Source organism: Paenibacillus sp. JZ16 (assembly GCF_015326965.1).
GTDB lineage: Bacteria > Bacillota > Bacilli > Paenibacillales > Paenibacillaceae > Paenibacillus_AQ.
This window is the reverse complement of the sequence record NZ_CP017659.1, coordinates 4,587,672-4,703,014: the sequence shown is the minus strand read 5'-3', so window position 1 is coordinate 4,703,014 and position 115,343 is coordinate 4,587,672. Positions and strand designations below refer to the sequence as shown.

Genomic DNA, 115,343 nt, shown 5'->3' with positions numbered 1-115,343 from the left:
GTTTAGTTTGTCACATGTGATTTTTAAAGAAGCTATAGAATCACACGCCTGGAACACTATCTTAAAGCCAGAAAATAATAATTATGAATTATGAAGTTCATCTAAATTTAAATCCGCCAACGTCACTAGTCTAACTCAAGTCTTTTATGCTTTGATACCTTCTTTTTTAATTACTCTCCTTCCCCACTCGTATATATACCCTTGTTAGAGTTGGGAAGTTTCCCATATTCAATCCAATATTCATATCGCATATTCAAGAACTCTTTTCTCGCTACCGAGGTATGCTTCATGTTCATTATTGCCTCTTTGAATCCTTTAGCCAAAACTAGTTCCTCAGCACAGTCAGCACGATATCTAAAAGTAGGAGCAATATTCTTTATTATATATTCCTTATTTCTGACTTTACTTGAGGTAAATTGATAATAATCTCTAATAGGTCGAAGTCTGTCAAAAGATACAATATCAATATTATCCTTACGAACGGCTGCTCTTTTACCACTCAGCAACTCATTATTATCATACTCGGCTCTTCTTCCATAAATCAGAAGAAATTGAGGGTTAAAATATTTTTGCCTCAATCTTTGAGGTATATTAAAAAAATCAAAAAATAACAGCTGGTTTAATGGATTATTAAGAATCGTCTGCCATTCATATATCTGTCCAATTGCTTGTGAAAATGCTGAACTTATACTCCCGTCTTTTGTATACATTGCTTTAGATGGTTTTTCAATTTCAATAAAGACAGGTGCAAAAGTAAGACTATCATTGGCTAACCAAAGAAAGTCTGGAATCCGACTAAAAGGTCCTCCAATTTTCGGTTGCGAAATTAAAGTATGCATGTGGGGATAGTGTCCAGATTGTCCAAAAAGTTCTAATGCCCCGGGTAAATAAGCTGGATTCTCTTCAAAAAATAATTGAAACGCATTTTCATCATTGCTTGATGATTCAAGTAGATCAAAATATTCTTTCAAAGTTACTTTTTCGTACTCTTCCCATGTAACTTCTTTAGGTGCATCCTTTATGACTTCGTATTTTTTTGAGAATATTTCCACTCCCAAACCTCCTAAATTCTCTTTGATATCGCTTAGAACCTGTTTCAGCGATTCCGAGATCTACGAACTTTTAATATTTATCTCTGTAAAACCTTAAACTAGCTATTTTGTAGGTCTAAAAAAAACGTCAATTGTTTTTGGCAGAAATTTCTCTTGAGCTCGTTGCTTACCTGCAATCAACCAATAATCAGGTTCTGCTAATATTTGATTAAGCTCATCAATAACCCTCTTTGCTTCTTCATATTTTCGACTAACGACTCTCCTCAATTTATTGCCTTGAGGATACACAGCATGATTGTATGCTCCAGTTTGATAAGCTAATGGATGTCTAAATTCAGCATAGTAAGAACCACTCGGATATTGGCACAATTTCGCTCGATAAGCCCAATACCTTTTTTCAGGAAACAACGAAATAATTTTTTCCTTAATATAGTCGTAATTATCCTCTGTTTCATCTCGGAATACTATATTCGATATAATTTCCTCATAATTGGGAGAGGCTTCACAATATAGTTCACAAATTACTTCAACCGCATTATCGGGTGTTAAATATTTAAAAGAATCTCCCTCAATTATCCTAGATAAAGTTTTATATTCTTTTTTCTCAATAGACACATTACTATCTACAATTGCGAATCTTACAACTGAAATCGACATTTTATCCATCCCCCATTACTTTCGACAATAAACTTCAGGTCTTCGTATAAAAAATCTACAATTCTAGGATCGCCTACTGCCCACAATATTGATTTTTTACCCTGAATACTGATATGAAGCTCGGCCGATGACCATAATAAACACTTCAATATATTGGAATCAGATAAACCAATATTCCCATATCATGAATTGACTGTCAAAGCATCTTGTCGAACGAACTGTATCAAAATGAATCGCACCAATGATATACACCTGCTCGTCTCCCGCATCGCTTCCACTTGTGATACAAACTTACCGATCACGAATACAACACTTGTGGATTCGTCCAGAAAGTCTAATCAACGTTTGCTCTAATTCATGGGCTGCACATCAGATTGACCGCTGTATTCACGGACTCACGGACTCAATGAACTCTTCAGATACACCGATCTTATGCATTCCTATTGATAACACCTCGTGTTCACCCTCTTATCCGCTAATTGCGTTTGCATCTCATCCAAAATTTCTTGATGAAGCGGCTTACTCTTGCCAACTTGTACATCATCCTTGATCGCATCCATACGCTTCTCCAAAAATTCAATCTCTGCCCCAAGCCGGATGCTTGAGCGATGACATGCTTGTTCTTCTCGTTATGGTACATACGAATCTTTCTTCAACTAGTCGTCCATCGACAACCATAACAGAGTCGTTCTAAGTTTATTGGTCTCATCCTCCTCCATTTGCTCTTTCCGCCATCTAAATAAGAACAAAACTCCTTGCCCTTCCACATATAACTACCGCATACGTAATATCTTTGCCCTCCACTTTTGGGACGTGTAGATGTAGAGTTGCCTACCATTCTTGATCCGCATTTGTCGCACATCTTGATTTCACGCAACCAGAATGGCGATGCTTCAAATGGTTTTATGCGTTTCATCACCGCAATTGTTACGTTGCTTAGCAACTGTCTGATACTGCTCAAACAGTGCTGGCTGACCAAGCACCGAACTACTTAAAGACAGGGACGGCGGAGTGGTTCGAATACATTGATAAAAATGAGTAACATAAATAGCGGAGAGGATGCAGTTATCCTTCCGCTGTGCTTCTTTAAAGACCCGCAAGGTTGGGTATCCTCAATTCAATATTTTTTGAAAGCCAAGTTACAAAATCGTGTTTTACGAAATGAATAAAATAGGGCCCTCAAGTGACGTGTCACACTATAAAACAATCTTTTAGGAATTTGATATAGAACAGATTTCTTAGCTTTATCATGGTAAGATTTAGCTGTTCAGCTACACTATGAGCCTCTGCATTGTTGACAAACAGAATATTGATATTCACGTCCTGATTGATGATGTAGTGAAAGACCTTGAAGTATTTCTTCAAGTGCTGGTCATGATTGTATTCCCTGAAAAAATAATACCGATGAGTATAGTCTTCTCCGCTTCATCAGCTAGAGCTAACTATACTCAATAAAAACCCAACTCTGCTTCGTTTGCAGAGTTGGGTTTTTTGTATTCTATATGATAGAAGCGTGACTGGGTACCTCAATCCCTTTTGCTTCCGTATCAATTTAGACTTTCATGGCTCAGAACTTTGAGGTTTCATGTCAGCTTCTGGCCTTTCATTGGTCTCACTTGGAGAATTTCTTTCCATAACTTCAATTACATAATCTAGCCATTCATTAAATCGCTTCTTAGCGGTACAAGAAGGTCTATGCGGTCTTCTAGCATATGCAAGATAATCATGGAAAGAAAGATATCTGTATCTGGAAGAAGCTTTTTGAGAAAATGTATTTCCAAGGTTACATCCCTGCTCCATCAAACTCACTAATTCCTCAAATTCATCTACATCAAGCAGATGCCATTCAATTAAGGAGCCCATATCATACAAGCCTTCATCACGTAGCCTTTGTTCTATTCTCTCGTACACAATTTTAACACCGGATAGTGAACCTTGAGTAACTATGACACCATGAATTTTTTTAACTTTTGTAAAATCAATTGGCACACTTTCTAATGGAGTCTCTATAAATCTCTTAATATGAGCATACACTTTTTTAACGGGTTCAATAATCAATTGAGAAATATCCCTTTCAAACGAGTCAATATCGCCAGCTACAAGAGTTGTCTGCATGTTCAATCTTTTAGCTTTATAATCGAATACAAGCAAATCATTTCTATACTGAATAAAACCATCAGGCGATAGCAAATTATTTTTGGCATACTTATATTGGAATTCAGGAATATATCTAGCCTTTCTTAGTGATGACTCTGCATTAACTAGTAAACCATGGCAATATAACTCAAATATGCGCCCTATAAATATTCTAAACTTATTTGCCTCTTCAGGGCTCAAACCATCAATAATTCTCCAATATAAACCATCCCACATATTTTCAAGTACAAACTGACTATCTAGCGGATAAAAGATTCGCCCCTGACGTATAATTGGCTTCTTTCTAAAATAATTAAAATCCCATCTATGAAGAGTTGACTTTTCAAAATTCTCTCTGAATTCTTCTATTGATATTGTCGTCATTAGAAATAATTTACGAATTTCATCTATTTCTATGCCAAGATATTGTACATACTTATGAACATCATTTACCATTTTATTTGTCCAGATAAATTCTCTGACATTACCACTTGGAAAAAATGATGCATTAATAGCAGTCATAAAGAATAAGTAAGTTCTGATGTTAACTCCTGTACTTTTATAAAATAGGTCTGCAATATCTACATACTCTTTTGCTTGAAATCTGTCCTTTTGAGAAGCTATATTTAAATAACATTCAATGCTTCTTTGTACAGTGTGAAGATAATTAACAGTTCTATTGAAGTTTCCATTTTGCACACTTTCAAGTTCAATGATCTCCATGTCTGTAGAAATACGATAAAAGCTAGAGAGCATAGTCGACAGGTAGAAACAATGCATGAATGTACTAGGGTTATTTACTTCAGGCACATCATTATAGGTCGCCGCATCTGCATGTACAAGCAACCACTTAACTGCATTTAATAACATTTGTCTATTATTAAAAATCACATTAAGTCGCTTATACTGTAATATTCGTTCTATATACTCCTCATGTAACCCATGTTCCCAACACCGTATAATGACTTCATTTAAGACAGCATCAGTATTATCCATATGAAACGAAGCTATCAGTCGGGAGATCGCAGGCAAGAGGTTTCCAATACTTGCATTTCTAAAGTGAGAAATTATTTCTATCTCAGATAGAGAATATTTCATCATCTCATTATAGTCAGCAGATACCACTAAGTTTATACCTGTAGCAGGGACATTTATCCGTCTTTTCTTTTTATTGCGTGCCAAATAATCACCTCTTATGTGAAGTATCCAATAAGCATTATTAATTACAGATAATTATATATTAAAACCTGTATTTAACTAGCGGGATAAGCTATCTCCTCTCCACCTGTGCAATCGGAAGAAGACAAGCAATCTGGAAGGGGAATGTGTTACGGAGCGTTGTGAGACTGAAAGCAAAACTTCTACTTACAGAGGCACCGCCATATACATCATCAGACATATGCCGTATTCAACGTCAGATTTGCCTAAAACCCTAGGTACGAGCAAGCAAAAAAGCGACCACAATCGGTCGCTTTTTTAGTATGTATGGAGGCGAGGGGAGTCGAACCCCTGTCCGAAGATAACGACAACACAAGCTTCTACGGGTGTAGTGACAGATTTGATGTCACCCTAGGAACTCCCTGTCACCGGATTCCCTTCAGGTCAGCCTGATTGTCTTCTTCAGCTAGCCCCAGGCGGAGACTAGACAGCGTATCCCACTAAAGTTGAGCCCTCATCCCGGTACATGGGCGATACAGAGCGAGAGCACGCTCACAGGTTATTAAGCTGCGAAAGCGTAGTTGTTTTGTTGTTTGCCGTTTAATTGGCTTTAGCGTTGATGAAGTGGACGCGTCCCCACTACCCGCTACTCATGCCCGAACTATCCCCGTCGAATCCAAAAACGCCCCCTTAAGTTCGAGAAATGCCGGTGTTTTGCACCTTGGCGTTCCTGCCAAAAAGGGCTATCGGATTAAATCAAGAATATTCAGCCATAGCAGTCGATCTATGCCGCAGACTCTTTCCCTCCAAGAAAGGAGAATGCGCCAACTGTATGCTGATTGTCAAAGATCTTATTGATCTCTCTTACATCACTTAGTATATCACATTTTACATCAAAATGATATATACATTGCAGGTAACACAGCTAAAAGCTGCCATCGGGCAAGCTGCTCCATCACCTTGCGATCTTCTGCTTCTCGCGCAGCGCACGCTGGATATCGCGTTGTGCATCCTTCTTAGCGGCATCGGCACGCTTGTCGTACTGACGCTTACCTTTACCGAGGCCCAGCAATAACTTGGCATAGCCGTTACGAACGTAGATCTTCAGCGGTACGATCGCGTAACCGTCCTGCTTGGACAGGCCCAGCAGCTTGCGGATCTGCTCCTTGTGCAGCAGCAGCTTCCGTGTCCGCGTAGGATCCGTTGGGTTGTTGCGGTTCCCCTGCTCGAACGGGCTGATATGCATGTTATGGATATGGATCTCGCCATTCCGAATGGTTGCGAATGCATCTCCGATATTGACGCGGCCGTTCCGTATGGATTTGATCTCCGTTCCGGTCAGCACCATCCCGGCTTCATACGTATCCTCGATGAAGTAATCATGGGAAGCTTTTTTGTTCTGGGCCAGAACCTTCCCGTCACTTTTCTTACCCATGGTCTCACCCCTTGTCATCAACAATGATAATGGAAAAAGGACTTCCGGCAGACCGCCAATGCAATCTCACCAGAAGTCCATTGTATCAAACGTCAGCCTCCAAAAGCAAGGTGGGGCAAGCGCCTCCAGTGACAGATCAGGAGGAGAATGTTACTTTTTCTTCTTGCGGACAAAAGCGGCCGTGCCGTTTCCGCCCTTGCTCTTCCGTTTGCGGCCACCGCCGCCACCGGAGTTGCCACCAGCATTGCCGCCTGGTGTTGGACCTTCGCCGATGAAAATGCCGCTGCCCGCCGTCTTCTTGCGTCGACCCTTGCCGCCGGCACCACCAGAGCGCGCGTTGCGGTCAAAGCCGAGGGCGCCGCCGCTGGCGGAGCTATAGCCGCCTTTGCCGGAGCCAAAGGCGAAGTTCGACGCCTGCTGCTCGCCAGCTCCAGCAGCTGCTTCACCGCCACCGCGCGCACCACGCCCGCTCGGCGGGGCATCGCCGCGGCCACCCTGGCCGACGGCGCTGTCCTTGCGGCGTCCGCCTGGCGCGCCGCCTTCAGCCGCGCCGCGCTTACCGCCGCGGCCCTTACCCCCGCGGGCTGCGCCGTCGCGGGCACCAAATCCGCGGCCGCCATTGCCGCCGCGGTCGCCTTCGCCGCGCCCTTGGCGGCGCGGCTTCATATCCACCATCTCAAAATCGATGGTGTGATCGTCCATGTTCACCTTCGCCACGCGAACCTTCACATCATCACCGATGCGGTATACCTTCGAGGTCCGCTCCCCGATCAGCGCCATATGGCCCTCATCGAAATGATAATAATCGTCAGTCATCGCGCTAAGGCGAATCAAGCCTTCGACCGTGTTCTCCAGCTCGATGAACATACCGAAGCTGGTCACGCTGCTGATAATGCCTTCGAACTCTTCGCCGACTTTATCCAGCATGAACTCGGCTTTCTTGAGCGCTTCCGTATCGCGCTCCGCATCCACGGCCACACGCTCGCGCTCCGAAGATTGCTGAGCGATGTCAGCCATCCGGCCCGCCAGCACCTCATGACGCTTCTCATCGAGCGCGCCGCCGTTCTCCAGCACTTCCCGGATGACCCGGTGAATGACCAGATCGGGGTAACGCCGAATCGGAGACGTAAAGTGAGAATAATATTCCGCAGCAAGGCCGAAGTGACCCGTGCTCTCCGCGTCATATTTCGCCTGCTTCATCGAACGGAGCATCATGGTGCTGAGCACCGTTTGCTCCTTCGTGCCTTGAATGGCTTCCAGCAGGTTTTGCAGCGCACGCGGATGGATCGAGTTGCCCCGTCCCTTCACCTGATGCCCGAAATTGGCCGCGAACGCCATAAAGTTCTGCAGCTTCTCCTGATCTGGGTCCTCATGGATCCGGTAGATGAACGGTACTTTCAGCCAGTGGAAATGCTCAGCCACGGTTTCGTTGGCCGCCAGCATGAATTCCTCAATGATCTGCTCCGCGATGGAACGCTCTCTTTTAACGATATCCACGGGTTTGCCGTTCTCATCCACGATGACTTTGGATTCCACAAAATCAAAATCCACCGCGCCCCGGCGCATCCGGCGGTTCCGCAGCTTCAGCGCCAGCTCGCGCATCAAGCGGAAATCCTCCACGAGGTCACTGTAACGCTCGATCAGCTCCGGATCCTCATCCACCAGGATTTTACGTACATTGTTATACGTCATCCGTTCTTTTGTACGAATAACACTCGTGAAAATATCGTGCTTCACAACTTTCATCTGCTCGTTGAATTCCATCTCACAGGACATCGTCAGACGATCCACCTGCGGATTCAAACTGCATATGCCGTTGGACAGACGGTGCGGCAGCATCGGAATAACCCGATCCACCAAATACACACTGCAGCCGCGATTGTAAGCTTCCTTATCCAGCTCGGAGCGGTCACGGACATAATAACTGACATCGGCAATATGAACGCCCAAACGGTAATTCCCGTTCGGCAGACGTTCCACATTCACCGCATCATCAAGATCCTTGGCATCTTCGCCGTCAATCGTCACAATGTTCAAGCCGCGCAGATCCCGGCGTCCCTGCTGTACAATCTCTTCTTCCGTAATGGCATCCGGCGCTGCATCTGCCTCGGCCAGAACTTCCTCCGGAAAGCCTTCTGGCAGCTGATGCTTGCGGATAATGGACAGGATATCGACGCCCGGATCGTCCTTGTGACCCAGAATCTCCACCACTTCGCCCTCTGCCGCCGCTCTTCCTTCCGGATAGCTGACCAGCTTCACCACGACCTTCACGCCATCAACGGCTCCGTTAATCGCATGCTTCGGAATAAAAATATCCCGGTTGATCCGCTTGTCATCCGGCAGCACGAAGCCATAGGCTTCATGGTTCTGGAATACACCCACGACTTGGGTGACGGCGCGCGTCACGATACGGACCACTTCGCCTTCCATTTTGCCGCCGTCGCTGCTTTGGGAACTGATCCGGATAAGCACGATATCTCCATTCATCGCACTCTTCAAGTCATTGGCATGAATGTACACATCCGGGTGCTCGCGATCATCAGGAATCAGAAAGGCAAAACCCTTCGCATGAGCCTGCAGTCGTCCGCGCAGCAAATTCATCCGTTCCGGCACGCCATATCGCTGGGTGCTGGTCAGAATGATTTTTCCGGATTGCTCAAGCTCATTCAGCAGCTTCAAGAATTCCCTGAATTCATGGGCATCCTTAATGGCAAAATGCTGCTCCAATTCCTGGTACGTCATCGGCTTGTATGCAGTTTCCCGCATAAAATTCAGTAATATTTCTTCAGTTATCATCATTATCACCTCGGGGAACCTGCAATTTCATCGTTCCGCTATCCATTCTTTACCTTCATATACTCATACCCTAGTATACACGAATTTAATCCTCGGTATCCTTCCGAACACCGTCTTAACCTATGTATTCCGAAATTCAGGCAATAAAAAACCCCCGCTCTTCCAAGAGTGAAAAAGCGAGGGTAACGTTCATTGTTATTTCAACATAGCAACAACGATGGCCAAAATCATAAATCCTGTTGCAAGACCTACCGTTGTACGCTGCAGTACGAGATCCATACCGCGAGCCTTTGTTTTACCAAAAAGATGTTCCGCACCGCCGGAGATGGCACCGGCAAGACCTGCGCTTTTCCCTTTTTGGAGAAGAACGACAGTAATCAACCCGATGGAGAAAATAACAAGCAACACTTCAAAAAATACAACCATGACTTCCACCTCCTACGTATGTAAACATCTAAATTTATTATCTGAAGAGACATTCTAGATTCTACATGAAAAACAGCATTTTTATTGTACCACAGCTTTAATGACCTGACAAGAAGTGCGGGGAACAATCCCAACAAAAAATCTGCTCGGCCAGCCGGTTGGAAGTCGCCTAACATCGTCGATTGGCGGTATGGACTGACACTCCATATCCGGCCACACCATGATTCGCTCGCCAAAAAACAAATGGCCTGCCCCTCCAGCGTTGGCAGACCACCTGTTTCATAGCAGCCAAGGCTGCTTTATTTCACTCGGAAGGATCCTGTGCTGATCGCTACAAGCTCGCCCTTCTCGTTCGCAATTCTGCATTCTGTTGTTACCGAACGGTGCGTCTGATGCACGATGCTTGCCGTTACGGTAAGGAGACCCGCTCTGGCCGGCATGACAAAATGCACGTTCAGATTGCTCGTCACCGTGGATTCGCCGGGGCGCTCCAGCATGACGGCAATGCCCATGGCGTTATCCATCAATGAGGAGAGTACGCCGCCATGCACGATGCCCATCATATTCATATGATGAGGCTGGGCATCCAGCGTGACAACAACCGCCTCCGAGCTGGCAGACTCAAGCTTGCAGCCGAGATATCCCCAGAAGGTAGGCTCCGCCGCTCGGGTCATGGCCTCAATGTACGCCTCCCGGTCGAATTCCGGCTGCCCGGCCTTCGTATCCGGATTGGCATTGGTATGATCCATCAGGCCGCCTCCTTTTTTCTTATGACGTCGTTAGTACTGTATCCATTCCAGCGGGATAACATGAATCACTTAACGTGCCTGCTCAAGCTATTCTGCGCTTCAGCCCGTTCTGCCTTCCTCTTCCTCCTCCAGCAGCTTGCGGCGCAGTACCTTGCCTACCATCGTCTTCGGCAGCGAATCGCGGAACACGTATTCGCGCGGCACCTTATAGGCGGCCAGCTGACTGCGGCAAAACTTCTCAAGGCCCGAAGGGTCCGGAGACGCGCCATCCTTCAGCACGATATAAGCCCTCACGGTTTCGCCGCGATAATCGTCCTTCGTTCCGACAACAACGGCTTCCTTCACGGAAGGATGCTCATACAGCACTTCCTCGATCTCCCGAGGGTAAATATTGAAACCGCTTGCAATGATCATATCCTTCTTGCGGTCGATGATCGTAAAATACCCCTCTTCGTCCATCGTTGCCATATCCCCTGTGAACAACCAGCCGTTTCGCAGCGTGTCGAACGTCTCCTCCGGCCGGTTCCAGTACCCCATCATCACCTGCGGTCCTTTTACTATTAGCTCACCAGGCTCCCCGATGGGCATTTCTTCGCCCGTATCGGGATCGACCACCTTAGCATCCGTATCCGGAACAGGTACGCCGATGGTGCCGATTTTGCGCCTTCCCCAGATTGGATTCACATGAGTAACCGGGGAAGCTTCAGTCAGGCCATAGCCTTCGATCAGCCGGCCTTTGGTCAGCTCCTCGAACTTATCCTGCACCTCAACCGGAAGCCCGGCAGAGCCGCTGACGCAAGCATTAATCGAAGAGAGGTCATATTCCCTGATCTTGGGATGATTTATCAGTGCGATATACATGGTCGGCGCGCCCGGGAAGAGCGTCGGCTTCATTTTTTTGATCAGGTTCAGAATCATCGTCACTTCGAATTTCGGTACCAATATCAGCATGCCGGCACGGTAGATGGCCTGGTTCAGCAGCACGGTCAGTCCGAACACGTGAAAACAGGGCAAAACCGCTAAGTAGCGCTCCTTCCCATCCTCCACCTGAAAGCACCAGTTCGCCGACTGCAAGGTGTTGGCGATCAGATTCATATGCGTCAGCATGACGCCTTTGGGAACGCCCGTCGTGCCGCCTGTGTACTGGAGCAGGGCTAGATCCTTCTCCGCCTTCACGGGTTCGCAGATCGGGTCATTCGGTGAGCTCGCAAGCAGCTTTTTGAAGGCATGGACGCGGCTCCCATAATTGACGACCGGAAGAGGGCCCTCCTTCTTGGCCTTGATCGGGTAAAGGAGATTCTTGGGGAATGGCAGATAATCCGCCACGGACGTGACGATCATATGCTCCAGTTCCGTCTCCTCGATGACTTTTTCAACGCGGGAAACAAACATATCCATGGTAATGATGATCTTGGCACCGGAATCCTTCATCTGATGCGCAATTTCCCGCTCCATATAGAGCGGGTTGGTCATGACGGCAACGGCTCCGGCCAGCAGCACGCCATAATACGAGATCACCACCTGCGGGCAGTTGGGCAGCATGATCGCTACCCGGTCGCCCTTCTTAATTCCTTTGCTGCGGAGCGCGTTCGCCATACGATAGGACGACTCCAGCAGACTTCTATAGTTGATCGTCTTGCCCATGAAATACATGGCCGGCCGATTCGGAAACTTCTGTGCCGACGTCACGAGAAATGATGCCAAATTCTGTTTCGGATAATCAAAAGCGGGGGCTACTTCGGGCGGATAAAACGGCAGCCAAGGCTTTGTATCCATACAAAACCAACCCTTTCCTAAGGAATGCTCCTTCTTTCCTACTCCAAGAAAAATCTCTCTCTTTTGCGGTTACTTACGCATCGTATTGGCGTTGACGCGTGTTACACCGTGTACCGCTCGTTCTTGACCACGCGGGCTGCGATGCTGCGCTTGAGGGCCACCGTATCGATCGGCGTGCAACGCGTCAGTTTCTTGAGCACCGACAGCTGCATTCGCAGCATATCCCCGGTTTCGACTGAGGCCAGCGTCTCTTTCGCGAGTGCTTCAATGCGCTGGAACGCCTCGTATGCAAACACCTGCGTCATCTCGATCATGCTGGCTGCTTTTTCCTCGGAGGTGCGTTCGATTTGCTTGCGGGTACGCAGCAGCGCACTCTCGAGAGCATAAATATCTATCATCATATCCGCCAGATTGGACAAGGCCTCCTGCTCTTTCTCCAGCTTCGTGCCGAACTTCTGTACCGCCATACCACCTGCAAGGAGGAAAATCTTCTTGCTCATCTCAAGGAAGTGCGCTTCCTGTTCCAGTGTGCCCTCGAAGGTTTGGCCAGGTACCAGCTGCAGCAGCTCTCCTTGGAGACCTTGTGCTTTTTGCAGGAGCGCGATCTCGCCCTTCATGGCCTTCTTCACGAGCGTGCCCGGAATCAGGAGCCGGTTGATCTCGTTCGTGCCTTCAAAGATACGGTTGATGCGGGAGTCCCGATAGATGCGTTCCACTTTGTACTCTTGGATATATCCATAGCCCCCGTGAATCTGTACCGCCTCGTCTGCCACGTTATCGAGTCCTTCCGAACAGAACACCTTGTTGATCGAGCATTCGATGGCATAGTCAGAGATCGCCGCAGCCGAGTGGATTCCGGCATCCTCGCTGTTGTAATCGATGTCCTGCATCGCTTCGTCCAGCAATCCTGCCGTCCGGTAAACCATACTCTCCATCACGAAGGTGGTGATGTTCATCTCGGCCAGCTTCTTGCGCATGAGCGGGAACTGCGAGATAGGCGTATCAAACTGTTTACGGGTGTTAGCATATTTCGCGCTCAGCTCGATCGATTCCTTCGCCGCACCGACCGTACCGGCTGCCAATTTATACCTGCCGATGTTCAGGATGTTAAAGGCAATCCGGTGGCCTTTGCCGATCTCGCCGAGCAGGTTCTCCTTCGGCACCTTGACGTCTTCGAAAAAGAGCGGACGCGTCGACGAGCCCTTGATGCCCATCTTCTTCTCCTCCGGACCGAGCGTGAAGCCCTCCATCTCCTTCTCGACAATGAACGCGGTGAAGTGCTCCCCGTCAATCTTGGCGTAGACGATAAAGATATCCGCAAATCCGGCGTTAGTTATATATAGCTTCGATCCGTTCAAAATATAATACTCTCCGTCGTCCGACAAGCGTGCCGTCGTTTTGGCACCCAGCGCATCCGAGCCGGAGGTCGGCTCCGTCAAGCAATAAGCCGCGATTTTAGCGCCGGTCGAGAGATCCGGCAGGTACTTCTGCTTCTGCTCGGTCGTGCCGAAGAACACGATCGGCAGCGTACCGATCCCCACATGAGCCCCGAAGGAAAGCGCGAAGGACGATCCCTTCGCCAACGCTTCATTAATTATTGTAGAGCTGACCTTATCCAGCCCGATCCCGCCGAACGGCTCCGGCACATCGGCCCCGAGCAGGCCCAGCTCGCCTGCCTTGCGAAGCAGATCTACGGTCATCTCGTAATTCAGCTTCTCCAGCTCTTCATCATGCGGCACGACTTCCCCGTCAATAAAATCACGCACCGTCTCGCCGATCATGCGGTGCTCTTCCGTGAAATCCTCCGGTGTCAGGATCCGCTGTTTATCGGTATTATCGATGACAAAGCTGCCGCCTTTGATTTTCGGTTCTTTGGTTTGGTTATCGCTCATGATTGGTTTCCCCTTTCGGAATGTGGAATAAGGTTGTGTGCAATGAAATGCCTAGGTGTTGCTGCGTGGTATCTTTTCTGGGTTGAGCATAGAGGCATAAACACCTTCACTTCGGCGCAATAGTGGCCGCTCCGCGTGCGGATTGTACTTCCGATCGCTGTTGAGTGTGGATTTCCAGGAATGGATCTATCAATAGTAGAAATCCAAACTCAAAGGCGACCGCTGCCGCTTCTCCAGTACAATTCCGCCCTCTCCGCTGGGCTAGAGCGCTCAGGTCCTGACCCCTGCCTCTGGCTATCATTGCACTCCCCTGTGGTTGGAGTGGGTGGTGCCGTGTCCGGTCCGTGTTCGGAGCGGACACGGCACTAAGACTACATTTCAGAGTGAATAGGCTGGTCATGCATCAGTAGAGGACCAGTAGACTTGATACTGAAGAACCTAGATTTGGTTAACCGATTATTATCAGAAACGTTATTGAACTAACTTTTCCTAGCACCTTGTTGGGAGCTGCAGGTCCCCTTGAGGACAAACGCGAATCGAACCACAATGAGCACCTGCAGAGACTAATGTGAGAATCCCACCCTATGGCCCTCTGGGGGCTTGGAAGGGAGCGCATCTTCTTCTGCTTCCTACTCCTTACGCCCCGGCTGCGTGCACCTCGAACACCCCCGCGGCTCCCATGCCGCCGCCGATACACATGCTCACGACGCCGTAGCCGCCGCCGCGGCGGGCCAGCTCGGAGACGAGGCTGACGGTCAGTTTCGCGCCGGTGCAGCCGAGCGGATGGCCGAGCGCAATGGCGCCGCCATTGACGTTGACTTTGCTCTCGTCGATACCCAGCGCGCGGATGATGTGGAGGCATTGCGAAGCGAACGCTTCGTTAATCTCGAACACATCGACCTGATCCAGCTCGATGCCCGCCATGCGCAGCGCCTTCGGGATCGCTTCAACGGGGCCGACGCCCATAATCTCCGGCTCTACGCCTGCCAGGGCAAACGATTTGAAGGTAGCCAGCGGGGTAAGGCCCAGCTGCTCCGCTTTCTCGCGGCTCATAACGGCTACCGCCGCCGCGCCGTCACTCGTCTGCGACGCATTGCCCGCGGTAACCGAGCCGCCAAGGGCAAAGGCTGGCTTCAGTTTGGCCAGCACATCCGGGGTCGTGTCCGGCCGGACCCCTTCATCCGTATCGAAGGCAAAGGTTTTGCTGCGCACCTTGCCCTGCTCATCGGCCGCAGCCAGCGATACGTTCACCGGTACGATCTCATCCCGGAACTTGCCTTCCGCGATGGCCGCCGCGGCCTTGCGGTGACTGCTGGCCGCAAAGGCATCCTGCGCCTCGCGGGTAATGCCGAAGCGGCGGGCCACCTCTTCCGCGGTATGCCCCATGCCGATGTACACCTCCGACATCTCTTCCACGATCGTCGGATGCGGCGCCGGCTTGAAGCCGGTCATCGGCACATGGCTCATGCTCTCGACACCGCCAGCGACGATGACCTCGGCATGACCGAGCATAATGCGCTCTGCCGCGAACGCGATTGCCTGAAGCCCCGAGGAGCAAAAGCGATTAACGGTCAGCGCGGGTACCGTTACGGGATATCCCGCATATAGCGAGATAATCCGCGCGACATTCAGGCCTTGCTCGCCTTCCGGCATCGCGCAGCCGAGGATGATATCCTCAACGTCCTCTTTTTTCAGGCCCGGTGCACGCTCAATGACGGCTTCCAGTACGGCTTTGCCGAGATCCTCCACGCGCGTCTGAGCAAAACTGCCCTTCTTCGCCTTCCCCACCGGAGTGCGGGCAAGGGATACTATGACTGCTTCTCTCATGCCATTCACCTCATCAACTTGAAATGGTTGGATCCAATACCGTTTATAATTGCGCGGGCCGCTAATCGGCCGTGAAATGAATTCGTAACAGGTGGAACTGATTAAAGAGCTGCCATCACCCAAACTTCAACAGCACGGACAATCTGCCACATGTACCGTATCCACGTTTGATTTGGCGAATCGCACGTTGCGGATGATAGCTAATCTTTTAGCTGTGAAGCTTTAAGGACTATACCAACATTTAGCTTTCGTCATGTCCTGATTGCTTTCAAGATACCGAAGGCAAGGAGAGACCGGAAGTCGAGACGCTCAAAATTGCCAAGGAAGTACCGTCCAAGCTGAATCGCCCCTAATTCCGCAGCGGCTTGCCTTTCGCCAGCATATGCTGCATGCGCTGCTGGGTTTTGACCTCGCCGAGCAGGCTGAGGAACGCTTCCCGCTCCAGGTCGAGCAGATGCTGCTCGCTCACCACGGTTCCCGCGGGAACATCGCCGCCCGTCAGGATGTGCGCCAGCTTCTTCGCGATCAACAGATCGTGATCGCTGATATAACCGCTGCGCTTCATGTCGATGGCGCCCATCTGGAGCACGGCCCGGCCGTCGCGGCCGACCACGCGGGCTTTGCCCGGCTGCGGCGGAACATAGCCTGCCCGGTCCATCGCAAGTACCGCCTGCTTCGCTTCATAGATCCGGTAATCCTGATTCATGACCACCGTATCCCCGCTGCGCCCATAACCCATGCGGATTGCTTCATGTCCGCTGGTCGATGCCTTCGCCATCGCCACCATCTCGAAGATTTTGTTAATCTCCGGCTGGAGGTCGCTCTCCTTGTCGGGATGACGGTTGCTGGTCATGAGCGCCAGCTCCTTGCAGCCGCCGCCTGCCGGAATGAGGCCGACCCCCGTTTCTACGAGACCGAAATAGGTCTCCGCCGAGAAAATGATCCGGTCAGCCGGCAGGCACGCTTCCACGCCGCCGCCCAGCGTCATCCGGTGAGGCGCAGCCACAACCGGCTTCTCCAACCCCTTCAGCTTCATCATGCTGCCTTGGAACAGACGGATGATGTCATCCACCTCATCCCAATCGCCGCTCTGCGCTTCCATCAGCATAAGCATCAGGTTGGCGCCGACGCAGAAGTTGCGGCCTTCGTTCGCCAGCACCAGCCCGCGGTAATTGGCCCTGACCTCTTCCACGCTCTGCTGGATCATGACCAGAATATCGGCGCCGATCGCATTGTTCGGGGACGTGAATTCAAGACATGCCACGCCATCTCCAATATCAATCAGGTTCGCCCCCGTATTCGAGCGGATGATCCGGTTTTGCGATTTGAGCGCTTGCAGCGAGATCAGCTCAGGCTGAACCTCTACGCCCTTATACTCGCCTTTGAAATAATGGAACACCTCGCCGTCCTTCTGCTGATAGAAGGACTTGTTCCCGGCGGCAATCCAATCCTTCACCCAAGCCGGGACGATCATGCCCTCCGCTTCCATGCGCTGCACGGATTCCGGCAGTCCGATCAGATCCCAGGTCTCGAATGGACCGAGCTCCCAGTTGAAGCCCCATTTCATCGCGTTGTCGATGTCCTGAATGGAATCGGCTATCTCTCCGAGCTTGTCGGCCGCATAGACAAGCACTTGCTTCAATACATTCCAAGCCAGTTCAGAGTAACGATCCTGCGTACCGAGGAATGCCTTGATCTTCCGCTTGGCTCCCTTCACCGCTTTGGCGGCTTCGATGGAAGCGGAGCTCACTTTGGCGCTCGGATTGTACTCCATCGTGGACAGGTTGAGCGATAAAATTTTGCTGCCTTGCTCGCTCTTTACTTTTTTATAGAATCCCTGGCCGCCCTTCTCACCGATCCAGCCGCGGGTGACAAGCTCATTCATGACATCGGGAACCGTGAACACGTCCTTCTCGTTCCCGTCCGGCACGGAGTCGTACACGTTTCTGGCCACATGAACAAAGGTATCGATGCCGACCAAATCCAGCGTACGGAAGGTGGCGCTCTTCGGACGCCCCAGAACGGGTCCCGTGGCCGCATCCACTTCCTCCACGGTATAGCTGTTTTTCACCATCTCCTGCAATGTGACCAGAAGACCGTAGGTGCCGATCCGGTTCGAGATGAAATTCGGCGTATCCTTCGCAAGCACAACCCCTTTACCAAGGCGCTTCGTGCAGAAATCAACCATAAACTTTGTAATGTCCGGATCCGTATCAAAGCCCGGGATAATCTCCAGCAGCTTCATATGACGCGGCGGATTGAAGAAATGGGTTCCCAGGAAGTGGCTGCGGAATTCCTCGCTGCAGTCCTCGACCATCGCATTAACGGAAATGCCAGAGGTATTCGTGCTGACGATTGATCCTTCCTTGCGCACGCCCTCAATCTGCTTGAAGATGCTTTTCTTGATTTCCAGGCGCTCCGTGACCACCTCAATGATCCAATCCACGTCCTTCAGCTGGCTCAGATGATCCTCGGTATTGCCTGGGGTGATCCGGCCCACAAAATCGACGCTATACAGCGGAGCTGTGCTTGATTTGGGCAGAGCGGCAATGGCTTTGGCCGCAAGCCGGTTTCGTACCTTCGGATGATCCAGCGACAATCCGGCTTTTTCCTCTTCGGCGGTTAAGGATTTCGGAACGATGTCGAGCAGCAGGCAGGGAATGCCGGCATTGGCGAGATGGGCGGCGATCCCCGACCCCATGACGCCAGAGCCGATCACGGCGGCTTTGGTTATGTTTCGACTTGCGACACCGGAACCGCTGACGGATTCCTTGGTAATGGTATTGCTCATTGCACAACGACCTCCTGTTCATGGATTTCGGATAGACCGAATACGGATAACTCCAGGATTTCCGCGATATCTCGCGTTTTTACGCTTTCTTCCACTTCCTTCAGCTTCGTGCCGTCCTCCAGCATCGTCAGGCAGAACGGACAGGCTGAACTGATCATCGTCGGAGATACAGCCAGCGCCTGCTCGGTACGCGCCAGATTCACGCGCTTGCCCGCATCCTCCTCCATCCACATCTGCCCGCCGCCGGCGCCGCAGCACATCCCGTTCTCGCGATTTCGCTCCATCTCCAGGAGCTCGACGCCAGGAATGGCGCGAAGCACGCTGCGCGGCTGATCATACACGTCGTTATACCGTCCCAGGTAGCAGGAGTCATGATAGGTGATTTTCTCCTGAACCCGGTATTTGGGCTTAAGACGCCCTTCCTTCACCAGCTGGTCCAGCAGCTCCGTATGATGAATCACCTCGGCTTCAAGCCCAAATTCCGGATACTCATTCTTCAAAATATTGAAGGTATGCGGACAAGCCGTCACGATTCGTTTCACATCGTACTTCTGGAATGTCTCGATGTTCTCCATGCACAGCTGCTGGAACAGAAATTCATTGCCCATCCGGCGCGGCGTATCGCCCGAATTCTTCTCCTCGTTGCCGAGAATGGCGAAGTTGACGCCCGCTTCATTCATAAGCCGGACAAAGGCCTTGGTGATCTTGCGGCTGCGATTGTCGTAAGAGCCCATGGAGCCGACAAAGAACAGCACGTCGAAATCCGGATTTTCCTTCACGGTTGGAATTTTCAGATCCAGCGTCCCTTCCGGGTCGACCTCCTTCACCCACTTGCTCCGGTCCGCGCGGCTGATTCCCCAAGGGTTGCCTTGTCGTTCGATGTTTTGCATGGCGCGCTGGCCTTCCTGCGGCACACTGCCCTCCATCAGAACGAGATGACGCCGAAGGTCCACGATTTTGTCGACATGCTCATTCGCGACCGGGCACTGATCCTCGCAGTTGCGGCAGGTCGTGCACGCCCAAATCTCTTCTTCCGTCATGACGCCGCCGATCAATTGAATGTCCTTCGGGTCGACGCCCTCAAACTGATGCCAGGAGCGCTTCTGCACCTCCATCGTCGGGCCGATATCGGTAATGCCCTCGCCCTTCCAGCCGACAAGGGCCAGATCCGTTGCGCCCATGGAGTGAACGCCGGGTGATCCAAACACAGAGGCTGGCATCCATGCTGATTTGGAGGTGAGCGCAGCCCCTTTTTCCGTGAGATGATCCCTTAGCTTCACAATCATGTGCATCGGCGACAGCAGCTTGCCTGTATTCGAGGCCGGGCATACGTTGGTGCATCTTCCACATTCAACGCAGGCATAGAAATCGAGCATCTGCTTCTGCGTAAAATCCTCAATCTTGCCTACCCCGAATGCCTCGGCCTCTTCATCCTCCAAATCCAGCGTGCTGAGCTTGCTCGGGGGATCGGTACGGCGGACCAGAATGTTGATCGGCGCCGTAATGAGGTGAAAATGCTTCGATTGCGGCACATAGATAAGGAACGATAGCAGAATCAACAGATGCAGCCACCAGAACGCGTAATAGCAAACCGTAACCGCCACCGGCGGCATCCAGGCAAACACGGCCGCAATGCTGGAGGAGATCGGTGCCATGGCGGACCACGCCAGTCCTTCCATGAGCCGTTCAAAAGTCATCGTCAGCAGCACCGAAGCCATCAGCGTGGTGATGAAAAACACGACAATGCTTGGCTTCCAGCCCCGCTTGAGCCGTTTCAGCTTCTCGCCATAGCGGCGATAAGCCGCATAACCGATAGCGAGCAGGATCAGCGCAACCGTAATCTCCTGCATGAGAATAAAGCCGGCGTGCCCCGGAATCGGCAGGCTGTGGCCGGACAATCCCTTCCAGATGATGTCGAGCGCACCGAACTGCAAAATGATAAATCCGTAAAACACAATAAAATGCATGATGCCGCTCTTGCGATCCTTAAACAGCTTGCTCTGTCCGAATACCTGGATGGCGAATTGGCTCAGGCGTTCCTTCAGATCCTTCTTCGAATTCGCTGGCTTGCCCAAACGGATATACAGGTACCGGCGATACACCACGGTGGCGAACATATACACCGCCCAACCGGTGATCAAGACAAAGAGCAGCGCGTTGATTAATGTCAGAATCATCTCTCTCAGCCCCTTGCGTTAAAAATCCTTCTTTCTTCTCATAGTCTTGTGCAGCGTCCCATTTTGCGAAGCTCCTGTCACTCCTTCCGAAACCTCTTGTCATGTGTTCATGTCGGGACATATATGAAGCGCTTTCATTAGAGGAACAAAAATAGACCTCCACATCGTGCCGTGCCGACCACTCTAAACCGAACTTCATCGTTTCTGGCTACATCTCTTCATCCGTACATCGCTCTCATCTGTACTTGCCTGCGGATACCCAGTGACTTGTTTCTTCCGGTTGAACTGCCGTCTATTGCTCTGATATGAACGCCTTATTCTGCTGCTCTGATCCAACTGCTTCATCCATTTCGCGCTTCTTCGTAACCCATCGTTGACAACGACATGAACGTATTTTATGATGGATACAAGAAATGAATGAGTATTCATTCATAATTTTAACTGTATTCTAACACCGGGGTGAGCATATGACAAGTAAAAAAAATGAAAAATACCACCTTATTCTCCAGGGCGCCCTGAAAGTATTCGCCGAGAACGGCTACCACCGGTCCCAGGTTTCCAAGATCGCCAAAGCTGCCGGCGTGGCTGACGGCACCATCTATTTGTACTTTAAGAGGAAGGAGGATATCCTGATCCGCCTGTTCCAGGAGAAGCTTGGCGAGCTGGTCGGCAAATTCCACGAAAGCGTGGAAGGAACCACGGATGCCGTGGAAGCGCTGCGGACGGTGTGCAGCATCCATTTTTCGGAGCTGGAGAGCAATCCTGAGCTTGCTTATGTCACTCAGATTGAGCTGCGGCAGAGCGATCTGGAGCTGCGCAAGGAAATCGGCAGCGCTTTGAAGCCATATATTGTGCTGATCGAGAATATTCTGGAACAGGGCATCAAAGAACAGAAATTCCGTTCCGATCTGAACGTCAAGCTGGTGCGCAACCTGATTTTTGGCGCGATGGACGAAGCGGTGACCTCTTGGCTGATCTCCGGCCGCAAGTATTCTCTGACCGATCAGGCGGATGAGACGCTTAGCTTTTTCCTGAACGGTGTTTCCGGCGGACAATAAGTCCCGCTGATATTCATATTGAAGGGAGCGTTTAACCGATGAAGATTGTGGTATTGCTTAAACAGACCTTTGACACGGAGGAAAAAATTACGATTGAGAACGGATCGATTGCCGAGGATGGGGTGAAATTTGTCATCAATCCGTATGACGAATATGCGGTGGAAGAAGCCGTGAAGCTTCGGGATGACCACGGCGGCAGCGTGACACTCTTGTCCGTCGGGCCGGATCGTACGGCAGAGACCCTACGCACTGCCCTCGCGATGGGTGCAGATGATGCCGTGCTGATCTCCGACGAGCGGATTCCGGACGATGAATATGCGGTATCCAAAGTGCTGCACGCGTATTTGTCCAAGGAAAGCCCGGATCTGATCCTCGGCGGCAACTTCTCCGTTGACCGCGGTTCGGGTCAGGTGGCCATTCGCCTGGCAAGCCTTCTCGGTATTTCACATGCCGGCTCCATTACCAAGCTTACGCTGAACGGTACCACGGCTGAAGTGCACCGGGATGCCGAAGGCGATCTTGAAGTGCTGGAGGTTCAGCTCCCGGCGATTTTCACGGCACAGCAAGGTTTGAACGAACCACGCTATCCATCGCTGCCTGGCATCATGAAGGCTAAGAAAAAGCCATTTCAGACGTTGACCCTGGATGATCTCGGATTATCGGAAGCCGATATCCAGCCGGCAACGAAGCAAAGCGAGCTGTCCCTGCCGCCGGAGCGAAGTGCAGGACGCATTCTGAAGGGCGAGCCCGCCGAAGTGGCGCATGAGCTGGTATCCTTGCTCCGCACCCAGTCGAAAGTGATCTGATGAACGGGTATTCGAATGTACGAATATACCCCTTTGACTCGTACTATTGAATGCGGTTACACGGACCCGACGGAGAGCCGCGCCATCATTCCCTATGTATTCTGATTGTATGGTTTACGGGATGTCCGTCATGCACGCTTTTCGCTTGATACGTTCCGCGAAATCCGAGCAGCAGCGCTTCTGAGGAAATCCCCTGAATTCGCTTAAGTTGCTCAGGTTGGTTAAATCGTCAAATCTCTTCTCTTCAATCCCAAATGGATCCTAGGAGGTTATGATATGAGCAAAACGATATTAGTGTATGCCGAGAACCGGGATGGGAAGCTGCGTCAGGTTGCTCTCGAAACGCTTGGCGCGGCTCGCTTGATTGCAGGTGACGGTGACAGCATCCGCATTCTGGTTGCGGGCTCCAACATTACGGAGGCTGTATCGGCCCTGAACGCCTATGGTGCCGATACGATCTATACGGTTGAGCATGATGATCTGGAAAATTATAATCCTGAAGCTTATATGGCCGCCATTGAAGCGGTTATCGGTCAGGCCAAGCCGGATGCCGTACTCTTCGGACATACAGCTATCGGCCGCGATTTAGCACCGCTCGTCGCCGCTTCCCTGAATGCCGGGCAAATTTCCGACGTAACCGCGATCGAGACGGAAAGTGGAGAAGTGGTGTTCACTCGTCCGCTCTATGCGGGTAAAGCCTTTGAGAAGCGCGTCTTCCAGAACGGACCGTGGGTGGTCACGGTGCGTCCGAACAATATTCCTGCTGCGGAAGCCATCGAAGGCGCGAGCGCCAGCATTGAGGACATCGCTTACCCTGCCCCTTCCCTCCGCTCCGTGGTAAAGGACGTCGTCCGCAAAACCACGGGAAAAATCGACCTCTCGGAAGCCAAAATCGTCATCTCCGGCGGGCGCGGCGTGAAGAGCGCGGAAGGCTTCCAGCCGCTGGAGGAGCTCGCGGACCTGCTCGGCGGTGCCGTCGGCGCATCGCGAGGCGCCTGTGATGCCGGCTACTGCGATTACGCGCTCCAGATCGGGCAGACCGGCAAAGTCGTTACGCCCGAGATCTATATTGCCTGCGGCATTAGCGGCGCCATCCAGCATCTGGCCGGCATGAGCCAATCGCGGGTCATTATCGCCATCAACAAAGACCCTGAGGCACCGATCTTCAAGGTAGCCGATTACGGCATCGTCGGCGATCTGTTCGACATCGTTCCGCTGCTGACGCAGGAATTCCGCAAAGTCCTGGTATCCTAGCATAATTCAAGCTCATTAGATGATATAATATGATAAGGCTGCACCCCAACGTCCATTGGACCCTGGGTTGCAGCCTTTTTACAGTTCTAAACCCGGACGTATCCTTTCGGCTTTCTGGCTACTGCCATAATTCCTGCGATGCGCTATCAAGCCGGTTATGTATGCTGCCATTCAGCCATTCAATGACTCCGCCATGTCATCATCTGATGATAGGAAGGACCCGACTTTCGTTCATTTAAGAACCAAACCGCTTCAGCAGCTTCTGCTGATGGGCCGTAAACGCTTCTTCCAGCGAAATCCCATAAAGATCCGCCAACAGTGAAATGTTGCCGAGCACGTCGCCGATCTCCTCCACCAAATCCTGCTTGAGCTGTTCCTTGGATTGAACCTCCTCGTCAGGGCGGTCCCTGCCGATCTCATAAGCGCGAACGGCACGCGCCGTTTCCCCTGTCTCCTCCATCAAAAACCCAACGCGAATAAAGGGGCCGTACTCGGTCCAGCCTCGCTCTCCATAAAATTGTTTAATCCATTGCTGCGCTTCATTCATATCCATACTTGTGCTACCTCCGCGATTCCCTGGGATGACTAAACCTTTACTTTTTACACAATTCAAGAACAAACTCATGATAATGCTAACATGTATGCCATAAGATAAGAGGTGCCATCTGATGATCATTAACAACATAGTTCATCGACGCCATGACATAAATCACTATATATAGTATAATTACACGAATGAAATATCAACATCTTGTCAAGGAGTGTGCGAATTGAAATCCATATGTGTATTTGCGGGATCGAACATGGGGGAACATCCAGATTATAAAGCGAAAGCTGCCGAGCTCGGCAGACATATTGCCCACAACCAATACAAGCTCGTATACGGCGGCTCCAAAATCGGATTGATGGGTGAAGTGGCTAACGCCGTTTTGCAGCATGGCGGTGAAGTTATCGGGGTGATGCCGAGAGGACTGTTTAAAGGCGAGATTGTACATACCGAGCTGACCCAGCTCATTGAAGTAGCGGATATGCATGAGCGCAAAGCGACGATGGCGAAGCTGTCCGACGGGTTTATCGCCATACCGGGCGGTTTTGGAACCTTTGAGGAATTGTTCGAGGTATTGTGCTGGTCGCAAATCGGAATTCATCAGAAACCGATCGGGCTGCTGAATGTCCGGGAGTATTATGAGCCGTTCATGAAGCTGATTCAGTACAGTATCACGGAAGGTTTCTCCAATGCCTCCCACCTAAACCTGATCAACCTCTCCGATGACCCGCTCAAGCTGCTCGAGCTCATGGATAGCTACACCCCTCCAACGCTGGACGTGAAGTGGAAGGACTTGGATTAAGGGGCGTTTGCGGAGAACAGCGATCTTTCCCACGCATTCAGGGAAGTCTATACTCCATGTTGGTTGATACGTATTTAGGATTCTCTACAACAGATCGACCGTATGCGTAACGAAAGGCACCGGACTCCCGGTGCCTTTTTGTTCTTGCGTTATTTTGATGGTGTGAGTATTACACAAAACCGCCGTTCACGCGGATCGTTTGGCCTGTGATCCATTTCGACTCTTCACCGGCCAGAAAGAGGACGGCCCCTGCAACATCATCCGGTTCTCCCAGACGTCCGAAAGCATTCATGTTTGCGATACCCGCGATCTGCTCCTCCGATTTGCCAACTGTAAAGAGCTCCGTATTAATCGGTCCGGGCGCCACTGCGTTAATTGTAATTCCTTTGGGTCCGAATTCTTTGGCCAACTGACGCGTAAACTGCTCTACAGCGCCCTTCGTGCCTGCATATACGCTGTACGCCGGGAACATCTGCCCAACCACCGACGTCGAGAAATTGATGATGCGGCCGCCCGAATTCATATGGTGAAAAGCCTGCTGGATCGCGAAATAAGTCCCCTTCACATTAATCGCAAACTGCTGATCGAAATCTTCCTCCCTCATGGTAGCAACCGGCTTAGTTGTCATGATGCCGGCATTGTTCACGAGAATATCGATGCCGCCATAAACCTCGATCGTTTCACCAAACAGTCGTTCAATCGCTGCTACCTGACGAATATCAGCTTGAATGGCCCGGGCTTCGCCGCCGCTTTGCTTAATGGCGCTCACCACTTCCTCGGCTTTAGCCGGGCTGCTTGCATAGTTTACCACTACTTTAGCCCCGTTCTCCGCAAGTCTCTCCGCAATTTCACGCCCGATGCCTCTTGATGCTCCCGTTACGATAGCTACCTTGCCCGATAAACTCTTTGTCATGATACAACCTCCCGCATATGAATTAGGTGCACGAATATCTCATCAGATGGATCCTCTGATCTGTACGTCATTTTTTGTAATTTGATTATATGTCTACACATTACAAATTACAAGTGACAGTTTTATATTTTTGTCATTTGTAATGATATATATACAAAAAAGACGCTATCTCATGCACATCGCCAAGAATAGCATCTTTTTAACGTAATGGGTGATCTCGCTGCACCAGCTCCCGAAGTGCTGTTCGGAAATGCATAACGGCCGCCTCTACCCCTGCTTAGTTCCCTCTAACTATGATTCTCACCCGTTTACTGTTTCGCGATTCCGGATAACAATATGGCCCACACCGAGTCAAAATCGGCTTCAATCTCCTGCGAGGTCCACTGAGAAGCATGCACCGGATGATGAAACAGGGACGTTGCCATGAAAAAGGCTTTTGCCACCGACTCCGACTGGCCCGGCTTAAATTCACCAGTAAGCATCCCTCGATCGATGATCTGGGCAACCTGTCCGATTAACAGCTTTACATGCGTATCAATTACCTTGACGGCTTCCAGCGTCACGGTCGTATACATGGCAAACATCTCGGGATCCTCGAGGACATAAGCCCGTTTGGCCCGGATGAGGGTATCCGTCCATAACCGCAAGCGATCGGTGGCGCTGCCCTCCGTTCCGTCTGCAATCTTCTGTAACGGATCCGCAATCCGCTGCAGCCACCGTTCCGTTACGGCTTCTCTCAGAGCGGCCTTGCTGGGAAAATGCCGATACAGGGATCCATGGCTGACTTGAAGCGCCTTGGCAACATCGACAACCGAGGTTTTGTCAGGACCATAGCGCCGAAGCGTCTGCTCGGCCGCGTCCAATATGGCTTCTTTCGTTAGTGGTTGGTCATGTGACATAGGTTCAATGAGCACCGAAACGGGACTTACATTGTCCGCCCGACTGCCCATCTTCACGCCCCCTCTCTGTTGAACACATTATAACAAACCATCATTCAATATCAATATTGAAGTTTTGTTATTTGTTATACCAGGAAACCCCGTTTTATTCGCTTGATCATACCCCCTCATGGATTGTTATAATAGCTTCATTAAGCCGGATATAACCGAAATAACATGAAGAAAGCGAGTGCTGTCCATGGCTAAGCTGGACTATCTGTTATCCATACTATGGCTGCTTCGATCCCATAAAAAAATGACGGCCGAGCAATTGGCGGAGAGGCTTGAGCTAAGTGTCCGAACGGTCTACCGATACATCGACACGCTGGATATGAGCGGGGTCCCTATCATATCCGAATCCGGACATGGCGGGGGATTCAGGCTGCCCGATTCTTTTTTAAGCGTGCCGCTGTTCTTCGAACTAACCGAGCTTAAAGCCATGGAACACAGTGCGCTACTTGCCCGGCAAGCGGACTATCCGTTTACGGATGCTCTTGAAAAGGCACTAACCAAGATTGAGCACCGGCTTCAGGAATCTCAATTGGAAGACTTGAGGCGTCATGTTGGCAGCATTCACATCCCACTGCCATCACAGAGTGCCTTGCTTCACCCCAGATTGCGAGAGTTAGAGCAAGCCATTGCCAGACGCGAAACCCTGGTCCTTCAATATGCGAAGTCCTTCAGCGGCTCCGTGGAGGAGCGCCATATTGATCCCTATGGGCTGATCTACCGGCTCGGCAAATGGTATTTGATTGCCTATTGCCATCAACGGGAGGCCCTCCGCGTATTCCGGGTAGACCGGATGAACAGCCTGTGCGTAACAGGCCGTACATTTGAAATGCCGGAACATTTCTCGGTACATGATTATATGAGCCATATTCATGAGTATCAGGATCACAATACGAAGTCGAAGGCGAAGGAACCGACGTTGGTAACCGTTCGCCTTCAAGGTCGCTCCGAGGTTCTGGACACGTTATGCAACCAGTGGTTCCTACAGCCTTATCTTGTCGCAAGAAGCAATGACGATGAGGCCGATTTCCGTATGCATCCGGATTGGATGCTGCAATACATGCCTTATCTGCTGCTTTCTTTTGGCAAAGGAGTCAAAGTACTTGAGCCGCAGCAGCTGCGAACTGTTCTCTCCGAGACGGCCCGAGACCTGGCCGCATATTACGAGGACTGATCCTTCAACAACTTCACTGACTCCTATGCTGTCAGTGAAGCTGGTTTATGATAGGCGTAAATCATGTCCAAAAAGGAGAGATTCATGTATGCCGCTTCCTAAACTCGATCTGGCCAAAAGCGATAAAACCTATTATACAGCCGGGAACACCCCCGAGCTCGTGCAGTTTGATCCCTTGCCCTATCTGTCGTTCGAAGGTCAAGGCGCGCCCGAAAGCTCCCTTTTCGAGAATGCAACCGAGGCGCTGTATACCGTTGCCTATGGCGTTAAGGGATATTGCAAGGCGGAGATTCAGGATTTCACCGTTCCTAAACTTGAAGGGCAATGGTGGGTTAACTCGGATCGGTATGGTTTGGAGGTTCCAAAAGAGGAATGGCATTGGAAGCTGCTCATTCGGATGCCGGCGTTTGTCACCCCGGAGATCGTCGATTCCGCACGGGACAAAGCCTTCTCCAAGAAAAATCATCTGGAGCCCATTCAGCAAGTGGTATTGGAAACGATCCATGAGGGACTATGCGTCCAAATCATGCATATCGGCCCCTACAGCACAGAGCCTGATACGCTGGCGAAAATGTATGCTTACATGAAACAGCATCATTACGTACAGGACGGGCATCATCATGAGGTTTATTTGTCCGATCCACGAAAAGCCGCCTCCTCCTCCATGAAAACCATTCTCCGCGCTCCTGTAAGACAGGAGCATTCATTGGAACAGTGAATACGGCGCGCCATGTTCCCTGACGACATCCACCATCCCCAATTAATAACAGAGGGAGCCCGGCACATTGCCGGCTCCCTCCCCACCTTTTATATCTTACGAATGCTCAACAGCGAATTGCCGTTCTTCATAAACTCATAAGGCACTTTAACTTCCGCCACCCGAAAACCGTCTGCTTCTAGCTCATGAATCAGGCGCTCCAAATGAGCGTAGCGCCCCCCCGACAAATCGGTTAACGGAAAGATGCGCACCTCTTCCGAGGCAACCCGCAGCAGCTCCCGAATCGTCTGGACATGAAAGTCATAATCCAATCGGTCACTGTAGATAAACAGAAAATGGGCGGACAGCACCAGATGAAACTGATTGTTATCAAAAGGCAGCTCCGGCAGTACCGCAGCGACGTAGCGATCCGGAAACTCCCTCATATCCTGAACGCAATCACGGAGCGCTTGCTGGCGATGCTGACGAAGCCCCTCCACATCTCCATAATAGTCCCAGATATAATTTCTCTTCGCCTGCTCCATCGTTTCCATCGCATGCCCAATATCCTGCAGCCCCTTGGCCTCCAGGTCATCCGGCTTGTGGTCATAGGCAATATCACTGGCCGTTATATCGAGACCTCGCTTCGCACCGTGAGCGGTGAACGAACACGCACCGGAAGGGCAATCCAATACGCTTTTGCCGGCTAGGTTCGACATTTCCAAATCAAACATATGCGTGTATTCTTCAAACGTGCGGCCAATGAATACAACCCGGTCCAGTTCCTGCTTGGTCTTGCCTTGACTCTGCTCAGCTCTACTCATCTCTACTCACCTCAGCTATTTATTGCGGGAGCGGGTGCGATGGCTACTTCCCCACTTCCGCAAGGATATATTACCATAAGATGGAATGAGGGGATAAGGATTTTACGATCTCTACCTGTTCTTCTTTAGGAAGTCTACAACATCATTCAAGTCAGCTGTTTTCAAGGCAACTTCTTTATGGTTCACCACTACAAAAAACGGAAATCTTCTAAGTCCTAACGTTTCGGCCTTTTGCTTGGCGATCTCCTCCCTTACGTTATGTAACATGGCTGCCTGTAAAACCTCTGTGTCGGCATCGGGCATATCGTCGACCTCTTCACTCCACCATACAATCCGAGCTTGCTCATCCAGCTCATTCGCGGCATGGGCATCTTCATAGAAATAATGAATTCGTAATTCATCTTCCCCCTCCGCGAGAAGGTCCTCAGGCACAGCTATCTTGCTCAAACCAGAACAACCAATCACTATCACCAAGACGAGCCAGGCTAGAACTCTCCTAAACTTCAAAAACCCGTCACCCCCTAATACAACCGTTCTATTTATACTATAATATAGATAACTAACTTTCTTCGGAGGGGATTTCCTTATGCTGCCTTATCCTGCTGCTACGACTAGAGAAGAGAAAATGAACATCATTCATCAAATCAAAGACCGACTGCTTCAGTTGTACGGCGATAACATTTTGGCCATTGGCTTGTACGGTTCGATTGCACAAGGGATTGATGGTCCTTACTCGGACATTGAACTTCAAGTTGTTACACAGGACGGAGTCTCCCTGCCCGGATATGAATTCATATACCCCCCTTTCAAAATCGAAATCGGCATGGAACAAAAGCAGGACATATTCAAGGATGCAGCGTCGGTGGACGACTCATGGGCGATTACAGCGGGCGCTTATGTCCATCTACAGGAAATCTACGATCCGGCGAACCTGCTTGCTGAAATTCGGAAGCTGCCCCTCCAGGTTTCAGACGAAGCCATCAAAGAAACGATGCGGGAATTCATGATCTGGGAACCCTACGAAACGATGGGCAAAATACGAAACAACGTCCAATCCGGTAACTTAGGCTACCTCCCGCTTGGAGCCAAGGACCTGACCTGGCAGACGGCCAAGCTGATTGGACTTGCCAACCGAACGTTTTACAATACAAGAGCCAAGACATTGGAGGAATCACTGTCCCTGAAATCCAGGCCTTCGGGATACGATGAGCTGGCACAATTGGTGATGCGGGGTCAGCTTCTCCAGATCGATCATGTGTATGAGCTTTGCGAACAGCTCTGGACCGGTCTGAACGCATGGTATGAAAAAATGAACATTGAATATAAATCAAAAGAGCTTCCATTCTGATGGAGGCTCTTGCTTTGTGTTATGCATGGAATGCTGATCATTCTCAATCTTATATTGACACATGTCATATTCTGGAACTACGCTGTGTAAGAGCCGCTTTCTTACATACGATGAAAGATCGCTTTACGAAACGCCTGAATGATTATAAAAAGGAAGTGAGTACTTATCATGCAAATTCAATTGAGTAGACCGCCGGATTACAGACCTCCTTATTGGCTGCCGCTTACAACCATCCTCACCGTCATACTCGTTATCTCCCTCATGCTGTGGTTCGAGAAGCCGCCAGAAGCCAGAAATATCGATGCGCCCGCAACCGAGTTCTCTGCCGAACGCGCGATGGCGCATGTCGAGCGCATCGCACAAGAACCCCATCCGATGGGTTCGCCTGCCAATGCGGAAGTCAGAGCTTACTTGGTGGAACAGATGAAGCAGCTCGGCTTGAACCCGGACGTTCAAGAATTTAATGGCCGACTGACAACCAAGTACATCGACGCCGACATTCAGCTTACGAACATTCTGGGTGTCATTAAGGGCACCGGATCGGGCAAACCGCTCCTGCTTATGTCCCATTATGACTCGGTCTCTACCGGACCCGGAGCCAATGATGCTTCGGTAAGCGTAGCTTCTTTGCTGGAGACGGCAAGAGCGATCCAAGCCGGACCTCCGCCGCAGAATGACATTTGGATTCTGCTGACAGACGGGGAAGAGAAGGGCCTACTGGGGGCGGAAGTGTTCTTCCGTGACCCGCAGCACCTTGAGGTTGGCATGATTGCGAATTTTGAAGCCCGGGGATCGAAGGGTTCCTCCTTCATGTTCCAGACCAGCGACAGCAATAGTCGGATCATTGAAGAATACGCACAAGCCGTATCCAATCCTGTCAGCAACTCGCTCTTGGTGGACCTCTACAAACAACTGCCGAACGATACCGATTTGACGGTGGCGCTTGAGCATGGTCTCCCGGGACTTAACTTTGCCTATGGCGATGGGTGGGTCGCTTATCATACCCCGATGGACAACACGGAGAACGTCTCCCTTGAAACCATGCAGCATCACGGCGAGAATGCGCTGGCCGTGGCAAAGCATTTTGGCAATCTTGATTTGACCAACCTGGCTTCAACAGACAACCGTATTTATTTCAATCTATTTGGCCTGCTGATTCATTACCCTGCAAAATGGGCGATCCCGATCACCGTGGTGTTCGCGGCGATATGGATGGCATTCGCGGTACTGTTTGCCCGTATCTCCAGACTCTCCCTCAAGGGAAGTTTGCTCGGCCTGCTAACCCCGATTGCGGCCATCGTGCTCTCGGCAGCGCTAAGCTTTGGCCTGTGGTCGCTGGTTGATACGTTGTGGGCCGGCAAAATGACGCAGCCCACAGGGGCAACCTATGATTCGCTTCTGTACAGTGTCAGCTTCATCCTGGTAACCTTCATCGTTCATGTTGCGCTCACCCGCTGGATCGTGCGGAAAGTGAATGAAATGGAGATGCTGCTGGGAGGCTCATTCCTGTTCCTGCTGCTGCTTGTCGGCTCAACCGGGTTCCTGCCGGGCGCAAGCTATTTATTTGCGATTCCGCTGCTGGTCCATTACGCGGCACTGACATGGGCGGCATTTACCCGGGACCCGATCGAATCCTTAAACCATCCGGCGGTCGTACTGGGAACGTCCCTGATCCCTGTCCTGATGTTCACTTCGGTCTTTCATATTGTGTTCCTTATGCTGCCGCCAGGGATTCACCTATTCAGCGTGGTGCTGATCGGGCTGATTCTTGCCCTAATGTCCCCTGCTGTGCGAATGCTCGCATCTGCCTGGAAATGGGTACTGCCAGCTGCCTTCATCGCCATCATCGTTCTGCTCGCCATCGGCTGGATCCAGGCCGAACCGGGACCGGATCGACCGGTTTATGAGAGCTGGTAAGCATTACCTCGCCAGGTACCCTACCTGCTACTTCAATGCTTGAGGGTGTGAGACCCGATAAACGCACCATGATCTCCATGCCAAACAAGCAAACGCGCGAACCGCGTTTGCTTGTTTTTTGACATTGGATCGATTTCGCCGCCGTTACTTCACGATATTTTGCCAATGCGGAGGTAGTTCATATGTCTTCAAATGTTTGTATTCCACCAGCTTGACCATACCGCCGGGAATCGTCGGAGCTACTTCAAACACAAGCCGATCCTTTCCAACCGAAATATGGGGACCAACCGTTGGATTGGCCTCAAGCGTAATGATGAAATGAAAACCGCGGAATCCATTCACCCTCTTCACTTCGGTCACATCCACAAAGTATGGATAAACAAGAGGCTGCTCCTTCAACGTGTGGATATAATGCCCGCGAACCGCCTCATCGATATGAGGAAGCAGAAATAGCATCAGCATATCCTGATATTGCAGCTGCGCACTATCCTTCTTCGGTGAAGAATAGGTCTCCTCGGCATGGGACGGCAGCGTTAAACCCATAACCATAACGATGGCAAGAATTAGGCTGATGAAGCGTTTGTTCATATTCTCTCTCGCCTCCTGCTACAGCTCTTTATCTTTAGGCTACCCCAACCGATAGAATTGATGTAACACCCATGAAACGAACGTGATCCGCGATATAGATTAATTAGGGGACGTGCGATATGATAGGTGGAAGGAACGATATCGTATCGACTATGCCTTCCTTATCACATTCATCGTGCTTGTCCCATGAATACGGGGAGGATAACCATCAACATGAAAAAAAGGATTATGATCATGTCAGCAGCAATCATCGCATTTCTAGTTCTCATTATTGTCGGAGCAAGCTTCTACTTCTATAACGTCGCTATTGCCCGCGCCGACAAGGGCTTTCTGAACGGCAACCCGGACCTGGAAGCCAATTCGAATATCGACAATCCCTTTGCGGACAGCAAGGAATGGTGGGCCCAGCAGAGCTTCGAGGAATGGAACCTTACTTCAGACGACGGTCTGAAGCTGCATGCTTACTATTTACCTGCCGAGGTATCGACGGATAAAACCGTCATCATTGCTCATGGCTACTCCGGGCATTCGGAGCAGATGAGCGGATTCGCCCAAATGTACCATAAGGACCTGGGTTACAACGTGCTTCTGCCCGATGCGCGAGGTCATGGACGAAGCGAAGGCGATTACATCGGCTTCGGCTGGCCGGAGCGCAAGGATTATCTGAAATGGATCGATCAAGTCATCGAGCATACGGGTGAAAGCTCGCAAGTTGTCCTTCATGGAGTATCCATGGGCGGTGCAACGGTCATGATGACCAGTGGCGAAGAGCTTCCTCCCCAGGTAAAAGCCATTGTTGAGGACTGCGGATATACCTCGGTCACGGATGAGCTGAAATATCAGCTGAAGCGCATGTATAAGCTGCCCTCCTTCCCACTGGTTCAATCCACGAGCCTGTTGACCAAGATCCGCGCCGGATACTCCTTCGGCGAAGCATCCGCACTCGAGCAGGTGAAGAAATCCAAAACACCAACGCTGTTCATTCACGGCGGCGGCGATTTGTTCGTACCTACCGAGATGGTGTATGAGCTGTACGAGAATGGTCCGGAGCAAAAGAAGCTGTTCATCGTCCCCGAAGCAGGCCACGGCATGGCTCGCCAGTTCGATCCCGAGGGATATGACCGCGAAGTGACGGAGTTTATTGGTGCGTATGTGCAATAAGAGGAAAAAAGAGCAGTCCATGTGGATTGCTCTTTTTTAGCGGAATTGTGTTAGGCGATAGTGTACAAGCAGTGCCGGAAATATCATTTACTTGGTAATTCTTGCTCTATTACTAGAGATCTTGCTGCTCCAACGATGCAGCTCAAATACCCGGCGGATTAATGCGTGGAATGGTGTTCGATGCATCCTGGCTTGAGACCAGACTTTTATCCTCGAATCGTGTGGACAGAACGACAAGCGTCGATGAATGGCCAAACGTGTTGCACGTTTCAAGGAAGGTTTCCAAGCTTTCACTCGTTGCGGTGACAACCTTCAATAAATAATTGTACTCTCCGCTCGTCCTGTAGAAATCGACGATCTCCGGAGCCGACTCTGCGTATGCCTCGAACTCCCTGCAGTTATTCGATTTAAACAGTACGAACGCTGTGGTATACTTGCCGAGTTTCGATGGGGCAAGCACTGCACGATACCCCGTTATAACTCCCTGCTCCTCCAGTTTCCGAAGCCGTTCTGTCACGGCCGGCTGGGACATCACGATTAATCGGCTCATCTCGGAAATCGTAATTCGAGCATTTTCGTGAAGGATCGATAAGATTTTATTGTCTATGTGATCCATAATCCATGCACCTCATTTTTTAAAGTTAATGGCGTAAGCAACGTAATTATTAAGTTTTTTGACCCCAAACTCCTTTATAACTCCATTTCGATTGTAAAATAATTCAAATATAATTTCATTATGAACCGACAAGGGAGATGGAGAATATGACTACGAAATTACATGAGAGCACAATGATAAATGGGTTAAACTTTTTCACGACCATTGATGGAGTTAGAATTGCTTATCGAATGGATGGTCCAGCCGGTAAACCGGTACTGATGCTGGCGAACTCAATTGCAACCACAATGCACATGTGGGACGGCCAAATAGCTGATCTTTCAGAGCATTTCCTCGTGCTTCGCTACGACTATCGGGGACATGGCGAATCGGATACACCTGAGGTTCCCTATTCGTTCGACCGACTGGGACGGGATGTCATCGAGCTGCTTGACTCGCTTCACATTGACCGCGTGCATTTCCTTGGGCTATCGTTAGGCGGTGCGGTCGCACAATGGCTTGCGATCCACGCTCCGGAGCGGATCGACCGGCTCGTCCTAAGCAATACGTCCTCCTATCTGGGACCGGCTGAGCAATGGCAAGGTTTAATCACATCTGTGCTGCAACCTGAGAACCTTCCCGAGTTCGCCGATACATTCATTAAGAACTGGTTTCCCTCACATATGGTGGAGTCAGAAAACGCGATCGTTGCTTCTTTTCGGGAGATGGTGCTGACGACTCGCCCACATGGAATCGCAGGAAGCTGGGCTGCTATCCGTGATATGGATATGCGCCGGACGGCTTCCCTGATCAGCAGCCCAACACTCGTCATTAGCGGGCAGTATGATACCGTGACGCTTCCGAGCCACGGTGAATTGATCGCTAAAACGGTGCCGAATTCCACGTTCGTCTTGTTCCCATCCGTACACTTAACGAATGTGGAATATCAATCCGAGTTCCTGAGTACTGTGCTGGAGTTTTTGCAGTCGAAATAATAAAGTGAATTACGAGGCGGGTATACGTTGATATCACAAAGAACCAAGTATGGGATCGTATACTTGGTTCTTCTATCATTACTGGGGCGATTCACCATTCGTTTCGTTTCACACGCATACAAGATGGCTGTGGAGTTCTTTTTTCCCGACAGTCTGAGCAGTCCATGTGGACTGCTCTTTTTTAGCGAGGTGAGGGGTAACCTATAGCACCGTTCCCTTTCCTTCAGCTCTCGGGTTATATGTTCCCGCAATGCTTTACCGGCATATCGATAGGCCTAAATGGCTTCCTAGCGCTGAAGCCCCGGTCTTTTCCCCTCAGCCAGCATACCGCTAATTCTCTCGATTAATTCCGGCAGCTCGTTCATCGTCCGAAGCGTAAAATCGGCACCGCTACGGATAAACGTCTGTTCGGTTTTCGAAATCGCGGCACTCCGGTCTGATTCTGACAGGGCATGGAACTCTTCTGCACTCAAGCCCATTTCCGAGCTGCCGATGATGACGCCAACCGACCATACGCCTGCGTTCACGCCTTCTTTTATGTCCGAGACGGTATCCCCTACCTTAACGACTTTCCAGGATGCCGATAAACGGAGAGACTCCATATTCCGATAAATCATGTAAGGATAAGGCCTTCCTTGGGAATTCGTATCATCCGGCGTGAAATAGACATCCGGGCTGTAGCCCTTTTGCCGGGCATTGGCGGCCACAACCTCCATCATGCTGCTTGTATATCCTGTCGTAGAACCGATCTTCAAGCCTTGGCTCTTCAAAACTTCAACCGTCTCGATGACACCCGGGATTGGGTCTGTGTACTCGGATAAGGAAGCCATCAAGGCCGGCTCGAATTCCGCATACAGCCGCTCTACGTCCTGCTCATCGAAAGCTCTCCCGTACTTCGCTTCCCACAGCGCCGACACTCTCGGCATGGACAGCATGGCACGAATATGATCGATCTTCAGCATCCCCATCGGCGCTCTCGCTTCATCCATCGTCACTTCAATGCCCGCATTCTTAAAAATATCGACGAACACGTTCACCGGTGCAAAGCATCCAAAATCCACAGCGGTTCCTGCCCAGTCCAATATAACGCCTTCGATTCGGCTCATTGTGCCGTCACCCCCATATATTCTTCAATAATATGACATAACTGTTCGATATCGCGCTCATAAATTTCTCCGATATTCCCAATGCGGAAGGTATCCACGTCAGTCAGCTTGCCGGGATATATCACATAGCCTCTTTCTTTAATGTAAGCGTAAAAGTGCTCGAAGCTAAACCCTTCACTCGGGAATAAGAACGTGGTGATGATCGGGGATTGCTTGTCATCGGTAATGTAAGCCTGGATACCGATTTGCGCCAATCTCTCCCGCAGCAGGCGATTGTTATTCCGGTAACGGCTGAATCTCGCCGATACACCGCCTTCTTCGTTCAGCTCATCCAACGCTTTGGAGAAGGCGGCCACAACATGGGTCGGCGAAGTATAACGCCATTTGCCGTCCTTGTCCATGCCCTTCCATTGGTCATACAGGTCGAGCGACAGGCTGCGCGCAATCCCTTCGCAGGCTGCAAGCTTCTCCAGCTTGGCGATCACGAAGCCAAACCCCGGAACGCCCTGGATGCATTTATTCGCACTGCTGATCAGGTAGTCGACGCCAAGTCCCTGAACAGCGATTTCCATTCCGCCAAAGCTGCTCATCGCATCGATGATGAGGGTTTTTCCGTATTCTCTGGACAACAACGAAACCATCTCCAACGGATTCAAAATCCCGGTTGTCGTCTCGCAATGGACCATCGCGATATGCGTAATACTCACATCCTTGTGCAGTATGGCTCGCAGTTCATCCTCGCTTGGATGTTCGTCGTAATTCACTCTGTACTCCACATAATTCAGTCCGATATACTCCGCCATTTTCACGATCCGCTCACCATATGCGCCGTTTGTTACGATCAGCACTTTATCATCTTTTGAGATGGTTGACGTCATGACGGCTTCGACAGCAAAGGTGCCGCTTCCCTGCATCAGCACGGCGGTGTACCGCTCTTGATCCGCCCCGGCGAGTGCCAGGAGCCGCGATCTGATTTTTTGCGTAATCGATTTATATTCATCATCCCATGTACAGCGGTCAAAGAGCATCTCCTCTTTCACCGTCTTGGTTGTCGTCAAAGGTCCCGGGGTCAAAAGCTTGTAGGTATTCATTCACATCGCTCCTATGCTGGCTTATTCTTTGGATCCGTTGAAGAATTGCTGATGCTCTTCCAGCAGCTCTACGGTCAGCGGCTTCTCAAAGGTCATCGAGTACGCAGGTTTGTTGACTTCATCCACGGTCTCCCCTTCGTACAGGGCAACCGGGTAGTTCGCAATCAGATCTTTGCGGGCATCCTTTACGATGGTCTCTGCCATTTTCATCGCTAGATCCGTCGTGGCATTCTTCTTGTCCACCACGGCAACCGACTCGGTGAGCGAGAAGTTTCCTTCGACCGGATCCACGTAATCAATCGGTGCACCGTCAGCTTTGGCCGCTACCGCCTGATGGCGGAGTCCGAAGCCCGCAGCCACTTCTCCAGCCTGTACTTTTTTGATCGGACCCGAGCCCGAGCTCTCCAAATGCGGTCCCACATTGGCAATCAGATCATGGAGCACTTGGCGTCCCGCATTTTCGCCGTATTGGTTAATAATCGCCTGAACCAGCAGCCAACCGGTGGAGGAATCCATAATGTTCGGAATCGATACGAGTCCGCTGAATTCCGGTTTGGTCAGATCCGTGATGGAGGTTGGCATCGGCAAACCTTTGTCTTTCAGCACCTGCGTATTCACGAAGATGGCGCCGGTATTCGCCAGAATCGGGGTGTAGTATTTCGGATAAGTTCCGACAGCGCCTGCGTCAAAAGCCAAGTCCTTAAACATGGAGTGCTTGGTCTGCGAGCTTTCGATAAAGTACGAGCTCATCGTCACGAGATCCGCCTCGATTTTGCTCCCCTCAGCCATCAGTTTCCCGCCAAGTTCGGATGTACCCATGGATTGCACGAGATACTGCCCTTCGTAACCGGCATTCTTCAACGATGTTTCCATAGCGGCGACGGCCTCTTCATCCCCGTTGGTGTAGATGACCACCTTCTTGGCTTCCCCTGCGCTTCCGCTTCCGCAGGCAGCCAGAGCAAACACCATACTGATTGCGATCAATGACAGCAGCATTCCCTTAAGCGTCTTCATCATGATTAACTCCACTCCTTGAATTTGTATTGGTATTAAAAAACAGGCTCAGTGCTTGATGTCCGCTGAGATACCGTATCGCACCTCATATCGCTGTTGTCTTCAGATTTCTCTGATTGGAATGAATCCACTGTAGAAACCGCAGACAAAGGCGAACGCATACGCTTCTCCAATACGATTAGTCCTCTTTCGCTCGGTGTTCAAGTATGTTTTTTGCCAACCGCATATCCGGCATCGCAGCGGACATGAACGCAATAGCAGCTTTAGCGCTGCGCCGTTCTGCTCTGCAATGCGTCGCAAACCAGCTTGATGATCAGATTCGTGAAGAAGATCAGCATCGACAGCACGAAAATCTCATTAAACTTGGCGAAATGCTGCAGCTCTTTGATCTTGCTGGCTACAAGCGACGTCTGGGCAGATACAAGAAAGATAATGCCGCTGATCGTCACCATAGCGTTGATGAAATAGTAGCTGAACATCTCTATGACGGTTGAAGCCGAGTTTGGCAGGATCACCCGATAAACGGTCTTGAACCAGCTGTCCCCAAGCAGTTCTCCCGTGGTTTCCCATGAGGGATTCATCTTAGACAGGGAGTTCTTGGCCATCAGATACGGCGTCGTAAAGAAATGAACGATATTGCACAGAACGATAATGATGAAGGTTCCCTTCAGGCTGCTTCCATTAAAGAAGAGCAGGTAGGATATCCCCAGTACCATGCCGGGCACCGTATTCGTGATCATCGATACCATATCCACCGTGGATCGGGCTTTTAACGACGTACGCACATTCATCAGCGCTGATCCGTATGCCATCAAGGTGCCAAACAGCGCTGTCAGCAAGGCGACCCAGAGCGAATTGCGGTATACCCCCGTCAAATCACCCGATTGAAAGACGTCCCGTACATGCTTAAGCGTAAACGTCAGGTCATAGGGGTAGCTGCTCAGCCATGGCGCAATGAACATCACGGCAAAAACCGATAGTATGCCCAGCACGATGACCGATGACATTATGCCGAAGGCGATATCCCGAATGCGCTGCCGCGGCAGCTCGATGTCCGACAGCTTGTCATAGTGGAAATTCCATTTTTCCAGGTAGTTCAGCAGCCAGATGCCGAACACGGCGGGGATCAGCATCATCACCGCAATGACAGCGCCTTGGTTGAAGTCCGGAATGGAGCCCAGCATCACCTGATACAGCTGCGTTGCCACGACCGGATAGGTACCGCCAACCGAAGCCGGAATGCCAAAATCCGTAAAGCTTAGGATAAAAGAAAGCACAAAGGCTCCGCCAAGCGCTCCGGCGAGGGGGCGCAAAATCGTATTCAGGAAACTTCTCATCGTACCGTCACCCATTAACTTGGAGACGATGATGAACTTTTTATCAATGTACTTAAACGCGTTATGGATCAACAGGAATACTGGTGGCAGCGTGTAAATGACGTAGCCTATGAGCAGCCCGTTCCATCCGTAGATTTCAAACAAATTGCGCCCGGCAAGCCGGGTGATCAATCCCTGATTACCGAACGAATACATAATGGCGAACCCATATGTAATGGTCGGGAGCAGCATGGGGATGATGATGACCGTTTTCAGCAGGCCTTTAACAGGCCGGTATATTTTGGTGCAATGAATGGAATACGCGAGTATAAACCCCAGGACGGTTGTGATCACCGCCGTGATGCCCGATATCTTCACACTGTTGCCAATCGCTGTGATGAATTCCCGATTCGACCCTATGGATACATAATGCCCGAGGGTAAACCCCTGATCGGATTCGAAGGAACGGATGAGCAGAATGAGCAGCGGCAAGAACAGAAACACGGCGAACAATAACAGGATGACGGTAAAGATAATCCGCATTTCCGGTTTCACGTTATGCATACTGCTCACCGAACAGGTTGTAGATGTTCTGTCTTTTGATGTGCAACTGCTTGATAATAAACTGCTTCACAAAATCATTGCTCGGATGATGGACAATCTCCTGGGGTGTGCCGAATTGGGCAATCTGTCCCTGATGGATAATCAGGATTTTGTCCGAAAGCGTCAGCGCCTCCTCCGGGTCATGCGTCACAATGATCGTGGTCAGTTTGAATTCTCTGGCAATCGATTGAATCCGCTGCTTGATCGACTCCTTGATCACGCCGTCCAGCGCGCTGAGCGGCTCATCGAGCAGCAGGATCTTCGGTTTTGTGACCAGCGTTCTGGCCAGGGCCACTCTCTGCTTCTGCCCGCCCGACAATTCGCCGATCCGCTTGTTCAAGTGGGGCTGAAGCTCCAGAAACTCGATATATTCCTGTACCTCCTGCTGACTCACGCTCCCCTTCTTGTTGCGCAGGCCGTATACGATATTGTCGTAGGCATTCAGATTAGGGAATAAGGCATAGTCCTGAAAAACGATATTAAACCCCCGCTTTCTCATCGGCACGTTGCTCAGATCTTGATCTTGGAACACGATTTTTCCCTGATCCATCCGGGTGAGTCCCAAAATAATATTCAGTAATGTGGTCTTTCCGCTGCCGCTCGGACCGAGCAGTGACACGATCTCGCCCGAACCGATTTCTACGTTGATGTCATCCAAAACCACTTTATCGTCGAATTGTTTGCTAATATGCTCTAGCTTCAGCAAACGGCTCACCTCCCTTAAACACATCCTCAGTATAGAAACCATATGTAAACAAGAATCATGAGAACTGTTAAATGTAAGTAAATTATGCATATATCATTCATAAATTAAGACCAACTATTGACCATATTCATCCACATTAGTTGCCTAACTTACGAATAATATAGGTATTTCTATTGAACATGGCCGAGCGAATCGGTAAACTAGACATGAATGCAGGCACCAACTACTAATGCGGATTGAATGGGTGAGCGAATGTTTCCACTGGAGAGGCAAAAGAAAATACTTGAGCTGCTTACGATTCGAAAAGTGCTGAAGATCACGGAGCTAACGGAAGAGCTGAACGTCTCGGTGGATACGCTGCGCCGGGATTTGAACACCTTGACCAAGCAGGGGCGGATCGAGAAAATATATGGCGGGGTTAAGCTCGTGGAGTCCCGGTTCGGCGAATCGTCCATGGACGAGCGCATGGTCAGCCAGTTGGAAGAGAAGGACCGGATTGCCCGCAAATGCGGCGAATTCGTCCATGACGGCGATTGCATCTATATCGACAGCGGCTCGACTACGTATCAGATGGCCAAATACGTGAAGCATAAGAAGAAGCTGACGGTGGTTACGAATTCGCTACCGGTTGCGATTGAGCTGATGGACAGCGATGTAGAACTGATTATGATCGGCGGCAAAATCCGGCGGGAGGAACAATCCGTCGTCGCGTATGAATACATCTTCAACTTTCATGAGCTGAATGTGTTGAAAGCCTTCATCTGCTGCAGCGGCATCACCATCGAAAAAGGCATTTCCGACTACAATCTGGAAGAAGCCATTACGCGCAAAAAAATGATCGAGCTGTCCAAAGAGGTGATTGTCATGGCGGACAGCACCAAGTTCGGCAAAGACGTCACCATTTCCATCGCATCGCTCGACAAGATTGATACGATCGTGACCGATGCGAACGTCCATGCAAGCTTCATCCCAAAATTCAAAAAAACCAATACAACGCTAGTCATTGCGGATGAATAGAATAGAGCACGCCAAAAAACGGACATTACCGATCGCCGAACGTCAGCGAGTATTGGAATGTCCGTTTTTTTATTTCACACTGGCGAAGACTGGTGCCAGCTTATATGTATCGAGCCTTTTCAAGTATCCTGCATCCATCCGGGTTATCTTCTTTCCCCCATGCATCTCCATCTCTTTATTATGTGCATGACGGCCCCCCTTTTTGTAAGCGGTTGTACATTGGAAGGGAAGTCCATATAATGATTAATGAATGGAAAACAGGATATTTTTGTTATTTTCTGCGACACCATGCAGGTAGAGGAGGAAACTGATAATGAACGTTGGATCAGCACGCGCTGCGGCAACGGACTGGGTCTTGCAGCATGCCAGCAGGGAGCCTGGATACATGGGTGCCTATTTTAGCGGCTCCACAGTCGGAAAGCCGGATGAGGCGGAGATGGACCCGTCCTCGGATATTGACATCGTTATCGTTACCCAGGATGCGGAGCCCCCTCTTAAGCTGGGAAAGTTTATCTACCAGGACGCCTTGATCGAAGCCACCTATCTGTCCTGGCGGGATCTCGCCTCGCCCGAGCAGGTATTAACGTCCTATCATCTTGCCGGCAGCTTCCGTGTAGACACCCTGATGTCCGATCCGACTGGGCAGCTGCGCAAGCTGCAGACGGAGGTTTCACGTCATTTTGCCGACCGGATATGGGTTACCCGCCGCTGTGAGAACGTGCGCGAACGAATCATAACCGGACTCCGATCCATAGATCCTTCTGGCCCTTGGCATCGCCAGGTTACCTCTTGGCTGTTCCCTACCGGCGTAACTACCCATATGCTCCTGGTCGCCGCTCTTCGAAACCCCACGGTCAGGCTCCGCTATGCAGCGGTTCGCGATGTCCTCAAGGAGTATAACCAGGAGGAGGTATATGAGGAGCTGTTACGACTTTTGGGCTGTAAAGACATGAGTGCCGAACAAGCCATGATTCATCTCAATGGATTGGCCCGAACCTTCGATGCCGCGTCTGCGATTGCGAAGACCCCTTTCTTCTTCAGCAGTGACATTACGCCGGATGCAAGAACCATTGCCATTGACGGCAGCCGCGAGCTGATCCTAAACGGAAGCCATAGGGAAGCCGTCTTCTGGATGGTGGCTACCTTCGCTCGCTGCCACAACATATTGGAGGTCGACGGGACTCCTGAGTTTCAGGAGCAGTATACCCCTCCTTTTGATGCGATCCTTGCGGATCTCGGCATAACTTCCACCGATGACCTGCTGCAGCGGGCAGACGAGGTTCTCCATTTCCTGCCGAAACTGTGGAGCGTCACGGAAAGAATCTTGGATGCCAATCCAAATGTGACAGGCGAGCGGGAATCGACCTCATAACTTTCCTAATTTTCATATAAAAAAACCACGCCAGGATTGATCCGTGCGTGGTTTTTGTTTTATCCCATCGTGCGTATGACATCCTGTGCGTACGATAAGTGCACGGGGGGATGCTTCGATGGCTGTCAACCAACATGCTTGGATGACCGTCCTACATGCTTGACGCACGCATGGCCGTCGAACACTTATTAGCGGCCTTCCTCCTGCAGAGGCAGATAAAATCGGTGCTCCTCTTGGTCTTTGACAAAGCCAACCGACTGATAGAGTGACAACGCCGTTTCATTGGCTGCCTTCACTTCAAGTTTTACCGAGGTGGATCCTTGAGCCTGAAGATAGGACATGGCACGGTGGAGCAGATATTTGGCGATTCCCCGTTGTCTCCACGGCTCTCTCACAAACACATCTTCAATCACGCCGACGTTCCCCTCTTCCAGCCATGCCATGGTACTGCCTATAATCATGTCCCCTTCCAAGACATTCATCGCAGTCCAGCCGGGATGCTCTTTATATTCCCGTAAGCGTTCAAGCCCCAGCGGCGCTTCCGGCCAAACCTCGGCCTCGAGCTTTAGATACATCTCTTCCTCTTCCGCAGACTCCATCCTCCATAATCGATAGCGATAGCGATCATCCAACGGCAAGGCTTGTAAAGGCTCCTCAAGTGACCGCTTCATGGTATACAGCTTCTCCAGCGGCTGAAATCCGATTTCCTCTGTAAAAAAAGTGTTGTTGCCGGTCTCATGGGCATAGTTTCCCACGCACAAATACATCCCGTATGTCTCCGGCAGCGTCCTCTTTAACACAAGGGCATGTTCATAGAGCATCTTATACATTTCACCTAACAGATCATAATCCCGCTCCCGCTGCGGTACAGCCTTGAGATTCACATAAATGTGATGCTTGCAGTTAGGCGCACATCCCGGCGGGATCACGTTAATAATGCCCACCTGTCCCTTGGCCACCATCTTCCCGTCTTCAATAGCACAGAACACATTGCCCCAATTCTCCTGGTCACCTACCCACCAAAACAACGCATCCGCTGCGGATACTGCCTGATACAGCTCCCCCAGCAGAGGCATATCGCCCTGCCTAAAATTCCGAATGATTCTTTCACCCAAATGAATGTCACCAGCCTTTGCGTTCATTGTAAGACGACCCTGAATGATAAAAATAGATAAAAAACAACTATAAACGAACAAATCGCTTAACCATGCACCGTTTTCCTTATTATGGGTTTACAACGTTTTAATTACGTAATATAATAATTACGTAATAACATAATAATGATAAAGCGAGGTTGATGATTCCCCATGACACGTGATCTGGTTTATGAGATGGATGTCTTAAAGAATCAAATGACGGAACTGCAGCAGCTTGTCTATCAAGCCCTTATGGAACGCAAACCTGGTTCCGCATCAAACCAACACCGCCAAGAAATCTCGCCAACACCTACGATATATAAAGCAGCCTCCGAGGACGGCTCCGTCTTCTACTCCGGACAAGTGCACCTGAATGGACAAAACATCCGCTGGGAGCCGCAGGAACGGCGAATGGATCAATTGCTGGACATGAACACCGAGAAGGCCGCCAAAATCCTCGCAGCACTGGGCAACAAGCAGCGCCTGGATATTTTAAAGGCCGTCATGGCAGAGCCCCTATCCGGCACCGAGCTGGTAGAACGTTTGAATATGGGAACAACGGGTCAGCTGTATCACCATCTCAAGGCGCTGCTCGGCGCGGATCTCCTTGTACAGGAGCAAGGCGGAAAGTACGCTCTTCCTAAGCATCGGAGCCTGCCGTTCCTACTGCTGCTCTCTGCTGCTGGCGATCTGCTCGATACAAGCGATTACCTGGAGATGACCGAAACCCGCAACAATGCAGGGATGTATTTTGGGACTTCGCACGGCTTCGATATTCATCAGCTGCTCTGGGCCGTCGTGGAAAATTCCATATTGGAGCACACGAGTGGGTATGGCGATCAGATTGGCATTTACCTGCATGAGGATGGCAGCGTGACGGTTACCGATAACGGGAGAGGCATTCCCGTGCAGGCCCTTCCGAATTCCAACATCCCAGTCGTACAATCGGTACTAACCGATGTCCACCGATTGAACACCAGCGCACACTTTCTGGCCCCCGGCGCGGAGAAGGGCATCAGCATCGCAGTAGTCAATGCTCTCTCCAAGCATCTGACCGTGGAAATTCGCCGTGACGGTAGCATATACCGGCAGGAGTACAGGCACGGCATTCCGCAGACCGGGCTTCTGATTGTCGGCATGACTCAAGAGACGGGCACCAGCGTGACATTCAAGCCTGAGCCCGAATTATTCAGCTCTGCCTTTGATATTAACCGCATCATCGAGCGTAAGAGCGCAATTGCCGCGGATTATCCTGGAATCACCCTGACGATCCGCAATACGGCTGAATAAGGGGAGCTGGAGAATAGGTAGTTCGAAGCCTTTGCACCATGCTTTTTACAGCAGCGTTTTTTACAGCAGCGATACGCGCAGATGCCGCATCGAGGGTACTGCTCCCTATGCAAACCGTGGCTGAACCAACGGTCCTGGAACGAATACCGGTCCGGATGTAGAGACGCTATGTGTGGTCCGGGGCATGCTTGAATGGCTGTCGACCGAGCGCATGTCTGGTGCTATACTGAGCTTGAACGAACGCTAATCGAGGTGAGATAGAATGTTGGAACGTTCTATGGAGAATGTAATGGAATCTGAACAGGAAAGGGGATGGTGCGTTTAATTTAAAAAATGAAACGAGGACGATAAACATGAACATACAGAGTACGGTAATGAGCGAAGGATTTGCATTGAATGTTTCCATTCGTGGAAATGGCAGGCCCATTTTGGTGGTGGGAAGCAGTATTTACTACCCCCGCTTGTTTTCGGAACAACTCTACACTTCATTTCAACTGATTTTCCTGGACCATCGAGGCTTTGTTAAGCCCCCTCGGACACTGGAGCCGGAAGAATACACACTGGATAAGGTTCTGGATGATATCGAAGCGGCAAGACAAACGCTGGAACTGGAGGATTTTATTATATTGGGGCATTCGGGGCACGCCTTCATGGCGCTGGAGTATGCCAAAAAATACCCGGAACACGTCCGGAAGGTAGTCCTGCTGAACACCGCCCCGACCAACAGCCCGGAGCGGCAGCAGCAGAGCTTTGCTTTTTTCAATGAGACGGCGTGTCCTGAGCGGAAACGGCAGTTTGAAGCGGATATCACCCTGCTGGAGGGTGATATCCAGAGGGAGCCTGAACGGCGGTTTGCTCATATGTGCATCCGAATGGGAGCGCACAGCTTCTATGATTATGCCTATGACGCGGCCTGGATGTGGGAAGGCGTCTTCACCAACATGCCCGTCATCGATCATTTATGGGGAGAAGCCTTCGCGCGGCTCAATCTGATCGATTCGCTGAAAGAGGTTGCCAAGCCCGTCCTCATTGGTCTTGGGCGGTACGACTATTTGGTTAGCCCCGTATCGCTTTGGGATGCGATTAACGGCTCGCAAGCTAACGTGAAGAAGGCCATTTTTGAAAAAAGCGGCCATAATCCGATGTTTGAAGAGCCCCATCTGTTTAACGCCATATTGACCGATTGGATTCATGAAACGGACAACTAACCCGTGAAGATACAACGTTTGCGTTACTGTAATGAAGAGGAGCCCTCAGCACTGGGGGCTCCTCTTGTGTCTTGCTGGAGGCTCCTTTTGCGTCCTGCTGGGGGCTCCTCTTGCGTCTTGCTGGAGACTCCTCTTGTGTCTTGCTGGGGGCTCCTCTTGCGTCTTGCTGGAGACTCCTCTTGCGTCCTGCTGGGGCTCCTCTTGCGTCTTGCTGGAGGCTCCTCACCATCTATTTGCGCGTTTCAGTCGGTAATCTTTTGAAACTCTCGCTTCATACAGCTTCGACTGCAGTGTGCGGATGGGTGCTCTTTTCGCTGAGAACTGCGCCTTTTTGAGTCCAGACGGACATGGAAGGCTATTGGCTGATATCTTGGGCTGTTTTTGTGTTCATGCGGGCACAAAATCCGCTATTGGCGGATATTGAGCCGTTTTTGAGATCATCCGGACACAGGATCCGCTATTTGCTGATATTCGATCGTTTTTTGATACCTTGCGGACACAGGATCCGTTAATGTAACACATTCACGGAAAAATCCCGGAATATTTTGCGAATAGCGGATCTCATGTCCTCAAACCACTACGAAATGGCCAAAAACACAGAAATAGCGGAACGACTGTCCTTTAAAACACAAACCAGACCCATCAAAAAACCTAGATGCATTGAGTCTTTGAGCCGTCGCCCCTCGATGCCTTACTTCGACTCTCGTTACCTTAATACCTTAATTCCCTAATTCTCGATTCTCGTTCTCGGTGCCTTGATACTTTGATTCCTCAATCCTCAACTCTCGATTCTCCATACCTTAATTACTTAATTCCTCAATCCTCAACTCTCGATACCTTAATTACTTAATTCCTCAATCCTCAACTCTCGATTCTCCATACCTTAATTACTTGATTCCTCACTCCCGGTATCTTGATTCCTTACCTCGATCCTATCCTTAACTCTCCATACCTTGATACCCAGATCCCTTGTCTCCAGATCCCTAGATCCTTGATGCAGCTCCTATTTTACCTCCAGGGTATCGTACGATTTGCATCATAACGACAATAGCTCCTCGCGCCTCCCAACTCCATCGACTCGCCTTTTGGGAGTTTGAGAAACGTAGAGTCCTATCATTAGAGGGACAGCTCCCCCAGCCTGCGCGTCTCCTCCTCAATCCGGCTTGGATCGATCCGCTCGAATAATAGCTCTACGTCATGAATCGGCCTGCCAGCCGGAACATGGCTCCACTCCCACGCCGCTTGCTCCAGCGAGAGAAAGTCCCGTATCCTATTGCAAGAAAATGGAATGAACGGCTGCAGCAGATTCGCCAAATTGGCTATGATCTGAACACAAATAAACAGCGTTGTCCGGCACGCTTCATGATCCTCCTTGACCTGAATCCACGGCTTCCGTTCATCAAAATATTTGTTCGCCAGGCGCACTGTGCTAAAAATCCGTTCCAACGCTTCCTTCAGTCGCCCACCCTCAATAAGCGCCCCAGCCTCGCGATACAATGCCTCAACTCTGCTCTGCCACTCTTCGGATATGCAGCCCTCGGGCACTTTCCCCTCAAACGATTTGTTCACAAACACCAAAGTACGGTTGACGAAATTCCCAAATGCGCCAAGCAGTTCGCCATTGTGACTGTGAATGAACTCCCTCCAAGAGAAATCGGTATCCCGCTTCTCGGGTCCGTTCGCAATGAGGAAGTAACGAATGGAGTCCGGCTGATAACGGCTTAACACATCCGGCACCCATATCGCCCAATTCCGACTGGTCGAGAACTTCTTCCCTTCCAGCGTCATGTACTCGCAAGATATGATTCGGTCCGGTAAATGCAGGTCACCGGTCCCCTTCAGCAGCGCTGGCCAGATCAGCGTATGAAACGGGATATTATCCTTCCCATGAACATAGTAAGCCGTAATCCCATCCCTCCCCTTGAGCCAAAAGGATTCCCAATCACCGCCCGTCTCTGCGGCCCACTGTTTGCTGGCGGATAAATAGCCGCTTACCGCTTCGATCCAGACATAGATTTTCTTATCCTCAAATCCCGGAATAGGCACATCTACGCCCCACGTCAGATCCCTTGTAGCCGCCCGATCCTGAAGGCCTTCCTCCAGATATCTGCGGGTCAGTTGCACCGCATTGTCCCGCCAGCCTTGTGCGTTATTCAGGTCATTGGTCAGCTCCCCCTGAAAATGCGACAGCGATACGTAAAAATGCTCAGTAGGACGCTCCACCGGAGGGTTTCCGCAAATTTTGCAGGTCCTGTTCGTCAGGTCGGACGGATCAAGTATCGTGGAGCAGGCGTCGCACTGATCGCCACGGGCCCTGCTGCCGCATACAGGGCAGTCTCCTTCCACATAGCGGTCCGGCAGAAACCGTCGATCGGTTTCGCAATACGTTTGCAGCACGATTTTACGGTACAGATGTCCGTTGTCCAGCAGCTTCAGAAACAACTCCTGCACTACCGCGTGATGAAACGCCTGATCGGTTCGCGTGTACAAATCGTAGGAGAAACCCAGCCGTTCGAAGCAATCCACAAACTCCCTATGGTACCGATCCGCAATATCCCCGGGAGCCACGCCCTCCTGAATGGCTTGAACCGCCACAGGCGTTCCATGACAATCACTACCGGATACGTACAGGACTTGATCACCTTTCGCGCGGAAATAACGTGCCAACACGTCGCCGGGCAAGAGGCTTGCAAGTCTCCCCAAATGTAAGGACCCGTTAGCGTAAGGCCAGGCACCGCCGATAAAAATGTTCGCCATGTCAATCTTCCTCCTTTATTTAGACAACAAAAAAAGCCCTCATCCCAAAAGGGACGAGAGCTTGCCGCTCACGTGGTACCACCCAATTTCATTCATGCCTTGCGGCATTCACCTCTTCGGGTACGACGCCATGTATCGCGTGTATACCCTAGCACGTTAACGGGTGCGGGATCCGGCACAGCCTACTACCCTACAGGGTTTCGGTGCACAGCTCAGAGACCATATTCCCTAGGTTCTTTCCTTACCCCTTTTCACCAGCCGGGGCTCTCTGTTCAAAGACGTCGCCAAGGTACTCTTTCTCTTCATTGCTTTTGTCTAACGTTATTCAAGTTACTGGAAATCATACCCGAACGCTGCTCTGGAAGTCAAGTGGGTACAGTAAAAGCCCGCCTGAGTTTTAAACCCCTTCCTTCGACTCTGCGCTGAGGTGTCGGAGATCATGATTTTGCAGTATTATCTTCCTTTGAGTCATGTCGAACTGGACATAATATGGCAGTCCAGAAAGTCTCGATAGTCGAAGAAGTGTGTCCCTCTCTGAGAGACTAAACCACCTTATACCTACAAGACCTTATTCCTCGAAAAGGTTACTTATACATTAAAAAAACCACCCCTCAAGTTCAATTCACTTGGGGGGCGGCTTTTTTAGCCTATACTTTTTTTCTTCTGAGCAGAAGCAAACCTGCAAAAAGCATAATCGCTCCGGCTAACATAAAACTGTACATATTCGTAGCTGTATTCGGCAATTTATTTCTGTTAGGCTCGTTCGTTCCCTGATCTCCGGATTGATCCGGATCTCGTGGAGTCGAATCCGATACGCCTAAGGTTGAATCGTCATGATCGTCCGGTGTTTGTACCCCGGTATTCGAATCCCCGTCGGTGTCTCCATTCGAGTCTTCATCCGGGTTCCCGTTGGAATCTCCGTCCGTGTCTTCGTTCGAGTTTCCGTTCGGGTCCTCATTTGAATCGCTGTCGGAATCTCCCGTTCCACCCGGGTTCGTATTGTTGTCATTGTTGTTCTCGTTGTCCGTTACTTCGATGACATTGGATGGCTTCTCCGGACTAGTCACATTATCACCTGTAACTTCACCGATGTTCTCGATCGTATGACCGGCTTGTCCCGCCTTGACGGTTGCCTGGAACGTAATCGTATGCCATTCGGTATCCGTAATCCGTCCAAAGTTACCGCTCACTTTGCCGTTCACGTATTGGCCTTTGTCGCCATCGGCGAGATCAGTGACGGAAACGCCGTCCACCTTCAGACTGCCTGCTACATATACCAGCCCTTCCGGCAGGATGTCGGCAATCACCAGGTTCGATACATAGCTGCCGGCAACGGTATTGCGTGCGGAGATTGTATACTCCAGCGTATCGCCAACTTCGATGCTGCCGCCACTTAGATCCCGCGACGTCTTCCGCGACTCGATGACTGGAGTCGGCGGTGTTATAGGCGGTGTGACCGGTGGATCTGGATCTACCGGTGGGTTGACTGGTGGATCGGTTGGTGGATCGATTGGCGGTTCTACTGGCGGCTCAACTGGCGGTTCCGGTTCAACGACCAATTTTTCCGTCGGTTCGCCTGGCAGCTCGATATTATCGCCAGTTACCCGCGCCGTGTTCTCGATTGTCAGCCCGCCTTGACCCGGCAGGATGATGGCCTGGAACTCCAGCGTATGCCACTCGATATCCTGTACATTGCCAAATGAGCCATATACGTCTCCGGTAACCGAATGACCAGCGTCATCGTCTTTCGGATCCGTGACCGTGACACCATCCACTTTCAAGCTGCCTGGAACGTACTCCAACCCAGCTGGCAGCGTATCGGTAATCGTCAGATTCTCCAGATACGTATCGTTGACAACACCTCTCACACGAATCGTATACGTGATGGTGTCCCCGACCTCATACGTGGCCTTGGTTACATTCGTATTCGCTACAGACTTATCTGTTTCAATCTGCGGATTCCGCGGATAAACTTCGACTTCATTTCTTGGTCTGTCCGGTGTACCAACATTGTCGCCCTCTATGGCCGCAATATTGATAATATTCTTGCCGGCTTGACCCGGTAATACTTTCACCTGGAACGTCACTTTACGCAACTCAGTGTCGGTAACATCCCCGAAACCGGCGAAAATTTTTCCGTTTGCGAAATGGCCTTTGTCGCCATCCTGGTCATCGGTGACTTGTACGTCGTTGACCTTCAGCGTACCCGCTACGTATTCCAGACCTGCTGGAATTTCGTCCGTGATCGTCAGATTGGTTACCCGACTATCGGAGGCCGTGTTACGCGTTTGAATCGTGTAAAGCAGGGTGTCCCCGATTTCAGGATGCGCGGCATCGGTGTTCCCCGCTGCCTTTTCAAACAGCTCCGCTGTTTTCGTGGACTCCAGCGCAGTCTCACGCGGATAAACCTCGACGACTTCCTCCGGCGTGCTTGGCGTGGTGATATTATCGCCATCCACCACGGCCACGTTCCGGATGTCTTTACCGGCTTGACCCGGTAATACTTTGACTTGGAACGTCACCTGGTGCCATTCAGTATCGGTAACATCTCCAAACTGAGCGAAGACTTTACCGTTTGCAAAATGGCCGTCGTCGTCTCCTTCGGCATCGGTGACTTCTTGTCCGTCAACCTTCAGCGTACCCGCTACGTATTCCAGACCAGCTGGAATCTCGTCCGAGATCGTCAGGTTGGTCACCAGACTGTCGGAGGCGGTGTTGCGGGTCTGAATTGTGTAAGACAAGGTGTCACCGACTTCAGCATGTGCAGCGTCGGTGTTCCCGGCCGCTTTCTCAAGCAGCTCAGCTGTCTTCGTCGACTCCAGCGCGTTTTCGCGCGGATAAACCTCGACGACTTCCTCCGGCGTGCTTGGCGTGGTGATATTATCGCCATCCACCACAGCCACGTTCCGGATGTCTTTACCGGCTTGACCCGGTAGCACTTTCACTTGGAACGTCACTTTTTGCCACTTGGTATCGGTCACATCTCCAAACTGAGCGAGAACTTTACCATTAGCAAAATGGCCTTTGTCGCCATCTTGATTATCGGTGACTTGTACGTCGTTGACCTTCAGGGTACCCGCTACGTATTCCAGACCAGCTGGAATCTCGTCCGAAATGGTCAGGTTGGTCACCAAACTGTCGGATGCTGTGTTGCGGGTTTGAATTGTGTATGACAGGGTGTCCCCGACTTCCGGATGCGCGGCATCGGTGTTCCCGGCTGCCTTTTCAAGCAGCTCAGAGGTTTTCGTGGATTCCAGCGCGGATTCACGCGGATAAACCTCGACGACTTCCTCCGGCGTGCTTGGCGTGGTGACGTTGTCGCCATCTACCTCAGCCACGTTGCGGATGTCTTTGCCCGCTTGACCCGGTAATACTTTCACCTGGAACGTCACTTTACGCGGCTTGGTATCGGTCACATCTCCGAACTTGGCAAAGACTTTGCCGTTCGCGAAATGACCCGCATCGCCATCCTGGTCATCGGTGACGGCTGCGTTGTCGACCTTCAGTGTACCCGCTACGTATTCCAGACCCGCTGGAATCACGTCCGAGATTGTCAAGTTGGTTACCAGACTATCTTCGTTCTTGTTGTGCGTTTGAATCGTGTAAAGCAAGGTGTCCCCGACTTCCGGATGCGCGGCATCGGTATTCCCGGTTGCCTTTTCAAACAGCTCCGCCGTCTTCGTGGACTCCAGCGCGGTTTCACGCGGATAAACCTCGACGACTTCCTCCGGCGTGCCTGGCGTGGTGATATTATCGCCATCCACGGCAGCTACATTCCGGATGTCTTTACCGGCTTGACCCGGCAGCACCTTCACTTGGAATGTCACCTTGTGCCACTCGGTATCGGTCACATCCCCAAACTGAGCGAAGACTTTTCCGTTAGCGAAATGGCCCGCGTCGTCCCCTTGAGCATCGGTGACTTGCAGGTCGTCGACCTTCAGTGTACCCGCTACGTATTCCAGACCAGCTGGTATTTCGTCCGAGATCGTCAGGTTGGTTACCAGACTATCTTCGATCGTGTTGTGCGTTTGAATCGTGTAAAGCAGGGTATCTCCGACTTCCGGATTCGCGGCGTCGGTGTTTCCGGCTGCTTTTTCAAGCATTTCCGCGGTTTTCGTGGATTCCAGAGAAGGTGCGTGAGGATAAATCTCCACCTCTTCCCTAGGTGTTTTCGGCGTATTGACATTGTCGCCGTCCACGACAGCCACATTGCGGATCACTTTGCCGGCTTGTCCTGGCAATACTTTGACCTGGAACGTTACCTTGTACCATTCGGTGTCGGTAACATCTCCGAACTGGGCAAAGATTTTACCGTCTGCGAAATGGCCCTTGTCGCCATCTTGGTCATCGGTGACTTGCACGTCTTTGACTTTCAGTGTACCTGGTACGTATTCCAGACCCGCTGGAATCTCGTCCGAGATCGTCAAGTTTTTAACCAGACTATCTTTGATGTTGTTGCGCGTTTGAATCGTGTACTGCAGCGTGTCTCCGACTTCCGGATGTGCGGCGTCGGTATTGCCGGTAGCTTTTTCAAACAGCTCCGCTGTTTTCGTGGACTCCAGCGAAGTTTCACGCGGATAAACCTCAACAATTTGCTCCGGCGTGCTCGGTGTGGTGACATTGTCGCCATCTACCTCAGCCACGTTGCGGATGTCATTGCCGGCTTGCCCCGACTGCACTTTGACCTGGAACGTCACCTTGTGCCACCCGGTACCGGTCACATCTCCGAACTGACCGAAGATTTTACCGTTAACGAAATGGCCCTTATCGCCATCTTGGTCATCGGTGACTTGCACATCGTCGACTTTCAACGTGCCTGGTACGTATTCCAGACCCGCTGGAATCTCGTCCGAGATCGTCAGGTTGGTCACTAGGCTGCCTGTAACGGTGTTGCGTGTTTGAATCGTGTAGAGCAGCGTGTCCCCGACTTCCGGATGCGCTGCGTCGGTGTTGCCGGTAGCTTTTTCAAACAGTTCCGCTGTTTTATTAGCTTCTAATTTTGGTTCTCTGTACTCTACAGATGTTGTTACTTCATTGGACGGGGTTGTTTTGTCTTCATTTGTGAGTAGGTTTTTATACCCCACATTCGCTTTATTTGAGACGGAGTCTCCCGCACGGTCGGATAATGCTTTGACTTTGAATTGAACCGTTATGCCGTTAGGTAAGTCATTAGTATTCGGCACATCCCCGAGCCGGATGATCACCTTGCTGCCGTCAAAATGGCCTGCATCTTGATCATCTGCATCAGTCAAATCACTAGCATTAGTCCCGCTCACGATTTTCATCGATCCCGGAACGTATTCCGTGCCCGCAGGAATTTCATCCTCGAATACCGTATTGGCGGCAACGTCTCCACCTGCGTTTTTGATGTTGACTTCGTAAGTAATCTCATCCCCGACAAAGGCTTGTCCTGCAGGGGAAACGGATTTTTCAGCAACGACGCACGGCTCGGTTCCAAGGAAAACATCATCAATGAAGTTACCACCGGTGATATTTCCGTTAGCAGACGCTATGGCTTCGAATCCAAATCGTGTTACCGTCTGACCGGCTGGAACGGTATAAGTTCCAGAATAATATTTCCATGCGTCTTTATCGGTTGACATTGTACGAACAGTCGGAAGATCACCCGGAGCCGTATTGCCTGAACCAATATTTACAGCCATGGTGTCTACGCCGAATCTACCTTTATGAGCTAGGCGCCAATAAATGGTTTGTCCAGGAGTAGTCTCAACATCCTGATATAACGTTGCATTTTCAAAACTATTAATTTCTGCAAACTGCTCACCATGGATTACCTCATGTTTGTTTCCAGCAGGAGTTCCAGGTGCCTCCATCAAGCTCTTAACAAAAATGTCATATCGTCCTGTTGAGTCGGTTGTATGCCATCCCGGCACGTTCTCATCCTGTGGGAATGTATACCCTGGACCTGTAGGGGTCTTCGGATCACCAGGCGTATATGCAGGTTCCTCGAAACTGCCGTTAATTAGCGCAACGGGTCTAGTGCAGGCATTGACAACTTCTCTTTCGATAATTTGACTCGTCGTCTCATTCGACTCGGTCGTTTCATCCTTGTCTATGAGTAAATTCTTGTAATCAACAGCCGCTTTATTGGTGACCGTCTGGCCGATATGGCTGGATAATGCTTTCACCTTGAATTGAAGCGTAATACCTTCAGGCAAGTCATTGGTATTCTGCAAATTCCCGAGCCTAATGATCACCTTGCTGCCGTCAAAGTGCCCTGCATCTGTATCATCTGCATCGGTTAGGTCAACGGTATTGGTCCCGCTCACCATTTTCATGGAGCCTGGAACATATTCCGTGCCCGCAGGAATGACGTCTTCAAAGACAGTATTTGCGGCAACGTCTCCACCTTCATTTTTAACTGTGACTTCGTAGGTGAGTTCATTGCCTTCAAAAACGTCTCCAGCAGGAGAAACGGATTTTTCTGCGATAACACATGGTTCGGTTCCCAGGAAGATATCATCCAGATGATTGCCGTGTCCGATCGATCCATTGGATGTCGAAACGGCTTCAAATCCAAACCTTGTCATCGTTTGTCCTGCAGGAACTGTATAGGAACCCGTATAAGTTCCCCAAGCCGTGTTACCATCCGTCATCTGATCGATTACTGAGGTATCATAAGGATCGGCTGTTGCCGGACCAATGCGAAGCTGCATTGTATCTTCACCGTACAGCCCCTTATGGGAAAGTCTCCAATAGATGGTCTGTCCAGGCGTGGTCTCTACGTCTTGATATAACATGCCATTACCGCTAGCATTTAACTCTGCGTATCGATTTCCATGAACGGGGGCAGGTTGCTGTTTTACATAAGGATCTGGATATCCTTCAGCGTAGTCCCAGATTTCAATCCACTTTACCCCACCCGTATCATCAGTCGTTTTCCATCCTGGAACTTCGTCTTCATAGTACCCAAATGTACCATTCATTGACCCTGGTCCAGGCGGCTCTTCAAAACTTCCGTTAATCAATGCCACTTTAACTCCACATGCATTAGGCGGTTGTGGAGTCGTTGGAGGAACTGAATCCGATACTTCAACGTTAATCGTAGCTTCGGCAGTGGAGCATTTACCGTCATTGGCGATGACGGTGAAGCTATCGCTACCGATAAAGTCTTGCGTTGGCGTATACGTCCAAGTTCCGTCCGTATTAACCGTCACAGTTCCGTTCCGAGGATCCGTCGCGCCTTTTGCGTACGTCAATGGATCTCCATCCGGGTCCGTGCCGATTACTTGTCCCGAGACCGGCGTATTTACCGCGGTGACTTTTGAATCACCCGGCACAACGGGTGCCTCGTTCACTTTGTAAGTATTATTCGGATTGAGAGTTTCAATCGGTGCGTATGCATTCACAAAATACCAGTTATGGATATCATGCGTCTCGTAATTCGGCAACCCTGTTGATCCTGTAAAACCGGCATGAATCGATTGTCCGTTAAATATCGAACTAAGATCGATGCTATTGACATCTAAAACTTTGCTGGCATTTACCCGATCCGGCGAAGTGCCCAGATGAACCTGAACATTCTGAGTTGAACTATTGTAATCGATCCACGTATAGTACTGGGTTCCGTTAGACAATTTGAAGCTGGTGCTGTCTAAATCGGTATACCAGCCTGCTTGATTCACTACGTCTCCATTTACCGCAAGTCCAACGTAGTTTGAAGAAGGATCCTTATAAACATCGTTTTTAAACGTGTCATATTTAACGGCAAAACTCGGACTAATGCCGTAATATCCCAAGCCGCCACCGTTCATATTCTGACTGGTTGTGCCAGTCTGGAGCGTAAAAGTCAATCCATCGCTTGCGCCTTGGGCGCTCGGGTTACTCATCTTAAAAGAAAAGGCTGTGCTGAATGAATAATTGTCTCTGGGACACAGCGCCGTATTGTTAAATGCGGCGCCACTCTGTAACGTAGTCGGTTGTGTCAATCGTATAATATTTTGCCCTTGAGCGATCGTGGCATGACCATTCAAGGTAAATTGATTGACCGTATTTTGGGAGAATTCATCAAATTTAAAATTCAGCCAGTTATCCGCAGCCGCCTCAGCCTGTTGAGGGTACAGAGGTAGAAGCTGACCGAACAAAATGATGAAAACCGCCATCAAATACTTAAAACGCCGATTGATTATCGGTTTTCTTTTCATTGTTTCCTCCCTATCTTCAATGGGAAGGCTTTGGAGCCATTCCGATGCTGTCAAATGAATTCATCCGTCGATTAAACCATACATACACTTTCATTTCACGAACCGTGAAAGCTCCTGCATTATGGCGGGTGCGCGGTAAAAGGCAGAGTGTTGTTGATTGCAAGTTAAGAGAAAGACAACTCACTTCCCACCTTGTTGTACCGAAAGCCGCACAACTCGACGTTCATACCCTGTTCCTTACACAATCTAACCTTTTTCAAAAATTCTGCATGATCTCTTTAAGAATCACTTCGCTTGTGTATGTAACGAGGTCTCCTTTAGCATCATTATGTAACGCGTTAATTGCCATGAACCAAAACATCAGCCGATGTCCTCGATTCGTTTCAAGCCGTTAGTTGTACAATTATGATCACCCCTCTCCCTCTGACAGTTGATCTTGCGAGTTACCATGAAAGGTAAGCCCTTCTGTTGAAACGCTATTCCAAAAAAAGACTTGCCCGCGGTAACCGACTAAGAAAGATATATGGTGTGGGAATACGACATCCTTCTACATATGTCCTTCCCATGCGAAAAAAACAGCCATATTATACCAGTATCGCCCTACGTGCGACCTATCATTTGATTTTGATACTACTAGTTCTCTAAGGTTCTATTTATAAAAAGTATTACTAAAGATACATGTTGAGCTAAACGGACTAAAGGACCATGCATAGCTCAATGAGTCTCAGGCACGATGCTTATTTTGTTGTACAAAAAAGGCCGCGATTTTTTCGCGGCAGCCGGCTATTCTAATCCCAAACATCACCAAAACAGCCTTTCCCTTCATACTGTTGATCGAGTTTCTCATGTTAGCGAAAAATCACACTGAAACATCACGGATGAAGAAACAATAAAAAAGATGATCCCACAGGTGGAGTCATCTTTTTGTTATGGCAGTGATTCAGCAGAGTCTTCTGCAGTCACTTCCATTAAAGATTAATGGCGGCCGCTATGACCGCCAAGCAACAACATCTTTACGCTTTAGGCGCCAGCTCAGCCGCCTGACGGATGGCTTCCATCAAGCTTTTCTCATCGGCGATGCCTTGACCGGCAATGTCGAACGCTGTACCGTGATCGACACTGGTGCGGATAATCGGAAGGCCAACGGTAATGTTGACGCCTGCGTCCAAGCCGAGCACTTTGACGGGACCATGTCCCTGATCGTGATACATGGCCACTACAATGTCAAAGTCACCGCGTACCGTCCGGAAGAACAGCGTATCGGCCGGCAGCGGGCCTACGACCTGGATTCCTTCCGCCTGCGCCTTTTCGACGCCCGGTATGACTTTCTCTTCCTCTTCGCCATATCCGAACAGTCCGTTCTCGCCCGCATGAGGATTAATTCCGCAAACGGCAATCCGCGGAGCGGCGATGCCGGACTTCTGCAGCGTCTCATGAGCAAGCTTAATGACATGGTATACGCGCTCAGGATTAATCGACCGGACGGCATCGAGGATGCCGACATGGGTCGTCACGTGAATAACCTTCAGATTCGGCGCCGACAGCATCATGGAATAGTCCGTGGTTCCGGTCAAATCCGCCAGAATCTCCGTATGGCCCGGATATTTGTGACCCCCTTTATGCAGGGCTTCCTTATTCAGCGGTGCGGTGCATATGGCCTGGATTTTATGGTCCTTCGCCAATTCGATGGCTGTCTCCAAAAATTTGAACGCGGCGTGTCCGGCTTCCGGAGCAACTCGTCCTATCGGCAAGTCCCCTGGCAGCAGATCCAGATCAAGCACATGAATCGTGCCAAAACGGTAGTCAACCTGCTCGAGCTCATCGGCATTAATCGCTTCGATAGTCAAGTCACTGCCCACGAAGGACTTTGCCCGCTCCAGTATCTTCACGTCCCCGATCACAACCGGGTGACTGATATGATACATCTCCTCATTCATGAGGCTTTTGAGTATAATTTCAGGACCTACGCCTGCGGCGTCTCCCATGGTAATCCCGATAACCGGTTTATGCTGGCTCATGTTCTCACCTTTTTCTTATTTGTTATATAGTGCAGGGAATCTACCAGGGATCGATCATTTCCGAAACCCCCGGCTTTGGTGACGGTCCAGTAGCCTTTTCCCATGCCCTGAAGCCTTCCGAACGGCAGGCCGGGCTCTACTTCCGAATACAGCTGCATTTCTCCCATGCCAAGTTCCATACAGATAGCCTTAGCCGTATCCCCGCCGGTTAATACCAACCCTTGGATCTCAGCGTATGCCTGTAAAATGGCTTTTGTCATTCTTCCGAGTCCCAACGAGATCGCTTCGCTTACCTCGGTTGAAGATAATCCCCGCTCATCCCCTGCTCCTTTTGCCAGCCTGCGGTTATCTTCCGAAGCGTCGACGTACAGGACCAAATACCGCTTGTCCATATCCTGAGCGATTTGCTGCAGGATATCTTCTGTGTCGTAAGTTTCACGAATCAACGCGGCCGGATCGATCTCCAGCATCAACGAGCCAGGCATGTCCTTGACGGCACGAAGCTGCCGTCGGGTCGTTTGGGACAAGCTCCCTGATACGATCAGCGCTTTATCCGCCCCAGCCCAGTCTTGGCTCCTCTCCTCCACGGAAATCAGGGACAGCTCCTCCGGCAAGTATTCGATTAATCCGGCAGAACCGGCCCACAGAATCTTCTTGTCTAGCTGTGAAAATAATGCCGCTATCGCCTGTAAATCCGCTTCCGTCTCACTATCGCATACAAACCAAGTTTGGCCTTCGGCCAGCTTGGATTGGAGCCATGGCAGAAATTGCGCGGCGGGCTGCCGCACTTGACTTGATGAAACCAGCACCGCCTCAGGCTCTCCTACCCTCTGCAGCAGCTTCGGGATATAACTTTCCATAACGGGTGTTTTGGGATCCTTGGCAAACTCCGTCTCCGTGATCAGTACACCTTGAACATAATGATGTCCCTGTACCGTCGTGCGGTTCATTTTGGGAAAAGCCGGGGCGATCAGCACCAAGTCCGGCCGGAATACCTTCTGCACCGCAAACAATTCCTCTGCAACATTCCCGCGCAAGGTCGAATCCAGCTTCTTGTAGATGTGGCGGCAGCCCTGCTCTTCAAGGAATTGAGCGGCTTCGTACGCCGCTTCATAGGCGTCCACACTGCGTTTCGCCCTGCTATCCGTATCCACGATCAACACTTCGGCACGGGTGTCCTGACGGTAATGGCGGTGATCGAAGACGACGGTGGAAACCAGCCCCTTCTTCGCCAATTGTACACCCGAGTCATTCGCACCGGTCAGATCGTCCGCGATGATTCCAATTTGTTTTATCACATTTCATCACACCTTCTATGATTCGGCATCTGCTGTATTTGTATCAAATGAGTGCCCTTTCTTCTCTAGACGCTTCACTAAAAACCCGACATATAAAGGAAGCAGGATGGCGGTCGTTACCACGGACGCCGCAACCTGCACCGTCGCGATATCGGTAAATGCTGCAAAGGAAGCATTCGCCGCCCCGATTGCAGCAGGCGTAGCCACGGCATTACCGGCTGTGGAGCCTTCCGCCGCCCCCACGATCGGATTCCATTTCAACGCTTTAAACACAAAGTATCCTGCAGTACCTGTAACGAAAACCGTAAGCAGTCCAAGAATGATACCCGACAAGCCGCCATCCACGATCGCTCCGAAATCAATGCCCATTCCGAGCGCAAATGCAAAGAACGGAATCAGCATGGAGCTGCCTTTGTCCAAAAACTTGCGCATCTCCTCATCCAAATTACCCAGCACCATCCCCACAATAATCGGAAGAAGAACCGAGATGAAGGATACGAAGGAGAACATGCCGTCCACGAATCCCATGGCGCCGAAGATTGATAAGGCCACCATCGTGAGGAAAGGTCCGTCATTCAGGGCAAGCAGCGAATACGCAGCACGGTCTTCCTTGCTGCCATATTGGCCTACCAAGGCTACAAACAATCCCCCATTACTGTTGGTCATCGCCGCAATGACAGCTATCGGCGCCAGACCCAGCCACAATCCGTTCTCTCCGGCAAACAGGTAAGCGATCAGTCCGAACGCTGCGCCGACCACCCACTTCGTTGCAAGCAGCGTTGCTCCTTTTCCAACGGAAACGCCAAAAGATTTGACGTTAATCTGTGCCCCCGTACAGAGGAGGAACAGCGCAATCAATGTACCTGAACCGTTTACAAATAAAGACTCCGTAAAATTCCCGATCCGGAGTAGATCCGGAGCAAAAGTATTGATGACTGCTGCAATAAGCAACGGTACTACCATCATACCTCCAGGAATCCGATCCAACGTCGCTTTAATCTTCATTATTGTAACACCCCTCTAATAATTGTTTCAATATTAAACAGTGATTTCATATTGAAATCGCTTGCAGGGTTTATTGTAAGTGCATACAATTAAATTTGCAACATATTAAAGATTAATTGTTGCAAATTTAAACAATTGATTGTTGCGTTGCCGCTAGTTTATTGAAATAAATCCCTCTTTATCCTAATATCTGCCGAAACGGAGGGATCTATTGATCGCAAAACAAAAAAAAGCTGAAACTATTGTTTCAGCTTTCTCCACAGGGTCGAACGGTTGATACCGAGCCGCTCCGCAACCTTCGTCTGATTAAATTGTTCTTCCTCCATAATCGCGTCGATGATCCTCTTCTCGATCTCATCCAGCGTACCATGAAGAAACTCGGGACTCATTGCAGTTGACGGATGACCTTCCTTCTTGGCAAGAAGCCGGGAAATGAGCGGCTTGCCGATCACGTAGCCCTTCTCCTCCGTCACTGCGTCCTGGAGCAGGATTTTCAGCTCCGACACGTTGCCCGGCCAATCGTACTGGGTCAGCAGCTGAATCGCTTCCTCCTTGATCTTAATCGGTGAAGTCCCAAGCGTGCCATGGTAGGAGGCAATATAATAAGTCACCAATGGTTTGATGTCGTCCATACGCTCGCGCAGAGCCGGCACGGCAATCCTTGCCGCCTCCTCATCCAGCAGGAGGGGATGATAATTCGAATCGTCCTTTTCCAGCGAGAGGATGACCGTGAATGCCCGGTTTTTCATCTCGTTCATCCACTGCTTCAAATCCGCCATTTCTTGCGGAGCGATCGCATCCAATCCATGGAGATATAGCGTGCGGATATCGCTGTCCCAAGCTTCCTTTTCGTGGTTTTCCGACAAGGCCACAGCCTGCTTTCCGGTAAGCCGGACATACAAGCCCCGGCCTTCGTTCTTTCGGTAATGAATATACCGGGAGAGCAGCTGCTTGCCTGTACCGGCTTCGCCGATGAGAATCAAGGCACGGCTGTCCAGATGACCCTCGATCCGCTGCAGGCAGCTGCGCATCGCCTCGCTTTGCGATATCAACATCGGCAATTGGGCCACGGCCTCGACATGATAGCCTGCGGCCTCCCCATTTTGCTTCATCTCGGAAAAAGTGTACAGGTAGTACCGCTGTCCCTGTATTACTTTCAGCGTCCTTCTCTGCTTAAGCTTCCGGGTTCCGTCATCCTGAATCAGGACAGAGGCTTCCGCCTCCCGGTTTAGCCGTAGATCGGCTTGCAAGGCTTCCACCGGGAGCGGACAGGAACCATAATCCGGCCACTGTTCATATACAACCTGTCCCTCAGCATCCAATACGGCAAGGTTCGCAGCCGTTTCCTTCAGCAGTGCTTGCAGAAAAGATATTTCCCACTGCGTCCGTTCATGTAACCGAAACGCGGATTTGGCCTTTTGAAACGCATCGAAGATGGCCTCGCGCCCGGATTGGATCAGAATCCCTTCCAAATGGTGCTTGGCAGCTGCTTCTATCGTCACCACATCGCCCATGATTAATTCGAAGCCCTTCGTCTTCAGATCCTCCAGCAGCCGATCCACCTCTTCGGCCTTCTCTACCGTGAACACGTCAACCTCGATATCCAGCACATCGGTAATGGCTTTGGCTCCAAGCGTAATATTGGAGAAGCCCACAATGGCTTTTTTGCCTGGAAAATGATTGGCTAAGGTGAGCACGCGCAGCATGTCATAGCCTGAAACATGGACATCGATAACGGGAATGCGTACCTCGGATTCGATCAGCTTAGCCGTACCGCCCCGGCTAATAATCACGTCATATCCCATGCGTTCGCCTTCCTTTGCCAGAGGAACCGCTTCTAGCAAATTGCCGACCTCGACTTGCACATCCAGCTCCGGCTCTTCCTTCCGGCATTCTTCTATTAAATGGCTCATTGCGGGATACGGAGCAATAAATAACGTTTTAATGGTCATGATTGTCACCTGTATTTTCTTTGGTAAACCTTATTCTTGTTATTATTCTACCGTTTCTATATGAAATAACCAACTCTATATATGAAAAGGCACCCCAGCCAATGCAACCATCAACCAAAAAGGCCGATGGCGCCGAACAGAGTGCCTTATCTTATCTAACCTATGAAAATGTTACCTCACCCTAACACCTCTATCAATACAGATACAGCGCTTTTCGGCGCAAGGCTGAGGTTAAGGTGTTCCGTTCCTCTCAAGCGCAGTGCAGTACTCTCCACATGCTCGCTGTCGTTAAACAACACAACGGCAATCGATCCATCCGTGTTCTTGAATGCTACCGAACGGATGCACTCATTGCTGGTAGAAGCAATGCGAACCGCTTTCGGACGGATCACCTTACTAAAATGCGCCAGCGCATAGTAGTCCAGCGTATAGGTAAGCTCCTTCGTCTGCTGATTTACCGTGACTATGCCGCGGCAGGTGCTTTTTCCAAAGCCCGGAACGGTAGGGCCGTTCTTCTCGTCCAGCGCCATATTCCACAGCACGTAGGATTTACTGTGATTGCGAAGTATCTCGATTCCGGTTCGCATCACATTGGAGAAGGCCTGCTCAAACGGCGGGATCCACTCCCCGCCCGATCCTTCCGTGAAATGAACCTCTTTCCCCGGGAATGCATCGAACACTTCGGATTGGGCCGACGGCTTGCCGCCGTACCAGTGCCAAGCGACGCCATCCACAGCGTCTCCCGCTTGCTCAAAAACGGTCAACGGGTAGTCCGGCTTGTCCCAGTTATGGTCATAACAAAAGATTTTCGTATCGATACCGTTCTTCACGAATTGCGGCTTCAGATGATTCTTGATGAAATCGCTTTGCGCCTCGGGCAGCATGATCATGCCTGGATAATGACCCGGCGAGTACAATGCCTCATTTTGCGGCGTGATTGCATAGATTGGCAGACCGTTAGCTTCATACCCTTGAATGTAACGCACAAAATAATTAGCATACACCGAATAGTATTCGGGTTTCAGCTCTCCACCGATCATTGACCCGCTCGTCTTCATCCAGCCGGGCGGACTCCACGGGGAGCCCATCAGCTGGACGTCCGGATTCAAACGGAGCGCTTCCTGCAGGAGAGGAATAACGTCTTCCTCGTCATGCGCAATGGAGAAATGCTCCAGCTCTACATCCGTCTGACCCTCAGGCATATCATTATAGCTGTAGAAGTCACGCGCGTAATCGGATGCCCCCATCGGCTGGCGGAGTACAGATAATCCGATCCCTTCGCTGGGATCAAAGAGCTGCTTCATGAGCTCTGAACGCTGCGTCGCATCCAGCACCTGATGGATCAGATAAGCAGCGGAGTCCGTGAAGGACGCGCCGAAGCCGTCCATCTCCTGAAACGTCTGCTCCTCATCGATGACAACCGTATGCTGCTGTGCACCCGTAGTTACGGGTGTCAGCTGCGCCTTGTCTTTCTTCACGAATAATTCTTCTTCCCCGTTCGACTGGTAGATGGTGATGTTCAGCATGTTGTTTCCCTCCAGCTTTCTTGTGTCTTCCTATCCATGGCCTACTGAAGATAACTTTGGAAAGAGCCCCTCTCCTGTCAAGAAGGGGACCCTCCCTACCATTACCCTAGAGTTATTTCAGCCCCAGCTTCTCTTTGTTCGCCTTCATCTTTTCGTTGCGAACTTCGACGATTTTATCCCAGTTGTTATCGTCCAGGAACTTTTTATATTCGTTCAAGAGACTATCGAAGGCTGCGTCGTCCTTGGAACGAATCATGCTGACGAGCGTGGAGTTCCATTTCGTATTGATGGCCGTCAGGGAGCGTGCTTCCGGTGTTCCCTGATCCGGGTTGATGTTCTCCAAAATAAAGTGCGGCGTCAGCTTGCCTTTGCCCCATTCCTGCATTTGCTTGATCGCATCCGGGAACGCATCCCCGCTCAGCGCTTTATGGCGGTCATGCCCGAAGAACATAAATTCGCCCATGCGGTAATCCTTTTTGAAGGTATCCGGATTGTTCATCTGAAGATCCTTTACGGCAGGGAGGAACTCCACCGTTCCATCTGCATTCACCTGGTAGGTCTCGCCTTCGATGCCGTAATTCATCAGCATTTGTCCTTCTTCGCTTAACAGGTAGGTGAAGAGCTGAATCGACTTGGCAGGATCTGCATTATTTTTCGTAATGAAGCTGATCATCCAGCCGGTGATACCGGATTGATTCAACGTCGGCTGGCGTCCTGCCGTGCTTTGCGGTCCGTCAATTGCGATGTATTCTTTGCCTTTGTTGTTGCTGTAGAAGCTCTGCAGGTTTCCGCCCTGCTGCGGCGTGCCGTCCAGCATGATCGTTGCGTATTTGCCCGCTTTCACCTTCTCTTCAAAAGCCGTTCCGTCATCGGCAAAGCTGTCATCGCTGATCGCGCCGTCCCGATATACGGTATTGAACGCCTTCACCCAAGTCAGATAATCTTCATCCAGATTACGGTTATAGAAACCGCCATTCTCCTCCAGCGGTACGCCGATGAAATCCTGCAGCACGTCGCCAAGCGAGCCCGTTCCTTCGCCGATGGAGTTGAATCCAAGTGGAATCAGAGCAGGGAATTGCTTCTTGATATCAGCAAGAACGGTCCGGAATTCTTCCGGCGTTCCCATAGCAGGCTTACCTAACGCTTCGTAAACATCCTTGCGGATGATAAATGCCGTTTTGGCCGGAATGTTACCGCTGTCATAATCCTCCTGGGTATTGGAGTAGTTCGGATATCCGTACGTCTTGCCATCCTTCAATTGGAACCAGTTGAGGGTATCCTGCGCCGCTACTTTATTGAAGTAAGGGTCGTATTTCTCGGCCAGATCGTTCAGCGGCAGCGCCCATGTCGCCGCCTTCTGCACAACCGGAGAATTGGAGTCAAACGTCGTAATCAGATCCGGCATGTCCCCGCCGGCAAAAAACGTATTCAGCTTGGTGTCGTCACCCGTGATAAATTTGATGTTGATGTTCAGGTCTTCCTTAATCTTTTTAGTTACAACGTCCTTGCCAAAATCCGTATTCCACCAATCCGCATTCACGTACCACGTAAGCTCCGTTGTCTCTTCTTTTTTATCCAGCTGCCAAGCCGGCGTCTCGGCATTCGGTGTATAACGATCCTCGATCGAAACCCAATTTTCCTTCTTGGAGCCGGAATTCCCGCCAGACCCGCCGCAGCCGCTCACAACCAGCACAACCGCCATCAATGCCGTAATCAGCGTAAGTCCTTTCTTGCCAAATGCTTTGTTCATCAACATCCTGTAACCCTCCCTTTTAATAAAAGCGCTTACTTACCAGACCCTGACTTGCTTCTGTTCCACCCCTTTAAAGAGCAGTTTCTCTACTCTTTAACAGCTCCGAGCATCATGCCGGAGATAAAATATTTCTGTAATATTGGATACATCACAACAATCGGCAGCGTCGTCACGACAATTGTTGCTAGTTGGACCCCTTTGGTCGTTGTCTGAATCGCGACCGAACCGATATTTTGCATCGATTGGGTCTGGGACTGCACAATAATCTCATACAGCATCATCTGTAACGGATACAGCGACTGATCAGTGATATACAATTTGGTGGTCATAAAATCATTCCACTGCCCCACCCCGTTAAACAGGGCTATCGTCGCCATAGCCGGCATCGAAAGCGGAATGAAGATGCTCAGGAAAATCCTCCAGTCCCCCCCGCCGTCGATCTTCGCCGACTCTTCCAGCGAATCCGGCACGTTGCGGAAGAAATTCATCAGAATGATGACGTCGTAAAAGCTTAACAGGGCTGGGATAATATAAACCCAGAAGCTGTTTAACAGCCCCAAGTCTTTGATCAACAAGTACGTCGGAATCATGCCGCCCGAGAAAAACATGGTGACGACGCCCATCGCCACGTAGAACTTGCGACCGCGTACGTATTTTTTGCTCAAGCCGTAACCCACCATGGCACAGAAGAACACGTGCGTGATAACCCCGATCACGGTTTTGGCCACCGAGATGAAGAAGGCGTTCCATATATTCGCATCCCTGAACACGGCCTGATAATTCTCAAGCGAGAATTCGGTAGGCCAGAAGATGAACCCGCCCTCGGCAAGGGATCTGCCCGAGCTGAAGGATGAGACGACGACGTTCCATAACGGAACGACGATGATGATCGTAAACGTAACCAGTAAAATGATGTTGATCGTATCAAAGATCCGGCTGTCGAGATCCCCTTTTGCTGCTTTGAAATTCACCGTTATACCCCCTTCTGCATGACCTATAGAACGGATTGATTATCGTTTAATTTACTGGTCACCTTATTCGCCGTAACGAGCAGAATGACGGAGATGATGGATACACCCAAACCAACGGCTGTGGCATAGGAGAAATCTCCCTGCGTCATACCCATCCGGTACACGTACGAGTTAATGACTTCAGCCTTTTCCCGGTTCTGCGAATTCATGAGCACCAAAGTTTGATCCAGATTCGATCCCAATAAACCGCTTACAGTCAGGATCAGATTCAAGCTGATAATCATCTTCATGTTCGGTAAGGTAATGTTCCAGATCTGTCTTAGTCGGCTGGCCCCGTCGATTCTTGCAGCCTCGTAGTAGGTAGGATCGATCTTGGCCATAATCGCCAGATACAGAATCGTTCCCCAGCCGGCCTCTTTCCAAATATCCGACAGCGTTGCGATCCACCAATACTTGCTTGGATCAAGCAAAATGTTTTGCGGCTGCGAGATCAGCCCCAAAGCAAGCAATATCTCGTTGAACAGGCCGGATGTCGAGAACCAAGTAATGAGCATGCCACCCAATACGATCCAGGACAAGAAGTGGGGCAGGTAGGAGACGGTTTGGACGATTTTTTTGAAGCGCCCCATGCCCACCTCGTAAATCATGATGGCCAGAATGATCGGAATGACAAAGCCGATCGCCAATTTCAAGAAGCTGATGCCCAGCGTGTTGACGACGGAATCCCAAAAATACTTGTCCGACAAAATAATTTTGAAGTTATCCAAGCCCACCCACGGCGCGGAATCCAGCGTATCGATAACGGTGTAATTTTTAAACGCAATCGTCAAACCGTAAATCGGTATGTAGCAGAAGATGAACATGAAGATGACGCCGGGAATGATCATCGATTGAAGCTCCCATTGCCGCTTGTAATCCATAAAGAATTCCTTGATCCTCTGCCCCATCGGCTTTTTCCCGGTAGGTCGAACCGCTCCCGTGCCGGTTGACTGAACTGCAGTTGTTTTGCTCACCTGCTTAGCCTCCTTTGATACAAAACCGCCATAAAAACGTTTTTATTTTCGGCAAAAAAACACCCTGATTTTATTGAATCATTTTAAAAAAAGCGACTTGGTAAGTCTCGTCTCTTCGCTTAACCCGATTCATTCCGATTCATCTTCACATGACTGGAGCCGCGAACGACCAGCTCTCCCGGAAGCTTCTGAATCTTGCCCTTCTCTTTCTTCTGAATCATGCGCACCAGATGGTCCACGACCAGAATCCCCTGTCTGGCAATCTGATTGCGTACGGTCGATAAAGGCGGCGTAAAATACTGCGCGATATCGATATCATCGAATCCTACGACGCTGACGTCCTGCGGAACCTCGTATCCATGGGACTTCAACGCCCGAATGCAGCCGATGGCACTCACGTCATTACCGGCAAGAAACGCGTCCGGCACTTTGCCAGGGTGTAAGTGAAGAAACGATTTGACGGCGTTATAGGAACCCTCTTCCTCAAAATAGCCTTGCAGGATGTAGTCTCCGTCGATCGGGAACTGGCACTCCCGAAGCGCGGCCAGATATCCTTCTTTCCGCTGCACGCTGTCAAACATCGTATCCACGCCGGAGATGTAGGCAATCTTCTTATGTCCCAGGCTGATCAGGTACTTGGTTGCTTCATAACCGGCCACGTAAGAGTCGAATATGATGCTGCCCATCGTCTCACTCTGAACCTCGCGATCCAGAAAAACGGCCTTAATCTTGTCCTTCTCCATAGCGGCGATGTCTCTATCGTCGATCTTCAGCTCTTCAAAGATAATGACGCCATCCACCCGGCCGCCCATAATATTGCTCATGATTATCTGCTTATCCTTCGTCACGAATACGTTCAATCCATAACCCAGACGGTCACATTCACGTGACATCGACTCCACCAATGTGTAGAAGTAAGGCCCTGACACGCTTGTCGTAAAGAAGCCCAGCATCTTGGTCTTCCCCGACTTCAACAGCTTTCCGTTCAGGTTAGGCACATAATTGAGTCGCTCCGCCACCTTCAGCACATGGGATTTGGTCTCCGGGTTCAATACATCTACATCGTTCAATGCATTCGAAACCGTAGAAATGGAGACGCCGGCTTCTCTTGCCACATCCTTGATTGTTACTTTACCCATATAACCATTCCATTCTTCCTTTGCGATAAAAACGTTTTTATGTACATAAGTTACCACATACGCGAGGTGAACACAATGTTTTTTTGGAAGGGGTTACAAATATTTTTTTCGATTATGCTCAGCGACCCCTGGGGGATAGATATGAAAAAAAGCAGACACTCTTCAAATCGGTACCCTTCATCGGTACCACTCTTCAAAGTGTGCCTGCAGAAATTGAATCTCTCGTTCGTAATGGGCCACATGCCCGTCATCGATCATGTTCTGATAAGCCTTGTTGCCTTGTGCCGCACCGGTTGTAAGTGTATCGCATAATGCCTTGATGCGTCTAATAGTCCATTCTTTCAAGTTGGGAGGCGGTGATATGCCATAGGACTTAAAGAACAGCGATACTCTCTGCGTGCGATCCGCAGCATGTAATTCCGATTGATAAGGTATCGATGTCCCCGTAGTGTAATCTATTGCAAAGCTTGCCAGCGGGACTGAGGTGTACAGCATATAAACGACGTCCCAGATTCTTGGACCTGGCGCAGCCAGATCAAAATCAATCAGTGCAACCGGCACCTCGTCTTGAAACACGATATTGTATGGCGCGGCATCATTGTGACAGACCACTTCTTCGTCCCATTCCCCCGAAGCCTGAGAGTTATGTGCAACCTCCGGTTGGATTGAAGCTGCGGCAAAGTCCTGTACGGCGTCATGATAACGCCGTAACAACACAGCACTCTGGATAAGGGCATGATCCGACCATATATAGGGTTTAAAATCAGGATATTGGTTTCCCGGCACTTCGCCAGGAATGTAGGACAAGATCTCGCGACCGCTATGATCAATGCCTATGAACTTGGGGGCGCCTTCAAACCCCTGCTTATCCAAGTGTCGAAGCAAGTCATGCACGAAAGAACTCCATTCAGTAGTACGATGAACGTTATTACCGATACGTACGACTTCGTTCACATTGCCATAAGGAAGTATTTCTTCCTTGTCACACATCCATAGCTCCCCTTCCCGCTGCTCCATGTGCCATCCCCAGCACATCAGCCAATCCCTCCAGATCCAGTCCGTCGGCGGCAAAAGCGGTGCGAACGAGCTTCGGCGGGACGAACTCGTCATATTTGCCGAGATACGGCGCTTCGTCCGGATCCAGGAGTGCGCTTGCGTCCTCGCAATCCATCAGTTCCTGCTTGATTTCCTCCATCAGCGTCTTATTATCGACCTTACCCGCGACCACCATATAATATGGCTCCATCGGCACGATAGAGCGAAGCGCCAGCCGTTCCGACAGATTATGCTTCAGCAGTCGTTCCAGCGTGCGGAACTGCTTGCTGCCCGCCCAAGGCAGGATGAACAGGGAGTCGCCGCCCGCCGGTAGGACCACCTGCTTCAGCAGTCCGCTTTCCCGGGCGAGACGACGAGCCCGTTCCAGACGATTCACCGCGCCCGGCGCCAGATACGGATAAATGGCGCTGTCCGCCAGCACCTCCCGCATCTTCTGCACCACGCGAGTATGCACATCGCCGCCTGCGCCAAGCCATAAGGTATCGACCTTGCCTTTGGCCGACTTTACATACAGGGCCTTATGCTTCGTATCGACTTCCTCCACCTTCCACAGCTTGCCCGCGAGCGAGAAGCAGTAGCCCGGCGGCGGCACGGTCGTAATCGATCCGATTTCTTCGGACCCGTTATATACGACATGCTCTTCATCGTCCTTAAACACCGCGTAGAAGCGGTAGTTGTTCACGATTTTCTCCCCGCCAAGGCCGATGATCAAGCTTCCTTCCTCCGTACGCTGGATATGGTCCGTCTGCAGCAAATACTGCAAGAACTCCTTGTATTCCTCCGGCTCAATGCCGCGGAAAGCCGGGAGAGACAGCACTGCTCTCGCCAGATCCGGCGGCTCGGCTTCACCCATGCTCTTAAGCGTGCTCATCGTTTGATGATAGAGCACGCCCACCGGCTTCTTCCGCAGGGCCAGCGGTTCGACCCACTTCTCGCGAATATACAGCTCGATGACTGCAATGGCCCGGAGCAGCATCCATGGCATGCGCGCAGGCAGCATGGCCTCCTCATCCTCGTCCTCCGGACAGAGGAACATCATCTCGGAGGCCTGATCCCCGCGCCGGCCGGAGCGGCCGAGCCGCTGAACGAAGCTGGAGCAGCTGTACGGCGCGCCCAGCTGAATCACCCGCTCCAGCTCGCCGAGATCGATGCCGAGCTCCAGCGTCAGGGTGGCCGCTGCAACCGCCGGCCCCGGACCTTCACGGAGCGCAGCCTCGGCTTCCTCGCGCAGCATCGCCGAGATGCTTCCATGGTGCACATGGAAGACGTCCCGCTGCTCGCGCTTGGCCGCAATCCGGCGCAGCTCGAGCGTGGTCAGCTCGGCATCCGAGCGGCTGTTGGTGAAGACCAGCGCTTTTTTCAGATGCGTGTTGTCGTATACGAAATCGTAATAGGCTTTACGGGCAAGCTCCAGCTGCTCCGCCTGCTTCTCATCCCGCGCATCGGGGAAGGAGAAATGCTCGACCGACAGCCGCAGCTTCCGCCCCCCTTGCGGCGAGACAACCTCGACCGCGTTCTTCGTGCCTGCGCCCAGCCAGCCGGCAGCGGTCTCGTAATCGCTAAGCGTAGCCGACAGCCCGATGCGGCGAGGGGAACAGGAAGCCATCCGCTCGATCCGGGTCAGCTGGCTCAGCACCTGAATGCCCCGATCCGCTCCCATAAAGGCATGCACCTCGTCAATGATGACATACCGCAAATCCTGGAACAGCGCCGGGATGGCGTTCGGCCGGTTCATGAGCAGCCCTTCAAGCGATTCCGGCGTAATCTGCAGCACGCCCGACGGCTTCTGCATCAGCTTCGTTTTCTCGGCTTGGGACACATCGCCATGCCAATGCCATACCGGCACCTGGCCCTCCTTCAACAGATCGGAGATGCGCTCAAACTGATCGTTGATCAGCGCCTTAAGCGGGCCGATATACAGGATCCCTACTGAGCTGGAAGGCACGTTGTACAGCTCCGTCAGCGCCGGGAAGAACGCGGCTTCGGTCTTGCCCGATGCCGTGCCGGAAGCGATCAGCAGATGATTGGACGTGTCGAACAGGACCCGGCAGGCTTCCACCTGCGCTTCGCGAAGCGTATCCCATCTTTTTTTATAGATAAACTCCTGAATGAACGGGGCCAGCCTGGAAAAAGGGTTCGCACTCATAATTCAAACTCCGCCAGCAGATCGTCCAGATCGTCCGAATCGGCATCATTCGGCCCTTTGCCTTGCGGCTGCGCTGCGGCACGCTCGCCTAGCAGCTCTTCAAACGTGGCATCGGGATGCTGATGCAGCGTATGCAGCAGATCCATGAAATCCCGCACCACCTCGCGGGTGGTGAGCAGCTCCTCTGCTCCCAACCTATTCACGGCCGTCTGCATGAATGCGATGAGCTGATCATCCGTTAACTGCGCTTCATATTTGAAGTGCAGGGCGTGGATATCCCGCAGCTTTTGCAGGAGGATCAGAATCTCCTCATACGACAGCATGTCCAGCTTCAGGATGGGCGAAGTGTACGTTCTCAGCGAGCTGCTGCCGTAGCGTCCGTCGATCAGGCGGGAACGCAGCGCGTCATAACTGAAGAGCCCCCGGCGCTCATCCTCGACAAACTGCGGTGTTCCGCCCATGTAGATGCCCAGATGCTCCGCTTTGCCCTGCATCGTGTCGTTGAACATGGTCAGCAGCTTCTCGTAGTTGCTCTGGCGGGATACGCTGTTGGTAATTTTGTAGAGATTAACCCCTTCGTCAATGAACAGCAGCAATCCCTTATACCCAATGGCCGCCGTAAACTCGGACCACAGCTTCATATAATCGTACCAATTGTCATCATCGATAATGACCCCGACGCCAAGGTCCTTACGCGCCTCCGTCTTCGTCGGAACTTCCCCGCGGAGCCAGCGCAGCGCCGCTCCCTTGCGGTCATCGTCGCCAAGCTTATAGCCGTTCCAGTAGGCAGCCAACACCTTCGCAAAATCAAACCCGTGCACCAGATTCTGCATGCCGTTTGTCACCGCATAGATCTGCAGCTCCACCCGATCATTCAGGGCAGGATCATCTGGCCGCATGCCCGTCTCCTGCATAATGTCCTGCTGGATCGCGGCAATCCATTTCTGCAAAATGGCCTCCAACGCGCCCCCGTCCGGACGCGTCCTTGTGGACAGATGGGTCATCAGCTCACGGTAAGTGGCAAGACCTTGCCCTTTCGTGCCCACCAGCCGCCGCTCCGGCGACAGATCCGCATCCGCCACCACGAAATCGCGGTCCATCGCGTAGTTGCGGATGATCTGCAGCAGGAAGCTTTTGCCGCTTCCGTAGCGGCCCGTAATCAGGCGGAAGGCGGCGCCGCCCTCGGCGATATTTTCCATATCGCGCAGGATGGACTCCACCTCCGGCTTCCGGCCGACGGCGATGAACTCAAGCCCCACCCGCGGCACGACCCCTGCCGTTAAAGAGTTTACGAGGGCCGTTGTGAGCCGTTTCGGTATTTTTAGTTCCGTCATAGTTCCACCTCTTTCAAGCATCTTACAAACATCTCTCAAAACATAAAATCTATTTCCACACGTCCGGTTATACGGACTTTAATGTTTCCAGCATATCTATATAATCATCCGCAATGACCTCTCCATCGATCAAAAGATCACCGATGGTGTCCATCGCGGCCTCATTGATCTCATCAAGCAATAACGCCGGCATGGAACCGACCTTCTCCGCAATTTGCTGCAGCTCCGAGCGGTTCGGTCCCGCCTTGAGGGCGTGGAGAACTTCCAGGTGGGTGGGATTGAGACGCTCTGCAAGCTCCTGCCATTCCTCATCCTCTACCTCCCATTGCCACAACTGCTCTCCTACTGTAGGCATCCCTATAAGGGCCTCTACATCTACGACGTGCGGGTCTATAACGTGGATGCCCCCAGCTTCAGATGAATGCTCTGATGAAGGCAGCGGCTTGAGCTCTAGAGAGCCTGTGGATTGCATTGAGCGATCACCAGCACTCCCTGACGACCCCATAGACTTTCCGTTCGCTGCTTCTGATTTCGATTCTTCCGTGTTCACGGAGTGAACGATGCCATCTGCTTCATCAAGCTGATCACGTACCTCTATGGCTTCAACCTCATAAGGATCCGCATCAAAATCCATCACCGCCTGGAACACGTCCGGTTTCTTCGCCGCCGATTTTCGGGAAGATCGGCCCTTGGAAGGTGCAGCCATGTTACTGCTTGCTCCCGTATCTTCGGAGTGATCTGAAGAAGCACCAACGGACGAAGCTGGTTCCGATGCCGGCTGACTGTTGCTCGCTTCAGCCTGCTGCCCCGCTTCCTCCGTAAGCAGCATGTCGCGGACCTGGTCCGACTCCTGCTGTAATCGGCGCAGCTTCCCGGTGTCGATCTGAACCTCAGGTATCGCCTGTCTGCGCTGGGCCTCTATCTGCTCCTGAATCTCTTTTTTCAGATAACGGGTAATAATCTCTACTATTTCAGGATCCACTACATCCGGGCCGCGCAGCCGTCCCTTGAAACCTCTCAGCTCCCGCAGCTTATTCTCGGTCAAGCGTACCAGCGCCGTTATATAGGAACGCAAAGGTGCATACTCGCTTAAAGACACCACCGTCAGCACGACGTTTCGCCCGTATAACCCATGATCGTACACCGCGCTGCGGAATAAATGCCGTTTCACCTGCCGGGGCCGGGGCTGAAAGTGGTCGATGAATCGGTGCCCCCTTATTTTGGCCCAATAGCTGTCCACGAGCGCAATGACTTTGGGGGCATACTGTTCCAAGTCCTTGCGGCCACTCTCCTGATAAAAACGGCTCTTCTCCACGTCATAATCCAGTAAATCGAGCAGCAGCTCCCACGTCAGCTCCACGGGCTGGAGGGAGAACCGACGCTTCCATTCCTTCTCCTTCAGCTCACTGGATAGAACGCGCGGAAAGCGCTGGTACGTTTCGCGGATCGGCATATCCAGGCCATGCACGATCATAAAATCATATAACCACTCCCGCAGGTACGTATCCAGCTTGGAATAACGCTTGCGGTAGGCCATCCATGCCTGCTCCATCAATTCATAGCCTTGCAGAGGATCGCTCCAACCCACGCCGTGGATCAGCTCGTAAAAATAGACAAACAAATAGGATAAGTCCGTATCCGGGTACCGCCCGGACCTGACTTCCTCCCGCCAGTAAAAATACCATTTGAACTGGTCGCTGGCCATCTGGTCGTAGGTTGGCCAATAGCTTTTGAAGGCTACAAAAGGGGTCGCCCCCTCTACATGCCATGCGAGTTCCCTCGCCCTTTGAACGAATTGCTGCTCCTTGGTCACGTAGCGGAAGTCCTCATCCCAATTCATATCCAGCGGCTGCTGCGGCTTCACAATCAAGGATTTCTTCGTTGGTGCCACAGGATTCATGGGTTCCTGCTCCTGATTCAGCATAACTGACTGCTTGTCCGGCAGCGAAACGTCCTGCTCATCACCCGCCAGCTCGAATTCGGCAAAACGAATCCCTTGGTCACTCACGTGCGTAGTTTGTCTTATATCTTTTATGTGATTGTCGTTGTTAGGCTTATCGTTTGTCATCGAACATGAACCTCCGTCACAACTTCAATTATACCATTTAACCTATAGGGACTACCCGGTTTTCACATGTTTATCATCTGTATTATAATGGACGGAATGACAGTCTAGCGAATGACTTTATGCTGAAAGGACCTTCGAATGAATAAATGGCTGAAAGCATTGTTATTTCTAGTGGGCGCGGCTATTCTGACAAGGCTGATCCCCTTCTCTTCCTGGTTCCGTATCCTGGATACGATGATCCATGAGCTGGGGCATGCCGTCATGACCCTACTCATGTCGGGGCGGGTGCTCAGCATCGAGCTGAATCCCGATCACAGCGGCGTGACCTATTCCATGCTGGCTTCCGGCGGCTGGAGTCCGATTGTGGTCTCGCTAGCAGGTTATATGTCGGCGTCCCTGTTCGCCATTCTGATGTTCTACGGCTATGCCAAGAAAAAGCAGGCCACCGGACTGATCACCATTACCGTGCTTGCTCTCATTATGATCATTTTCTTCGTTCGCGCCGGCTATGGATTATGGTGGCTCATTATTTTTATGATCGTGAATTTGATCTTCTATTTCCTCGGCGAGAAGATCCGCAATTTCTACTACCTGCTGCTTGCCTTTCTCGTGCTGGAAGAGTCCGTGGTCGGTCCGCTAACCCTCCTGACCATGGCGCTGACCCAGCCCAAACAAGCAGGCGACGCCTCCAACCTGGCCAACATGACCGTGCTCCCGGCCTTCGTCTGGGCGCTGCTGTTCCTGCTGTTCTCCCTATGGTGCGCGAGGATGGCGCTCCAGCTGTTCTGGAAGAAGCGGTGAAACAGGTTAATTGCAAGACAGGAAAAAGAAGCCAGCGTTATCCAACCATTGGGATGATGCTGGCTTTTTTATAAGGACCCGATTCTCATAAAGGATTCTAATTTTAAACGGTGTTGATAAAAATGAGGATAGCAAAAATATTCAGTTACTAGATTAGCTAGTTTAATTAACGAAGATGATAGTTGGAGCAGTGATGATGTTACATGAGGGATATACATACTACACTAGACGCAATAAGAACTATGCTGTGTTATGTTTCGGTTTCGTGAATACATTGTTTAGTGAAGTCCATTCTTATTTGAAAAAACTCACTTCATTGCAGACGTAGTAATTCAAGGTTGTCTAAATCAATATTGAATCCTACCTGGATCGCCTCTATCATCTTGGTAAATGCATGTTCTTTTCCGCCGATTCCATAACTAGTTATAATATCATCTTCTAGGGTGACTCGAATACCAATATCATCTACTTCATCCTGTGAAATCAAAGTATGACTTGCTCCTGTGTCAATAACTATATTATTTATTGTTTTCTTTTGCCCATTAAAAAGAATAGTTACTTCCGTAAATAATAACCCATCTCTATATTCAATTTTCATTAAAGATATCTCCTCAGGCCAACATTCTTTCGAACTTTCACAATAACCTGGTCCTTAGAAGTGTGGTAAACTAAGGTCTTATCTTTACTATTTAATAATTCTTGTGTCGCTTCTTCATCTCTTACTGGCCCAATTACAGCCACATCATCAATATTTTCTTGATTATCTTTCTCTTCAGAATGAAGAATTTCGAACTTTACAAATTGATTGGGGAAGATTTGTTGTACTTCTTGCCACTTCACGTTTGATCCCTCCAAACGTTTTTATTATATTGTATCATTTATTGAGTTTATAAGCTTTAGATAGAATTTCACTTAACATATTATTCACTCTGCGTATCGATTTGGGCCGATCCTTGGTTTATGAATGACTCTTCTAGATTAAGTTCATTTACAAACCAATCGATTATAAGTATCCAATGGAAGTATTTGTTTCATCGCGGCCGGTCTTGAACCCTAAGGTGATTCGTCTAAAGCCGCCTGTGAGGATTCGTGAATACAAGAACGCTCTATAAAAATCACCATAAAAAATGGGCTGCCCGGCACGTAGTTATTCACTACTAACGGGCAGCCCATTTCATTTATTTATCCTCACCGACACCGCACCAGCAAATCGATCGGATAACGCCCTGCATTCCGACCATACAGACTGATGCCGCCCTTCTCGGCCCGCAGCTCCAGTCGGAAGCTGCGCTTGCGGTCAAGCTCAGCCGCGAGTCTGCCCGGTACCTGCGCCTGGCACAGGTATCCGTACGAACCGGCCTCTTCCAGAAGATTATGGACCGGCTGATAGTGCCACGACAGAACGCCCCGGCTATCGGCAGGATCATCCGCGAGCACAGCCTCACCGATTTGGACATCGTCCACCCATACGGAAATACGGGATTCATGCAGCTCTTCATCCGTCATATAGTAAGTGCTCGGGTTATACTCCACATCCGCCGAAGCGCCGTGCATAAAGTCGATGCCATGCGTGCGATGCCGCGCCCCCTCGATATTTCTGGCCAATAAGCGTTTCGCTCCAGCCTCGAAGAATATCTCGATATCGCGGATCAGCGGCTGTTCGTCGTGATCCGGCAGCTGCACCTCATAGACGAATCGGCCTTCTCCGCCGCCATTCACTTTGGAGCCTTGAAGCGCCTCCCACATGTAGGCGAAGCTTTGCTCACGGAATGTGTTAACCGGGATGCTTACGGTGCTCCCTTCCGCTCCATCGTTCCCCTGACCTTTTCCGCCACGAACATCAAACGTCGTAAAGTTGCGCGTTACCACACCTCTTCCTTCATTTAAGAGACGAACTCCAAGGATCGCAACCGCATCGGTCTTCGGCATGCGAAGCTTGAGTTCCGTTAGTGGCGCAACACCGTAGCCGCCCCAGACCACATCCAGGGTGCCTTGATCAGCGACAACCTTCGTTCCGAGCTGATCATAGGATAATTCCCAGGCAAGGGTAAGCTTCTGTCCATGGTATTGATCCGAATAACTGGAGCGCAGCAGCGGTATGACAGCCTCAGCCCCTTGGTCCAGCGTCTGGCAAGGCGGTGCGTCAATAACGATGAAATCCGGCGTGTGCAGATCGGCGATCGTCATGCCCGGCACAAAATCCTCGTACCCGAATTTTTTGTCCGTCCCATCCAGGCGGTAATAGCCGTTAAATTCGTTTGTCACGTCACGGAACTCCGTAAATACGAAGCCGCACAGCTTATCATGGCGCCGGAACTCGTTCAGCATGTAACGGTAATGCCACGCGAGATCGCTGTCCCCGGCTCCTCCGTCAATTCCCCACACGTTTCCGCATTCACTGTTCATGAGCGGAGCGTCGCCTTGCTGATTGCCGCCGATATAGTTATGTTCGGACCCTGGATAGGTCTTCTGGACAATCTCCTCGATATGATTCCGCAGCGGTTCATAACCGTTGATGTAAAAATGCCAAGTATTGATATCCGTCTCCACATGATCGTAGGCGCATGGAGAATTGTCTTCCACAATCCGAGTCGGGTCCAGCTCCTTGGCCCATCTGTATTTCTCCCTTACCCACTCCTGGGTCTCCGGAAGATAATACCGATGCTGTCCTTCGCCGCCCGTCAGGCCGGCAGACTCGCTATCCGTACGGAGTCCCCAAGTCTCGTTAAACATGACCCATGAAAAGATTGACGGATGATTCCGGTCCCGCTCCATCACTTCCAGCGCCTCGCGCTCATAGGCGGAACGCGCCGCTTCATCCGGATTGCCCCAGAAGCACGGCATATCCTCCATCACCAGAATTCCGAGTTTATCCGCCCAATACAGCTTGCGGGGCTCCTCCGGCTTGATATGAATCCGCACGAAGTTCAGTCCCAGCCGTTTCATCAGATAGATCTCGTCCCGCATCTCCGTATCCGTCGGATAAGTAAAGAATCCCGTCTGATGGTAGGATTGGTCCAGCGTCCCGTTTAAATAAACCGGCTTCCCGTTCAACGTGATCCAGCGGTAATCCCGTCCGTCAAACTTCGCCGTTCCGATCTCCCGTATGCCAAAATAAGTATGGACGACATCTTCGCCGGATGAACCGGCCAGTCGCAGCTCCCCTTCGTATAAATGAGGGGTTTCAGGACTCCACAACCGCGGGTCGTGGACTTGGAACACCGTTGTCCGTTCATTCGCGCCTTCTTGCAGTTCCCACTCCACCTGATGCGTAACCGAGCCCTCCGCAAACGAGAGTTGAAGTGTCACTGTCCCTGCTTCTTGAGCCTGGATCTTGGATTTCAATTCGATCCGACCGTCAATGGAGGTCGTAAAGATGGCTTGCTCCAAGTAGGTTTGCGGCCGGGCCTCCAGCCAAACCGGCTGCCAAATGCCCCGGATCTCGCCGTACCCCTGCTTCCCTCGGGCCTGATAATTGTGGTCGAAGTCCTCTGCACGCACAACGATCGTATTGTCTTTTACCAAATCCCACACCGCTGTCACGTCAAACTCGAAGGTTCCGTAGCCGCCTTGATGCGAGCCGACATGCTTGCCGTTGACCCATACATCACACAGATAATCGACGGCACCAAACCGCAGAAAGATCCGGGACTGGCTCCCGGTTGGCTCCCACTTCACGGATCGACGATACCAGCCTACCCCCTTCTCGTTACGCTCAATGCCGGACAGGGGACTAACCCAAGAGAAGGGCACCGTAATCTCTGAAGTAAAAAGGCTGGCGTCTCCACCCTCCAGGGCAGCAGCGTCTCCATCGGCGCCCGTACCCGCTTGTTGTTGTACATCATCTGATCCTTGCATGTCGAGCCGGAACGACCACTGGCCGTTCAAATTCAACCAGTCTTTTCGCTCAAAATCCGGTCTAGGATACTCCGCGCGCGGAATTTTCGTGTGAATGGAGGGTGCTACAGGAGTCTTCATGAAGCGTACACAACCTTTCCTTTTTCTGAATTTGCCCCTATTCTAGCACCTGTATATAATAAATGCAATGTACATTATACTTTTACAATATACCAAATGTATTGTACACTTGGAGCTACTACAACTCTTCAGTAAAGGAAGGGGATTATGAACGAATCGAAGCTGGAAACCAACCGTTATCCGGCATCCCGGATCGTGGAAGTGGCCAAGGCCCTATCCAGTGATGTCCGTGTCCGCATCCTTGAAGCGCTTGGCGATAAACCGATGAGTGTCGGTCAGTTAGCAGAGGCGCTAGGGATTGCGCAGCCTACGGTGTCCATTAATGTCCAGATGCTGGAGCAAGCGGATCTGATCGTCTCTTCGCAAGGAGCGAACCGGGAAAAAATCTGCGCCGTCACCTGCCGTTCCATTTTTCTCGAGCTGCCATCGAAGCCGGGCGAGGGGCTGCAGCGCACGGAAGAAATCCACATGCCCATCGGCATGTTCTCCCACTGCTATATCGAGCCAACCTGCGGGATAGCAGCTCGGGACGGATCTCTGATCGGATCCCCTGACGATCCGCGCGCCTTTTACATGCCGGAACGAACGGAGGCTGCGCTGCTCTGGTTCTCGGGATCAGGATATATCGAATATTATTTTGCGAACCCTATGCCGCCCGGAGCGGCCCTTGATGAGCTGCGCATCCGCGCGGAGCTTAGCTCCGAAGCGCCTTCCTTCCAGCAGGATTGGCCATCCGACATCACGGTTAGCATCAACGACCAACCTGTAGGCACTTGGAGGAGTCCCGGTGATTTTGGTGATCGCAAGGGGAAACTCACCCCGGATAAATGGAGAAGCGGCAGTGAGTACGGTTTGCTGACGGAATGGCGCGTAACCAAACAAGGCAGCCAGGTCAATGGCCACGAGTCCAGCGCCACGACCATCGATTCGCTGGAGCTTGCCTTTAACCGGCCCATCCGCGTCCGCTTCGAAGTGAAGAAAGACGCCGAGCACCCGAACGGCCTGAATCTATATGGTTCGGGTTTCGGAGATCATCCGCAGGATATCATCCTGTCTTTTGTACGGTACACGGAAGCCTAACAGCCGACCGCAGCCACAAGAAGCACAACACGGCAAATCTAATAATCAACCGAATGAAGACAAAAAAGGCTATCCCATGTCGCCTCTCTTGGCGACTATGGAATAGCCTTTTTGAATATATCACGGTTATTTCTTCTTCAGCTTATTGGTTTTTCCCATCAGATATAACAGATACGGCGCACCCAGAAGCGCGGTAACGATACCCGAAGGCAACTCCTTCGGAATCATGACCACCCTCCCGATCCAGTCCGCCCCAGCCAGCAAAATTCCGCCGAGCAGCGCCGCGATGACCATCGATTGCCGATGGCGAGCCCCAACCAGCATTCTGGCGGCATGCGGCGCAAGCAGTCCGATAAAGCCGACCGAGCCGACATTGGCTGCGGCAATCGAAGCCAACAGCACCGCAATGATGGCGACATACACCCGGGTATTCCGTACATGGAGACCGAGGCCGGTTGAGCTTTCTTCGCTGAACGTCAGCAGATCCACCTTCCGCCCGAGCCACGCAGCCAGAGGAAGCAGGATCAGAATAGCGGGAACAATCCGCTGCACCTCCGTCCAGCCCCGGTTATATGTGCTGCCCGCCATCCAGGATAATGCGGGGGCTACGTCCACCTTGGCATGAATGATCATCAGATTGATGATGGCGGAACCAAGCGCGGCAACGGCAATGCCGACCAGCGTAAGAATCGTCGGATGAAGTCCTCTTTTCCAGGACACCGCATATACCAAAGCAGCTGCAGCCATCCCCCCAAGAACCGCGCCGACCGGGACCCAGCCTGCCGACAATTGCGGAAAACCGATCATCAGGAGCAGTGCGCCAGCACCGGCTCCGCTGGTCACTCCGATCACCTGGGGATCCCCCAGCGGATTGCGGACCGCATTCTGCAGAAGACTGCCGCTGACGGCCAGCGCCATGCCGGATAATCCGGCTGTTAACAGCCTGGGCAGGCGGAACTCCAACAGAATCTGGCGATACATCGACTCGCCGCCTCCCGTAAGCACGGCCAGCACTTCCGTGAAGGGAATGCGTAGACTGCCGCTCATCAGGCTGAATACCCATACCAGCACCAGCAGCACGCTGAACAGTGTTACCAAGGCCGGATAAGGTATCCGGCGCAGGCTCGTGCCTGCCATCATCGATCCGCCGGAAGACCCGCGCCCTCCGATCAACGAACGGGATACCCGCATGGCAAGCCAGATGAGGCACGGGGCACCAATCATGGCCGTAATGGCTCCGACCGGAAGCTCCCCGTAGGCGTTTATGAACATCCTGGCCACCGTGTCGGCCCCGACAAGCAGAGCCGAGCCCCATAAGGCAGCCAGCGGAATTAACCCCGCATGCCGGACCACGCCGGACAGGCGGACCAGATGGGGAGCGACCAGCCCGATAAAGCCGATCGGACCGACCACGCTCACGGTCACGCAGGCCAGCACAATCGCTGCCCCCATCGCAAGCAAACGGGTGGTGCCGACTTTTTGGCCAAGGGAACGTGCCGACTCCTCATTGAGGGTCAGAATGTCCCACTGACGTACCGCCAAACACAGCACGATCAGCCCGCCAATGATCCACGGCCATGAAAAAGCTACGCCATCCCAGTCATTCTGAATAAGCGAGCCGGAGCCCCACAGAAAAATCCCCTGCGTCGTTTGCTGGTTCAGCAGCACCAGCGCACTCGTAACGGAGGATAAAACCAGGGTGACAATCATCCCGGATAATGCAATCCGCAGAGGAGAGCCCTGCGTTTTTCCCGCCAGCGCATAGACGGCGACGGCCGCCAGCGTCCCCCCTGCCACTGCCAGTGGAAGGGCATACTGATGCAGCAGTCCCGGCCAGAAGATCATCCCCGCCACGACGGCCAAATAAGCGCCGGCATTTACGCCAAGCGTCGTCTCCGAGGCCAGCGGGTTGCGCGTGACGGTCTGCATAAGCACGCCCGACACCGCCAAGGCGGCGCCAGCCAACAGGCCCATGGCCGTACGCGGAAGGCGCACGCTGCGGATGAGATGGTGATCCGCGATATCCTGCGGAGACACCAGGGCCTGCACGACCGTATTGACGGATATATCGGCTAGCCCTTGCGTCAAGCTGATAAACGTGAGGAATAACAGAGCCACCAGGCCTCCAACCAGCATCCATAACGGCTTCCAGCCCCTACCTGAGGAAACGGGTGGGGCTGGATGAATGCTCACCGGCGCGGAGCCTTGTGCCAGTTTGTTGCCGAGACTCATTTTGTGAGCAGGTCAGCTGTCTTCTGGGCCATGGTTTGGGCAGACAATGGGCCGCCGTATGGCCACATGTCACCGCCAAGTGCGTACACGCGGTCTTCTTTAACAAAGTTCAGACCTTTCCACACCGGATTGTCCTTCAATTGGTTCTCGATGATGTTATCGCTCTCCTGGATAATATGCAGGAAATTCGCATCCTGAAGGGCAGGCAATGCCTCTACGTCTGTGGTGGTAAAGCCATAAACCTCAAATTGATCAGGTTTGTGGGCATTGGTCAGCCCGATGTGCTCCAGAATTTTGACGGCCAAGGAATTATCCGTCGAAATCCGGAACGTCACCGCATTCTGGTTACTGTATCCCATGGCGAGCGCAAACGGTTTTTCCGTCATGCCGGCTGCTTCAAGCTTGGCTTTGGCATCGGCATAGGTTTGATCCAGATCGCTAAGCACTTTTGCGGCTTCGTCTTTCTTGCCAAGCACGTCAGCAATCGTATTGAAGGTATTAACCATCTCTTCATATTGATCCCCTTGTCCCTCAGTCGGATAAGGATCAAACACCAAGGTAGGCGCGATGCTGTTGTACGTATCATAGCCGGCTTCAAGATTCGATTTCAAACCGATGATCAGGTCCGGCTTCAAGGAAGCGATCAGCTCCAGATTCGGCTCTTGACGGGTGCCGACATCGGTAACGTCCGCCCCGATCTCTACCGGGATGTTCACCCATTGGTTCATCCCTTCAATGTCTGCAATGCCCACAGGCTGAACACCAAGTGCCAGGACATCCTCCGCGTAAAGCCATTCCAGCGCGACAATACGCTTCGGAACGCCCGTAATTTTCGTCTCGCCCAGAGCGTGCTTGATGATTCGGGTCTCCGGTGTGCTTTCAGTGTTATCCCCGCCCTGTGCAGCCCCTTGATCCGAATTCTTCGCTGCCGTGGAGCTGCCTCCTTCATTGGATGCCGCACCCCCGCCGCAACCGGCTAAAGCCAAAGCAAATATCAATACGATAAACACGACACCCTTCATACTGCGCATCGAATTTCTCCCCCTCATACCCTCTATGTATTGTAGATATTGTTTATTAATAATAATTATTGAGAACAATTATCATTATCAACACTCAGCACAATGATAATTATTCTCATTAAGATTGTCAATAGAATTTATGAAGATTGTCTAAACGATCCATGAATCTGTCCTTCTTCGATTATAGGATTCATTCTTTACAGAACGTTAGATGTATAACATAATCTTACTGATTATTCCTACCAACTTAACCTCTACCACTATTCTTGTGCCTTGTATCCATTAAACAAAACATTCGAAAAGAGAGGGATCTCCATGCGTGACAAAACCCCCACTCCGGCTGCAGAAAGCGACTTTCCCGTTAAGGCCGGCAAACCTGCACGCCAAGCCCTTATCGTTGCAGGCTATCATCAGCTTGCCGACCTCACCCAGGCATCCGAGAAAGAACTGCTGGCGATTCACGGGGTAGGACCCAAAGCGGTCAGAATACTACGCGAAGCTCTCGCCGAGAAGGGCCTAACCTTCAAAGAATAAATAAACACGATAGGTCTCCTGAAGCCATAAGGACCAGGGATCTATCGTGTTTATTTTTCCCCATACAGCGCACCAATCTTGGATTGGTGCGCTCGTTGATGTTCCATATCTTCTTTTGATAATGGGACTTCGACTATATGATGTTATAGCGTTTCAGTAAATCTTCGATGACGGTTCCGGAAACTTTTTTCAAAGCCTGCTTTTCTATTAAGTTCATGATCAACGGAAGCTTCAGATCGGTTAATTTTTTGCCGTCCATCATTTTGGAAGTGGAGTCCAGCAGTACGCGGACATCATAGCAAGAGCCGAACACTTCAGGTACGCCGCGGTCTACGTTTAATAAGGTGTACACAGCTTCCATTGCCGTTCTAACCGAATATTCGGTTGTGAATACGGTGTCGCGAACCGTGTCGGCAAACTGTCCGATAAAAGCGAAGTTGACGCAACCATCCGGAACTACTTTAGGCCGGTCTCCTGCTGTCCTCGGCATGAAAAATGACGTAATGTAAGGCATCATAGTCGGGATGCAGCGGGCAGAGTTGGCAGCCATGTCCGCAATTTCATGCTCCGGCACACCAAGATGGTACAGCCACTCCATCGTAATTTCCTCGCCTGTACATTCTCTCATCGGCTTTTTGACGTAATCGCCCGGAACATCGGTGAATAATCCGTACACCCAAACGACAAGCTGATCCTTCGGCTGCTCTTTGAAATGCGGTTGCCGATTCAGAGTATAACTCATGAGCCACTTGGAATCCTTTACGGACACGATGCCGCCGGTAACGACCTTTCCGCTGAACGGGTCGCGTTTACAGATTTTTTCGATATATGGCGGGATTCTGTCATCAAGTGTCGTAACGGTTGCCGATTCCCAGTTCGTCGCTTCCGTATTCGTGCAGAATTTATCGGGGCGTCCAAAGGATGGATCCTGCTTAGCAATATTTCTCCAGAGCTCCCAGCAGCCGCCTGTGGAACGATTAAATTCAGCCGCGCGATGATGGTCGCCCAAAGCAGAATTTTCCGTGCAGCTGCCATTTGTCACAAACACCAAATCATCTTCCGTCAAGTCGATATATTCCTCTTTGCCGGCACGGCGACATACCATTTGCTTGGCAACCTTCTTATTGCCCTGGATATCAAATACTACATTCGTAACTGTCATATCATATTGGAAATGAACGCCATGCGACTGCAAATATTTCATCATCGGCAGGATCAATGATTCATACTGATTATACTTCGTGAATTTTAACGCCGAAAAATCAGGCAGTCCGCCAATATGGTGAATGAATCTTTGGATGTAAAGCTTCATCTCCAAGGCGCTATGCCAATCTTCAAAGGCAAACATCGTTCTCCAGTAAAGCCAGAAATTTGAGGCAAAGAAATCCTCCGTGAATACATCGGTAATTTTCTTATCATACAAATCTTCGTTTCGAGTAAAGAACAACTTCACGATTTCCAGCGAAGCTTTTTCGCTCAGAGCAAATTTCCCATCAGTATGCGCATCCTCGCCCCGGTTAACCGTGGCTCTCATTAGAGAGAAGTTCGGATCTTTCTTGTTCAGCCAGTAAAACTCATCCAAAACCGATACGCCTTCAATTTCAAGAGACGGAATGGAACGGAACAAATCCCATAAGCATTCAAAATGATCTTCCATTTCTCGCCCACCGCGAATAATAAAACCTTTATCGCTGTCATGAATTCCGTCGCAGGCACCTCCGGGAAGACTAAGCTCCTCCAGAATGTGGACCCGCTCTCCCTTCATTTGGCCGTCGCGCACGAGGAAGCACGCAGCTGCCAGAGAGCCTAAACCGGCTCCAACCAGATATGCAGACTTTTTGTCGACATCGACCGGTTTTTCCGGGCGAGCAAACGCTTCATAATTTCCATTGCTATAATACATTCCAGTCACCTCCGAATTGATTCTAGCAACTACATCATAAAAATATATTCGGAGGTCTCCCATAGACAATGTCCGCCTAATGTCGAAACTTTCGACACAAGGCTAATATTGTCTAATGAGAGTGGTGCAATTTAAACTTTTCCAGCGCGAAAAAGATATCGCCTTGAATCAAAATGCTCAGCCGGTCCACAATCGCAGAGGGCTCTTCTTTCATCCCTTTCGCAATCCAATCCAGCATCAGCCCTACAAACGCATATTTATAAAAGTCAGCGATAAACGACTTATCCTCATCCCTGATCGACATCGTAACGGCCTTTTCCTCAATAACCCCTATCAAAAGATGATACGTTACGTTAAATAGGTACCTTTCCAGCTGCTCTCGTTTAATAGAATGATAGACGCTCGTCACAAACGCCTTGTTTTTTAGCACATACTCAAATATTTGCAATAGGCCCTGCTGCCACGTGTCATACGTTTTCTTGCCATCCAGCGCTATGGTAGCCTCGCTTGTGCAAATCCACTCCACAAGATCATAAATATCCCTGAAATGATAATAAAACGTCTGCCGATTCACTTCACAGTCCTCGACAACATCAATGACGGTAATCTTATCAAGCGTTTTTTTCTCAAGCATTTTTTTTAGCGATAGGGCAAGCGCTTTTTTTGTTGTTTGTGCCATAAAACTCCTCCAATCCAGAGCGTAATCATTCACAAAGGCCATTAGTCAGACGATACACCTTCATTATAAAGGAACTCAACGCGAAAAAGCGGTGACCCTATGAAGGCAAATAGATTGGAAATGCGCAGAAGTCGAGAAAATCGCAACCCGATGGCATCGTTGTAAATAAAAATTAAGTTTATATTGTGAAATAATTCACCACTTAATTAACAGCCCTATATTAAAATGAAGTGGACCTAACGAGGCTGACGGAGGGAGGTAACCGGGGAAGATCTGAGATTCGAAGAATAAAGGCCACACTCGCACACCCTATTGTTTCTCGTTTTTCTACGGTAAACCTCCTTTTTCGTTTGGCTCTTTATGGTCAACTAAATAGATGTAGAGAAAGTGGAGGGTTACACAGTGAAAAAGAAGGTTGCAGCAACGCTTATACTCATTCTCTCTTTCATGCTCGCCATCGCGGGATGCGGCGGCGGGACCCAGGATCAGAGTCAAGACAACGCAAAAAAAGAAGAAGCCCCAGATACGGCCGTTTCGGGTGCGTCCCAAACCGGGTATACGCCAATCGATCAGCTCAAAGAAAAGTATGATATCATCATCGTCGGTGCAGGCGGAGCCGGTATGTCTGCTGCCCTTGAGGCAAAAGAAAAAGGCATGAACCCGGTCATTTTTGAAAAAATGCCGATTGCCGGCGGGAATACCATAAAATCATCCTCGGGCATGAATGCTTCCGAAACCAAGTTCCAACAAGAACAGGGCATTAAGGACAGCAACGATTTATTTTATGAAGAGACTTTAAAGGGCGGTCATGAAACCAACGACAAAGACATGCTTCGTTTCTTCGTTGACCATTCGGCAAGCGCGATCGATTGGCTGGATTCCATCGGGATTCGGTTGAACAATATCACCATTACGGGCGGCATGAACGAAAAGCGCACGCACCGTCCTGAGGACGGCTCGGCGGTAGGACAATACCTTGTCAACGGTCTGGTGAAAAATGTACAAGAACAAGAAATTCCGCTATTCGTCAACGCCAAGGTAACGGATATTACGGAAAAAGAGGGCAAAGCAAACGGCGTCAAAGTCATCTTCAACGGGAAAGACGAGAAATCTATTGCAGCGGATGCCGTCGTTGTGACAACCGGCGGTTTCGGAGCCAACATGGACATGATCTCCGAAGTTCGGTCCGATCTGAAAAGTTACGTGACCACCAATCAAGAAGGCAGCACCGGTGACGGCATTACCATGATTGAAAAACTCGGCGGCACTACGGTCGATATGGATCAAATCCAGGTTCACCCTACGGTTCAGCAGGAGAAATCTTATCTTATCGGGGAAGCCGTTCGGGGAGAAGGGGCCATCCTCGTTTCCAGCCAAGGCAAACGTTTCACAAACGAGCTGGATACTCGGGATAACGTCACCGCCGCCATCAATAAGCTTCCTGAAAAATCGGCTTATCTTGTGTTCGATTCCGGGGTAAAATCCCGGGTTAAAGCGATTCAGCAATATGAAAAAATGGGCTTTGTCATTCAGGGCGATTCGATCGAGGCTTTGGCCAATGAAATGGGCGTTCCAGCTGATCAGCTTCAAGCCACACTGGATACATGGAACAGCGCGGTGAAGAACAATAAAGATACCGAGTTCAACAGAACGACAGGCATGGATAACGAATTATCTGGGGCTCCATACCATGCCATCCAAATTGCCCCCGGTATTCACTACACCATGGGCGGCGTAAAAATCAACACGAACACGGAAGTTTTGGATAAAGACGGCAAGCCTATTCCAGGACTGTTCGCAGCCGGCGAACTAACCGGCGGTTTGCACGGTCAAAACCGGATCGGCGGCAACTCCGTTGCCGAGATCATTATTTTCGGCCGCCAAGCCGGCATCAAATCGGCTGAATTTGTAGGAGCGCAGTAAGCAGTCTACATCCCTTTATACGGCAAAACAACACACGCTTGGTTGCCCTAATCCTCCGATAGCGATCATTTTTAAAAATCATATTTACATTTCTATAAAAATAGATATAATGAAACACATGGATACCTTACAAACCATCAAAGCACTATCAAACGAGTCCCGGTTTAAAATCCTGGAGTGGCTGAAGCATCCGGAGGAACATTTTGATCCGCAGGATCACATGCCTTCCAAATGTGATTTTCATGGCGGTATCTGCGTGGGCTCCATTTCAGAAAAAACAGGACTCGCTCAGTCGGTCGTTTCTGGCTACCTGGTAAAATTGCAAAAGGCCGGTTTACTGGAATCCCATCGAGCGGGCCAGTGGACATATTATAGACGCAATGAGGAGGGCATTAAGCGTTTTATCGAACAACTCAAGGAAGAGCTTTAGGCTTAAAAAGCAAATTCAGATTGAAGATTAAGCTTAAAAGCTCTTTCTTTTTATCATATATATCTATTTTTATGAAAATGCAGAAAAGTATATTAAATATATTGGAGGATTCCATACATGAGCAATCAAAATCAAAGTGTCCGATCTACAGCATCCCTATTCGAGCCATATACCATCGGTAACCTTACTCTTCCATCCCGCGTGGTGATGGCCCCTATGACGCGCGGGTTCTCTCCGAACGGCGTTCCAGGCCCGGATGTGGCCGCTTACTACCGTCGGCGTGCGGAGAATGGCGTCGGATTGATCATTACCGAGGGAACACTGATAAATCACCCGGCTGCAACCGATAACCCCAATATACCTAACTTCCATGGTGAAGCCGCATTGAACGGCTGGGCCGAGGTGGTCCGTCAGGTCCACGAAGCCGGCGGTAAGATCATGCCGCAAATTTGGCACATCGGCATGACTAGACCAATAGGTGCCGAGCCTAACCCAGAAGCACTTCCGATCGGACCATCCGGACTTGACCTGGACGGCAACGTCGTCACGAAACCCATGACCAAGGATGAAATCGAGCAGGTTATTCAAGCTTATGCCGATGCAGCCGCGAATGCCAAACGCCTTGGCTTTGACGGCGTAGAAATCCATGGTGCCCACGGATACCTGATCGACCAATTCCTCTGGGAGAGAACGAACCAGCGTACCGATGAATACGGAGGTGACATGCTGAAGCGTGCCCGCTTTGCGGTCGAAGTGGTCAAAGCCGTACGTGAGGCGGTGGGTCCAGACTTCCCAGTTGCCATCCGCCTATCCCAATGGAAGACAACCCAATATGAGGCCAAGCTGGCGGATACGCCTGAAAAGCTGGGTCAGTTGTTAACCGCGCTGTCTGACGCCGGGGTCGATATATTCCACTGCTCGACCCGTCGCTTCTGGGAGCCTGAATTCGAAGGTTCTGACCTGAACTTTGCTGGATGGGCCAAGAAACTGACAGGAAAAACAGTCATCACCGTCGGTTCCGTCGGTCTCGATGAAGTATTCACCAGCCTCTTCACCCAAGGTAAGGGTGCCGGCCAAAGAGACCTCGAAGAGCTCCTGAATCGTCTTGAGGAAAATGAATTTGACCTGGTTGCCGTCGGCCGTGCCCTGTTGGCTGATCCGCAATGGGCCGCTAAGGTTCGAGACGGACGTTTCGACGAGCTGGCACCATTCAAGCCGGATTCCTTGCAAACTCTGGTTTAATGCGATTTCAGCTCCCCAGCCCCCTTGGGACCTGAGAGCCGCATTAGATCTTTAAATACAAAACCGGAAGCAGATCGCTTCCGGTTTTTTGCCGTATGTTGTTCCCTGCTATTCGTCCAGCAAAGCGGCTTGACGCTTGTAATGATCCTCGATTACCATGCAAGCCATCGCTTCGATCACCGGTACGACGCGGGGACAGATGCATGGATCGTGCCTGCCGATCGTCGCAATTTCCCGTTCATTGCCGTCTACATCGACAGTCTGTTGAGGGGTAGAAATGGATGAAGTCGGCTTTACGACGACTCGGAACACGATATCCGCCCCGGTGCTGATACCACCGATGATTCCGCCGGCATGGTTCGTCCGGAACCCTCCCGCGTCCATCTGATCGTTGTGTTCGCTTCCCCGCATAGTGGCCGCTTGAAAGCCTGCCCCGAATTCAATGCCCTTAATCGCGCCGACGGACAACATAGCCTTCGCTAACTCAGCGTCAAGCTTGTCGAATACGGGTTCCCCCAGTCCCGCGGCAATGCCGCTAATTCGGCATTCGACAATCCCCCGCAGCTGTCCCCCTCTTCGGCCAGTCGTTCTATCCTCTCAATCATGCGAACGGCTGCTTCCGGATCACACGCACGAACCGCATTCCGTTCGATAGCATCGGCGTCAAATTGCTCGCATCGGATGCCTCCGATCTCGGTCGTATACGCCAGGATGGAGACACCCCGACGTTCCAGAAGCTTCCGCGCCACGGCTCCAGCAGCCACTCGCGCAGCCGTCTCCCTTCCCGAAGCTCTTCCGCTTCCTCGATAGTCGCGAATCTTGTATTTTTTTTCATATGTGAAATCCGCATGCCCGGGCCGGTAGGTCGATTTGATTGTATCGTAAGCCGACGGGCGCATGTCGGTGTTGTTAAGCATGATGCACAGTGGCGTCCCCGTCGTTCTTCCCTCGAAAAGTCCAGATAAAATGCGGATCTTATCGTATTCCTTGCGGGGAGTCGTAACAGAGGATTGCCCCGGCCTTCTGCGATCCATCTGAATCTGAATGTAAGCCTCGTCCAGCTCAACGCCCGGTGTGACACCTTCTAAAATGACGCCCACCGCTTCTCCGTGTGATTCCCCGAACGTAGTCATTTTTAACCGCTCTCCAAACGTACTTCCTGCCATGTTCATACCTCCCGTAAACATTTCGATTCCTTATCCTTCAGTTTAGAGGTATATTTGAAATAAATGAAATCGTAATAATCAACAGTTGCCATAGAGAGGATTGATAACAAATGATCGCCAACACGGAATGGTATCGAGTGTTCCTGCATGCTGCAGAGACTTCCAATCTCACGAAAGCTGCGCATAACCTCCATATGACACAGCCCTCTGTGAGTTATGCCATCAAGCAGTTGGAAGAAGCCCTCGGCGTGGGGCTATTCGACCGGTTATCCAAGGGCGTCCGCTTAACAACAGAAGGAGAGGCCTTGTATCAGCATGTAAGGCAAGCATTCGACGAACTCGATTCAGCCGAGCGGCGATTGAAGAAGCTAAAGCAGTTTAGCGAAGGCAGGCTGAGGATTGGCGCGAACGGGGCTATCGTCAAGGACTTTCTCCTCTCCTTGCTCGACCGATTCCATGCTCGCTATCCCGACATCCGCATTCAGCTGTCACAGGAGCGAACAAGCAGCATCGTGGAGCGCTTAAAGAAAGGATCGTTGGATCTCGGCTTTGTTCACCTTCCCGTATCGGACGAGGAAATCCATATCATCGACTCCCGTACCTCGCCTTATTGCGCCGTGGTCGGAACGGCCTTCGCAGATTGGGCGCGCAGGCCTCTACGGACGGAAGAATTGACGGAGCTCCCCCTCTTGATGCTGTCCCCCGGCAGCTCGACGCGGTCCTTCATCGAAGGGTGGTTCCGATCGCAAGGGGTGGAAGTGGCAGCCGACTTCGAGTTGAACAGCCTGGACATGTTAGCAGAATTTGCCGAGCGCGGTTATGGAACAGCCTTCTTGCCACGGGCCTTTGTCTCGTCTCAGATCTCGGACGGTTCCTTGCTGGAGCTTCGAACAGACACTCCGTTACCGGATCGATATATTGGCGTCGCCGTTCGGAAGCAGCAGTCGCCCTCGCTGGCGGCAGGGGCATTTTTGGAGATGCTGCAGCAGAATTGATGATCTTCCCGTCGAAAGAAAATTAGCATCATCAACCTTATGAATACATGATCTTGTCTACAGCAGTCCACCTTTATGATCCTTTTCGATGACCTCTTACTAAGCGGTTATTTCAAGACGAGACCGAAATGCTAATGGACCCGCCTCCCATACACCCAAAATCCCGGCTCATGTGACATCACAGAGCTGGGCTTTCTTCTTTTCACTCCTATGAGATACTCACAAATAGCTGCACACCTTCTTCCTGCTCAGGTGCGTATATCGGTGGAGGAGCAGCGCGTTCGCCTTTAAAATCGGGAAGCTTCCTCAGCTTATTCCATTCCAGCTTCCCGATTGTAACAGCGACCGGAGACGATATACGCACCGTCCCTCGGCACGATAACAAAGTGTGCAGCCCCAACCCTGCAGCTCCTCAAATCAATGCAAAAAAGCCCAGCTCCCTCAAAGCAGGAGCCGGGCTTTCTCTTATTTCAATTATTTGCGCTTCAAGTTGTAGAACGACTTCAAGCCGTTGTATTGAGCGAGCTCGCCCAATTGATCTTCGATACGAAGCAATTGGTTGTATTTCGCCACACGGTCCGTACGGGAAGGAGCACCCGTTTTGATCTGACCAGCATTAGTAGCCACCGCGATATCAGCGATCGTGCTGTCCTCGGACTCACCGGAACGGTGGGAGATGACAGCCGTGTATCCTGCGCGTTTTGCCATTTCGATCGCATCGAACGTTTCAGTCAATGTACCGATTTGGTTTACTTTGATCAGGATGGAGTTACCGATGCCTTCGTTGATACCTTTTTCCAGACGCTCGGTGTTGGTAACGAACAGGTCGTCACCCACGAGTTGAATTTTGTTACCCAATTTCTCGGTGAGCAATTTCCAACCTTCCCAATCGTCCTCGGAGCATCCGTCTTCGATGGTTACGATTGGGTATTTGTCTACCCAAGAAGCGAGCAAGTCCACGAATTCTGCCGGCGTGAAGGATTTGCCTTCGCCTTCCAGAACATACTTGCCATCTTTGAAGAACTCGGTGGAAGCAACGTCCATACCCAGCAATACATCTTCACCTGGCTTGTAGCCGGCTTTTTCGATCGCTTCGATGATGGAAGACAGTGCATCTTCGTTAGACGTGAAGTTAGGAGCGAAGCCGCCTTCGTCGCCAACCGCTGTGTTCAGGCCTTTGCCCTTCAGAACGGATTTCAGGTTGTGGAAGATTTCAGCGCCCATGCGAAGCGCTTCTTTGAAGCTAGGTGCGCCAACAGGCAATACCATGAACTCTTGAACGTCAACGTTGTTGTCCGCGTGAGCGCCACCGTTAACGATGTTCATCATAGGTACTGGAAGTTGTTTTGCGTTGAATCCGCCAAGGTAAACATACAGTGGAAGATCCAATGCATCAGCAGCAGCGCGAGCTACAGCCATGGATACGGCCAGAATTGCGTTCGCACCCAATTTGCCTTTGTTCGGCGTACCGTCCAAAGCGATCATCAGTTTATCGATGCCAAGCTGGTCCAGAGCGTCCATGCCAATCACTTCAGGTGCGATGATTTCGTTCACGTTCTCAACAGCTTTCAGAACGCCTTTGCCCAGGTAACGGGATTTGTCGTCGTCGCGAAGCTCAACGGCTTCGTGAACGCCAGTGGAAGCACCGGATGGAACGATCGCGCGACCGATTGCACCGGATTCCAGGTATACTTCAACCTCTACGGTTGGATTGCCACGGGAGTCAAGGACTTCGCGTGCATATACATCAGAAATAATAGTCATGTGTATAGTCTCCTTTTAATGTTATGTTTATGTTCCATTATGAACCACTTATTTACGTGCTGCAATCATGGAAGTTCCAGTCATCTCATCCGGCTTCGGCAGATCCATCAGGTCGAGAATGGTTGGCGCAATGTCGGCAAGAATACCGCCTTCACGCAGCGTTACATTCTCATCCGTTACGATGAACGGAACCGGGTTCGTAGTATGTGCGGTGAACGGACGTCCACTCTCGTCAAATACCATGTCCGCGTTCCCGTGGTCAGCGGTAATCAGAACTACCCCGCCTTTTGCCAAAACAGCCTCAACGACCTTGCCGACACACTCATCCGTAGTCTCAACGGCTTTAATTGTCGGCTCCAGCATACCGGAATGACCTACCATGTCCGGGTTGGCGAAGTTCAAAATGATCGCGTCATGCTTATCCGCTTCGATTTCTCTCACGCAAGCATCCGCCACTTCATAAGCGCTCATCTCCGGTTTCAGATCGTAGGTCGCCACTTTCGGCGAGTTGATCAGTACGCGCGTTTCACCAGGAAGCTCAACATCGCGTCCACCGCTGAAAAAGAATGTCACGTGCGGGTACTTTTCGGTTTCCGCAATCCGAAGCTGCTTCTTGTTGTGCTGAACCAGCACTTCGCCGAGCGTGTTATCGAGATTCTTCGGTTTGTAGGCAACGAAGCCTTCCACCGTCTCGCTGAACAGCGTCAAGCAGACAAAATGCAGGTTTTGCGGGAACTTCGGTCCACGTTCAAAGCCACGGAAGTCATTATTCGTAAACACCTGGGACAGCTGAATCGCACGGTCAGGGCGGTAGTTCAGGAAGATAACGGAATCTCCGCTCTCCACCAGACTAACCGGCTCGCCTTCACCATTCACAATCACGGTCGGTTCTACGAATTCATCGTAAACCGATTTCTCGTAAGATTCGATGATGGCTTTCAGCGGATCCGTATATTTCGGTCCTTCGCCATACACCATGGCACGGTAAGCCTTCTCGACACGATCCCAACGCTTGTCGCGGTCCATCGCATAATAACGACCGGAAAGCGTAGCGATTTGGCCAACGCCCACTTCTTCAATCTTCGCAATCAGATCTTTAACGAACTGCTTGCCGCTGTCCGGTGCCACGTCGCGTCCATCCATGAAGCCATGGATGTATACGTCATGGAAATCTTCCTTCTTGCAAAGATCCAGCATGGCAAACATATGCTCAATATGACTGTGAACGCCGCCGTCGGATACCAGCCCGTACAGATGCAGCTTCTTGTTGTTGTTCTTAGCAGCGCGAACGGCTTCCACCAGCGTTTCGTTCTCGAAGAATTCTCCTTCACGAATCGACTTCGTGATGCGGGTCAAGTCCTGATACACGATCCGGCCTGCGCCGATGTTCAAGTGACCCACTTCAGAGTTCCCCATTTGACCTTCCGGCAAGCCTACGGCTTCACCGCAAGCGGTCAACGTGGTGTTCGGGTATTGCTTCAAATACCGGTCGTAGTTAGGCTTGTTCGCTTGAGCGACCGCATTGCCCACTTCGGTGTTGCGAAGCCCGAAACCGTCCATGATGATCAGAGCTACAGGTCTTGGAGCAGACATTTACTTCGCCCCCTCAACGAGTGCGATGTAGGAAGCCGGTTGTAGACTTGCACCACCAACGAGCGCGCCGTCGATGTCGCTTTGTCCCATATACTCCGCTACATTTTCAGGCTTCACGCTGCCGCCGTATTGAATACGAACTTGCTCTGCAACGGTTTCGCCGTACAGACCTTGAACGAGTTCACGAATATAAGCGATGACTTCGTTCGCATCCTCTGCCGTAGAGGATTTGCCAGTTCCGATCGCCCAGATTGGCTCATAAGCAATAACGACATGAACCGCTTGATCAGCAGGAACACCTGCGAACGCTGCCTCCGTTTGTACTTTGCACACGTCTTTGGTTTGGCCGGCTTCGCGTTCTTCCAGCTTCTCGCCGACGCATACGATCGGAAGAAGGCCATGGCGGAATGCCGCATGTACCTTCTTGTTCACGATCTCATCGGTTTCAGCAAAATACTGACGGCGCTCGGAGTGTCCAATAATGACATAGTCCACGCCCAGATCCTTCAGCATCAAACCGCTGATTTCACCCGTAAAGGCGCCATTGTCTTCAAAATGAAGATTTTGTGCACCGATTTTGATGTTCGTGCCCTTGACCGCTTCAACCAATGCAGGAAGATTGGTAAATGGCGCGCAAATCACGCTTTCAACGCCTTCTACTTCCGCTTTGCCTTTCACATCTTCAATAAATGAAGTTGCTTCCGGAACGGTTTTGAACATTTTCCAGTTACCAGCTATGATAGGTGTTCTCACACGATTCACTCCTTTATTCCCCGAAGAATCGGGGTCCAAACTTCATCCACTTGCTATCCAATATAGTGCCTATTTCTATTTGTCGTTCAGTGCCACAACACCAGGAAGTGCTTTGCCTTCCATGAACTCAAGAGATGCACCGCCGCCTGTCGAGATGTGGTTCATCTTGTCGGCAAGACCGAATTTCTCTGCAGCTGCAGCCGAGTCGCCGCCGCCGATAATCGTGTAAGCTTCCGTATCCGCACAAGCTTGTGCCACTTCACGAGTACCGTTGCTGAACGGAGCGATTTCGAATACGCCCATAGGACCGTTCCACACGACAAGCTTGGAGTTCTTGATCACTTCTGCATACTTGGCGCGAGTCTTAGGTCCGATGTCAACGCCTTCCCAATCGGCAGGAATGCCGTCGATATCAACGACCTTGGTATTCGCGTCTGCGCTGAACTCGTCCGTAACGACGATATCTTCCGGCAGGTAGAAGTTTTTGCCCAGCTCTTTAGCTTTCTCGATGAAACCGAGTGCAACATCAAGCTTCTCTTTATCAAGCAGAGATTGGCCGATTTCATGGCCTTGAGCTTTGAAGAACGTGTAAGCAAGTCCACCGCCGATGATGACATTATCAGCAAGCGTAAGCAAGTTGTCGATCACGTCGATTTTGTCCTTAACCTTCGATCCACCGATGATGGCGGTAAAAGGACGGTCCGGATTCGAAAGGGCTTTGCCGAGAACGGACAGCTCTTTCTCCATCAACAATCCCGATACAGCCGGAAGATGATGAGCGATACCTTCTGTCGAAGCGTGCGCACGGTGAGCAGCACCAAACGCGTCATTCACGAACAGATCGGCCAGTTCGGCGAATTGCTTCGCAAGTTCCGGATCATTCTTCTCTTCACCAGCGTAAAAACGAACATTTTCAAGCACGAGCACATCGCCGTTTTGCAGCTTCTCGACTTGAGCTTTAACAGCTTCTCCTACCGCTTCATCCGCTTTGGCTACCGGTTTGCCGAGCAGCTCGGACAGACGCTGACTTGCCGGAGTCAGGCGCAAAGATTCAACGACCTCTCCTTTTGGACGACCCATGTGACTGGCCAGGATGACTTTCGCTCCTTGCTCTACCAGATACTTAATGGTCGGCAAAGTCTCGCGAATACGAGTGTCGTCTGTAATTTTACCATCTTCGAGCGGTACATTGAAATCGACGCGGACAAACACCCGTTTGCCGCTTACTTCTACATCACGTACACTTTTCTTGTTCATCTCCACGTTCCTCCTAAGAAAACTATTCTCCTCACCGACAGCATGCAGTTGCTCTCGTTTCTCTCTCTATCGCTAACCAGCGCCCGGATCTTGTCTATTCTTCCCAGTGCTCTGGCATGAAAACAAGGAAAAACCATGAACCAAAGAGGAGACCCGTGAAACGGAACTCCTCTTCGATTGTATGGCTAGATCAATTACAGACCTTTGCTTGCGATGTAAGCAGCGAGGTCAACGACACGGTTGGAGTAGCCCCACTCGTTGTCATACCAAGAAACTACTTTCACCATGTTGTCGCCAACTACCATAGTGGAGAGCGAATCGATAGTGGAAGAAGCTGGGTCGCCATTGTAGTCGCTGGATACAAGCGGCTCTTCGGAGTAGTTCAAGATGCCTTTCAGCGGGCCTTCAGCAGCTGCTTTCAGAGCTCCGTTTACATCTTCAAGGGTTACATTTTGGGACAGCTCAACTACGAGATCCGTTACAGAAACGTTCTTCGTAGGTACACGCATTGCCATACCGTTCAATTTGCCTTTCAATTGTGGCAGAACGAGGCTAACCGCTTTAGCAGCACCAGTTGTGGATGGAATGATGTTTTCAGCAGCTGCACGAGCACGACGCAGATCTTTGTGCGGAAGATCAAGCACTTGCTGGTCATTCGTGTAGGAGTGAACCGTAGTCATCATACCCTTAACGATACCGAATTTCTCGTCAAGAACTTTAGCAAAAGGAGCCAAGCAGTTTGTTGTACAAGAAGCATTGGAGATTACAGTATGGTTAGCTGCATCGTATTTGTCTTCGTTAACGCCCATAACGATCGTGATATCTTCGTCAGTTGCTGGAGCGGAGATGATAACTTTCTTAGCGCCGCCTTTCAAGTGAGCGGAAGCTTTGTCTTTCGCTGTGAAAATACCAGTGGATTCTACAACGATTTCAACGCCGTGCTCAGCCCAAGGCAATGCTTCAGGGTTACGCTCAGCGAATACTTTTACTTCACGGCCGTTTACAACGAGTGCGCCTTCTTTAGCTTCAACCGTTGCATTAAGTCTTCCGTGAGTTGTGTCATATTTCAAAAGGTGTGCCAGCGTGCTTACGTCCGTCAAATCGTTGATTGCCACGATTTCAACTTCGCTGTTGTTCAGCGCAGCGCGGAACACGTTACGTCCAATACGTCCAAAACCGTTAATACCTACTTTAACCATGAGTAGTTCCCTCCATATTTGTAAAATTTATATATTCAAGATTGGCCGTTAAGCCAATCAAGACAACAATAAGGAAAAATCAGTGTGCACGCCCGTGGGTTCAAATCCCGGCGTCAATCTCCTTCTCGACTTCCAGTGCCGCGGCTTCATCGGTAACGAGAATATCCTCATGTCCGAATTTCAGCACCGCATGAATCGCCTTGCCCTTGCCTTGACCCCCAGCAATGCCGATGATCGTCTCTGTCCGCATAATATCCTCAAGCCGCAGCCCGAGAGTAAGCATTTTGTGGACAACTTCACCATCTTCACTGAAGTAGTAGCCGAAGGATTCCGCAATCGCGCCATCTGCCTGCAAGTTCTGAATAGAGTTTTCATCCAGCTTGCGCCTTCTTGCCATCTCCATGGCATCTCCGATGCCGTGAATAATGACACGGCAGCGCCTGATCACATCCACGATCTCCTGGATATGCTGATCCTGCACCAGAGACTGATAGGCATCCTCGCTTAGCAGATCCGGTACGTGAAGCAATCGGTACTCAGCTCCAACGCGCTTTGCCATCTTGGAAGCAATGGTGTTCGCTTGAATCTCCACGCTCTCCCCAAGACCGCCCCGCGCTGGCACAAACCAAGTGCTTGTCAGCGGTTCGCCGCCTGGCAAAGAGGACATCTGCTCGGCCACTTCGGCGAGCGTGGAGCCGCCGGTTACGGCAATCGTATCTCCATCTTGGACAAAGCTTAGCAGCGTTCTTGCTCCGGCCCGGCCAAGCTCACGTTTGACTTCCGGAGATGACTCGCTGTCACCGGGAATAATGACCACTTTACGAAGCCCGTAAGCCTGACGAATCTTCTCTTCCAGTTCAACCAGTCCGAATAACTCATTCATGACCGGCTCCAGCTCCTCCAGCAAGCATATCCCTGAGCTGCTGATGCGCATGCCAAGCGTTTCAATCTCGATCAGCCCCTGCGCTTTCAGAAGATCAGTCTCTGCTCTGAGAACACGCTCGGTCATCGAGAGTGATGAAGCCAATGTTCTTCGGCCAACAATTCCGGACAACTTGATCTGATGAAGGATGGTATACCTTCGTTTAAGAGTGTCCATCAGATCCGGCAGAAGCTGCTCTTGTATTTCTAATAGGTTACGCATGCATTCCACTCCTGCAAACTTCGTCTCGGCTCTCCTCTATCTGGTCGTAAAATGTCCCAGTTGAACTTTTTAAGTCCCACCTTTATTCTAACCAATAATTATGCCGGTTGCAAGTGTCCGAAAGTATATTTCTCTGCCCCGGGCATTCTTATACATTATGGCCAAGTACTGGCTCGTCTATATAATAGGAACAAAGTTTTGTCTGCTATTGTATTTTTTAAATAGATGCGGTATAATCAACTTCGTTGCTAATTTTTTTGCGCCCGTGGTCCAATGGATATGACGTAGGCCTCCGGAGCCTGAGATCGAGGTTCGATTCCTCGCGGGCGCGCCATTATAACTTTTATTCTCTATACTGATTACCCTAAAGCGCCCATGACGGCTCTTTTTTTTACCCAATAGTTTGACTATCTTTGACTTTTTGATTTAAATTGTTTATCATGTGGGTAATACGGTAACAGTATTTATATGAGGTACTTAAGAGGAGGTTTTCCACGTGAGTTTTATACCTATGGTCGTTGAACAAAGCAACCGCGGTGAGCGGGCGTACGACATCTATTCCAGATTGCTGAAAGACCGCATTATCTTCCTCGGCTCCGACGTAAATGACGTGGTCGCCAATTCCATCATTGCCCAAATGCTGTTCTTGTCGGCTGAGGATCCTGAGAAGGATATTCATCTTTACATCAACAGTCCTGGCGGTTCCATTACCGCAGGTATGGCGATATTCGATACGATGCAGTTCATCAAGCCGGACGTTTCGACGATCTGTGTCGGCATGGCTGCTTCCATGGGCGCATTCCTGCTCAACGCAGGCGCTAAAGGCAAACGCTACGGTCTGCCTAACAGCGAGATTATGATTCACCAGCCGCTCGGCGGCGCACAAGGTCAAGCCACGGATATTGAGATCCGTGCTCGCCGCATCCTCAAAATGCGCGACAAGCTGAACCGCATCCTGTCCGATCGCACGGGCCAACCGCTGGAGCGCATTGAGAAGGATACCGATCGTGACTACTTCATGACGGCTGACGAAGCCAAAGAATACGGTCTGATTGATCAAGTATTAGAGAACACACCACCGCAAGGCTTATAAAAGAAATGAAGTAAAGGGCAGGCGCCGTTATCCGGTGCCTGCCCTTTCTTATCCTCCGAAGGGGATTTCTTAGAAAACTTTGATTTAGGGTAGTGAGAGTATCCCCTCCGGTCGCTGTTGAAATCGGGAAACTTGAATGAATGGATAGGGAGGTTTCCCGATTTCAAAGGCGAACGCTTTGCTCCTCCGAGGATACTCTCACTTTGGTACGACCTGACCTTATCTATAAAAACTTAAAGACTAGCTCAAGAGCATCCCCCTCCTAAAAGGCCTGCCTTAACTTGTGGGGAGGGAAAATAAAAGAAGACCCGTGCAGGGTGGCCATTTCAACGAACGGCTTGCTTGCCACGGACCACGCGTGCACAGGGAGCAGAAGCAGTGTGCAGATGTACAAGACGTGCAAGTTATCATCCAGGCAAGTCTCTAGATAAACGAAAAACCCCTTGATCGCAGGAAAGGAGAATACACTCTCCACGTTCCATGATCAAGGGATTTTCGTAACTCGTTCCAGCACAGTGTTACATCAGGATAACATCATGTTTCTAGGCAAGCTATAGTATGAAAATAATTGATTGCAGTTTACACAAACCGCTCCCGTATACTCTTACTTCCACTCTTTCAGCTTCAGCTCAAACTCCGGAAATCCATAAGCATATGCGGTGTACTCATAAAGTTGGAAGTACAGCACCGCAGCGTTATCTTTCACGTAGAAGTCCGCATCGGCAGGCACGCCTTCAAATCCGCTGAGGTAGCCCCCCTCTTTCTTCAGCTTGTTCAGCACAAGGTTGTTCAGCTTCTGTTTGTTCTTGCCCTGCAGGTTGATGAAATCGCCCAGCTGCATTTTCTTGCCATCCTTCAAGGAGAACGTGAAGCTTTTACGGAAGGTCATGCCATGAGCGCCACCCGTGTAGGAATAATCGTATGCCGTAATGCTCAGGATATCGTTCTGGTTATAATGGACCACGAAGTCACCGCTAAATTCATAAGGGAAACTGGATTCCGACGGCGGGAATTCCTCAGCATTCCCTTCGGCACGGGTGATTACGCCGGACGCATTTTCTTTCAGCACTTGATTGATCTCGGCTTGCGCCTCCTCATTGGCGAGTCCGCTGATTACAGGATAGTTCACAACGGCATCCACGCCCTGAATCTTTTTCTTCAGCGCAGCCGATTTGATCGTAATGTCGTTCTGTTTCTTCTGCGTCATGCTGAGTGTTTTTACGGAAGGGTTCCATTGTCCCTGAACACCCATGTATTCGCTGATCGTTTTGAATGGCACATACAGACGACCATTAATGATCTGTCCCCCAGGTTCGCCGGCATACGAACCGTTCACCAGAATACCGATTTCAGTTGAATCATATACGATGGCACTCAGTTTGTTATAACCGTTACCCAGTGTATACGTACGTTTTTTTGCATCATATTTAAGAGGCATTCCCAGGCCGTCCCGCAAAGCGGTTGCCGGCACATAAGTTACCCCGTGCAGCACGAGACCTTTCTGTGACAGGGTCTTGCCATTCCATTTCAGTACGACTTCATTTTTTGACGATTTTTGGCTGGCGGAAACGGGTGCCTTAGCGGCACTTGCATCGATGACCTGTCCGCTCAAACCCAGACCGCCAAGCAGGACGCTAGTTGCAATTAATGATGCACATACACGTAATTTAGGATTCATATCAGAATTCCACCTTTGTTAAATTAAGTTTCCGTTAGTTGTTAATCTATTACCCTTAATCATTATAAGGAAAGCTTTCAATGTATTGGTAACAAAGTCAATGACAATTTTGATTCCAGGCCATAGGACCTATACGTTCGCCAAGTCTTTCTGAGTGAATGCTTTTACGCTTAGAAATACACCGAACAAGAGAGCGCATGTACCCATAAACAGCAAGACTTCCTTCCCTGGGCTGCATAACTTAATAGAAGTAGTCCGATTCCCACAAGCGCACTGTGAACACTCAATAACAGCAGATGCAGCGCGCTTTTCCTGAAGATGTTCAGAAATAAAACGGCTGCAACCCCGGCAACTACCAATGCAATCAAAAACATACCCATCACATCGCTCAAGCCGCTTTCTCCTTTTCCTGATTAAACGTATAGAAACCTGGTTTAAGTTATTTGCGTCCTCCTTTATATATAACAACGAAACGGGCCCCGAAGTTGTGGTTTGATTCGTATAAATCGGCTATTTCTTCCTATCCCGGGACTAAGGGACTATTATTTACAAACAAAAAAGAGCCTGCCCCCAATGGGACAGACTCTTTTTATTACAAAAACATGAAAATGCAAGCCCTATAATTAACGACCGCTCTTCAGTTCGGTCCATAAACGATCATAGATCGAGAGCGAGTCACCAACATTATCCAGCCATTCGGTACGGCCCAGCTCTTCATCTGTCAGGTTGATCATCGTATTGGCGCGGTATTCCTCGCTATGGAATTCCATCGCTTTGGTGTTCGGATTGCTGTATCCGATAAATTCATAGTTTTTGGCGCTGACCTCAGGCTCCATCATGAAATTGATGAATTTCTCGGCCAGCTCTTTATTCTTGGCACCCTTAGGAATCGCGTAGTTATCAGAGAAGATGGTAGCCCCTTCTTCTGGCACGACATACGCCACATCCGGATTCTCCGCAGCAATAAAGGCGGCATCTCCGGACCATACCGTAGCAATCCAGCCTTCTTCTTGGATCATCTTCTGCTTGATGTTATCCGTATCAAACGCTAGCACATTCGGGAGCAGGGTCTTCAGCTCATCCGCAGCTGCGGTGATTTCCGCTTCATCTGTGCTGCTGTTGGACTTTCCTTGCTTCTTCAGCGCCATGCCGATCATTTCACGGTTGTCGTCCAGAAGCAGGACTTTACCCTTGTATTCCGGGTTCCAGAGATCTTCCCAGCTGTTGATCTCATCCTTCACATACTTCTTGTTATATGCAATACCCGTTACACCGGACGTGTAGACAATTGAATATTTATTGCCCGGGTCATAAGAAGGATCTTTGAAAGTATCCGTAAGACTGACGAAGTTCGGGATATTATTCATGTCAAGCGGCTCAAGCAGCTCCGATTCAATCATCGTTTTGACCATATAATCGGACGGCTGAATGAGGTCATACCCACTGCCGCCAGCCTTGATTTTAGCCAGCAGGTCTTCATTGTTTGCGTAATTGTCGTAGGTTACCTTTACGTCGAACTTCTCTTCGAAGTCCTTCAGCACCTCGGGATCAAAGTTATCCGCCCAGCTGTAAATGTGAAGCGTCTCCTTATCCGATCCGCAACCGGCCAAGAGTCCTACAGACAATACCGCAACCATGCCTGCCGTCAGCAGGCGGGTCCATCTTGATTTTTTCAATTCAATATCTCCTCTCTTTCCACTTCCATGTTTTATTTCGAAAAAAGCAGTACCTATGCTTAGATCGGTAATGTTTTATGTTTCTTTTCCCCGTTGCCGCGGTTAAGAATATATTGCGCTAACAGAATCAGCGTGATGCTGACCAGAATGAGCAGCGTACACAGCGCGTTAATCTCTGGCGAGATGCCGCGCTTCACTTGAGCGTAAATATAGATCGGCAGCGTCGTTGAGCCGGGGCCAGCGACAAAAAAGCTAACCATAAAGTCATCCAATGACAGCGTAAAAGCAATCAAGGCGCCGGAGATAATGCCCGGAGCAATCTGCGGCAATGTAACATGCCGGAACGTCTGCCAAGGCGTAGCGCCCAAATCCTGGGCCGCCTCATCCAGCTGTTTGCCCATGCCCGACAGTCTGGCGGTCACTACGACATACACATACGACAGGCTGAACGTAATATGGGCGATGATCACCGTCGTCTTGCCAAGCGGCATATTCAGTTGACTAAACAATACCAGCAGCGACAGCCCCATAATAATATCCGGGATAATGACCGGCAGATACAGCAGCCCGTTCATGCCGCTGCGACCTCGGCGTCCCAGAGTCCGAAGCGAGAGCGCCGCCGCAGTTCCGAGCAGGGTAGAAATGATCGTCGATATGACCGCCACCGTTAAACTGTTCATCAGCGCTTCCATCACGTGCCGGTTCTCGAATAGAGACACATACCAATCGAATGTAAATCCTTCCCAATTGCCGCTGAGCCGCGTGTTGTTAAAGGAATAGATAATGATCATGATGATCGGTACATAGATGAAAGCCATCATAAGGAAAGAGTGAATCCCAAGCAGCGGGTGATTCTTCTTCTTCACCTATCTCCCCTCCCCTACGCGTTGATGGCGGGCTTGCATCGCCCGGTTAAAGAGCAGGATCAGCACCAGGGACGTAATCACGAAGATCACCGACAACGCCGCTCCAAAGGGCCAGTTGCGCGCACCCAGGAACTGCTGCTGAATGATATTACTGATCATGGAGGACTTCGCGCCTCCCAAAATATCCGTAACTACAAACATCCCGGAAGTCGAGACATAGACCAGAACCGCCCCCGTCATGATGCCGGATTTGCTCTGCGGCAAGGTAATGTGCCGGAATGCTTTCCACCTGGAAGCGCCCAGATCGCTGGCCGCATCCAGCAGACGCTTGTCCATCTGCTCCAGGGCCACGTAAATCGGCAGCACCATGAAGGGGATGAAGTTATACACCATCCCGAGCAGTACGGCGCCGTACGTATACAGCATCTGAATCGGCTCGTCGATCCATCCCATCCACAGCAGCAGGCTGTTCACCACGCCTTGGGTCCGAAGCAGCAGGACCCAGGCATAGGTGCGGATCAAAAAGTTGATCCAGAACGGGACCGTGATCAGAATTAATCCCCAGGTTTGGATACGCGGGGAAGCGTTGGCTATATAATAGGCCAAAGGATAGCTGACTAACAAGCAGATCACCGTAGTCAGCAGCGACAGTACCAAGGTATCCCAGTAGATCCCCAAATATAATGGATCAAAGAAGGTCTTGTATCCTTCCAGACTGAAGGAAAACACGACGTTCCCCAGCGAATCCCGCGAGAGAAAAGAGATGCCGACCACGATTAGCATCGGAACGATCAGGAACAGGGATAACCACAGCAGGACCGGAGTCAACAGGAACCTTGATTTCCTCATGATCCGATGATCACCTCATCTTTGGCGTTCCAGTTCACCCCAACCCGTTCGCCAACCTCCCATGGCTGATCATCCGAGATATCGAGAGCAATCATGACCTTCATCGGCTCATCATCCAATTGGACCAGCAGTTTATGAACGCTGCCGAGGTACTGCACATCCTCAATCACGCCGCTCTTCTTGGCACCCGATTCCCGCTGGGGAATGAGTTTCTCCGGCCGCACGGCAAAGAGACCCTCTGGCGAGGAAAAAACGTTATTCTCCCCTACAAACGTAGCGGCAAACAGCGTATGCGGTCTCGCATAGATCTCGCGCGGCGTACCGATTTGCTCTACCCGTCCATGGTTCATGATGACGATCCGGTCGGAGAGCATCATGGCTTCCTCTTGGTCGTGCGTTACATATACAAACGTAATCCCGAGCGTCCGCTGCAAATGCTTGAGCTCGGACTGCAGATTCTTCCGCAGCTGCAGATCCAGTGCCCCAAGCGGTTCATCCAGCAGCAGCACCTTCGGTTTGTTGGCAATGGCGCGGGCGATGGCCACGCGCTGCTGCTGTCCGCCGGACAGCTGGTGCGGGAAGCGTTCCCGCAGGGCCGTCAGCTGCGTCATGGCAACAGCCTCGTCCACCCGCTCCTTGATGAGTTGACGTGGCATTTTTTTCATTTTCAACCCAAAAGCGATATTATCTTCTACGGTCATATGCGGAAACAGAGCATAGTGTTGGAATACCAGATTCAAATCCCGCTTGTTCGCAGGCATTTCCGTCACATTCTGACCCGCCAGCCAGACCTGTCCTTTGGTTGGCTGTTCGAATCCTGCTATCATTCGGAGAATCGTCGTTTTGCCGCAGCCGCTGGGGCCCAGCAAAGTCAGGAATTCCCCTTCTTTAATGGAGAGCGACAGCGGATGCACGACCGCTTGTCCCTGAAAATGCTTCTCGATCTGGACAAGTTCAATCACATGCATCAACCCCTTCTTCAAAATGTGACCTATTCCATGTGTACATTTCTGCTAACCAGTATGCACAAAAACGTTCCCCACTAAGAAGAAACGGTCCTACTGCCTGTTGTGCTCAGGTTGGCAGAATCCGTTTCTTAAAGGTGGAGGATGCTAGAAGTCTCGACTAAGAAAAAAAAGCCATATCCATGGGTATGGCTGTAACGTTCAGATCAAAGTTCAGTTTTTCGCATATTCACTATACCTCGTTTTCCCCCTATACACAACACTTTTCTGTGTATTTCGACAGGGGAAGGGACGGATGTGGTCCCTGATTATGGTATTTCATTTTTCGAATAAGGATACACAAAAAACCGTCCACCCGGTAAGATCCGGATGAACGGTTTTCTGCATGCTGAGTCGAAAACAACAACTACTTCAGCTCATATTGCACATACAGCTGCGTCGAGATCTTGATTTCGCCCGGCTTCACGGATGTGTTTGCGCCCGCGTCCGCTGCCGTGGATTGTGCTTCCATCGCCATTTTTTCGAGACCAAAGATGGTATCTACACCAACGGAACCTTCCACAATATTCAGCACGATCCCCAACTGGCGCTTGGAGGCTTTTGCCATCGCCTGAGCTTTCAGGTCTGCATTCGCCATCGCCTTATCAATCACTTGGGCCTCGAACGCATCGCGGTTCTCAACTGAGAAACGTGCGTTTCCAATGGAATTGGCGCCGGCATCGGATGCTGCATCAAGCAAATCGCCGACTTTGTTCAAATCGCGAAGCGTGACTTCCAGGGAATGATACGCCGAATAGTTTTTCACTTTACGTCCATTATCATCAGAGTACGTATAGTTAGGCTGTACATAGAACTGCTCGGTTTTGATATCCTTGTCATCGATCTTCCAGGTTTCTTTCAACAGCTTCGTAATCTTATCCATTTTCTGTGCATTGCTCTTCTGTGCGGATTTTGCGGTTTCCGCATATGATTCAGCCCCGATGGAAAGATATACGATATCTGGCTTCACCGAGATCTCGCCTTTACCGAGTACGGTCAGAAGGTTTTGCTGTGCTGCCTCCGCCGCATGCACCTCGGTTGCCCCGCTCAATCCTACTACAGCCGTACTTCCAGTCAACAGTGCACCTGCAATCATGATGGAACCTACTTGTTTGACCCATCTTTTCATTATTGTCAGCCTCCTTTATATTGGCATCGCTACCATGCTTGCCTTACCCTTCTAACGTGAGGGCATTGGTAAATGTTGCATCCGGATTGAAGCGTTTTGAATTTTTTCTTCAGCTTATGTTGATACGCCCCATTTAATTGGTATATCTAGGCATGATTGGTTGATTAGCAAAATAAGATACCCAATGAAGAAGACGGAAACTGTTTAATAAGGAAGCCTTAATGGGTAACTAACTTACATCGGTGTTTAAAAAGAGGAGGTCACTATGAAATCATTCCGGATGTTATACGCGTTCATGTCACTGCTGATACTCATGGCAGCGGGCATGCCATACGGGGCGGCAAGCGCCGCGGCAGAGCCAGCCTCCGGTAAAACCTATCAGATCGGAACGGACATTACGTTTGCCCCGTTTGAATTCCAGGATGCAAGCGGCAAATTTGTCGGTATCGACATGGATCTGCTGGATGCGATCGCAAAAGATCAAAATTTCAAATATGAGATCAAGCCGCTCGGCTTCAATGCGGCGGTTCAGGCGCTGGAAGCCAATCAGGTGGACGGCGTCATTGCCGGCATGAGCATCACGGAAGAGCGGAAGCAGAAATTCGACTTCTCCGACCCTTATTTTGACTCTGGTGTGGTCATGGCCATCCGCCAGGATCAGGAGTCTATTAAAGGGTACGAGGATTTAAAAGGAAAAAAAGTCGCTGTCAAAACCGGTACGGAGGGCTACAGCTTTGCTGAATCCATTTCGTCCAAGTACGGATTTACCATCGTGCCTTTCGACGATTCCGCCCAGATGTATGACGATGTCAGGACCGGCAATTCCGTTGCCTGTTTTGACGATTTTCCCGTGCTGGCATACGGAGTCGAACAGAACAATGGACTGAAGATCGTCACGAAAATGGAGCCGGGTGCCTCCTACGGATTTGCCGTCGGCAAGGGACGGAACCAGGAGCTACTGGAAAAATTCAATGCCGGCTTGATCAACCTGAAGGCCAGCGGAGAGTACGATCGCATTAAGGCAAAATACATTGGCGAAAATGCCGTAGGCGCGGCGAATCAAAGCCGCTGGGAGCTGATTGTGGAGTCGCTGCCTTCGCTGCTGAAGGGCCTTGGCAATACGCTGCTGTTGACCATCGTATCGCTGTTCTTCGCTTTTTTCCTAGGGTTGATATTCGGTTTCATGAAGGTCGGACGCAATAAATGGCTCCGAGGCATCGCAACTGTATTCGTGGATATTTTCCGCGGCATACCGCTGCTGGTTCTTGCCTTCTTCATCTATTTCGGTATTCCGCAAGCGCTCGGGTTCACGATGTCGCCGATCGTGGCAGCTGTCCTGACACTTAGCCTGAATGCCGGTGCCTATGTCACGGAAATTATCCGGGGCGGTATCCAATCCATTGACCCTGGACAGCTGGAGGCTGCCCGCTCGCTCGGTCTGCCATACCGTAAAGCCATGATGAAAATCATCATTCCCCAGGCAATCAAAGTCATGATTCCGACCTTTATTAACCAACTGGTGATCACGCTCAAGGATACGTCGATCCTGTCGGTAATCGGCCTGGTCGAGCTGACCCAATCCGGGAAAATCATCATCGCAAGAACATTCGCATCGTTTGATATCTGGCTCGTGGTCGCCATCATGTATCTGGTCGTGATTACTATTCTGACTAAAATTTCGGGCCGTCTGGAAGGGAAGGTGCGTCATGGATAAAATCCGCGTAGAAGGACTGAAGAAGAATTTTGGCACGAACGAGGTGCTGAAGGGCATCGACATGCAGGTTCAGGAAGGCGAGGTTGTCTGTGTCATCGGGCCCTCGGGCTCCGGCAAAAGCACCTTCCTGCGCTGCATCAACCGACTGGAGGACATTACGGCAGGCAGGGTGTTCGTGCATGACAAGGATATCAATGACCCTAAAACGGACATCAACAAGGCACGTGAAAACATCGGCATGGTGTTCCAGCACTTTAATCTGTTCCCCCACTTCAATGTGCTGAAGAACATCACATTTGCCCCGGTCGAGCTGGGCAAGCAGAGCGCGTCCGAGGCGCGTGCCACGGGGCTGAAGCTGCTGGAACAAGTAGGCCTCTCCGATAAGGCGGAGGCCTTCCCCAGCCAGCTGTCGGGCGGTCAGAAACAGCGTGTCGCGATCGCCCGGGCCTTGGCGATGAATCCGGACATCATGCTGTTTGACGAGCCGACATCGGCGCTTGACCCGGAGATGGTCGGCGAAGTGCTCGGCGTCATGAAGGATCTGGCGCGCGAAGGCATGACGATGATGATCGTCACGCATGAGATGGGCTTTGCCCGCGAGGTTGCGGACCGGGTGATTTTCATGGATGGCGGGTATATCGTAGAGGAAGGCCCGCCGGAGGAAGTGTTCGGCAGACCGAAGCATGAGCGGACCATCAGCTTTTTGGAGAAGGTGCTGTAATAGTGCAGCTAACCTACCTGTAGCAAACCGTGCCGTATAGCTGCACTTACCTTGCCGTTGCTCCCTGTGCGCTCTGCTTCCTATGCGCACGGTGCGTGGCTGAGGTGCTTCGAGGCTGATCATCTTGCAGCAGCCATTATTACACTGCGCGGGAGAGGCACGCGGCAAACACGGCGCATGGCCTCGGAATGTGCTTGGCTGTCGACCATATTCATGCAGTAACCAGTGACCCTATTATCCGAATAGCCCCGTTAGGGTGAAACTAACCGGTTATCGTACGGCTAACAATGGCATGTACATGCCATCGAACAGCTAAGTATTGGCATCTGCATATTGTTGTAGAGCGCTATCGCCAGCTAA

85 protein-coding genes, 1 tRNA gene, 1 other RNA gene, 1 pseudogene and 1 other annotated feature are annotated in these 115,343 nt (G+C 50.7%); of the genes and pseudogenes, 26 read left to right on the top strand and 62 right to left on the bottom strand.

The annotated features are described in order from the left end of the window. Positions 1–170: 170 nt before the first annotated feature. The 13 genes from BJP58_RS21360 to BJP58_RS21300 all read right to left on the bottom strand — a co-directional run bounded on the left by BJP58_RS21360 (position 171) and on the right by BJP58_RS21300 (position 20,872). A complete protein-coding gene (locus tag BJP58_RS21360; protein WP_194540459.1) occupies positions 171–1,052 on the bottom strand; it encodes a Shedu anti-phage system protein SduA domain-containing protein in 882 nt (293 codons plus the stop codon). A gap of 102 nt (positions 1,053–1,154) precedes the next feature. After that, a complete protein-coding gene (locus BJP58_RS21355; RefSeq protein WP_194540458.1) occupies positions 1,155–1,718 on the bottom strand; it encodes a hypothetical protein in 564 nt (187 codons plus the stop codon). A gap of 1,551 nt (positions 1,719–3,269) precedes the next feature. Further along, entirely contained in the window at positions 3,270–5,027 is a 1,758-nt protein-coding gene (locus BJP58_RS21350) for a hypothetical protein (RefSeq protein ID WP_194540457.1), read from the bottom strand. A gap of 301 nt (positions 5,028–5,328) precedes the next feature. Further along, positions 5,329–5,693, bottom strand: a transfer-messenger RNA (tmRNA) gene (gene ssrA / locus BJP58_RS21345). A 265-nt stretch (positions 5,694–5,958) separates the two neighbouring features. Further along, positions 5,959–6,438, bottom strand: a complete 480-nt coding sequence (gene smpB / locus BJP58_RS21340; RefSeq protein WP_071219562.1) for an SsrA-binding protein SmpB — start codon at positions 6,436–6,438, stop codon at positions 5,959–5,961. A gap of 150 nt (positions 6,439–6,588) precedes the next feature. Beyond that, positions 6,589–9,234 carry a ribonuclease R gene (gene rnr / locus BJP58_RS21335; RefSeq protein ID WP_194545019.1) on the bottom strand — a complete coding sequence of 882 codons (2,646 nt, stop codon included), beginning with the start codon at positions 9,232–9,234 and terminating at the stop codon, positions 6,589–6,591. A gap of 195 nt (positions 9,235–9,429) precedes the next feature. Beyond that, positions 9,430–9,660 (bottom strand): preprotein translocase subunit SecG, encoded by a 231-nt coding sequence (gene secG, locus BJP58_RS21330; protein WP_194540456.1) that lies wholly within the window; start codon positions 9,658–9,660, stop codon positions 9,430–9,432. Positions 9,661–9,959: 299 nt separating this feature from the next. Beyond that, the gene (locus BJP58_RS21325) at positions 9,960–10,409 is read right to left on the bottom strand and encodes a PaaI family thioesterase (RefSeq protein ID WP_194540455.1); all 450 of its coding nucleotides are present in this window, start codon (positions 10,407–10,409) and stop codon (positions 9,960–9,962) included. A gap of 99 nt (positions 10,410–10,508) precedes the next feature. Further along, positions 10,509–12,185, bottom strand: a complete 1,677-nt coding sequence (locus tag BJP58_RS21320) for a long-chain-fatty-acid--CoA ligase (RefSeq protein ID WP_194540454.1) — start codon at positions 12,183–12,185, stop codon at positions 10,509–10,511. A 101-nt stretch (positions 12,186–12,286) separates the two neighbouring features. Further along, positions 12,287–14,077, bottom strand: coding sequence for an acyl-CoA dehydrogenase family protein (locus BJP58_RS21315; RefSeq protein ID WP_194540453.1), 1,791 nt, complete (start codon positions 14,075–14,077; stop codon positions 12,287–12,289). A 636-nt stretch (positions 14,078–14,713) separates the two neighbouring features. Further along, positions 14,714–15,904, bottom strand: a complete 1,191-nt coding sequence (locus tag BJP58_RS21310; protein ID WP_194540452.1) for an acetyl-CoA C-acyltransferase — start codon at positions 15,902–15,904, stop codon at positions 14,714–14,716. 349 nt (positions 15,905–16,253) lie between these two features. Continuing rightward, positions 16,254–18,695 carry a 3-hydroxyacyl-CoA dehydrogenase/enoyl-CoA hydratase family protein gene (locus BJP58_RS21305; protein ID WP_194540451.1) on the bottom strand — a complete coding sequence of 814 codons (2,442 nt, stop codon included), beginning with the start codon at positions 18,693–18,695 and terminating at the stop codon, positions 16,254–16,256. Continuing rightward, positions 18,692–20,872: a (Fe-S)-binding protein gene (locus BJP58_RS21300; RefSeq protein ID WP_194540450.1), complete on the bottom strand. Its 2,181-nt coding sequence runs from the start codon at positions 20,870–20,872 to the stop codon at positions 18,692–18,694. Before BJP58_RS21300 ends, BJP58_RS21305 begins: the two co-directional genes overlap by 4 nt. Positions 20,873–21,339: 467 nt before the next feature. Between BJP58_RS21300 and BJP58_RS21295 the strand changes: the two genes are divergently transcribed. The 3 genes from BJP58_RS21295 (at position 21,340) to BJP58_RS21285 (ending at position 23,990) form a co-directional block, all read left to right on the top strand. Then, positions 21,340–21,930, top strand: a complete 591-nt coding sequence (locus BJP58_RS21295) for a fatty acid metabolism transcriptional regulator FadR (RefSeq protein WP_194540449.1) — start codon at positions 21,340–21,342, stop codon at positions 21,928–21,930. 38 nt (positions 21,931–21,968) lie between these two features. Beyond that, positions 21,969–22,736, top strand: coding sequence for an electron transfer flavoprotein subunit beta/FixA family protein (locus tag BJP58_RS21290; RefSeq protein WP_194540448.1), 768 nt, complete (start codon positions 21,969–21,971; stop codon positions 22,734–22,736). A 276-nt stretch (positions 22,737–23,012) separates the two neighbouring features. Further along, positions 23,013–23,990, top strand: a complete 978-nt coding sequence (locus BJP58_RS21285; RefSeq protein ID WP_071219552.1) for an electron transfer flavoprotein subunit alpha/FixB family protein — start codon at positions 23,013–23,015, stop codon at positions 23,988–23,990. Positions 23,991–24,225: 235 nt separating this feature from the next. On the opposite strand, the gene BJP58_RS21280 is transcribed toward BJP58_RS21285, so the two are convergent. Beyond that, entirely contained in the window at positions 24,226–24,543 is a 318-nt protein-coding gene (locus BJP58_RS21280; protein WP_076322613.1) for a MazG nucleotide pyrophosphohydrolase domain-containing protein, read from the bottom strand. Positions 24,544–24,760: 217 nt separating this feature from the next. On the opposite strand from BJP58_RS21280, the gene BJP58_RS21275 reads away from it, so the two are divergent. Beyond that, positions 24,761–25,339 carry an LOG family protein gene (locus BJP58_RS21275; protein WP_194540447.1) on the top strand — a complete coding sequence of 193 codons (579 nt, stop codon included), beginning with the start codon at positions 24,761–24,763 and terminating at the stop codon, positions 25,337–25,339. A 169-nt stretch (positions 25,340–25,508) separates the two neighbouring features. On the opposite strand, the gene BJP58_RS21270 is transcribed toward BJP58_RS21275, so the two are convergent. Both BJP58_RS21270 and BJP58_RS21265 read right to left on the bottom strand, forming a co-directional pair. Then, complete coding sequence (locus BJP58_RS21270) at positions 25,509–26,252, bottom strand: SDR family oxidoreductase (RefSeq protein ID WP_194540446.1); 744 nt, start codon at positions 26,250–26,252, stop codon at positions 25,509–25,511. A gap of 308 nt (positions 26,253–26,560) precedes the next feature. Next, positions 26,561–27,202 (bottom strand): TetR/AcrR family transcriptional regulator, encoded by a 642-nt coding sequence (locus tag BJP58_RS21265; RefSeq protein ID WP_233354710.1) that lies wholly within the window; start codon positions 27,200–27,202, stop codon positions 26,561–26,563. A 187-nt stretch (positions 27,203–27,389) separates the two neighbouring features. Here BJP58_RS21265 and BJP58_RS21260 point away from each other — a divergent pair, with 187 nt between their 5' ends. Continuing rightward, positions 27,390–28,373: a helix-turn-helix transcriptional regulator gene (locus BJP58_RS21260; RefSeq protein ID WP_194540445.1), complete on the top strand. Its 984-nt coding sequence runs from the start codon at positions 27,390–27,392 to the stop codon at positions 28,371–28,373. An 88-nt stretch (positions 28,374–28,461) separates the two neighbouring features. Beyond that, entirely contained in the window at positions 28,462–29,091 is a 630-nt protein-coding gene (locus tag BJP58_RS21255; RefSeq protein ID WP_194540444.1) for a GyrI-like domain-containing protein, read from the top strand. 89 nt (positions 29,092–29,180) lie between these two features. Here BJP58_RS21255 and BJP58_RS21250 read toward each other — a convergent pair whose 3' ends face one another. Beyond that, a complete protein-coding gene (locus BJP58_RS21250; RefSeq protein ID WP_194540443.1) occupies positions 29,181–29,894 on the bottom strand; it encodes an SAM-dependent methyltransferase in 714 nt (237 codons plus the stop codon). 111 nt (positions 29,895–30,005) lie between these two features. Then, a complete protein-coding gene (locus tag BJP58_RS21245; RefSeq protein ID WP_194540442.1) occupies positions 30,006–30,401 on the bottom strand; it encodes a hypothetical protein in 396 nt (131 codons plus the stop codon). Between the two features lie 79 nt (positions 30,402–30,480). On the opposite strand from BJP58_RS21245, the gene BJP58_RS21240 reads away from it, so the two are divergent. Beyond that, positions 30,481–31,242 carry a kanamycin nucleotidyltransferase C-terminal domain-containing protein gene (locus BJP58_RS21240; protein ID WP_194540441.1) on the top strand — a complete coding sequence of 254 codons (762 nt, stop codon included), beginning with the start codon at positions 30,481–30,483 and terminating at the stop codon, positions 31,240–31,242. A 168-nt stretch (positions 31,243–31,410) separates the two neighbouring features. Continuing rightward, a complete protein-coding gene (locus BJP58_RS21235; protein ID WP_194540440.1) occupies positions 31,411–33,159 on the top strand; it encodes a M28 family peptidase in 1,749 nt (582 codons plus the stop codon). 144 nt (positions 33,160–33,303) lie between these two features. Here BJP58_RS21235 and BJP58_RS21230 read toward each other — a convergent pair whose 3' ends face one another. Next, positions 33,304–33,747 carry a DUF3888 domain-containing protein gene (locus BJP58_RS21230; protein WP_194540439.1) on the bottom strand — a complete coding sequence of 148 codons (444 nt, stop codon included), beginning with the start codon at positions 33,745–33,747 and terminating at the stop codon, positions 33,304–33,306. A 213-nt stretch (positions 33,748–33,960) separates the two neighbouring features. Here BJP58_RS21230 and BJP58_RS21225 point away from each other — a divergent pair, with 213 nt between their 5' ends. Further along, on the top strand, positions 33,961–34,908 hold the full coding sequence (locus tag BJP58_RS21225; RefSeq protein ID WP_194540438.1) for an alpha/beta hydrolase: 948 nt from the start codon (positions 33,961–33,963) through the stop codon (positions 34,906–34,908). A gap of 142 nt (positions 34,909–35,050) precedes the next feature. On the opposite strand, the gene BJP58_RS21220 is transcribed toward BJP58_RS21225, so the two are convergent. Then, positions 35,051–35,524 (bottom strand): Lrp/AsnC family transcriptional regulator, encoded by a 474-nt coding sequence (locus BJP58_RS21220; RefSeq protein WP_194540437.1) that lies wholly within the window; start codon positions 35,522–35,524, stop codon positions 35,051–35,053. A 146-nt stretch (positions 35,525–35,670) separates the two neighbouring features. On the opposite strand from BJP58_RS21220, the gene BJP58_RS21215 reads away from it, so the two are divergent. After that, on the top strand, positions 35,671–36,498 hold the full coding sequence (locus tag BJP58_RS21215) for an alpha/beta fold hydrolase (RefSeq protein WP_194540436.1): 828 nt from the start codon (positions 35,671–35,673) through the stop codon (positions 36,496–36,498). A 287-nt stretch (positions 36,499–36,785) separates the two neighbouring features. Here the strand turns inward: BJP58_RS21215 and phnX are convergent, their stop codons facing one another. The 5 genes from phnX to BJP58_RS21190 form a co-directional block, all read right to left on the bottom strand. Beyond that, on the bottom strand, positions 36,786–37,604 hold the full coding sequence (gene phnX / locus BJP58_RS21210) for a phosphonoacetaldehyde hydrolase (RefSeq protein ID WP_194540435.1): 819 nt from the start codon (positions 37,602–37,604) through the stop codon (positions 36,786–36,788). Then, positions 37,601–38,695 carry a 2-aminoethylphosphonate--pyruvate transaminase gene (gene phnW, locus BJP58_RS21205; protein WP_194540434.1) on the bottom strand — a complete coding sequence of 365 codons (1,095 nt, stop codon included), beginning with the start codon at positions 38,693–38,695 and terminating at the stop codon, positions 37,601–37,603. The genes phnX and phnW overlap by 4 nt, the downstream gene beginning before the upstream one ends. A 21-nt stretch (positions 38,696–38,716) precedes the next feature. Continuing rightward, positions 38,717–39,712, bottom strand: a complete 996-nt coding sequence (locus tag BJP58_RS21200; RefSeq protein ID WP_194540433.1) for an extracellular solute-binding protein — start codon at positions 39,710–39,712, stop codon at positions 38,717–38,719. Positions 39,713–39,972: 260 nt separating this feature from the next. After that, positions 39,973–41,589, bottom strand: a complete 1,617-nt coding sequence (locus BJP58_RS21195) for an ABC transporter permease subunit (protein WP_194545018.1) — start codon at positions 41,587–41,589, stop codon at positions 39,973–39,975. Further along, on the bottom strand, positions 41,582–42,334 hold the full coding sequence (locus tag BJP58_RS21190) for an ABC transporter ATP-binding protein (protein WP_194540432.1): 753 nt from the start codon (positions 42,332–42,334) through the stop codon (positions 41,582–41,584). The genes BJP58_RS21195 and BJP58_RS21190 overlap by 8 nt, the downstream gene beginning before the upstream one ends. Before the next feature lie 252 nt (positions 42,335–42,586). Here BJP58_RS21190 and BJP58_RS21185 point away from each other — a divergent pair, with 252 nt between their 5' ends. Next, the gene (locus BJP58_RS21185; RefSeq protein ID WP_194545017.1) at positions 42,587–43,351 is read left to right on the top strand and encodes a DeoR/GlpR family DNA-binding transcription regulator; all 765 of its coding nucleotides are present in this window, start codon (positions 42,587–42,589) and stop codon (positions 43,349–43,351) included. 313 nt (positions 43,352–43,664) lie between these two features. After that, a complete protein-coding gene (locus tag BJP58_RS21180) occupies positions 43,665–44,723 on the top strand; it encodes a hypothetical protein (RefSeq protein WP_194540431.1) in 1,059 nt (352 codons plus the stop codon). A gap of 188 nt (positions 44,724–44,911) precedes the next feature. Here BJP58_RS21180 and BJP58_RS21175 read toward each other — a convergent pair whose 3' ends face one another. Next, on the bottom strand, positions 44,912–45,865 hold the full coding sequence (locus BJP58_RS21175) for a GNAT family N-acetyltransferase (protein WP_233354708.1): 954 nt from the start codon (positions 45,863–45,865) through the stop codon (positions 44,912–44,914). A gap of 165 nt (positions 45,866–46,030) precedes the next feature. Between BJP58_RS21175 and BJP58_RS21170 the strand changes: the two genes are divergently transcribed. The 3 genes from BJP58_RS21170 to BJP58_RS21165 all read left to right on the top strand — a co-directional run bounded on the left by BJP58_RS21170 (position 46,031) and on the right by BJP58_RS21165 (position 48,357). Continuing rightward, on the top strand, positions 46,031–47,149 hold the full coding sequence (locus BJP58_RS21170; RefSeq protein ID WP_194540430.1) for an ATP-binding protein: 1,119 nt from the start codon (positions 46,031–46,033) through the stop codon (positions 47,147–47,149). Positions 47,150–47,187: 38 nt separating this feature from the next. Beyond that, positions 47,188–47,310 carry a hypothetical protein gene (locus tag BJP58_RS33955; protein ID WP_267907821.1) on the top strand — a complete coding sequence of 41 codons (123 nt, stop codon included), beginning with the start codon at positions 47,188–47,190 and terminating at the stop codon, positions 47,308–47,310. Between the two features lie 192 nt (positions 47,311–47,502). Beyond that, complete coding sequence (locus BJP58_RS21165; protein WP_194540429.1) at positions 47,503–48,357, top strand: alpha/beta fold hydrolase; 855 nt, start codon at positions 47,503–47,505, stop codon at positions 48,355–48,357. Between the two features lie 1,116 nt (positions 48,358–49,473). Here the strand turns inward: BJP58_RS21165 and metG are convergent. The 15 genes from metG to BJP58_RS21090 all read right to left on the bottom strand — a co-directional run bounded on the left by metG (position 49,474) and on the right by BJP58_RS21090 (position 78,558). Next, on the bottom strand, positions 49,474–51,114 hold the full coding sequence (gene metG, locus BJP58_RS21160) for a methionine--tRNA ligase (protein ID WP_194540428.1): 1,641 nt from the start codon (positions 51,112–51,114) through the stop codon (positions 49,474–49,476). A 46-nt stretch (positions 51,115–51,160) separates the two neighbouring features. After that, positions 51,161–51,429 (bottom strand) — a binding site (T-box leader). 332 nt (positions 51,430–51,761) lie between these two features. After that, complete coding sequence (locus BJP58_RS21155) at positions 51,762–59,279, bottom strand: isopeptide-forming domain-containing fimbrial protein (RefSeq protein ID WP_194540427.1); 7,518 nt, start codon at positions 59,277–59,279, stop codon at positions 51,762–51,764. A gap of 1,013 nt (positions 59,280–60,292) precedes the next feature. Next, the gene (gene pdxA, locus BJP58_RS21150; RefSeq protein ID WP_194540426.1) at positions 60,293–61,297 is read right to left on the bottom strand and encodes a 4-hydroxythreonine-4-phosphate dehydrogenase PdxA; all 1,005 of its coding nucleotides are present in this window, start codon (positions 61,295–61,297) and stop codon (positions 60,293–60,295) included. Then, on the bottom strand, positions 61,294–62,595 hold the full coding sequence (locus BJP58_RS21145) for a four-carbon acid sugar kinase family protein (protein WP_194540425.1): 1,302 nt from the start codon (positions 62,593–62,595) through the stop codon (positions 61,294–61,296). The genes pdxA and BJP58_RS21145 overlap by 4 nt, the downstream gene beginning before the upstream one ends. A 15-nt stretch (positions 62,596–62,610) precedes the next feature. After that, entirely contained in the window at positions 62,611–63,600 is a 990-nt protein-coding gene (locus tag BJP58_RS21140; RefSeq protein ID WP_194540424.1) for a 2-keto-3-deoxygluconate permease, read from the bottom strand. Between the two features lie 239 nt (positions 63,601–63,839). After that, positions 63,840–65,552 (bottom strand): sigma-54-dependent transcriptional regulator, encoded by a 1,713-nt coding sequence (locus BJP58_RS21135; protein ID WP_194540423.1) that lies wholly within the window; start codon positions 65,550–65,552, stop codon positions 63,840–63,842. Between the two features lie 176 nt (positions 65,553–65,728). Further along, entirely contained in the window at positions 65,729–67,078 is a 1,350-nt protein-coding gene (locus BJP58_RS21130) for a glycoside hydrolase family 30 protein (protein ID WP_194540422.1), read from the bottom strand. A 112-nt stretch (positions 67,079–67,190) separates the two neighbouring features. Beyond that, on the bottom strand, positions 67,191–68,834 hold the full coding sequence (locus BJP58_RS21125) for a type 2 periplasmic-binding domain-containing protein (RefSeq protein ID WP_194540421.1): 1,644 nt from the start codon (positions 68,832–68,834) through the stop codon (positions 67,191–67,193). 83 nt (positions 68,835–68,917) lie between these two features. Further along, entirely contained in the window at positions 68,918–69,802 is an 885-nt protein-coding gene (locus BJP58_RS21120) for a carbohydrate ABC transporter permease (RefSeq protein ID WP_194540420.1), read from the bottom strand. Between the two features lie 23 nt (positions 69,803–69,825). After that, the gene (locus BJP58_RS21115; protein WP_194540419.1) at positions 69,826–70,815 is read right to left on the bottom strand and encodes an ABC transporter permease; all 990 of its coding nucleotides are present in this window, start codon (positions 70,813–70,815) and stop codon (positions 69,826–69,828) included. 119 nt (positions 70,816–70,934) lie between these two features. Continuing rightward, a complete protein-coding gene (locus BJP58_RS21110; RefSeq protein ID WP_194540418.1) occupies positions 70,935–71,954 on the bottom strand; it encodes a LacI family DNA-binding transcriptional regulator in 1,020 nt (339 codons plus the stop codon). 177 nt (positions 71,955–72,131) lie between these two features. Beyond that, positions 72,132–72,971, bottom strand: coding sequence for a phosphotransferase (locus BJP58_RS21105; protein WP_233354707.1), 840 nt, complete (start codon positions 72,969–72,971; stop codon positions 72,132–72,134). After that, entirely contained in the window at positions 72,937–75,156 is a 2,220-nt protein-coding gene (locus BJP58_RS21100) for a DEAD/DEAH box helicase (RefSeq protein WP_194540417.1), read from the bottom strand. The genes BJP58_RS21105 and BJP58_RS21100 overlap by 35 nt, the downstream gene beginning before the upstream one ends. After that, positions 75,153–76,490: an ATP-binding protein gene (locus BJP58_RS21095; protein WP_194540416.1), complete on the bottom strand. Its 1,338-nt coding sequence runs from the start codon at positions 76,488–76,490 to the stop codon at positions 75,153–75,155. Before BJP58_RS21095 ends, BJP58_RS21100 begins: the two co-directional genes overlap by 4 nt. A 67-nt stretch (positions 76,491–76,557) precedes the next feature. Beyond that, entirely contained in the window at positions 76,558–78,558 is a 2,001-nt protein-coding gene (locus BJP58_RS21090) for a TerB N-terminal domain-containing protein (RefSeq protein WP_194540415.1), read from the bottom strand. A 138-nt stretch (positions 78,559–78,696) separates the two neighbouring features. On the opposite strand from BJP58_RS21090, the gene BJP58_RS21085 reads away from it, so the two are divergent. Continuing rightward, positions 78,697–79,359: a M50 family metallopeptidase gene (locus BJP58_RS21085; RefSeq protein WP_194540414.1), complete on the top strand. Its 663-nt coding sequence runs from the start codon at positions 78,697–78,699 to the stop codon at positions 79,357–79,359. Positions 79,360–79,672: 313 nt separating this feature from the next. Here the strand turns inward: BJP58_RS21085 and BJP58_RS21080 are convergent, their stop codons facing one another. The 3 genes from BJP58_RS21080 to BJP58_RS21070 form a co-directional block, all read right to left on the bottom strand. Next, entirely contained in the window at positions 79,673–79,957 is a 285-nt protein-coding gene (locus tag BJP58_RS21080; RefSeq protein WP_194540413.1) for an aspartyl protease family protein, read from the bottom strand. Continuing rightward, entirely contained in the window at positions 79,957–80,199 is a 243-nt protein-coding gene (locus tag BJP58_RS21075; RefSeq protein ID WP_194540412.1) for a hypothetical protein, read from the bottom strand. The genes BJP58_RS21080 and BJP58_RS21075 overlap by 1 nt, the downstream gene beginning before the upstream one ends. A 348-nt stretch (positions 80,200–80,547) precedes the next feature. Continuing rightward, positions 80,548–83,337 (bottom strand): glycoside hydrolase family 2 protein, encoded by a 2,790-nt coding sequence (locus BJP58_RS21070; RefSeq protein ID WP_194540411.1) that lies wholly within the window; start codon positions 83,335–83,337, stop codon positions 80,548–80,550. A gap of 147 nt (positions 83,338–83,484) precedes the next feature. On the opposite strand from BJP58_RS21070, the gene BJP58_RS21065 reads away from it, so the two are divergent. Beyond that, positions 83,485–84,417, top strand: a complete 933-nt coding sequence (locus BJP58_RS21065; RefSeq protein WP_194540410.1) for an ArsR/SmtB family transcription factor — start codon at positions 83,485–83,487, stop codon at positions 84,415–84,417. A 126-nt stretch (positions 84,418–84,543) separates the two neighbouring features. On the opposite strand, the gene fhuB is transcribed toward BJP58_RS21065, so the two are convergent. Then, entirely contained in the window at positions 84,544–86,649 is a 2,106-nt protein-coding gene (gene fhuB / locus BJP58_RS21060) for a Fe(3+)-hydroxamate ABC transporter permease FhuB (protein WP_194540409.1), read from the bottom strand. Further along, complete coding sequence (locus BJP58_RS21055) at positions 86,646–87,680, bottom strand: ABC transporter substrate-binding protein (RefSeq protein ID WP_194540408.1); 1,035 nt, start codon at positions 87,678–87,680, stop codon at positions 86,646–86,648. The genes fhuB and BJP58_RS21055 overlap by 4 nt, the downstream gene beginning before the upstream one ends. Before the next feature lie 306 nt (positions 87,681–87,986). Between BJP58_RS21055 and BJP58_RS21050 the strand changes: the two genes are divergently transcribed. Beyond that, a complete protein-coding gene (locus BJP58_RS21050) occupies positions 87,987–88,205 on the top strand; it encodes a helix-hairpin-helix domain-containing protein (RefSeq protein WP_194540407.1) in 219 nt (72 codons plus the stop codon). A gap of 133 nt (positions 88,206–88,338) precedes the next feature. Here BJP58_RS21050 and BJP58_RS21045 read toward each other — a convergent pair whose 3' ends face one another. Together BJP58_RS21045 and BJP58_RS21040 are read right to left on the bottom strand one after the other, a co-directional pair. Beyond that, the gene (locus BJP58_RS21045; RefSeq protein WP_194540406.1) at positions 88,339–90,108 is read right to left on the bottom strand and encodes an oleate hydratase; all 1,770 of its coding nucleotides are present in this window, start codon (positions 90,106–90,108) and stop codon (positions 88,339–88,341) included. A gap of 112 nt (positions 90,109–90,220) precedes the next feature. Further along, positions 90,221–90,787: a TetR-like C-terminal domain-containing protein gene (locus BJP58_RS21040; protein WP_100539618.1), complete on the bottom strand. Its 567-nt coding sequence runs from the start codon at positions 90,785–90,787 to the stop codon at positions 90,221–90,223. 402 nt (positions 90,788–91,189) lie between these two features. Here BJP58_RS21040 and BJP58_RS21035 point away from each other — a divergent pair, with 402 nt between their 5' ends. The 3 genes from BJP58_RS21035 to BJP58_RS21025 all read left to right on the top strand — a co-directional run bounded on the left by BJP58_RS21035 (position 91,190) and on the right by BJP58_RS21025 (position 94,382). Continuing rightward, a complete protein-coding gene (locus BJP58_RS21035; RefSeq protein WP_194540405.1) occupies positions 91,190–92,710 on the top strand; it encodes a flavocytochrome c in 1,521 nt (506 codons plus the stop codon). Between the two features lie 118 nt (positions 92,711–92,828). Further along, positions 92,829–93,140: an ArsR/SmtB family transcription factor gene (locus tag BJP58_RS21030; RefSeq protein WP_009590170.1), complete on the top strand. Its 312-nt coding sequence runs from the start codon at positions 92,829–92,831 to the stop codon at positions 93,138–93,140. A 117-nt stretch (positions 93,141–93,257) separates the two neighbouring features. Continuing rightward, on the top strand, positions 93,258–94,382 hold the full coding sequence (locus BJP58_RS21025) for an NADH:flavin oxidoreductase (RefSeq protein ID WP_194540404.1): 1,125 nt from the start codon (positions 93,258–93,260) through the stop codon (positions 94,380–94,382). A 108-nt stretch (positions 94,383–94,490) separates the two neighbouring features. On the opposite strand, the pseudogene aroC reads toward BJP58_RS21025, so the two are convergent. Next, a pseudogene (gene aroC, locus BJP58_RS21020) lies at positions 94,491–95,548 on the bottom strand (chorismate synthase). Between the two features lie 110 nt (positions 95,549–95,658). On the opposite strand from aroC, the gene BJP58_RS21015 reads away from it, so the two are divergent. Then, positions 95,659–96,543, top strand: coding sequence for a LysR family transcriptional regulator (locus tag BJP58_RS21015; RefSeq protein WP_113060531.1), 885 nt, complete (start codon positions 95,659–95,661; stop codon positions 96,541–96,543). Positions 96,544–97,017: 474 nt separating this feature from the next. On the opposite strand, the gene eno is transcribed toward BJP58_RS21015, so the two are convergent. From eno to BJP58_RS20985, 6 genes are all read right to left on the bottom strand, one after another. Beyond that, on the bottom strand, positions 97,018–98,307 hold the full coding sequence (gene eno / locus BJP58_RS21010) for a phosphopyruvate hydratase (protein WP_071219501.1): 1,290 nt from the start codon (positions 98,305–98,307) through the stop codon (positions 97,018–97,020). Between the two features lie 48 nt (positions 98,308–98,355). After that, complete coding sequence (gpmI, locus tag BJP58_RS21005) at positions 98,356–99,900, bottom strand: 2,3-bisphosphoglycerate-independent phosphoglycerate mutase (RefSeq protein WP_194540403.1); 1,545 nt, start codon at positions 99,898–99,900, stop codon at positions 98,356–98,358. Then, positions 99,901–100,653, bottom strand: a complete 753-nt coding sequence (tpiA, locus tag BJP58_RS21000) for a triose-phosphate isomerase (protein WP_194540402.1) — start codon at positions 100,651–100,653, stop codon at positions 99,901–99,903. A gap of 75 nt (positions 100,654–100,728) precedes the next feature. Beyond that, a complete protein-coding gene (locus BJP58_RS20995; RefSeq protein WP_194540401.1) occupies positions 100,729–101,910 on the bottom strand; it encodes a phosphoglycerate kinase in 1,182 nt (393 codons plus the stop codon). A 194-nt stretch (positions 101,911–102,104) separates the two neighbouring features. Next, positions 102,105–103,109 carry a type I glyceraldehyde-3-phosphate dehydrogenase gene (gene gap / locus BJP58_RS20990; protein ID WP_071219497.1) on the bottom strand — a complete coding sequence of 335 codons (1,005 nt, stop codon included), beginning with the start codon at positions 103,107–103,109 and terminating at the stop codon, positions 102,105–102,107. A 100-nt stretch (positions 103,110–103,209) separates the two neighbouring features. After that, positions 103,210–104,253 carry a sugar-binding transcriptional regulator gene (locus tag BJP58_RS20985; RefSeq protein ID WP_071219496.1) on the bottom strand — a complete coding sequence of 348 codons (1,044 nt, stop codon included), beginning with the start codon at positions 104,251–104,253 and terminating at the stop codon, positions 103,210–103,212. 259 nt (positions 104,254–104,512) lie between these two features. Here BJP58_RS20985 and BJP58_RS20980 point away from each other — a divergent pair. Beyond that, positions 104,513–104,587, top strand: a tRNA-Arg gene (locus tag BJP58_RS20980). 162 nt (positions 104,588–104,749) lie between these two features. Next, entirely contained in the window at positions 104,750–105,346 is a 597-nt protein-coding gene (clpP, locus tag BJP58_RS20975) for an ATP-dependent Clp endopeptidase proteolytic subunit ClpP (protein WP_006207581.1), read from the top strand. Between the two features lie 604 nt (positions 105,347–105,950). Here the strand turns inward: clpP and BJP58_RS20970 are convergent. The 7 genes from BJP58_RS20970 to BJP58_RS20940 all read right to left on the bottom strand — a co-directional run bounded on the left by BJP58_RS20970 (position 105,951) and on the right by BJP58_RS20940 (position 112,548). Continuing rightward, positions 105,951–107,024, bottom strand: a complete 1,074-nt coding sequence (locus BJP58_RS20970) for a PdaC/SigV domain-containing protein (protein ID WP_194540400.1) — start codon at positions 107,022–107,024, stop codon at positions 105,951–105,953. A gap of 170 nt (positions 107,025–107,194) precedes the next feature. Further along, positions 107,195–107,416, bottom strand: a complete 222-nt coding sequence (locus BJP58_RS20965) for a hypothetical protein (RefSeq protein WP_233354706.1) — start codon at positions 107,414–107,416, stop codon at positions 107,195–107,197. Positions 107,417–107,647: 231 nt separating this feature from the next. Next, positions 107,648–108,700 carry an ABC transporter substrate-binding protein gene (locus tag BJP58_RS20960; RefSeq protein ID WP_269468905.1) on the bottom strand — a complete coding sequence of 351 codons (1,053 nt, stop codon included), beginning with the start codon at positions 108,698–108,700 and terminating at the stop codon, positions 107,648–107,650. Between the two features lie 59 nt (positions 108,701–108,759). Further along, on the bottom strand, positions 108,760–109,521 hold the full coding sequence (locus BJP58_RS20955; RefSeq protein ID WP_194545013.1) for an ABC transporter permease: 762 nt from the start codon (positions 109,519–109,521) through the stop codon (positions 108,760–108,762). 45 nt (positions 109,522–109,566) lie between these two features. Beyond that, on the bottom strand, positions 109,567–110,415 hold the full coding sequence (locus BJP58_RS20950; protein ID WP_113060521.1) for an ABC transporter permease: 849 nt from the start codon (positions 110,413–110,415) through the stop codon (positions 109,567–109,569). Next, positions 110,412–111,383: an ABC transporter ATP-binding protein gene (locus tag BJP58_RS20945; protein WP_269468919.1), complete on the bottom strand. Its 972-nt coding sequence runs from the start codon at positions 111,381–111,383 to the stop codon at positions 110,412–110,414. The genes BJP58_RS20950 and BJP58_RS20945 overlap by 4 nt, the downstream gene beginning before the upstream one ends. Positions 111,384–111,786: 403 nt before the next feature. Further along, positions 111,787–112,548 carry an SIMPL domain-containing protein gene (locus BJP58_RS20940; RefSeq protein WP_194540399.1) on the bottom strand — a complete coding sequence of 254 codons (762 nt, stop codon included), beginning with the start codon at positions 112,546–112,548 and terminating at the stop codon, positions 111,787–111,789. Positions 112,549–112,873: 325 nt separating this feature from the next. Here BJP58_RS20940 and BJP58_RS20935 point away from each other — a divergent pair, with 325 nt between their 5' ends. Together BJP58_RS20935 and BJP58_RS20930 are read left to right on the top strand one after the other, a co-directional pair. After that, the gene (locus BJP58_RS20935; protein WP_233355153.1) at positions 112,874–114,262 is read left to right on the top strand and encodes an amino acid ABC transporter substrate-binding protein/permease; all 1,389 of its coding nucleotides are present in this window, start codon (positions 112,874–112,876) and stop codon (positions 114,260–114,262) included. Further along, positions 114,255–114,983 (top strand): amino acid ABC transporter ATP-binding protein, encoded by a 729-nt coding sequence (locus tag BJP58_RS20930; RefSeq protein WP_071219487.1) that lies wholly within the window; start codon positions 114,255–114,257, stop codon positions 114,981–114,983. The genes BJP58_RS20935 and BJP58_RS20930 overlap by 8 nt, the downstream gene beginning before the upstream one ends. Positions 114,984–115,343 lie beyond the last annotated feature (360 nt).

Coding starts and splice junctions, on each gene's coding strand:
- BJP58_RS21175 (WP_233354708.1), bottom strand. CDS start 45,865: ATGAACGCAAAGGCTGGTGACATTCATTTGGGTGAAAGAATCATTCGG.
- pdxA (WP_194540426.1), bottom strand. CDS start 61,297: ATGAGCCAGCATAAACCGGTTATCGGGATTACCATGGGAGACGCCGCA.
- eno (WP_071219501.1), bottom strand. CDS start 98,307: ATGACTATTATTTCTGATGTATATGCACGCGAAGTCCTTGACTCCCGT.
- BJP58_RS21085 (WP_194540414.1), top strand. CDS start 78,697: ATGAATAAATGGCTGAAAGCATTGTTATTTCTAGTGGGCGCGGCTATT.
- BJP58_RS20955 (WP_194545013.1), bottom strand. CDS start 109,521: ATGATGGCTTTCATCTATGTACCGATCATCATGATCATTATCTATTCC.
- BJP58_RS21110 (WP_194540418.1), bottom strand. CDS start 71,954: ATGGGTAAAGTAACAATCAAGGATGTGGCAAGAGAAGCCGGCGTCTCC.
- BJP58_RS20935 (WP_233355153.1), top strand. CDS start 112,874: ATGCCATACGGGGCGGCAAGCGCCGCGGCAGAGCCAGCCTCCGGTAAA.
- BJP58_RS21325 (WP_194540455.1), bottom strand. CDS start 10,409: ATGGATCATACCAATGCCAATCCGGATACGAAGGCCGGGCAGCCGGAA.
- BJP58_RS20995 (WP_194540401.1), bottom strand. CDS start 101,910: ATGAACAAGAAAAGTGTACGTGATGTAGAAGTAAGCGGCAAACGGGTG.
- BJP58_RS33955 (WP_267907821.1), top strand. CDS start 47,188: ATGCTTTTTACAGCAGCGTTTTTTACAGCAGCGATACGCGCAGATGCC.
- BJP58_RS21015 (WP_113060531.1), top strand. CDS start 95,659: ATGATCGCCAACACGGAATGGTATCGAGTGTTCCTGCATGCTGCAGAG.
- BJP58_RS21310 (WP_194540452.1), bottom strand. CDS start 15,904: ATGAGAGAAGCAGTCATAGTATCCCTTGCCCGCACTCCGGTGGGGAAG.
- BJP58_RS20945 (WP_269468919.1), bottom strand. CDS start 111,383: ATGCATGTGATTGAACTTGTCCAGATCGAGAAGCATTTTCAGGGACAA.
- BJP58_RS21280 (WP_076322613.1), bottom strand. CDS start 24,543: ATGGATATGAATGAAGCGCAGCAATGGATTAAACAATTTTATGGAGAG.
- BJP58_RS21080 (WP_194540413.1), bottom strand. CDS start 79,957: ATGAAAATTGAATATAGAGATGGGTTATTATTTACGGAAGTAACTATT.
- BJP58_RS21200 (WP_194540433.1), bottom strand. CDS start 39,712: ATGATGAAGACGCTTAAGGGAATGCTGCTGTCATTGATCGCAATCAGT.
- BJP58_RS21295 (WP_194540449.1), top strand. CDS start 21,340: ATGACAAGTAAAAAAAATGAAAAATACCACCTTATTCTCCAGGGCGCC.
- BJP58_RS21180 (WP_194540431.1), top strand. CDS start 43,665: ATGAACGTTGGATCAGCACGCGCTGCGGCAACGGACTGGGTCTTGCAG.
- BJP58_RS20930 (WP_071219487.1), top strand. CDS start 114,255: ATGGATAAAATCCGCGTAGAAGGACTGAAGAAGAATTTTGGCACGAAC.
- BJP58_RS21125 (WP_194540421.1), bottom strand. CDS start 68,834: ATGTTGATGAACAAAGCATTTGGCAAGAAAGGACTTACGCTGATTACG.
- BJP58_RS20950 (WP_113060521.1), bottom strand. CDS start 110,415: ATGAGGAAATCAAGGTTCCTGTTGACTCCGGTCCTGCTGTGGTTATCC.
- BJP58_RS21265 (WP_233354710.1), bottom strand. CDS start 27,202: ATGGGCAGTCGGGCGGACAATGTAAGTCCCGTTTCGGTGCTCATTGAA.
- BJP58_RS21285 (WP_071219552.1), top strand. CDS start 23,013: ATGAGCAAAACGATATTAGTGTATGCCGAGAACCGGGATGGGAAGCTG.
- BJP58_RS21185 (WP_194545017.1), top strand. CDS start 42,587: ATGTTTCCACTGGAGAGGCAAAAGAAAATACTTGAGCTGCTTACGATT.
- BJP58_RS21300 (WP_194540450.1), bottom strand. CDS start 20,872: ATGATTCTGACATTAATCAACGCGCTGCTCTTTGTCTTGATCACCGGT.
- BJP58_RS21165 (WP_194540429.1), top strand. CDS start 47,503: ATGAACATACAGAGTACGGTAATGAGCGAAGGATTTGCATTGAATGTT.
- BJP58_RS21270 (WP_194540446.1), bottom strand. CDS start 26,252: ATGACAAAGAGTTTATCGGGCAAGGTAGCTATCGTAACGGGAGCATCA.
- BJP58_RS21230 (WP_194540439.1), bottom strand. CDS start 33,747: ATGAACAAACGCTTCATCAGCCTAATTCTTGCCATCGTTATGGTTATG.
- BJP58_RS21195 (WP_194545018.1), bottom strand. CDS start 41,589: ATGCATAACGTGAAACCGGAAATGCGGATTATCTTTACCGTCATCCTG.
- BJP58_RS21135 (WP_194540423.1), bottom strand. CDS start 65,552: ATGACCATTAAAACGTTATTTATTGCTCCGTATCCCGCAATGAGCCAT.
- fhuB (WP_194540409.1), bottom strand. CDS start 86,649: ATGAGTCTCGGCAACAAACTGGCACAAGGCTCCGCGCCGGTGAGCATT.
- BJP58_RS21140 (WP_194540424.1), bottom strand. CDS start 63,600: ATGAAGATTAAAGCGACGTTGGATCGGATTCCTGGAGGTATGATGGTA.
- BJP58_RS21040 (WP_100539618.1), bottom strand. CDS start 90,787: ATGGCACAAACAACAAAAAAAGCGCTTGCCCTATCGCTAAAAAAAATG.
- phnX (WP_194540435.1), bottom strand. CDS start 37,604: ATGAGCCGAATCGAAGGCGTTATATTGGACTGGGCAGGAACCGCTGTG.
- smpB (WP_071219562.1), bottom strand. CDS start 6,438: ATGGGTAAGAAAAGTGACGGGAAGGTTCTGGCCCAGAACAAAAAAGCT.
- BJP58_RS21025 (WP_194540404.1), top strand. CDS start 93,258: ATGAGCAATCAAAATCAAAGTGTCCGATCTACAGCATCCCTATTCGAG.
- BJP58_RS21315 (WP_194540453.1), bottom strand. CDS start 14,077: ATGAGCGATAACCAAACCAAAGAACCGAAAATCAAAGGCGGCAGCTTT.
- BJP58_RS21320 (WP_194540454.1), bottom strand. CDS start 12,185: ATGGATACAAAGCCTTGGCTGCCGTTTTATCCGCCCGAAGTAGCCCCC.
- BJP58_RS21090 (WP_194540415.1), bottom strand. CDS start 78,558: ATGACAAACGATAAGCCTAACAACGACAATCACATAAAAGATATAAGA.
- gap (WP_071219497.1), bottom strand. CDS start 103,109: ATGGTTAAAGTAGGTATTAACGGTTTTGGACGTATTGGACGTAACGTG.
- BJP58_RS20940 (WP_194540399.1), bottom strand. CDS start 112,548: ATGAAAAGATGGGTCAAACAAGTAGGTTCCATCATGATTGCAGGTGCA.
- BJP58_RS21095 (WP_194540416.1), bottom strand. CDS start 76,490: ATGACGGAACTAAAAATACCGAAACGGCTCACAACGGCCCTCGTAAAC.
- BJP58_RS20970 (WP_194540400.1), bottom strand. CDS start 107,024: ATGAATCCTAAATTACGTGTATGTGCATCATTAATTGCAACTAGCGTC.
- phnW (WP_194540434.1), bottom strand. CDS start 38,695: ATGAATACCTACAAGCTTTTGACCCCGGGACCTTTGACGACAACCAAG.
- rnr (WP_194545019.1), bottom strand. CDS start 9,234: ATGATAACTGAAGAAATATTACTGAATTTTATGCGGGAAACTGCATAC.
- BJP58_RS21055 (WP_194540408.1), bottom strand. CDS start 87,680: ATGCGCAGTATGAAGGGTGTCGTGTTTATCGTATTGATATTTGCTTTG.
- BJP58_RS21260 (WP_194540445.1), top strand. CDS start 27,390: ATGGCTAAGCTGGACTATCTGTTATCCATACTATGGCTGCTTCGATCC.
- BJP58_RS21050 (WP_194540407.1), top strand. CDS start 87,987: ATGCGTGACAAAACCCCCACTCCGGCTGCAGAAAGCGACTTTCCCGTT.
- BJP58_RS21250 (WP_194540443.1), bottom strand. CDS start 29,894: ATGAGTAGAGCTGAGCAGAGTCAAGGCAAGACCAAGCAGGAACTGGAC.
- BJP58_RS21355 (WP_194540458.1), bottom strand. CDS start 1,718: ATGGATAAAATGTCGATTTCAGTTGTAAGATTCGCAATTGTAGATAGT.
- metG (WP_194540428.1), bottom strand. CDS start 51,114: ATGGCGAACATTTTTATCGGCGGTGCCTGGCCTTACGCTAACGGGTCC.
- BJP58_RS21215 (WP_194540436.1), top strand. CDS start 35,671: ATGACTACGAAATTACATGAGAGCACAATGATAAATGGGTTAAACTTT.
- BJP58_RS21155 (WP_194540427.1), bottom strand. CDS start 59,279: ATGAAAAGAAAACCGATAATCAATCGGCGTTTTAAGTATTTGATGGCG.
- BJP58_RS21045 (WP_194540406.1), bottom strand. CDS start 90,108: ATGTATTATAGCAATGGAAATTATGAAGCGTTTGCTCGCCCGGAAAAA.
- BJP58_RS21130 (WP_194540422.1), bottom strand. CDS start 67,078: ATGCTGAACATCACCATCTACCAGTCGAACGGGGAAGAAGAATTATTC.
- BJP58_RS21240 (WP_194540441.1), top strand. CDS start 30,481: ATGCTGCCTTATCCTGCTGCTACGACTAGAGAAGAGAAAATGAACATC.
- secG (WP_194540456.1), bottom strand. CDS start 9,660: ATGGTTGTATTTTTTGAAGTGTTGCTTGTTATTTTCTCCATCGGGTTG.
- BJP58_RS21255 (WP_194540444.1), top strand. CDS start 28,462: ATGCCGCTTCCTAAACTCGATCTGGCCAAAAGCGATAAAACCTATTAT.
- BJP58_RS21220 (WP_194540437.1), bottom strand. CDS start 35,524: ATGGATCACATAGACAATAAAATCTTATCGATCCTTCACGAAAATGCT.
- BJP58_RS21290 (WP_194540448.1), top strand. CDS start 21,969: ATGAAGATTGTGGTATTGCTTAAACAGACCTTTGACACGGAGGAAAAA.
- BJP58_RS21235 (WP_194540440.1), top strand. CDS start 31,411: ATGCAAATTCAATTGAGTAGACCGCCGGATTACAGACCTCCTTATTGG.
- BJP58_RS21225 (WP_194540438.1), top strand. CDS start 33,961: ATGAAAAAAAGGATTATGATCATGTCAGCAGCAATCATCGCATTTCTA.
- BJP58_RS21305 (WP_194540451.1), bottom strand. CDS start 18,695: ATGAGCAATACCATTACCAAGGAATCCGTCAGCGGTTCCGGTGTCGCA.
- BJP58_RS21030 (WP_009590170.1), top strand. CDS start 92,829: ATGGATACCTTACAAACCATCAAAGCACTATCAAACGAGTCCCGGTTT.
- BJP58_RS21065 (WP_194540410.1), top strand. CDS start 83,485: ATGAACGAATCGAAGCTGGAAACCAACCGTTATCCGGCATCCCGGATC.
- BJP58_RS21170 (WP_194540430.1), top strand. CDS start 46,031: ATGACACGTGATCTGGTTTATGAGATGGATGTCTTAAAGAATCAAATG.
- BJP58_RS21100 (WP_194540417.1), bottom strand. CDS start 75,156: ATGAGTGCGAACCCTTTTTCCAGGCTGGCCCCGTTCATTCAGGAGTTT.
- gpmI (WP_194540403.1), bottom strand. CDS start 99,900: ATGTCTGCTCCAAGACCTGTAGCTCTGATCATCATGGACGGTTTCGGG.
- BJP58_RS21105 (WP_233354707.1), bottom strand. CDS start 72,971: ATGGAGCAGCGGGAAGGGGAGCTATGGATGTGTGACAAGGAAGAAATA.
- BJP58_RS21070 (WP_194540411.1), bottom strand. CDS start 83,337: ATGAAGACTCCTGTAGCACCCTCCATTCACACGAAAATTCCGCGCGCG.
- BJP58_RS20985 (WP_071219496.1), bottom strand. CDS start 104,253: ATGCGTAACCTATTAGAAATACAAGAGCAGCTTCTGCCGGATCTGATG.